General features: G+C 37.1%; 112 protein-coding genes, 2 tRNA genes and 2 other annotated features (2 of these 116 cut by a window edge). Of the genes, 19 read left to right on the top strand and 95 right to left on the bottom strand.

The window, feature by feature from the left end; translation table 11 throughout:
• The 18 genes from IGJ27_RS03740 to map all read right to left on the bottom strand — a co-directional run.
• Window positions 1-494 carry the 5' end (the start) of a glycosyltransferase family 2 protein gene (locus IGJ27_RS03740; RefSeq protein WP_161651853.1) on the bottom strand. The gene continues 547 nt to the left of window position 1, outside the view, so only the first 494 of its 1,041 coding nucleotides appear in the window; it begins with the start codon at window positions 492-494; the stop codon falls past the left edge of the window.
• Window positions 495-511: 17 nt separating this feature from the next.
• The gene (locus IGJ27_RS03735) at window positions 512-1,903 is read right to left on the bottom strand and encodes a sugar transferase (protein WP_010738174.1); all 1,392 of its coding nucleotides are present in this window, start codon (window positions 1,901-1,903) and stop codon (window positions 512-514) included.
• Window positions 1,904-2,109: 206 nt separating this feature from the next.
• Complete coding sequence (locus IGJ27_RS03730; RefSeq protein WP_178306103.1) at window positions 2,110-4,248, bottom strand: glycosyltransferase family 2 protein; 2,139 nt, start codon at window positions 4,246-4,248, stop codon at window positions 2,110-2,112.
• Window positions 4,249-4,285: 37 nt separating this feature from the next.
• Entirely contained in the window at window positions 4,286-5,872 is a 1,587-nt protein-coding gene (locus IGJ27_RS03725; protein ID WP_178306104.1) for a class I SAM-dependent methyltransferase, read from the bottom strand.
• Window positions 5,862-7,082 (bottom strand): ABC transporter ATP-binding protein, encoded by a 1,221-nt coding sequence (locus IGJ27_RS03720; RefSeq protein ID WP_010719738.1) that lies wholly within the window; start codon window positions 7,080-7,082, stop codon window positions 5,862-5,864. Before IGJ27_RS03720 ends, IGJ27_RS03725 begins: the two co-directional genes overlap by 11 nt.
• Before the next feature lie 11 nt (window positions 7,083-7,093).
• On the bottom strand, window positions 7,094-7,900 hold the full coding sequence (locus IGJ27_RS03715) for an ABC transporter permease (protein WP_010719739.1): 807 nt from the start codon (window positions 7,898-7,900) through the stop codon (window positions 7,094-7,096).
• 213 nt (window positions 7,901-8,113) lie between these two features.
• Window positions 8,114-9,367 carry an EpaQ family protein gene (locus tag IGJ27_RS03710; protein WP_088775038.1) on the bottom strand — a complete coding sequence of 418 codons (1,254 nt, stop codon included), beginning with the start codon at window positions 9,365-9,367 and terminating at the stop codon, window positions 8,114-8,116.
• A gap of 222 nt (window positions 9,368-9,589) precedes the next feature.
• Complete coding sequence (locus IGJ27_RS03705) at window positions 9,590-11,641, bottom strand: DUF7657 domain-containing protein (RefSeq protein WP_081115122.1); 2,052 nt, start codon at window positions 11,639-11,641, stop codon at window positions 9,590-9,592.
• Window positions 11,642-11,691: 50 nt separating this feature from the next.
• On the bottom strand, window positions 11,692-12,540 hold the full coding sequence (rfbD, locus tag IGJ27_RS03700) for a dTDP-4-dehydrorhamnose reductase (RefSeq protein ID WP_014834184.1): 849 nt from the start codon (window positions 12,538-12,540) through the stop codon (window positions 11,692-11,694).
• Window positions 12,541-12,721: 181 nt separating this feature from the next.
• Window positions 12,722-13,750, bottom strand: a complete 1,029-nt coding sequence (rfbB, locus tag IGJ27_RS03695) for a dTDP-glucose 4,6-dehydratase (protein WP_010719743.1) — start codon at window positions 13,748-13,750, stop codon at window positions 12,722-12,724.
• Window positions 13,751-13,771: 21 nt separating this feature from the next.
• On the bottom strand, window positions 13,772-14,344 hold the full coding sequence (gene rfbC / locus IGJ27_RS03690) for a dTDP-4-dehydrorhamnose 3,5-epimerase (protein ID WP_010719744.1): 573 nt from the start codon (window positions 14,342-14,344) through the stop codon (window positions 13,772-13,774).
• A 14-nt stretch (window positions 14,345-14,358) separates the two neighbouring features.
• Window positions 14,359-15,225 carry a glucose-1-phosphate thymidylyltransferase RfbA gene (gene rfbA, locus IGJ27_RS03685; RefSeq protein WP_053766099.1) on the bottom strand — a complete coding sequence of 289 codons (867 nt, stop codon included), beginning with the start codon at window positions 15,223-15,225 and terminating at the stop codon, window positions 14,359-14,361.
• A gap of 88 nt (window positions 15,226-15,313) precedes the next feature.
• A complete protein-coding gene (locus IGJ27_RS03680; protein WP_081128594.1) occupies window positions 15,314-16,030 on the bottom strand; it encodes a glycosyltransferase family 2 protein in 717 nt (238 codons plus the stop codon).
• Between the two features lie 13 nt (window positions 16,031-16,043).
• Window positions 16,044-16,868, bottom strand: a complete 825-nt coding sequence (locus IGJ27_RS03675; RefSeq protein WP_178306105.1) for a glycosyltransferase — start codon at window positions 16,866-16,868, stop codon at window positions 16,044-16,046.
• Window positions 16,865-17,665 carry a glycosyltransferase gene (locus IGJ27_RS03670; protein WP_010719748.1) on the bottom strand — a complete coding sequence of 267 codons (801 nt, stop codon included), beginning with the start codon at window positions 17,663-17,665 and terminating at the stop codon, window positions 16,865-16,867. Before IGJ27_RS03670 ends, IGJ27_RS03675 begins: the two co-directional genes overlap by 4 nt.
• The gene (locus tag IGJ27_RS03665; protein WP_010719749.1) at window positions 17,665-18,795 is read right to left on the bottom strand and encodes a glycosyltransferase family 4 protein; all 1,131 of its coding nucleotides are present in this window, start codon (window positions 18,793-18,795) and stop codon (window positions 17,665-17,667) included. The genes IGJ27_RS03670 and IGJ27_RS03665 overlap by 1 nt, the downstream gene beginning before the upstream one ends.
• Window positions 18,796-18,863: 68 nt before the next feature.
• Window positions 18,864-19,787: a YihY/virulence factor BrkB family protein gene (locus IGJ27_RS03660; protein WP_010719750.1), complete on the bottom strand. Its 924-nt coding sequence runs from the start codon at window positions 19,785-19,787 to the stop codon at window positions 18,864-18,866.
• Window positions 19,788-19,813: 26 nt separating this feature from the next.
• Window positions 19,814-20,578, bottom strand: coding sequence for a type I methionyl aminopeptidase (gene map, locus IGJ27_RS03655; RefSeq protein ID WP_010719751.1), 765 nt, complete (start codon window positions 20,576-20,578; stop codon window positions 19,814-19,816).
• A 158-nt stretch (window positions 20,579-20,736) separates the two neighbouring features.
• Between map and IGJ27_RS03650 the strand changes: the two genes are divergently transcribed.
• On the top strand, window positions 20,737-21,177 hold the full coding sequence (locus IGJ27_RS03650; protein ID WP_010719752.1) for a flavodoxin: 441 nt from the start codon (window positions 20,737-20,739) through the stop codon (window positions 21,175-21,177).
• Between the two features lie 189 nt (window positions 21,178-21,366).
• Here the strand turns inward: IGJ27_RS03650 and IGJ27_RS03645 are convergent, their stop codons facing one another.
• A complete protein-coding gene (locus IGJ27_RS03645; RefSeq protein ID WP_010738183.1) occupies window positions 21,367-21,936 on the bottom strand; it encodes a TetR/AcrR family transcriptional regulator in 570 nt (189 codons plus the stop codon).
• A 258-nt stretch (window positions 21,937-22,194) separates the two neighbouring features.
• Between IGJ27_RS03645 and IGJ27_RS03640 the strand changes: the two genes are divergently transcribed.
• Window positions 22,195-23,427 (top strand): aminopeptidase, encoded by a 1,233-nt coding sequence (locus tag IGJ27_RS03640; protein ID WP_081128590.1) that lies wholly within the window; start codon window positions 22,195-22,197, stop codon window positions 23,425-23,427.
• 317 nt (window positions 23,428-23,744) lie between these two features.
• Window positions 23,745-24,140 (top strand): hypothetical protein, encoded by a 396-nt coding sequence (locus IGJ27_RS03635; protein WP_081128588.1) that lies wholly within the window; start codon window positions 23,745-23,747, stop codon window positions 24,138-24,140.
• A gap of 61 nt (window positions 24,141-24,201) precedes the next feature.
• Here the strand turns inward: IGJ27_RS03635 and IGJ27_RS03630 are convergent.
• Window positions 24,202-24,275 (bottom strand) — tRNA-Arg (locus IGJ27_RS03630).
• A 152-nt stretch (window positions 24,276-24,427) separates the two neighbouring features.
• Here IGJ27_RS03630 and IGJ27_RS03625 point away from each other — a divergent pair.
• Entirely contained in the window at window positions 24,428-24,592 is a 165-nt protein-coding gene (locus IGJ27_RS03625; protein WP_010719756.1) for a hypothetical protein, read from the top strand.
• Window positions 24,593-24,750: 158 nt separating this feature from the next.
• Here IGJ27_RS03625 and IGJ27_RS03620 read toward each other — a convergent pair whose 3' ends face one another.
• The 11 genes from IGJ27_RS03620 to sfsA all read right to left on the bottom strand — a co-directional run bounded on the left by IGJ27_RS03620 (window position 24,751) and on the right by sfsA (window position 35,202).
• Window positions 24,751-25,932 (bottom strand): GNAT family N-acetyltransferase, encoded by a 1,182-nt coding sequence (locus IGJ27_RS03620; RefSeq protein ID WP_178306106.1) that lies wholly within the window; start codon window positions 25,930-25,932, stop codon window positions 24,751-24,753.
• A gap of 145 nt (window positions 25,933-26,077) precedes the next feature.
• Window positions 26,078-26,491 carry a DUF3284 domain-containing protein gene (locus IGJ27_RS03615; RefSeq protein WP_010719758.1) on the bottom strand — a complete coding sequence of 138 codons (414 nt, stop codon included), beginning with the start codon at window positions 26,489-26,491 and terminating at the stop codon, window positions 26,078-26,080.
• Window positions 26,491-26,673 carry a DUF3188 domain-containing protein gene (locus IGJ27_RS03610; RefSeq protein WP_010719759.1) on the bottom strand — a complete coding sequence of 61 codons (183 nt, stop codon included), beginning with the start codon at window positions 26,671-26,673 and terminating at the stop codon, window positions 26,491-26,493. The genes IGJ27_RS03615 and IGJ27_RS03610 overlap by 1 nt, the downstream gene beginning before the upstream one ends.
• Window positions 26,674-26,700: 27 nt before the next feature.
• Window positions 26,701-26,922 (bottom strand): hypothetical protein, encoded by a 222-nt coding sequence (locus IGJ27_RS03605; RefSeq protein ID WP_010719760.1) that lies wholly within the window; start codon window positions 26,920-26,922, stop codon window positions 26,701-26,703.
• Between the two features lie 63 nt (window positions 26,923-26,985).
• Window positions 26,986-28,443 (bottom strand): PTS sugar transporter subunit IIC, encoded by a 1,458-nt coding sequence (locus tag IGJ27_RS03600; RefSeq protein ID WP_034698839.1) that lies wholly within the window; start codon window positions 28,441-28,443, stop codon window positions 26,986-26,988.
• A gap of 124 nt (window positions 28,444-28,567) precedes the next feature.
• On the bottom strand, window positions 28,568-28,888 hold the full coding sequence (locus tag IGJ27_RS03595; RefSeq protein WP_010719762.1) for a PTS lactose/cellobiose transporter subunit IIA: 321 nt from the start codon (window positions 28,886-28,888) through the stop codon (window positions 28,568-28,570).
• Window positions 28,889-28,913: 25 nt separating this feature from the next.
• Complete coding sequence (locus IGJ27_RS03590) at window positions 28,914-29,231, bottom strand: PTS sugar transporter subunit IIB (RefSeq protein ID WP_010719763.1); 318 nt, start codon at window positions 29,229-29,231, stop codon at window positions 28,914-28,916.
• Between the two features lie 154 nt (window positions 29,232-29,385).
• A complete protein-coding gene (locus IGJ27_RS03585) occupies window positions 29,386-32,088 on the bottom strand; it encodes a sigma 54-interacting transcriptional regulator (RefSeq protein WP_034867831.1) in 2,703 nt (900 codons plus the stop codon).
• A gap of 64 nt (window positions 32,089-32,152) precedes the next feature.
• Window positions 32,153-33,442 carry a DEAD/DEAH box helicase gene (locus IGJ27_RS03580; RefSeq protein ID WP_010719765.1) on the bottom strand — a complete coding sequence of 430 codons (1,290 nt, stop codon included), beginning with the start codon at window positions 33,440-33,442 and terminating at the stop codon, window positions 32,153-32,155.
• Between the two features lies 1 nt (window position 33,443).
• Window positions 33,444-34,457, bottom strand: coding sequence for a Gfo/Idh/MocA family protein (locus tag IGJ27_RS03575; protein WP_010738192.1), 1,014 nt, complete (start codon window positions 34,455-34,457; stop codon window positions 33,444-33,446).
• A gap of 16 nt (window positions 34,458-34,473) precedes the next feature.
• Window positions 34,474-35,202 (bottom strand): DNA/RNA nuclease SfsA, encoded by a 729-nt coding sequence (sfsA, locus tag IGJ27_RS03570; RefSeq protein WP_178306107.1) that lies wholly within the window; start codon window positions 35,200-35,202, stop codon window positions 34,474-34,476.
• A gap of 161 nt (window positions 35,203-35,363) precedes the next feature.
• Here sfsA and IGJ27_RS03565 point away from each other — a divergent pair, with 161 nt between their 5' ends.
• The 3 genes from IGJ27_RS03565 (at window position 35,364) to zwf (ending at window position 38,195) form a co-directional block, all read left to right on the top strand.
• Window positions 35,364-35,756: a DUF4828 domain-containing protein gene (locus IGJ27_RS03565; RefSeq protein WP_034698816.1), complete on the top strand. Its 393-nt coding sequence runs from the start codon at window positions 35,364-35,366 to the stop codon at window positions 35,754-35,756.
• 247 nt (window positions 35,757-36,003) lie between these two features.
• Window positions 36,004-36,651, top strand: a complete 648-nt coding sequence (locus IGJ27_RS03560; protein WP_010719768.1) for a metal-dependent transcriptional regulator — start codon at window positions 36,004-36,006, stop codon at window positions 36,649-36,651.
• Window positions 36,652-36,665: 14 nt separating this feature from the next.
• A complete protein-coding gene (gene zwf / locus IGJ27_RS03555) occupies window positions 36,666-38,195 on the top strand; it encodes a glucose-6-phosphate dehydrogenase (RefSeq protein WP_010719769.1) in 1,530 nt (509 codons plus the stop codon).
• A gap of 548 nt (window positions 38,196-38,743) precedes the next feature.
• On the opposite strand, the gene IGJ27_RS03550 is transcribed toward zwf, so the two are convergent.
• From IGJ27_RS03550 to IGJ27_RS03460, 19 genes are all read right to left on the bottom strand, one after another.
• The gene (locus IGJ27_RS03550) at window positions 38,744-39,268 is read right to left on the bottom strand and encodes a hypothetical protein (protein ID WP_053766109.1); all 525 of its coding nucleotides are present in this window, start codon (window positions 39,266-39,268) and stop codon (window positions 38,744-38,746) included.
• Window positions 39,269-39,628: 360 nt separating this feature from the next.
• Window positions 39,629-40,024: a hypothetical protein gene (locus tag IGJ27_RS03545; protein ID WP_053766110.1), complete on the bottom strand. Its 396-nt coding sequence runs from the start codon at window positions 40,022-40,024 to the stop codon at window positions 39,629-39,631.
• Between the two features lie 245 nt (window positions 40,025-40,269).
• Window positions 40,270-43,062 carry an isoleucine--tRNA ligase gene (gene ileS, locus IGJ27_RS03540; protein WP_010738196.1) on the bottom strand — a complete coding sequence of 931 codons (2,793 nt, stop codon included), beginning with the start codon at window positions 43,060-43,062 and terminating at the stop codon, window positions 40,270-40,272.
• 57 nt (window positions 43,063-43,119) lie between these two features.
• Window positions 43,120-43,337: a binding site (T-box leader), on the bottom strand.
• Window positions 43,321-44,025, bottom strand: a complete 705-nt coding sequence (locus IGJ27_RS03535) for a DivIVA domain-containing protein (RefSeq protein WP_010719771.1) — start codon at window positions 44,023-44,025, stop codon at window positions 43,321-43,323. Its footprint overlaps the feature before it by 17 nt.
• 20 nt (window positions 44,026-44,045) lie before the next feature.
• On the bottom strand, window positions 44,046-44,828 hold the full coding sequence (locus tag IGJ27_RS03530) for an RNA-binding protein (protein WP_010738197.1): 783 nt from the start codon (window positions 44,826-44,828) through the stop codon (window positions 44,046-44,048).
• A 35-nt stretch (window positions 44,829-44,863) separates the two neighbouring features.
• Window positions 44,864-45,133, bottom strand: coding sequence for a YggT family protein (locus IGJ27_RS03525; protein ID WP_034686156.1), 270 nt, complete (start codon window positions 45,131-45,133; stop codon window positions 44,864-44,866).
• A gap of 29 nt (window positions 45,134-45,162) precedes the next feature.
• Window positions 45,163-45,759, bottom strand: coding sequence for a cell division protein SepF (locus tag IGJ27_RS03520; protein WP_081128580.1), 597 nt, complete (start codon window positions 45,757-45,759; stop codon window positions 45,163-45,165).
• Window positions 45,759-46,445 (bottom strand): YggS family pyridoxal phosphate-dependent enzyme, encoded by a 687-nt coding sequence (locus IGJ27_RS03515; protein ID WP_010719774.1) that lies wholly within the window; start codon window positions 46,443-46,445, stop codon window positions 45,759-45,761. The genes IGJ27_RS03520 and IGJ27_RS03515 overlap by 1 nt, the downstream gene beginning before the upstream one ends.
• 14 nt (window positions 46,446-46,459) lie before the next feature.
• Window positions 46,460-47,704 carry a cell division protein FtsZ gene (ftsZ, locus tag IGJ27_RS03510; RefSeq protein WP_010719775.1) on the bottom strand — a complete coding sequence of 415 codons (1,245 nt, stop codon included), beginning with the start codon at window positions 47,702-47,704 and terminating at the stop codon, window positions 46,460-46,462.
• 22 nt (window positions 47,705-47,726) lie between these two features.
• Window positions 47,727-49,055 (bottom strand): cell division protein FtsA, encoded by a 1,329-nt coding sequence (ftsA, locus tag IGJ27_RS03505; protein ID WP_010719776.1) that lies wholly within the window; start codon window positions 49,053-49,055, stop codon window positions 47,727-47,729.
• Between the two features lie 153 nt (window positions 49,056-49,208).
• On the bottom strand, window positions 49,209-50,456 hold the full coding sequence (locus tag IGJ27_RS03500; protein WP_178306108.1) for a cell division protein FtsQ/DivIB: 1,248 nt from the start codon (window positions 50,454-50,456) through the stop codon (window positions 49,209-49,211).
• Between the two features lie 16 nt (window positions 50,457-50,472).
• On the bottom strand, window positions 50,473-51,555 hold the full coding sequence (murG, locus tag IGJ27_RS03495) for an undecaprenyldiphospho-muramoylpentapeptide beta-N-acetylglucosaminyltransferase (RefSeq protein ID WP_094940966.1): 1,083 nt from the start codon (window positions 51,553-51,555) through the stop codon (window positions 50,473-50,475).
• Window positions 51,556-51,571: 16 nt separating this feature from the next.
• The gene (gene murD / locus IGJ27_RS03490; protein WP_178306109.1) at window positions 51,572-52,942 is read right to left on the bottom strand and encodes a UDP-N-acetylmuramoyl-L-alanine--D-glutamate ligase; all 1,371 of its coding nucleotides are present in this window, start codon (window positions 52,940-52,942) and stop codon (window positions 51,572-51,574) included.
• Between the two features lie 13 nt (window positions 52,943-52,955).
• Window positions 52,956-53,918, bottom strand: a complete 963-nt coding sequence (gene mraY, locus IGJ27_RS03485; protein ID WP_010719780.1) for a phospho-N-acetylmuramoyl-pentapeptide-transferase — start codon at window positions 53,916-53,918, stop codon at window positions 52,956-52,958.
• A gap of 26 nt (window positions 53,919-53,944) precedes the next feature.
• On the bottom strand, window positions 53,945-56,137 hold the full coding sequence (locus IGJ27_RS03480; protein WP_010719781.1) for a penicillin-binding transpeptidase domain-containing protein: 2,193 nt from the start codon (window positions 56,135-56,137) through the stop codon (window positions 53,945-53,947).
• Window positions 56,138-56,533, bottom strand: a complete 396-nt coding sequence (ftsL, locus tag IGJ27_RS03475) for a cell division protein FtsL (RefSeq protein WP_010719782.1) — start codon at window positions 56,531-56,533, stop codon at window positions 56,138-56,140.
• Between the two features lie 4 nt (window positions 56,534-56,537).
• Window positions 56,538-57,497 (bottom strand): 16S rRNA (cytosine(1402)-N(4))-methyltransferase RsmH, encoded by a 960-nt coding sequence (gene rsmH / locus IGJ27_RS03470; protein WP_053766114.1) that lies wholly within the window; start codon window positions 57,495-57,497, stop codon window positions 56,538-56,540.
• A 20-nt stretch (window positions 57,498-57,517) separates the two neighbouring features.
• Window positions 57,518-57,949 carry a division/cell wall cluster transcriptional repressor MraZ gene (gene mraZ / locus IGJ27_RS03465; protein WP_014834189.1) on the bottom strand — a complete coding sequence of 144 codons (432 nt, stop codon included), beginning with the start codon at window positions 57,947-57,949 and terminating at the stop codon, window positions 57,518-57,520.
• A 171-nt stretch (window positions 57,950-58,120) separates the two neighbouring features.
• Window positions 58,121-58,489 carry a DUF3397 domain-containing protein gene (locus tag IGJ27_RS03460; protein ID WP_010719785.1) on the bottom strand — a complete coding sequence of 123 codons (369 nt, stop codon included), beginning with the start codon at window positions 58,487-58,489 and terminating at the stop codon, window positions 58,121-58,123.
• A gap of 255 nt (window positions 58,490-58,744) precedes the next feature.
• Here IGJ27_RS03460 and IGJ27_RS03455 point away from each other — a divergent pair, with 255 nt between their 5' ends.
• Both IGJ27_RS03455 and IGJ27_RS03450 read left to right on the top strand, forming a co-directional pair.
• Window positions 58,745-59,701, top strand: coding sequence for a magnesium transporter CorA family protein (locus tag IGJ27_RS03455; protein WP_010719786.1), 957 nt, complete (start codon window positions 58,745-58,747; stop codon window positions 59,699-59,701).
• 69 nt (window positions 59,702-59,770) lie between these two features.
• The gene (locus IGJ27_RS03450; protein ID WP_010719787.1) at window positions 59,771-59,887 is read left to right on the top strand and encodes a DUF4044 domain-containing protein; all 117 of its coding nucleotides are present in this window, start codon (window positions 59,771-59,773) and stop codon (window positions 59,885-59,887) included.
• A 222-nt stretch (window positions 59,888-60,109) separates the two neighbouring features.
• Here IGJ27_RS03450 and recN read toward each other — a convergent pair whose 3' ends face one another.
• The 21 genes from recN to rplU form a co-directional block, all read right to left on the bottom strand.
• Complete coding sequence (gene recN / locus IGJ27_RS03445) at window positions 60,110-61,789, bottom strand: DNA repair protein RecN (RefSeq protein WP_010719788.1); 1,680 nt, start codon at window positions 61,787-61,789, stop codon at window positions 60,110-60,112.
• 17 nt (window positions 61,790-61,806) lie between these two features.
• The gene (gene argR / locus IGJ27_RS03440) at window positions 61,807-62,256 is read right to left on the bottom strand and encodes an arginine repressor (protein ID WP_010719789.1); all 450 of its coding nucleotides are present in this window, start codon (window positions 62,254-62,256) and stop codon (window positions 61,807-61,809) included.
• Between the two features lie 99 nt (window positions 62,257-62,355).
• Window positions 62,356-63,174, bottom strand: coding sequence for a TlyA family RNA methyltransferase (locus tag IGJ27_RS03435; protein WP_010738204.1), 819 nt, complete (start codon window positions 63,172-63,174; stop codon window positions 62,356-62,358).
• A gap of 14 nt (window positions 63,175-63,188) precedes the next feature.
• Window positions 63,189-64,073: a polyprenyl synthetase family protein gene (locus IGJ27_RS03430; protein WP_010719791.1), complete on the bottom strand. Its 885-nt coding sequence runs from the start codon at window positions 64,071-64,073 to the stop codon at window positions 63,189-63,191.
• Complete coding sequence (locus IGJ27_RS03425) at window positions 64,073-64,297, bottom strand: exodeoxyribonuclease VII small subunit (RefSeq protein WP_010719792.1); 225 nt, start codon at window positions 64,295-64,297, stop codon at window positions 64,073-64,075. The genes IGJ27_RS03430 and IGJ27_RS03425 overlap by 1 nt, the downstream gene beginning before the upstream one ends.
• 5 nt (window positions 64,298-64,302) lie before the next feature.
• Window positions 64,303-65,643, bottom strand: coding sequence for an exodeoxyribonuclease VII large subunit (gene xseA, locus IGJ27_RS03420; protein WP_034698802.1), 1,341 nt, complete (start codon window positions 65,641-65,643; stop codon window positions 64,303-64,305).
• On the bottom strand, window positions 65,644-66,489 hold the full coding sequence (locus tag IGJ27_RS03415) for a bifunctional methylenetetrahydrofolate dehydrogenase/methenyltetrahydrofolate cyclohydrolase (protein WP_094940963.1): 846 nt from the start codon (window positions 66,487-66,489) through the stop codon (window positions 65,644-65,646).
• A 94-nt stretch (window positions 66,490-66,583) separates the two neighbouring features.
• The gene (gene nusB / locus IGJ27_RS03410; protein ID WP_010719795.1) at window positions 66,584-67,033 is read right to left on the bottom strand and encodes a transcription antitermination factor NusB; all 450 of its coding nucleotides are present in this window, start codon (window positions 67,031-67,033) and stop codon (window positions 66,584-66,586) included.
• Window positions 67,026-67,451: an Asp23/Gls24 family envelope stress response protein gene (locus IGJ27_RS03405; RefSeq protein WP_010719796.1), complete on the bottom strand. Its 426-nt coding sequence runs from the start codon at window positions 67,449-67,451 to the stop codon at window positions 67,026-67,028. The genes nusB and IGJ27_RS03405 overlap by 8 nt, the downstream gene beginning before the upstream one ends.
• 235 nt (window positions 67,452-67,686) lie before the next feature.
• Window positions 67,687-68,751 (bottom strand): M24 family metallopeptidase, encoded by a 1,065-nt coding sequence (locus IGJ27_RS03400; protein ID WP_010719797.1) that lies wholly within the window; start codon window positions 68,749-68,751, stop codon window positions 67,687-67,689.
• Between the two features lie 189 nt (window positions 68,752-68,940).
• Window positions 68,941-69,186: a GlsB/YeaQ/YmgE family stress response membrane protein gene (locus IGJ27_RS03395; protein WP_010719798.1), complete on the bottom strand. Its 246-nt coding sequence runs from the start codon at window positions 69,184-69,186 to the stop codon at window positions 68,941-68,943.
• 172 nt (window positions 69,187-69,358) lie between these two features.
• A complete protein-coding gene (locus IGJ27_RS03390; RefSeq protein WP_010719799.1) occupies window positions 69,359-69,733 on the bottom strand; it encodes a DUF956 family protein in 375 nt (124 codons plus the stop codon).
• Window positions 69,734-69,849: 116 nt separating this feature from the next.
• Window positions 69,850-70,764 (bottom strand): PTS system mannose/fructose/sorbose family transporter subunit IID, encoded by a 915-nt coding sequence (locus tag IGJ27_RS03385; RefSeq protein WP_010719800.1) that lies wholly within the window; start codon window positions 70,762-70,764, stop codon window positions 69,850-69,852.
• Window positions 70,765-70,785: 21 nt separating this feature from the next.
• Window positions 70,786-71,589 carry a PTS mannose/fructose/sorbose transporter subunit IIC gene (locus IGJ27_RS03380; RefSeq protein WP_010719801.1) on the bottom strand — a complete coding sequence of 268 codons (804 nt, stop codon included), beginning with the start codon at window positions 71,587-71,589 and terminating at the stop codon, window positions 70,786-70,788.
• 32 nt (window positions 71,590-71,621) lie between these two features.
• A complete protein-coding gene (locus tag IGJ27_RS03375; protein WP_010719802.1) occupies window positions 71,622-72,611 on the bottom strand; it encodes a mannose/fructose/sorbose PTS transporter subunit IIA in 990 nt (329 codons plus the stop codon).
• Window positions 72,612-72,709: 98 nt separating this feature from the next.
• The gene (locus IGJ27_RS03370) at window positions 72,710-73,201 is read right to left on the bottom strand and encodes a mannose/fructose/sorbose PTS transporter subunit IIB (protein ID WP_010719803.1); all 492 of its coding nucleotides are present in this window, start codon (window positions 73,199-73,201) and stop codon (window positions 72,710-72,712) included.
• A gap of 194 nt (window positions 73,202-73,395) precedes the next feature.
• Window positions 73,396-76,221: a sigma 54-interacting transcriptional regulator gene (locus tag IGJ27_RS03365; protein WP_178306111.1), complete on the bottom strand. Its 2,826-nt coding sequence runs from the start codon at window positions 76,219-76,221 to the stop codon at window positions 73,396-73,398.
• A gap of 441 nt (window positions 76,222-76,662) precedes the next feature.
• Entirely contained in the window at window positions 76,663-77,772 is a 1,110-nt protein-coding gene (locus IGJ27_RS03360) for an acyltransferase family protein (RefSeq protein ID WP_063626741.1), read from the bottom strand.
• A gap of 307 nt (window positions 77,773-78,079) precedes the next feature.
• Window positions 78,080-78,373, bottom strand: coding sequence for a 50S ribosomal protein L27 (gene rpmA, locus IGJ27_RS03355; RefSeq protein WP_010719806.1), 294 nt, complete (start codon window positions 78,371-78,373; stop codon window positions 78,080-78,082).
• A 12-nt stretch (window positions 78,374-78,385) separates the two neighbouring features.
• Window positions 78,386-78,730, bottom strand: coding sequence for a ribosomal-processing cysteine protease Prp (locus tag IGJ27_RS03350; protein WP_010719807.1), 345 nt, complete (start codon window positions 78,728-78,730; stop codon window positions 78,386-78,388).
• Window positions 78,731-78,758: 28 nt separating this feature from the next.
• Entirely contained in the window at window positions 78,759-79,067 is a 309-nt protein-coding gene (gene rplU, locus IGJ27_RS03345; RefSeq protein WP_010719808.1) for a 50S ribosomal protein L21, read from the bottom strand.
• Window positions 79,068-79,086: 19 nt separating this feature from the next.
• Window positions 79,087-79,162, bottom strand: a sequence feature (ribosomal protein L21 leader region).
• 141 nt (window positions 79,163-79,303) lie between these two features.
• On the opposite strand from rplU, the gene IGJ27_RS03340 reads away from it, so the two are divergent.
• The gene (locus IGJ27_RS03340; protein WP_010719809.1) at window positions 79,304-79,957 is read left to right on the top strand and encodes a uracil-DNA glycosylase; all 654 of its coding nucleotides are present in this window, start codon (window positions 79,304-79,306) and stop codon (window positions 79,955-79,957) included.
• Window positions 79,958-80,102: 145 nt separating this feature from the next.
• Here IGJ27_RS03340 and IGJ27_RS03335 read toward each other — a convergent pair whose 3' ends face one another.
• The 5 genes from IGJ27_RS03335 to IGJ27_RS03315 all read right to left on the bottom strand — a co-directional run bounded on the left by IGJ27_RS03335 (window position 80,103) and on the right by IGJ27_RS03315 (window position 84,128).
• The gene (locus IGJ27_RS03335; protein ID WP_034698791.1) at window positions 80,103-81,722 is read right to left on the bottom strand and encodes a SulP family inorganic anion transporter; all 1,620 of its coding nucleotides are present in this window, start codon (window positions 81,720-81,722) and stop codon (window positions 80,103-80,105) included.
• Window positions 81,723-81,854: 132 nt separating this feature from the next.
• Window positions 81,855-82,214: a DUF1304 domain-containing protein gene (locus IGJ27_RS03330; RefSeq protein ID WP_178306112.1), complete on the bottom strand. Its 360-nt coding sequence runs from the start codon at window positions 82,212-82,214 to the stop codon at window positions 81,855-81,857.
• A 384-nt stretch (window positions 82,215-82,598) separates the two neighbouring features.
• Window positions 82,599-82,672, bottom strand: a tRNA-Arg gene (locus tag IGJ27_RS03325).
• A gap of 159 nt (window positions 82,673-82,831) precedes the next feature.
• Complete coding sequence (locus IGJ27_RS03320; protein WP_034698785.1) at window positions 82,832-83,518, bottom strand: O-methyltransferase; 687 nt, start codon at window positions 83,516-83,518, stop codon at window positions 82,832-82,834.
• A gap of 70 nt (window positions 83,519-83,588) precedes the next feature.
• On the bottom strand, window positions 83,589-84,128 hold the full coding sequence (locus tag IGJ27_RS03315) for a signal peptidase I (protein ID WP_010719813.1): 540 nt from the start codon (window positions 84,126-84,128) through the stop codon (window positions 83,589-83,591).
• Window positions 84,129-84,345: 217 nt separating this feature from the next.
• Between IGJ27_RS03315 and IGJ27_RS03310 the strand changes: the two genes are divergently transcribed.
• On the top strand, window positions 84,346-86,196 hold the full coding sequence (locus tag IGJ27_RS03310) for a GHKL domain-containing protein (RefSeq protein ID WP_161651886.1): 1,851 nt from the start codon (window positions 84,346-84,348) through the stop codon (window positions 86,194-86,196).
• A gap of 145 nt (window positions 86,197-86,341) precedes the next feature.
• Here the strand turns inward: IGJ27_RS03310 and IGJ27_RS03305 are convergent, their stop codons facing one another.
• The 11 genes from IGJ27_RS03305 to IGJ27_RS03255 form a co-directional block, all read right to left on the bottom strand.
• Entirely contained in the window at window positions 86,342-87,346 is a 1,005-nt protein-coding gene (locus tag IGJ27_RS03305; protein WP_178306113.1) for a lipoate--protein ligase, read from the bottom strand.
• Between the two features lie 10 nt (window positions 87,347-87,356).
• Window positions 87,357-88,097, bottom strand: a complete 741-nt coding sequence (locus IGJ27_RS03300; protein ID WP_010719816.1) for an MBL fold metallo-hydrolase — start codon at window positions 88,095-88,097, stop codon at window positions 87,357-87,359.
• Between the two features lie 65 nt (window positions 88,098-88,162).
• On the bottom strand, window positions 88,163-88,960 hold the full coding sequence (locus IGJ27_RS03295; RefSeq protein ID WP_010719817.1) for a DUF975 family protein: 798 nt from the start codon (window positions 88,958-88,960) through the stop codon (window positions 88,163-88,165).
• Entirely contained in the window at window positions 88,960-90,042 is a 1,083-nt protein-coding gene (locus IGJ27_RS03290; protein WP_010719818.1) for a M42 family metallopeptidase, read from the bottom strand. The genes IGJ27_RS03295 and IGJ27_RS03290 overlap by 1 nt, the downstream gene beginning before the upstream one ends.
• Before the next feature lie 238 nt (window positions 90,043-90,280).
• Window positions 90,281-91,552 carry a D-alanyl-lipoteichoic acid biosynthesis protein DltD gene (dltD, locus tag IGJ27_RS03285; protein ID WP_178306114.1) on the bottom strand — a complete coding sequence of 424 codons (1,272 nt, stop codon included), beginning with the start codon at window positions 91,550-91,552 and terminating at the stop codon, window positions 90,281-90,283.
• A 2-nt stretch (window positions 91,553-91,554) separates the two neighbouring features.
• Complete coding sequence (dltC, locus tag IGJ27_RS03280) at window positions 91,555-91,788, bottom strand: D-alanine--poly(phosphoribitol) ligase subunit DltC (RefSeq protein WP_010719820.1); 234 nt, start codon at window positions 91,786-91,788, stop codon at window positions 91,555-91,557.
• Window positions 91,789-91,857: 69 nt separating this feature from the next.
• Window positions 91,858-93,063 (bottom strand): D-alanyl-lipoteichoic acid biosynthesis protein DltB, encoded by a 1,206-nt coding sequence (gene dltB / locus IGJ27_RS03275; RefSeq protein ID WP_010719821.1) that lies wholly within the window; start codon window positions 93,061-93,063, stop codon window positions 91,858-91,860.
• Window positions 93,060-94,577 (bottom strand): D-alanine--poly(phosphoribitol) ligase subunit DltA, encoded by a 1,518-nt coding sequence (dltA, locus tag IGJ27_RS03270; RefSeq protein ID WP_178306115.1) that lies wholly within the window; start codon window positions 94,575-94,577, stop codon window positions 93,060-93,062. The genes dltB and dltA overlap by 4 nt, the downstream gene beginning before the upstream one ends.
• Window positions 94,578-94,587: 10 nt before the next feature.
• Window positions 94,588-94,737 (bottom strand): teichoic acid D-Ala incorporation-associated protein DltX, encoded by a 150-nt coding sequence (locus IGJ27_RS03265; protein WP_014834217.1) that lies wholly within the window; start codon window positions 94,735-94,737, stop codon window positions 94,588-94,590.
• A gap of 290 nt (window positions 94,738-95,027) precedes the next feature.
• Window positions 95,028-97,091 (bottom strand): ABC transporter permease, encoded by a 2,064-nt coding sequence (locus IGJ27_RS03260; protein ID WP_178306116.1) that lies wholly within the window; start codon window positions 97,089-97,091, stop codon window positions 95,028-95,030.
• Window positions 97,081-97,848 (bottom strand): ABC transporter ATP-binding protein, encoded by a 768-nt coding sequence (locus IGJ27_RS03255; RefSeq protein ID WP_034698771.1) that lies wholly within the window; start codon window positions 97,846-97,848, stop codon window positions 97,081-97,083. The genes IGJ27_RS03260 and IGJ27_RS03255 overlap by 11 nt, the downstream gene beginning before the upstream one ends.
• 371 nt (window positions 97,849-98,219) lie before the next feature.
• On the opposite strand from IGJ27_RS03255, the gene nrdD reads away from it, so the two are divergent.
• Both nrdD and nrdG read left to right on the top strand, forming a co-directional pair.
• Entirely contained in the window at window positions 98,220-100,409 is a 2,190-nt protein-coding gene (gene nrdD / locus IGJ27_RS03250; protein ID WP_010719825.1) for an anaerobic ribonucleoside-triphosphate reductase, read from the top strand.
• Between the two features lie 246 nt (window positions 100,410-100,655).
• The gene (gene nrdG, locus IGJ27_RS03245) at window positions 100,656-101,258 is read left to right on the top strand and encodes an anaerobic ribonucleoside-triphosphate reductase activating protein (RefSeq protein ID WP_010719826.1); all 603 of its coding nucleotides are present in this window, start codon (window positions 100,656-100,658) and stop codon (window positions 101,256-101,258) included.
• 73 nt (window positions 101,259-101,331) lie between these two features.
• On the opposite strand, the gene dinB is transcribed toward nrdG, so the two are convergent.
• Window positions 101,332-102,438 carry a DNA polymerase IV gene (gene dinB / locus IGJ27_RS03240; protein ID WP_010719827.1) on the bottom strand — a complete coding sequence of 369 codons (1,107 nt, stop codon included), beginning with the start codon at window positions 102,436-102,438 and terminating at the stop codon, window positions 101,332-101,334.
• A gap of 195 nt (window positions 102,439-102,633) precedes the next feature.
• The gene (locus IGJ27_RS03235) at window positions 102,634-103,290 is read right to left on the bottom strand and encodes a redox-sensing transcriptional repressor Rex (protein ID WP_010719828.1); all 657 of its coding nucleotides are present in this window, start codon (window positions 103,288-103,290) and stop codon (window positions 102,634-102,636) included.
• Window positions 103,291-103,512: 222 nt separating this feature from the next.
• Here IGJ27_RS03235 and IGJ27_RS03230 point away from each other — a divergent pair, with 222 nt between their 5' ends.
• Window positions 103,513-105,450 carry an ABC-F family ATP-binding cassette domain-containing protein gene (locus tag IGJ27_RS03230; protein ID WP_438791687.1) on the top strand — a complete coding sequence of 646 codons (1,938 nt, stop codon included), beginning with the start codon at window positions 103,513-103,515 and terminating at the stop codon, window positions 105,448-105,450.
• Window positions 105,451-105,568: 118 nt separating this feature from the next.
• On the opposite strand, the gene IGJ27_RS03225 is transcribed toward IGJ27_RS03230, so the two are convergent.
• From IGJ27_RS03225 to IGJ27_RS03215, 3 genes are all read right to left on the bottom strand, one after another.
• On the bottom strand, window positions 105,569-106,276 hold the full coding sequence (locus tag IGJ27_RS03225; protein ID WP_178306118.1) for a hypothetical protein: 708 nt from the start codon (window positions 106,274-106,276) through the stop codon (window positions 105,569-105,571).
• A gap of 189 nt (window positions 106,277-106,465) precedes the next feature.
• Window positions 106,466-107,125 carry an ABC transporter ATP-binding protein gene (locus tag IGJ27_RS03220; RefSeq protein ID WP_126344501.1) on the bottom strand — a complete coding sequence of 220 codons (660 nt, stop codon included), beginning with the start codon at window positions 107,123-107,125 and terminating at the stop codon, window positions 106,466-106,468.
• 18 nt (window positions 107,126-107,143) lie between these two features.
• Complete coding sequence (locus tag IGJ27_RS03215; RefSeq protein ID WP_010738282.1) at window positions 107,144-108,646, bottom strand: ABC transporter permease; 1,503 nt, start codon at window positions 108,644-108,646, stop codon at window positions 107,144-107,146.
• Window positions 108,647-108,787: 141 nt separating this feature from the next.
• Between IGJ27_RS03215 and IGJ27_RS03210 the strand changes: the two genes are divergently transcribed.
• Window positions 108,788-109,462 carry a response regulator transcription factor gene (locus tag IGJ27_RS03210; RefSeq protein ID WP_096709316.1) on the top strand — a complete coding sequence of 225 codons (675 nt, stop codon included), beginning with the start codon at window positions 108,788-108,790 and terminating at the stop codon, window positions 109,460-109,462.
• Window positions 109,463-109,466: 4 nt separating this feature from the next.
• A complete protein-coding gene (locus IGJ27_RS03205) occupies window positions 109,467-110,783 on the top strand; it encodes a sensor histidine kinase (RefSeq protein ID WP_438791686.1) in 1,317 nt (438 codons plus the stop codon).
• Between the two features lie 371 nt (window positions 110,784-111,154).
• Here IGJ27_RS03205 and IGJ27_RS03200 read toward each other — a convergent pair whose 3' ends face one another.
• Complete coding sequence (locus IGJ27_RS03200) at window positions 111,155-112,951, bottom strand: ABC transporter ATP-binding protein (protein WP_178306119.1); 1,797 nt, start codon at window positions 112,949-112,951, stop codon at window positions 111,155-111,157.
• On the bottom strand, window positions 112,951-113,583 hold the full coding sequence (locus IGJ27_RS03195; RefSeq protein WP_178306120.1) for a MarR family winged helix-turn-helix transcriptional regulator: 633 nt from the start codon (window positions 113,581-113,583) through the stop codon (window positions 112,951-112,953). The genes IGJ27_RS03200 and IGJ27_RS03195 overlap by 1 nt, the downstream gene beginning before the upstream one ends.
• A 369-nt stretch (window positions 113,584-113,952) precedes the next feature.
• On the opposite strand from IGJ27_RS03195, the gene IGJ27_RS03190 reads away from it, so the two are divergent.
• The 3 genes from IGJ27_RS03190 to IGJ27_RS03180 all read left to right on the top strand — a co-directional run bounded on the left by IGJ27_RS03190 (window position 113,953) and on the right by IGJ27_RS03180 (window position 115,170).
• Window positions 113,953-114,057, top strand: coding sequence for a putative holin-like toxin (locus IGJ27_RS03190; protein WP_014834224.1), 105 nt, complete (start codon window positions 113,953-113,955; stop codon window positions 114,055-114,057).
• A gap of 307 nt (window positions 114,058-114,364) precedes the next feature.
• Complete coding sequence (locus tag IGJ27_RS03185; protein ID WP_014834224.1) at window positions 114,365-114,469, top strand: putative holin-like toxin; 105 nt, start codon at window positions 114,365-114,367, stop codon at window positions 114,467-114,469.
• A 443-nt stretch (window positions 114,470-114,912) separates the two neighbouring features.
• On the top strand, window positions 114,913-115,170 hold the full coding sequence (locus tag IGJ27_RS03180) for a hypothetical protein (protein ID WP_010738287.1): 258 nt from the start codon (window positions 114,913-114,915) through the stop codon (window positions 115,168-115,170).
• Window positions 115,171-115,248: 78 nt separating this feature from the next.
• Here the strand turns inward: IGJ27_RS03180 and IGJ27_RS03175 are convergent, their stop codons facing one another.
• A protein-coding gene (locus IGJ27_RS03175) for a hypothetical protein (protein WP_053766137.1) crosses the window boundary here: on the bottom strand, window positions 115,249-115,343 show its end. Its footprint extends 181 nt past the window's final position; 95 of the gene's 276 nt are visible here — the last part of the coding sequence; the start codon falls outside the window, past its right edge; the stop codon is at window positions 115,249-115,251.

The following is a 115,343-nucleotide window of genomic DNA, read 5'->3' as shown; positions in this document are numbered from 1 at the left end:
ACATACATCAACTGATCGTTCATTAATCGATACATGTCTTTTATAAAACTATCATGACTTTGATAATGATGCTCCGTCACTAAATTTTCTTTTTCTGAAATAATCTGTTCTCCGTCCATCGTTCGAAAGATAAACGAACTAACGATCAAATCGGTGTCTGGATGTTTAGCTAAAAGCTTGTCATAATCAGATAAAACTTCTTTTTTCGGCGTATCATCCGCATCAAAAAATAAGATGTAAGTTCCTTGGGCTTGCATAATCCCTTCATTTCTAGCTAAACCAGGCCCTTGATTAGCCGTTGTGATCAGTCGAAATTTAGGGTCGTTCTCAATAAGTCTCGTAATGATTGCTTCCGTTTGATCTGTCGAACCATCATTGATTAACAAAACTTCATAATCAGTAAAATCAAATTCTTTTAAAGATGCGATCGTACGAGCAATCGTGCTTTCAGCATTATAAATGGGTATGACGATACTAAATTTTGGGTTACTCATTTTTCACTACCTCTCAACTAGCGAAAGATTTTCTCTTTTGGAAAAGCAATCTCTGCCAATGAATGAACATTCTCATCTTCTTCCAAGCCTTGAGAAGACATCTTATCAAAAAGAATTTTAATGGTTTGTAATAATATTTTTAAATCGAGCAATAAAGAATATTTCTTGATGTAAAGTAAATCAAACCGTAATTTACTGTTGTAATCTGATACGTATTTCCCATAAACTTGCGCATAACCCGTTATCCCAGCACGTACATTGTGTCTCAAATAGTAATAAGGATTTTCCGCATTGAATTGATCAACAAAGAAAGGACGTTCTGGTCGAGGACCAACGATCGACATGTCTCCCTTTAATACATTAAAGATTTGTGGTAATTCATCAAAACGAACTGCTCGGATAAATTTACCCACTGGAGTGACACGAGCATCGTTGCTCTTAGCCAAAACAGGTCCTGATTTGGCTTCTGCAGTCGCAGTCATCGAGCGAAATTTATAGATTGAAAATTCTTTTTGATTTTTAGTGATCCGAATTTGTTTATAAATAACCGGACCCGGTGAAGTAACTTTTACTAAAATAGCAGTTAATAACATGAAAGGTGAGGCTATGATCAGTAAAATCAACGAAACGATAATATCAAACAACCGCTTGAATAATTCATATTCTGGTGGAATTCTGAATCCTGAAGCTTCAATAATACTTTCATCTTCAAAGTTCATGATGTTTGGATTGATCATCGTTAAGTTTTCAAATGTCGTATTGAGAAATAATTTCTTCTCATTTTTTGTCACTAGTTGATAGATTTTTACTTTTTCTGCTTCTTCAATATGTGAAGCCAGATAGACGATATCCATTTGATCAATCATTTTTTTCACATTTTCATAGTAGTGATCGATGACAACCGCTTCTACTTTATGCTTATTATTTTTTTTAGAACTGAAATTTTGTATGGCCGGTGCCACATCTTTTTCTGATCCAACGATCACGACTTTCTTATCACGACTGACTTTCAAGTACAACTTATAAATTAATATTCTGTAAAGACTCAATAAAATGGTCGCTAGCACAAATGACAGTAAAATTACGCCTCGTGGGAAAGCAAACCAGCGTCCAGCAAAGGTGACGACCATGATCCCCAATGTCATTAAGACTTGACCAATAACCGTGACAAACACGATATCGCTGACCGTTCGATTATAAAAAACATATACGCCCAATAAGATATTCAAGGCAATAAATATAACAGAAATAAAGATTGCTGAATGTTGAAAAGTTTCAAAATTCCGCATGGGTATTTCCCCATGAAATTTCAGTAAGAAACTGCTATATATGGCTACATTGTACATCAAAACATCCATTAAAATAATGAATATTCGTCTTGCAGCACTCCATTCCCCATTTTTATTCATATATACACTCCTAATCACAAAATAATGCACCTATTATCTTACCATAGCAGGGTTTAAAAGCCTAGTGAATAAACAAATTGTAACAGAATTACAAAAAACTACTGCTCTACAATTATAACGCTTGCTTTTAATATCTCATTTTACGAAAAAAAAACTACCATGCTTTCTTAACTGATTGCATGATAGTTTCTATTTTCATTTCTTAATTAATCTGGTCTTAATGAAAAATCTCCAATTCCTTCTTTTGTCAGATTATCGTTATAAAAAGGATCATGGTTGATATATCCTGGCCATTTCACTTGCATTTTCTTTATCTCACCTGCAAAACGTTTTTGCTTCTCAGGCGTATCTTCATAGCCTCTTGATTTTGATTCAAAATGATAAAGTTCAACTTGATGGGCATAAACGTTATATCGACCTAGCTCATAAATTTTCAGGCATAAATCCACATCATTGAAAGCGACTGCTAATGTTTCATCAAAGCCATGGACCGCATGAAAATCACTGGCTTTGACCATCATACAGGCAGCTGTTACCGCTAAGTAATTGACATCGATGACTAACCGACCAAAGTAACCACAGTGTGTTTGGTCATAGTTGTTCAACGCATGACCAGCAACGCCACCAATACCAACTAACACACCAGCATGTTGTGTCGTATCATCTGGGTAGTAAAGTTTGGCACCGACACAGCCAATTCGATCAAATTGCGCATAGGCAACCATATTGGTCATCCACTCAGGCTCAATAACTTCCGTATCATTGTTTAAGAACAATAAATATTTGCCACTTGCTTTTTCTGCCGCTAGATTGTTGATCCTAGAATAATTGAAAGGTATATCGATCAATTCCACTATAAAACGTTCATTTAGTCGTTGCTGGTATTCCTTAAATAGTTCCTGCATCTTAGAATCGGTACTACCGTTATCAGCAACAATGATCTCATAGTTGGAATAGGTTGTTTTGTCAATAATTGAGTCGATACATAATTTTAAGTCATCATATCCGTTTTTAGTGGGAATAATGACACTAACTAAGTCTTCTTGCAGCACTTCATAATTGACCTCGTAGAAGCCAGAGATTCGTCCAGGACGAACTTTTCCTTTAATTCCTCTACGATCGAGTGCATCAGTCAATGCCTTGACTCCAGAATCATAAATATAGCTCTTCGCTTCACCATTGCTGGCAGTAGATCCCGGAATCGTGCGCCAGTGATACAGTACTTTATCAATGTGATAAATGTGATCAGCTGGGATCTGCTCAGTTATTCGTAGTACCAAGTCATAATCTTGAGAACCTTCATATCCTTTTCTAAATCCACCGATTCCTTTAACTAAGCTGGTACGATAAACCCCTAAATGTGAAATATAATTATTGCCCATTAAAGTATCTGGTGACCAATCCGCTTTAAAATGAGGATCAAAACGCTGACCTTCTGCATCGATCTTATCTTCATCGCTATAAATGACATCAAGTTCAGGACGCTGATTCAAGACGCTTGCGACTTCAAACAACGCATAAGGCGGTAGTTCATCATCATTATCTAACAACGCTATGAACTCTCCTGTTGCCATTTCCAAAGCAGAGTTGGTCGCTAGACTGATATGCCCATTTTTTTCTCTAAAAACGACTTTGATTCGTTGATCTTTAGCTTGATACTTTTCTAAACATTTTCTGATTTTAGGATCAGTTGATGCATCATCACTGATACATAGTTCCCAGTGATCATACGTTTGTTTTAAAACAGAATCAATACATTTTTCCAGCCATTTGATTTCGACATTGTAGACTGGCATAAGTACTGAGATTAAGGGACGATATTCAAATCCTTTAGCATCTTGACGTTGCTTTTGGAGATCAAACTGTTCATGACGTTTGATCCATTCGGTGTAATCAACAGAAGCGGGTTTCATTTCAAATTTGACACGTCGGATCGCTTTTTTCACTCCGTGTGTCCGTGCATAATTGAATCCTTTTTGAAGCAATCTTTTTTTCTTTTCCCAGTTTGTTTCAAGGCCATCGTCATATGGATAACGACCATTCAATTTCACCGCAATCCCATTTTGATGGGATTTTGTTTGGAAATCTAAAATCGCTTTACCTTTCATTCTTCCAGATAATCGGATGTTGAAACCACTTGGTGTTTTCACATCCAGATTGTATAAATGATTGATATCCAAACGAACAACATTGGTGACTTCGGCAGATACTTTGTCCTTATCGACTTTAATGATCGGAATTTCTTTCGTCACCTCATCGACCGCCCAGCCAACAATCAATAAATCCCCAGTTGCTCTTTCACGAGTAATTCGGTCTATAAATACAGCAATCTCTTTTTTTTGCACGAGCTTTTGTTCTCCTTTATTAAAAATAAGTTCGTTCTTATATCTCGATAAACCAGGATTCGCCATTTTCAGCAACAGCTTCAATTAAAAAAGATTTTTCTCGTTCACATCTTATTTGCAATTCAAAACCAGCTTTTGTTCCCGCTGGCAATTGTTCCGCCTCATTTACTTCTGGCCGTTCAAACTGCAAGGCTTGAAAAAATGGTGCTTGGTTCACAGATAACTTATAGGATAACGGCTGACGTTGTGCGTTAGAAATTCCCCAACCATTGATTGTCAAAATTTTCGTTTCTGGATCCCAATGCTTGCTATCCACGCATAGAGAAATCGCCTTTGCTTGAATTTTCTTTGCTGTTTCTTTCGATCGAAGCTTGCGGTTTCTTGGTTTAATCGCGAATTCTTCCTCAGTTATCAGTTTACAATAACGGTCAGTCGTCATCTGTAATTCGTTATCTAATTTTTCATTTGTCAATCGCACTTGTTCATTTTCTTTTTTCAGCGAAGTGATTTGTGCCATTAGACGTTGCTCGATCTGCGCTAAAGGTTTGACTGCCTCAAGTAGTTCTTTCATGGTTTGTGTCAATTCCCCGATAAACCGATAATGACAATGGATCGTCAATTCTTGACCTGCGACATCAAATAGAGTAAATTGTGGCGTTACTTCACCATCAAATAAATAGCAATCATTTTGTGTTTTGATTACTGCATTAGATTGGATGAAATCAATTTTGTTCCCCGCCAACTCCCCGCTAAATTCGATAAAACTTGGTTGATCAGCAAATTTAAAAATGACCGATTCGACATTCCCGGCAATTGGAAAAGTCAATGTTTGGTTTTCTCCCGTATAATTGTTGAAAGGATATTTTTGGGAGACTTCTTTGTTTGCAGTCTTTTGGATCACTTCCACCATTCGAACATAATTCGAATTTTGTGGTTGTGAGATGTGACTATTCTCAGTGTGTTTTTTCAAAGAAAAGAAGTATTGATAAACTTCTCCGAAAGGTCGCATTTTGAACTCATAGCGAACTGCTTCGGGTAATTCTTCATAAGTTGAATTTAATTCTGTGTCTCCGACAGCTAAGTAAAGGTAATCCTCAATATTAATAGATAAACCAGCTTTTTCAAACACTTTTTTAAAACCTTCGTGTGTGTAAAAAGAATTATGTGTTTCATCTAATAAGCCATAAGAAGCCCATGGTAACTCATTGTTGAATAAATGGATCAGCACAGAATTATGGACTAAATTCGGAAATGTGATTAAAATTTCTCCATCTTCATTGAGAAATTCTCTCACTTTTTTTAATGTTTCAGCTGGGTTCACTAAATGTTCTAAAACATCGGCAAAAAGGATATAATCAAAGGTTTGCCCTGCATAATAGTTTGCCCACTCAAAACTTTCAATATCTCCATAAAAACCATCTTGTGAAAATTCACTGACAAAATCGAATAATTCTTTATCTAATTCGACGATACTTACTTGACAATTTTTGGCTCCGATTAAATGTTTGGTCAATCGGCCGTTTCCCGGTCCAAATTCCAAGACTTTGCTGCCTGGTTTAATTTGGGCAGCAATTTTCCCTACACTACTTTGTTCATCTAAGTCCATTTCAAAATCATACTTCATCGGCTAGATAACCTTCTTCCCATTTATGGTCTAAGACCACGATTCCTTCCCCAATATATGAACCATTAACAAATAAGTTCATATATTTTGTTTTGTAAACTAAAGGTACGGTGGCATTTTCTTCAAAAATTGCCACATCAAAATAATATTCACCAGCTAGCAGGCCTAGTTTTTCATATTCTAAATAGAAAACATTTTTGCCTTTTTTCCAAGGGATTTTGATGCCGTCCAACAGTGTATTTAAACCACAAACGTAAAAATTATCGACGGTCCGTAAGGCAATCCCTAAAACAGGATTCTTGATCGAATCATCTTTTACTTCATAGGTTACTTTGACATACAGTGTTTCGCCTTGATCAAGCACGTCAACAGGATTTTTTTCTTTATCCAATAATTCCGCACTCAGTACATCAACGATGTCAGGCGCTGCAAAACGTTCCATTTGATTTTTATTTCGATCAACTGTTTTGACTGATTTTTTCTTTAAAAAGTTTTCATAGTTTGTTGTGACATCCATGGTATCCCCATATTCAACTACTTCACCATTTTTTAGCCAATAGGATCGATCACAAAAACGGCGGATCGAACTGATGTCATGGGAGACGAATAAGATCGTTTTACCTGAGTTCTTGATTTCAGTAAATTTCTCCATACATTTCAACTGGAACTCAAGGTCCCCTACAGCTAAAGCCTCATCGACAATCAAGATATCTGGATTGACATTAATAGCTACCGCAAAGGCTAAACGAACAAACATCCCACTGGAATATGTTTTTACTGGTTGGTAAATATGTTCGCCGATATCAGCAAATTCAATGATGTCTCCGACCATTCCATCGATTTCTTCACGAGAAAAACCTAACACCATGCCATTCAAATAAATATTGTCATAGCCAGAATATTCGGGGTTGAACCCAGAACCTAGTTCTAATAGTGCAGATATTTTTCCTTCAATCTCCATTGTTCCAGATGTGGGCGTCAAAACGCCAGTAATGATTTTGAGCATGGTAGATTTTCCTGAACCATTTTCTCCGACAAAGCCGATCATTTCCCCTTTTTTAATTTCCACATTGATATTTTTCAACGCATAAAAAACGTCATGGTAAGATTTTTTAAAGGGATTCAATGCTTCACGAAAACGGTCAGATGGTTTTGCGTACATATTATAAGATTTTGTAATGTTTTTTAATTTAATCGCATATTCAGTCATATTCATACTCCTTACAGCACATCTGAAAAATGTGGTTTCAATCTACGGAACACAGCAGATCCAATAACGAAGATAGCTAGCGTAAATACCCAGAAATAGAGAGTATACATTCCGTGTTCCCAGAACCAAGCTTGTCCTAAGAAAGACTCACGATATCCTTGCACGACATAATAAAGTGGGTTTAGTTTTAAGATTTGAACGATCACTGGATTGAACTGACTTGGACTCCAAAGGATTGGCAATGTCCACATAACCAACTGTAGGACAATCGTGATCAATTGCATGATGTCTGGTAGAAATGGTTGAATCGATGCTGTCAACCATGTTAAGCCGGTTAAAAAAGCACACATACAGAATAAATAATAAATCAGTTGGAGCGTCATCCAAGTTGGATAGATTCCATGTCCAATAACCACCACTAAACCAACGAAAATAAAGAAAAGATGTGCATATAGATTCGATAAAATTTTCGTAGTTGGTAAAATGCGGATATTAAATACAACTTTTTTTACTAAATAAGTGTATTCTCTGAAAACTAACGTCGTTGATGTAAACGCGTCAGAAAAAAAGAACCATGGGATCATTCCCGTAATCAAATAAACAATAAAAGGATATTTTCCATCTGTCATCGCTGCCTTTAATCCAAAACCAAAGACCAACCAATAAATCAATACGGTAAAGACAGGATTAATGAATGCCCATAAAATTCCCAAAAAAGAGCCCGCATAGCGAGACTTAAAGTCATTCACTGAAAACTGAAGCAAGAGCTTTCTATTCTGGTAGATATCCTTCATAAATAAAAACAGATCTTTAAACATTTGTGTTCCTCCAAGCAAATTCTGTTAATTACAGTCATGTGCCATTTTACCACACTTTTACTCACGGACTGTGATATTCTTAGTTTCTTAATTTTCTATTAAGCAACTTTACGCTAACATTTTTATTTTACATAAGAAATAATTTAATTGCAATGAAGCAAAAAGCTAGCTGACCCAAGAATAACTTGTTTCAACTAGCTCTTATCTAAATATTTAATGTCGGCGTGCCACTCTTGATAGAGAGCCGTCTGTCGTTTCCCTCGTTTGTTGATTCGCTATTTTCCGCTTGTTTGCAACGTTTTTTAAATCATCATATCGGTGACTTGCCATTCCCAATAACAGATAGATGATAGGTACCCACGGAAAAGAAGTTAAAGTATCTTCCATAAAGGATTGGATCATCACTGCAAAGAATGCCCATAAAAAGGTTACTTGTCCATTCGATAAATCTGCTTTTAAGGTCAATCGACCTACATAGATTAAGACTAGTACTCCTGCGATGATGACACCCAGCAATCCATATAGATTTAAAAATGAATTATAACTATTGTGATTTCCTAAAAATTGATTTCCACGTTGAAAAATGAACGGTTTCATTCCAACCCAGACTTGTTCGCTTTTTTCTGAAATAGTCTCATAGAATTTCAACCAAATTTCTTCACGACCAGTAAAGAGATTTAGATGCTCGGAATGAGCTGCTAAGTAAGAAACTGGCAACGCAAAAATCGTGACAATCATGTAGGCTAAAAATGGCGCTCGTATTATTTTGAACAATTGTTTTGGCCAAATATCCAGTAAAACAAATACGATCATCGCAACTAAAGCACCTTTTGATTGACAGACCCAGATACCAATAATCCCAGCAATCACACTCGGAAATCCAACGAATACCCGAACATACCAGCGCTCAAATGAACTGGCAAACCCACTGATCAGTAAGGAGAGGGTCATTAAAGTACTACCAATCGTATTCGTGTTGATCCAAATATCGGAAACTTTATTATCAGGCAACCAAATACTTTCACCATCAGGAATTTTTATTTCAGTAAAAATGCGGTATAACGTAATGCCAAGAAAGACATAACATACTAAAATAAAAATCGAACGATCTAACTTATCAAACTGAATCCATTTAACCGTCAAACAAAAGACTATGATTAGCGGGATCAAAAGATCTACATTCATAGAACTTGCTCTTACTTCACGGAAATGATCAAACAAAAAATAAATAAGCATTGCCGCTGCTAAAAAAATAAAGTCAGATCTTCGTCCTTTATATACGTTTAAAATAAATAAAATGACAATGCCAAACGTAACAAATTGCGCACTGTTGTCATATAAAAAAAGCGCTTGAGCATTGCCTAGGCCTGCTGTCCATACAAAATAAATAGCAGAAAGAAATAGAATCAGTAATCCAACACTCATTTTATTTATTAATTTTCCAATAACCGTCTGAATAATCTCCATCCTCCTTTCATACTGTTTTATTATACTGTTTTTTAAAAACAAACGGCAATGCTATTTTTAGATTAATTGATAAAAAACTCACTTTTAGTGCTTCATCCAGTCTTTTTAAAAGAAAAAACATGGAACCTAAAAATAGGTACTGAGCAATTTCAGAAGAAGCAGTAAAGAAATTTACTTCCTTACACTCCCATATCAATTACTCAATACCTAATAATTACTTTCTCAACCGCCTGTATACGACCATTCATCTACTTGGTTATCCGTATTATTCACAGCATTATTGGCTGTAGATGGATCGTTTTCAGGATAGGTTACTTCAAAAATCATATAACCATCTTTATCAGGACCGTATAGTTGAGTGAATTGTGCTTGGTACAATTGATTATAATCAGTTAACGGGCGTTTGCTGACCACGTATTTGATTCCAAGCTTTTCAGCATCTTTAAAGTTGAGGGTCACAGAAAACATATCTGGACGATCTAAAACAAATGAAGTTTTTTCTTTAGCAATAAAGGCACGTGTGTGGGCATATCGATTATAATATTTTTCATATTTTTTATCTGGATCAATTTTAGCCCATGCCTTCATGTCTGGATAAAAGCGTACCGAATTAAAAGCTTTTACGCCTAATGTTGGTGTAAAGTTATACAGCTCATCTTCTGTTAACCATACTTGTTGTGGATCTGCCTGATCAATTGCTTTTATCTCTTTTGCCAGAGTCTTTTCAAAGATCGCACCAGTTCCTTCTACAACTGGGTTCACAAAGAAACCTGAAGCTACAATCAAAGCGATAAACGAAAGATAGAACAATCGACAACGTCGAAACAGAATAAATGCCAGGATTAACGTACCAACAATCACGATCATGGTGATCTCAAATTCGGTAAAGTATTTTGTCATTTTGGAATTGACCAAAGCATACGTAAAGATTCCCGCGTTCGCCAACAATAGGAAAAATTTATACCATGTTGGGATCACATCTTCTTGCCAAATATAGGCAATAAACCATATGGTTAAGAGGCAAGCTGCAAAACTAAAGGTTAAGATTGCTCTAAAAGGTGGCACGTAAGATAATAAAGTGAGTTCAGCGAGCCATTTTGGTAATCCTAAAGTAATCCAATAAATTGAAAACAGACAAAAGAGCATTAAAATCCGTCCAAACAGTTTTTGTTCACTATTTTTTTTACCGAATAAAACAAATGGGCTTGCTAAAAAGACGGTCGGGAAGAAATGATAAAACAGAGCAACTTCAGAATTATTAGAAAAATTGATATCTTTAAACGAAATTTTCCAGTTTGTCAGAAAATAAAAGAACTCTCCTAAATGCCATTTTCCTCCTGTACTTACTCGTTTTCCTGGATATAAGGTATTTAAAGAAGCCAGTAACGCATCTTTAGAGGTTAACCAAAAGTGGATCAGTACGCCACCTATAAATAATATTGCCCCAATGATCAGTACTGCATCAAACCAATCCCAAGTGATTCGCTTCCCATAATAGAGCAATAACCCAACAAAATAAAAGACAAGTAAATAAGCAAGCATAACTTGATGGGCTGGATAAATCACCAGGATAAAGCCTAGACCAAATATGACGATCAAACTCATCATCATTGCTCGTACCCATTTTTTTTGATGTTGGTAAAAATAATGATAAAAAGCAACCATTAGTCCTAATGTGAAGAAAATCAAATCTCCCACGTGTTGCATGAACCACCACTGGACTGCTGGTGAGAAAGTTAAGGCAAAGGCGCCTACGAGTGATAAAGCTTTTTTTCTTTTTGTCAAAATCATTAAAACTTCATACCCCAATAAAACCATGACCACTAATTTCATTGCCCAATAAAACGAAAGCCCACGATCTCTTCCCAAGAAAAAGAATCCCCAATTGAATGGTTTACCAATAACTGTGATATCTTTAACAGGAGAATTATAAGCAATGATCATATTTTGTCCATTTAAGGAATAATCGGGATTTACTAAAGGATAGTCATTTTCAGCTTGTGAAAGATAAAAAGGTGTTTGCACGAGCCATTCATCTGAACGAACTTCCCTATTTTGCCCGAAGATGACATCAGTTTTCTTTCCGTCATCTCGTTGCGATACATATTTATCCCATACACCCAATGAACTACCATTCAAATTAAACGTCACAATAACTACAATGACTAGCAATCCGATGAGGTAACGAAGTTTTAGAAAGACATCAAGAACAGAATGATCTGTGCGCTCAGGCTTCACGGCTGTTCGTTGCGCGCGTCTTGTTTGTTTTTCCATGCGATTCTCCAATTTCTAGTTTGTTCTTTTTTTACGGAAAAACAAGTTTGCTATTTCAAACTTTCAGCTGCTTCCAACATTTTTGCTAATGCTTCTTGCCATGTCGGAATGACAAAGCCTAGATCTTCTGCTTTCTTTAGACTCATCACAGAATATTGTGGGCGAACTGCTTTTTGTGGATACTCTGCTGAAGTGACTGGTGCTACTTCGACATCCGTATCTTTTAAGATTTCTTTGGCAAATTCATACCATGAACAGCTATTTTCATTGGATAACTGATATACGCCATAAGGTGCTTGTTTTTCAATCACATATACCATAAATTCAGCAAGTGTTCGAGTCCAAGTTGGGCGACCATATTGATCATTGACAATAGTTAAACGATCATGCGTTTCGGCTAAACGTTGCATTGTAAAGACAAAATTATGTCCATAAACACCAAATACCCATGAAGTACGGATAATATAATAGTCTTCTAAGATTTCTTGAACTGCTTGTTCCCCTAGTAATTTTGTGCGACCATACTCATTCAATGGGTTAGTTGGATCGTCTTCGCGGTATTCTTGGTCTTTCTTTTTGCCATCAAAGACATAATCTGTACTGATATATACTAATTTAGCATTCACTGCTTTTGCAGCCAATGCCACATTTTTAGTTCCATCAACGTTAATCTTCTCATCTAATTCTTTGCCTTCTTCTTCTGCTTTATCAACGGCTGTATACGCTGCACAATGAAAAATAATTTCTGGCTTTAAGTTTGTAATATACTCCATTGTTTTTTCTGCATCAGTAATATCCAGCTCAGCAGCATCAGTTGACACATAAGCCATTCCTTTTTCATCTAATAAATGGCGTAATTCCGTTCCAAGTTGACCATTTCCTCCGGTTAATAAGAACATTCTGATCTCTCCTCTTTTTTGTTTTAAAAAGGGGTCTGCAACATCTGTCACAGCTCCCCTTACAATTGCCAATAAACAATTCCTATTTTTATACTAATTTTTTTCTGCACGTTTTACAACTTCATGCGTGTCTTTTTTACCCGAATTTTTTGAGAGTTCCTTAAATCCGGCTTATCATCATTTATTGACCATTTTTGGCATAGGCTGCTTCCACAGCTTCTTTTTCTTTCTTCCACCAATCTTGGTGTTCTTCATACCATTTGATTGTATCAGCTAAACCATCACGGAAGTTGGTAAATTCAGGTTGCCAACCTAGCTCCTCACGTAACCTTGTCGAATCAATTGCATAACGTAAATCATGTCCTGCACGATCGTTGACATGGTCGTAAGCATCTTTGGGTTGTCCCATAAGTTCCAAAATCAATTCCATGACTGTTTTGTTATCTTCTTCCCCATCGGCACCGATCAAATAAGTTTCACCGATTTTTCCTTTAGTCAAAATCAACCAAACCGCAGATGAATGGTCATTCGTATGGATCCAATCACGAACGTTTTTTCCTTCACCATATAGTTTTGGACGTATACCACTTAAAATATTAGTAACTTGACGAGGAATAAATTTCTCAATATGTTGATACGGTCCATAGTTGTTTGAACAATTTGAGATCGTTGCTTGCAACCCAAATGAACGAACCCAAGCTTTCACTAATAGATCAGAGCCCGCTTTAGTTGAAGAATATGGACTTGATGGATTATAAGGTGTTTCAGCTGTAAATTTTTCCCCTTCGCCTTCTCCATGACCTGGTAAATCTTCACGTAAAGGTAAATCCCCATACACTTCATCGGTGGATACATGATGGTAACGAACATTGTATTTACGACAAGCTTCTAACAGGGTGTACGTACCAATAATATTGGTTTGGACAAAAGGAAATGGATCTTTTAGCGAATTATCGTTATGCGATTCTGCTGCATAGTGGACTACGGCGTCTGCTTCTTTGACTAAACGATCCACTAATTCTGCATCCGCAACATCACCAACGACCAATTCTACACGGTCACTAGGTAGCCCTGCTAAGTTCTCTTTATTCCCAGCATAAGTCAATTTATCTAACACCGTAACATGAACCTCTGGATGATGATTGACCACATAGTGGACGAAATTTGAGCCGATAAATCCGGCACCACCAGTAACAATGATATTTTTCATATAAAAATTCTCCTTGCAATCCTAAATTTCACCATAAACAAATGGATTTTCTGCTTCAAACTCTTTTAAAGTTGGATGATGCTGATCCTTTTCAGACATAATCGCTTTGGAAAGATCGATAGGCCAATCAATCGCTAAGTCTGGATCATCAAAGGCAATCCCACCATCAGCTTGTGCATTGTAGTAATTATCACATTTGTAAAGAAAATTGACATTTGGTGTCAATGTCACAAATCCATGAGCATAACCTTTAGGCACCAAAAGTTGTCGATGGTTGTGTTCAGATAAGATAAAGCCTTCCCATTTACCATAGGTTGGACTTCCTTTACGAATATCGACAATCACATCTAAAACAGCGCCAGAAGTTACCCGAATCAGTTTCGTTTGTGCTGCTTCTCCTTTTTGGAAATGCAGTCCGCGGATAACACCAGCTTCTGCCGATAATGAATGATTATCTTGAACAAAATCAAAATCTAAACCATGTTCAACAAATTTTGCTTTGGAATAACTTTCGGTAAAAAAGCCACGATGATCACCAAAAACATCCATTTCAATGATCTTCACATCTGTTAAATTAGTATCAGTTACTTTCATTACTTCAGACTCCCTTAATTGTTGGCCAACTGTAAGAGATATTGACCATATTGATTTTTTTTCAACGGTTGAGCTAATGCAAGTAATTGCTCTTTAGTGATATATCCCATTCGGTAGGCGATTTCTTCTAAGCAAGCTACCTTGAGATTTTGACGTTTTTCAATCGTTTCAATAAATGTGGATGCCTCTAGAAGAGATTCATGCGTGCCAGTGTCTAACCAAGCAAAACCTCTACCCATCAATTCAACAGATAGTTTTCCTTTTTCTAGATAGACTTTGTTTACATCAGTGATCTCTAATTCACCACGTTCAGAAGGTTTGATGTTTTTCGCAATCGAAATAACATCATTATCATAAAAATATAACCCTGTTACTGCATAATTTGATTTTGGTAGCGCAGGTTTTTCTTCGATTGACAGAGCCCGCATCTTTTCATCAAATTCTACAACACCAAAACGTTCTGGATCATTAACGTGGTAACCAAACACTGTTGCTCCAGTATCTTTAGAAGCAGCGCGTTGAAGCATTTTAGATAAGCCACCACCGTAATAGATGTTATCTCCTAAAACTAAGCACACACTATCATCACCGATAAATTCTTCACCGATAATAAAAGCCTGTGCTAGCCCATCTGGACTTTCTTGCACTGCATACTCAATTTGTAATCCTAACTCTGCCCCATTACCAAACAGTTCTTTAAATCTTGGTGTATCTTGAGGAGTAGAGATAATCAGGATTTCTTTGATACCCGCTAGCATTAGTGTAGACATTGGATAGTAGATCATTGGTTTATCGTAGACTGGCATCAACTGTTTTGAAGTTGCCTTAGTTAGAGGGTATAAGCGTGTACCACTTCCCCCAGCAAGAATGATTCCCTTCATGAGTATAAATTCTCCTTTTCAATTTAAAATTCACCTTGTTATTATCTCATCAAACTTGTTATTTGTCATGGAATTATTAACGATTTAACTATCTTTTATTAATTCCAAACCATTTTCTCTTCACAAGCGCCTTGATCAGATTCAACCGCCAGGTAATTTTTTGGGTTAGTTTAGTGTTTGTTTTGATTTCACTCACATTAAAATCATGTCTACGATAAAGTGTCAATGTTTCTCTAATAAACCCAACACGAGTTCCACCTAACATTCCAATCCACATATCATGCATTGGTACTTCAGAAGGAATCGGTACTATTTTTTTCTTTAATGAAGATCGAAAAGCCATGCCGGCACCGATATAATTACTCCGAATCAAATTATTGAGCCAGCCTGTTCGGGAATGCCGATAGGAAAAATACGACGCGTGTATCTCATTGAGTTGACCATCCACAATCACTAGATCACTCACTACTACTAATTGTTGCGGATTTTCTTCAAAATATGCGGTGATCTTAGCCACCTTATTAGGTAGCCAAACATCATCTTGGTCTGCTAAAAAAATGATGTCACCTTTAGATTGTTGAATGGCATGGTTGAAGTTGGCAATGACACCTTTCCTTGGTCCTTCAACAAATTTGATTCGATTGTCTAGTTGCGTGTATTCCTTTATAATTTGACAAGTTTCATCTGTCGATCCATCATCTGAAATAATCAATTCATCCTCAAGTGTCAGTTGGTTTAAAATACTATCCAATTGTTCTCTTAAATATCTGCCACCATTAAAGGTAGCCATACAAACTGATCGCACAAATTCACACCCTTCAGTTTTCAGTAAATGATTGTAATGTCAAACGCCATATTTTACGATTTCTGACTGTTAAAAATTGTTTTACTGTACGTAACAATAATTGTTTTCGATGACGCGGTAACATTTCTTTATCATAATTTTGATAAAAAGTTTTTTCAGCTTTCAGTATCGACTGATACCTTGTAACAGAAACTTTCTGATAATCAAGAACTGAAAGATCATGTTCCATTTTTTCAGGTAAGATAAAAACCGTCTTTTTGAACTGATAGATCGTCCAAAAAAGCCAATGATCCAAGAAATCAAGGGGAAAATCTAAATTAAAACCGCCAATTTCCTTTAAAAATTTGATAGAAAAAACAGCGCCCGAATTAATCGCCATGATTCGTCTTTGACTGAGCTGTGATCGCTCAACCTTTTCAACTTGACGATTGATATAGCGATCCGCAAAAACAGGCGATATTTGGTTGCTTCCAGCATAAACCAACGGAACTGCTGCAACCAATTCATCTGTCCAATCAATCGTTAATAGCGTATCAAAATACGTTGCAGTCAATTGACTATCATGATCGAGTGTAACGAAATAGCGAATATTCTGCTGTGCATGATTCAACGCATAATTATAAGCCGTAGCCAGACCAGGATTTGATGGATCATGATAGTAGCTTATATCTTCGTTTTGTTCTAATAATGGCTCCAATTGCATAACGGGACTATTATCGTAAACAACCAGTTGAATCTTCTTCTCTTTGACAGCTTTCATGAGCAGATCAAAAGAAGGCGATTGACTAAAACGCTGCTGGTATAATACGATAACGACTACTATTTTGGGTATGGTCAAAAGAAAGTCCACCCCCACTTATTGAAAAATTTCACCATTGACTGTAAAAAGATACGAAAAAGTTTAAAATTGCGATGAGCGCCTTTTCCATATAAATGAACAATCGTATATAACGGCGTATAAAGGAGTTTTTCTCCTGCTTTTTCAAAAGTTAAGCAAAGATCATTATCTTCAAAATACATAAAATAGCGATTATCAAACCCGTTGACTTTTTTAAATTTATTGACATCAACGACCATAAAACTACCAGAGATCATACGCACGTAGCTATTGGTTGTTTCTGACAAATCATGGCATTCGAATTTTGCTAAACGTTGAGCAAACAACTGCTTGACAAAACGAGCCGGAATAAACCGCAATACATAATCGAATACATCTAATTTTTGGCGAATCAAATGTTGTGTCGTACCATCTTCATTCAATATTTTAGGTGCTAACATGGCACATTCTGGATGTTCCTGCAAAAGTTTGACCAAATCAACGACTGTCTGCTGATCCACCAGAATATCTGGGTTAAAGATCACAGCATAAGAAAAGTCACTCGTTAATAAATTATGGTTATGTCCATAACCAAATCCTTTATTTTCCTGATTAAAATAGATTTTGACAAACGGATACTTTAGATATTCTTTCAATCGTTCTTGGTAGTCAATCGACGAAGCATTATCGAAAATCAAGATCTCAACCATGGCTTGGTCATTTATGCTGGCTAGAAGCGTATCTAACGTTTGAAAAATCTTTTGACTATTAGCCGTTACGATGCTAATTAAAATCGGTTGTTTTTGATTTATTTTCATTAGTGTCTAGTCCATTTCCTTTTATATTTCTGTATGACTTGTGTTCGATATTCTTTATTGCCTAAAAAACGTAAAGTTTTAAGAATGTACTGATGCTTCTCGTTGATCAATCCAATCAACTCAAACAATAAAATAGCCGCAAATAGCATCGAAACGATCAAAACAATCGAACCGAGACGCCCAGTATAGTTCATGATCATGGCAGTAAATGAAAACATCAATGCCATAGCATAAATGGTCAAAACTGCTCCTTTATGCGTAAAACCTAGACTCAATAATCGATGATGTAGGTGTTTTTTATCTGCTGTAGAAAAAGAGACACGGTTCGCTTTTCTGCGAATAATCGCAAAAAATGTATCTGTTACTGGAACGCCCATCACAATCAATAATGAGATAGAAGAAACAAATGTTACATTCTTCAGACCTTGTAGAGAAAGAACAGCCATCATAAATCCTAAGAACAATGCCCCAGTGTCTCCTAAGTAAATTTTGGCAGGATAAAAATTATAAGGAAAAAAGCCAATAATGCTTGCCACTAAACAGAATATGACGATTGGTATGTATACTGTAGAAGCATGTAGGAAAAAATATCCGATAATACCTATTGTAATCAACCCGATCAACGAGATTCCGGTTGCCAAGCCGTCTAATCCATCAATCAAATTAATTGCATTAGTGATACCGAAAATCCAAAAAATGGTCACAGGAAAACTCAGCCAACCCAATTCGATATAACCAAAAAAGGGCAATGTTACTGAATCAATGTGAATATCTGCCACAAAATAGACGATCAACGCTGCTAATAAGATCCCGACGGACTTTTGTTTAGGCGTCAACTCGTATTTATCATCCAGTACTCCCGTTAGAATGATCACTAAGGAAGCTAGTAAAATAGGAATGATATAAAATTTGGGAATGATGTCACGAAAAAACAATAAGGTGGATACGACAAATGAAATAAAAATGGGTAGTCCCCCAGCTGAAGGCATAGGTATTTCATTAATACGTCGCGCATTCGGTTTATCCACCATTCCGGTTTGGACAGAAATAATTTTAAATATGGGCGTTAGTACTAAAGATAACAAGATTGTTAAAAAAAATTTGACAACCATACTAAATGAAACAAGCATATTGGCACCTACTTTAATTAAGAGTCTAGAATTATTATAAAACACTCAAGCAATAAAAACTCGCAGTTCTATTTTTTTTTATGAGAAAATTTATTTTTGAAACGAATCCACCATTTATTTGTAGAAACTCGTCTTTTCTTGATTTCGTTACCTGTTATGTATTCTTGCACAACAGCATTGATGATTCCGCCAAATATAATGATTGTAGCAGCAAAATTGAGCCATAGCATCAAGACGATGAAACTCCCGATGATTTGGTATCCACTGACTCTTGTTGCAAAGTATTTTGCGTAGATTCCAAACACCTGAGATAGCAACATCCAGCCGACAGTAGCAAAAATCGTTCCCGGAATCACTGCTTTTAGTTTTAATTGCGCATTCGGTACTATCACATAAATCAAAAACATAATGATAAATAAGACAACTAAGGTAATCGGCCATTTCAAAGTTTGGAACTGGATGATCACATTGCCAGAAAAATTAAAAATCGGTTGGAGCGCTTCAAGTATCATTTGACCCAGTCCTAAAAAAATCGTTACGCCACTAATCGCAATCATGAAAAGCAAAATCACTACTAATGAAAAGAAACGGACGATCAAAAAATTCTTTCTATTTTCTACACCATAAGCCTTATTCATGGCAATTTGTAAAGCGTTGATACTTTGACTGGCAGACCACAAAGCAGCTAAAGCAGATAACGACAACAAGCCACCGGAACTTTGCGTTAACAAATTTCGAATTGCAGGACCGATAAACTGATAGACCGTCTCAGGGATGATTTGCCGCACATAAGTCAATACTGTCTCTTGATCGATCTTTAGAAATGGCAAAATATTACCAAACGCAATAATTAGGGGAAATAAAGACAATAATAAATAATACGCCACAACAACTGACGTGGTACCCATTTCTGAATCAGTGATCCGTTTTTTTGTTGTTGCAATAAAACGCATTAAATTCTCATTTTGCTTTATTTTCCCTAATAATTTCATCAAATTCTCCTTATTGATCTAGCTTCTCAATACGTACCTTCTTCACCTTGAGAAGTTAAGATTCTTGGTCCATCTTTCGTAATTGCCAGTGTATGTTCATATTGGCAAGACAAGCCACCATCTCTTGTATAAGCAGTCCAGCCATTTGGATCCATTTTCATTTTCCAAGTTCCAGTATTAACCATTGGCTCAATGGTAATAACCATCCCTTCTTTTAACCGTAGACCTTTTCCTGCTTCACCATAATGAGGGACAGCAGGTTCTTCATGGATCGTTGGACCCACACCATGACCAATAAAGTCACGGACAACCGCTAAGTTTTCACTTTCAACATAAGTTTGGATAGCATGACCAATGTCGCCAATTCGGTTCCCAACTTGCGCTTGTTCGATTCCCAGATACAAAGCTTTTTTTGTCACTTCCATCAAGCGGTCAATTTCCGGTGTTGACTCTCCCACTACATAAGCCCAACAAGAATCAGATATGCCGCCTTTTAAATCGATACACATATCCACTTTCACTAAATCGCCATTTTTCAGCGGTTTTTTACGTGGAAATCCATGACAAATTTCGTCATTGATGCTAATACAAGTCGCATACTCATAGCCTTCAAATCCAATTTGAGCCGCAATCCCACCATGGCTTTCAATATAGTTACGAACAAAAACTTCAATATCCCAACTCGTCACGCCTGGTTTGATAAAATCTCGCAGATTTTTATGTACATCCGCTAACAACGCGCCAGACTCAGCCATTGTTTCAATTTCTCGTGCTGATTTCAATGTAATCATATTTTCGTCTCCTTTTTACAAATCTTCCTCATTTTACCATAGTGTCCGGTCGTTCGCCAAATCAGATTCTCTTCACATGACTTGTTTTCTTTTAGTAAAGGTTTTGGTATAATCTGTAAATGTTAGAGGATCATATATCAATAAGTAGGAGGCAACCCATGGCTTTAGCAAAAATCGTTTACGCAAGTATGACTGGCAATACAGAAGAAATTGCTGATATCGTAGCAGAAGCTTTTGAAAATTTAGATATTGATGTTGAAATCAATGAATGTACTCAAGTGGATGCAGATGAATTTGAGGATGCAGATATTTGTGTCGTCGCAACTTATACATACGATGATGGTGACTTACCAGATGAGATCGTAGACTTATATGAAGATTTACAAGAACTTGACTTGTCTGGAAAAATCTATGGCGTTTGTGGTTCTGGAGACACTTTTTATGATGAATTTTGTAAGTCCGTAGATGACTTCGATGCTGCCTTTGCGAAAACAGGAGCAGTCAAAGGAACAGAAAATGTTAAAGTTGATTTAAACGCTGAAGAAGAAGACATCGAAAAACTCGAAGCATTTGCTAAGGCGCTTGTTTCAAAATTATAGGCCAAAGCAGTCAGCTCACAGCTGAGAACTTTTGGCAAAACTTCAATTATTTGATAAAAAAAACGTGTGATGCTGGAGAGAGTTAGCGTCACACGTTCTTTTTATCATGTTTTTAGAAGCTTTTTTAATTTCAAAAAATCAATGTGTATGTTTGAGAAAGACTTTCGAGAAATACTTCAAGTAGTTTGTTTAATTCACTTGGATCGTTTCTTTCGTATTTAGCGTCGCATTGATGCTATCTTGGATCATTTTTTCAATTTGTTCCTTGGTCGGATGAATGATACTTGAAGACATCAGTGCCGCTAATCCTGTAGCGATGATCCAAATTGTGTTATGCAAAGACTCAATTTGTTCCGCAGATAGATCAGCATACTCTGGATCTTTCTTGACCGTCTCGACAAAATAATTATAAGAGAAGTTTTGCATCTCCCTTCCCCCACCATATTCTTCTAAGTACAGAGAACTGTATAATTTTTTCTCTCGATTGGCAAAATCAATATAGTTTACAGCTAAATCGATAATGGTATTTCCTGTATGTACAACTGGGAACACTTCATGCTTCAAGTACTCGTAAATCTGAGCAAATAAGGCTTGCTTCAGATCATCCATGTTTTTGAACTCAAGATAAATCGGTTGAGTCGAACAATTCATTTTATTTGCAATATTCCTTGCCGTAAATTTTGAAAATCCTTCTGTGGTAGCCACTTCAAAAGCGGCTGCCAAAATCTGATCTTTTGTGATCGTCTTTTTTCTTGCCATAATTTTTTAATCTCCTTGAAATTATTTATAACGCTTCCACTATTGATTAATTTAATTGTAACATGATTATTTTGTTATGCACAACTTGTTTTTTTATTTTTAAAAAATTACTTTAAAAACAATCAATTTTATAAATTCTAGACATCATTTAGAAGAACATCCATTTTTTTATTTTACGATTCTGGCAGATTGTCTCTAAAAGAATTAAATGTTATCATACAAATAGCTATTGGATGAAACATTAGGAGGAAATGGATTATGTTAGAAAATTTTAATGAGAACCTCGAAAAATATGCACGATTAATTGTTGAAACCGGCGTAAACGTCGAAAAAGACCATACAGTTGTTTTACAAATCAACGTCGATCAAGCCCCATTAGCTCGCTTGATCACCAAAGAAGCCTATCGTTTAGGTGCAGCTGAAGTGATCGTACAATGGACGGACGACGTGATCCAAAAAGAATTTCTTTCTTACGCTGCACAAGACCGCCTTGAAACTGTTCCACAATATAAAATTGATCAGACTGATGATTGGATCGCTAAAGGCGCTAGCCGAATCAGTGTTGTATCTGCCGATCCAGATGCTTTTGGTGGCGTAGATGGAAAACGAATCGCTACGTATCAAACTGCCGCTGGCAAAGCAATGATGAATCTAAGAAAAGCGACCCAAGCAAATAAAGTAAGCTGGACTGTAGTCGCTGCGGCTGGTAAACAATGGGCAGCTAAAGTTTTCCCAGATTTACCAGAAGAAGAACAACTGGATGCGTTATGGGATCAAATTTTTAAAACAACTCGTATTTACGAAGAAGATCCTGTACAGGCTTGGAAAGAACATGATGAAAAATTAGCGAAAAAAGCTGCTGAATTAAATCAAGAACAGTTTACTGCCCTACACTATACTGCCCCTGGCACAGATATCGTCATTGGCCTACCAAAAAATCATCTTTGGGAAGGCGCAGGAAGTTACAACTCCCGTGGAGAAAAATTCATGGCAAATATGCCTACTGAAGAAGTGTTTACTGCACCTGATTACCGACGGATCGATGGTTATATCTCTAGTACAAAACCATTGAGCTATGCAGGTACGATCATCTCAGGGATGAAGTTTACTTTTGAAGCTGGAAAAGTCATTGATTTTTCTGCTGAACAAGGTCAAGAAGTATTGGAAACCTTGCTCAACACTGATGAAGGCGCACGCTCATTAGGAGAAGTAGCGCTCGTTCCCGATCCTTCGCCAATTTCTCAATCGGGTATTATCTTTTACAATACGTTATTTGACGAAAACGCGTCGAATCACTTAGCTCTAGGATCTGCGTATGCCTTTAGTGTCGAAGGTGGTACTGAAATGACCGATGAAGAACTTGTGCAAGCTGGTCTTAACCGTAGTCAAACCCATGTTGATTTTATGGTTGGTTCTGACCAAATGAATATTGACGGTATCCGTGAAGACGGTTCTACTGTTCCAGTATTTAGAAATGGTGACTGGGCTTAATCTGATAAAACGATACAAAAAAAGAGGAGAAATCTTAAACGACCTCCAAAAGTTAGATTTTTGGTCTAACTTTTTGGGGTACTACAGACTTCTTCTCTTTTTTGTGATGATTATTTCTATTACAGACAACACTTTTCCCTGCTGATCACTGAAAGATGGTCGAATAAGCGATTTTTTGATCCTGTTGTTCAAGTTTTTTATAAAAATTATTTATACTATCTATCACGAAATTCTATTAATACATTTTCTGTTTTTTGATAAGATTGACAAAAACAACATTCATTATTAAAAATTAGAAAAAATGATGGAGAGATAGTATGCCTTTTATTGTTTATTTTTTTGTCTTACTATTAACACTTTATATCCCTCTGCCGACTGTATTATTATTTTTTCATCGTTTAGCTAACCAACATGATATGCTCACGACTATTCACAAATTCATTTTACTATTTTTGGTTTGTTTAGATTATCGGTTCAGTTTCTACTGTATTTATCAATGTAAAATAAAGAAACAATACTACTTGTACCTTATCTTGATTAATATTATCGAATTAGGCATCCATTTTTATTTACTGGTCAAATACCAAACAGTTTGCTTAACTATCATCACTTTGAGCCAGTTATTATTGCTTATTTGTATGTTTACTTTTCCTTTATCAAAAAAATTTAGAAAAGCTGTCTTTCATTCACCAGAAAAATCGAATGTAGCGTAGAAAACTATCTTGGTCCCACACAAACAAAAAAACCTGAACCACAACGGTTACAGGTTTTTAACGTTCCTGACTGGAATTGAACCAGCGACCTATCGCTTAGGAGGCGATTGCTCTATCCTACTGAGCTACAGGAACAAGTTCTCAATAATATTATTTTAGCTTGTTTAAGAAGCACATGCAAGCTTCTCTTAGAAAAATCATTTTTCTTCCTAAGCAAAACGTTTCCACTAGCTTTTGACGAGTGATAAAATAGAATTATCCAACAAGTGATGAGGGAGGTTTTATTTATGAAAGACAAACCAAAAGAAGAAGTATATGCTGAACGCTTTGATGCTTCTAAACAAGAACGAGAACAACTATCAAAAGAAGCCATTAAACAGCATGAAGATGAAAAACCTCAGAAAAAAGAAAGTCGCAAATTCAAGTTTACTAAAAAAGAAGATTTGCTGTAGAGAAATGAGATAAATCAGTGGCAAAAAAGCAATCTGATTTTCAGAATGATATCGAAAAAATTTCAAAATAGCTTTTTATACGATAACGCCCTCCAAGAATTCGTCGAAAACCTTGGAGGGCGTTATATGCGTTGAGCAACAAATATTTTACGTTCATTTTAAAAATAATCATTTAGAATAGGTTGCTGGCTTGGAAAGCATGGCGCCATTTCTAATAGAGCTTCAGTTGACAATTGGATGTGATCGTAAAAAACAAGTTCTTCCATCTGACGATACCCCATTAATAATTGAGTCATGCGTTGAATGGTTCCACTGATGGTTGGTAATTTTGTTTCTGTTACTTTTTCAATTTTCACCCCTGCATTTGATACAGTGATCTCAAAGATCCCTTCATTCCACTGTGCGTAAGGATCTTCTGTTACCTCTAAAGCAAAAGTGAGCGCTTGTTTTTTGAAAGGATAGTCTTTCAAAAACAACTCAAGATCAACAATTCTGCCCATCATATATGGCGTGATCGTCATTTGGGCAAACGGGTTTTTAAGCAAATAATTTTGATCACTACCTGAATAACCACAAGCATAGTCAAAAGAAGCAAACGCCCCACTATGGGAACTAACAAACCTCACTAATCCTTGAAAGGCTTCATGACTCAAATAGCCCCATTCCACTACTACAAATGTTGGTGCCGTTAACTTGTAAACCACATATCCCGCTGCTTGACCAGATTCATCGTAATACAGCGCATAATGATTATCTGTCTTTTGCTTAAACTTATAAGTATACCACCAGTCTTCTCTACTTAATCCACCACGTTGATTTGCTGGCATTTGTTTATAAATCATTTCTATGACTTCTCTTGCTTGTTCAAAAGTCACTCGTTTCATTTTGCCAGCCGTCTTTTTCACGTTCGGTACATCTCGACTATCCAATTGATAATTGATTTTATCAAACAATTGCTCATAACCGTAACGACGATAAAATGGGTAAGAAAATGGAGCAAGATAAGAAAGACTTACTTTTCTTTCACGGCAATCTTTTAAGATTTTTTCCATGATTTGATTGATCCCACCTTGTCCCCTAGCTTCAGGATAAGATGCTACATAACCGATTCCTGCCATTAAATACTGTTGCCCATAAAATTCAACAGAAAAAGGCGTCGCCATTACTTGGCTAGTGAGTTGCTCTTCCTCGTCAAAAAAACCATAATTCCATGAATTTTCAACGATCAGTTTGAATCGTTCACGTCTTGCAGGTGTATCCTGCGCATTAAATGCATAGGTTGCTAGTTCAAACATCGCTTCTTGATAAGCAACACCAAGTTCTTTTACTTCATTTGCCATTTTTGTTACCCCTTCCATCAAAAACAATAAAAAATTGTGTCAAGTTCAGTGATCCAACCATAGTCACTTTATCAAAATAAAAATGTTATTTCAATAAATCACTATTTAGCTGAATCAACTGCTTCTTGCCACAATTAGTTTTTTACTAGTAAGTTTCTTCGATCATTACTAACATTTTTTTGAAGCGACGTTTTTTAAAATACATCAACATCGTTCCTAAAATCATATCATTTAATTTTTGTAGCATCCCATATGATTGCATTTGTTCCGTATAACGTACTTCGCAGGTTTTATCATCTAACGCTTTGATTTGATAATGGACGACATAATCATTTTTTGTGGTAGATGTTCGAAATTTATACGACTGATTTTCAATAACTTCCTCGATCTTGATGCGAGCGCGGCTATTTTGTGAGAATTGTTTGACGTATTCAAGGTTTTTAAGTTGTTTACGAGTAACCGATTTTCCAGTCGCTTTACGTACATCAAAAAGGACAGAGTCCATCACTTTATCATAGAAAAAGGATGCTGGAATATTTAAAGTTTTAACGATTTCCATTAGCTATTTTTCCCCTTTGCTTCTTCTCTTTTTTTCCCTTTTAAAAAGAAATGTATACCTAAACCTGCCAGAAATAGTCCTGTAGCCATACTATACAAATCATAGTTTTGCGAACTAGGATTTAAACAATACAATACGATCAGTGAACCAATACTACATAAAAATAAGCCGTTTTTCATCATTTTGAACCCTTCCTATCTTACAACCAGTTAAACTGCTGTTGCTTGAAAATATAAAACAGTGCCCCATGGTTGTGCTTTGATTAATGCTTTTGCTTTTTGTGCTGCTGCTTCTTTATCTTGTGCGCTCGTCTCAAAAAACAATTTGATCCCTTGTTTTTCTTTAAATGTATATGAAAAGCCATCTTCATTGTAACCTTCTAATAACTCTTTGATAGCATCTTGTTGCATGGCACTTGCGATTGAAATCATTTTAGTTCCTCCTAGATTATTGTTTAGAGAGCAGAAGCAAAAAATGCTTCTGCTCATTGATTTTTATTGTTCGCCTGCTGCTGGATCCATCTTATTCGCTGAGATAACGAACGGTGCCCAGATCAAGAAAGTAACGATCATACATACTAATGTCACGATTGGCGCACGCCAGTCTGCTCCGGTAGCTAGGAACGAGAGTAAGAATGGTGGAACAACCCACACGACTGACTGCGATACTGGGGCGACCAAACCAAAGTAAGTTGCTCCCCAACCTATAGCTGTTGCAACAACAGGTGCTAATAAGAATGGGATGAACATGATAGCGTTCAATACAATCGGTAAACCAAACATAACTGGTTCATTGATATTGAAAATACCAGGTCCGATCGACAATTTAGCAACTGTCAAATAATCGGCACGTTTAGAAAGGAGTAAAATAGCAATCAATAGAACGATCGTACCACCAGAACCCCCGAACCAAGCGAAGGCATCAAAGGATCCACGAACCCACATATAAGCCTTACCATCTTCAATTGCATCTAAGACTGCAGGTGTTCCTGTTTTGCCATTGTAACCTTTTTGGAAAATATCGATATTGATCAATTGTGCTTGACCCCAAATTCCTTCTAAAACTGGAGCTAACACGTTTGGTCCATGAATACCAAAGAACCAGAAGATCTGAACAAAGACCGTAACGATCAAAACAGCACCGATTCCTTGAGATAATCCCAAGAAAGGTTCAGCGATATATTTTTGAACTAAATCAATGATCAATTGTCCGTCAGCGATACGGCCAACGATATAATTAATAATAGCAATGACATATAAAGCGATCGTTGCTGGCAGAATTGCGGCAAAAGCCTTCGATACTGCTGGTGGTACAGAATCTGGCATTTTGATCGTAATGTTGGCTAACATTAATTTACAGAAAATAATGACAGAAATAGCACCCATGATCATGACTGTGAAATAAGAGTTTCCATTTAAATGATCAAGTTTTAGCCAACCCCAAAGACCAACAGATAAATTTCCATCCGCGATCGTTGCCCCTAATTCTGTTCCATTGATGGCATCAACGATATTTTGAGGAACATTCACGTTCAAAGCGGCTGACAATGAAGGACCAAAAGAAATTCCTTGGATCAAAGTTGCCAGACCAACGATCCCTCCGGCTAGGTCATTGACCCCATAAGCTCTCGCAAGATTGTATCCCCAAGAAAAGGCAAAAATCAAGCCGGCAATTGCTAAAGTTCCATTCCATACAAATCCATTAATTCCAATAATAACATTTAATACTGCAAAAATTCCTTTGTCCGCTGCTAAACTATCTGCATACGTACTATTAAATTGCTGTGGTAAATCTCGAATAATTGCATTGATCATTACAGCGACTGATCCCGCCATTGTTGCAGGTAAAGTACCGATAAAAGCGTCACGCAAAGCAACTAAATGTTTCTGCGCGCCAATTTTTGCGGCAACCGGAAGGATGTATTTCTCCATCCAACTTGTTAATCCGTTCATTTTTATATCCTCCTATAAGTTGTTTATATAAAGAATTGCTTCCTCATACCAAATTAAAAAAATCCGTTCAAAATTTTTTCTTCTTCCGTTCAAAAAAGAAGGTTCTATTTTCGTTCATCTGTCTTTATTCGACATTGATTCTTCGGTAAAGTTCAATAAGTTCTTCTGCTAAATCAGTAAAAGCAATCGACGTCATTAAATGGTCTTGACTGTGTACGGTCAATAACGTGACCTGAACATGGTTTCCTTGTGCTTCTTGTGTCAACATTTGCGTCTGTGAATGATGGGCTTGGACTAATGATTCCTTTGCATCCATTATTTTTTGATCCGCTAACTCGAAATTACCTTTTTTAGCCGCAGAAATCGCTTCCATTGCATCGCTCTTGGCATTACCACCAAACATGATGAGTCCCATGATGGCTTCGAGATTTTGTTGATCTTCCACATTTTTTCCTCCATTTCCTATAGATTTATTGCATCAAATTTTCGGCTTGTTCTAGTACTTTTGCACCATTCATCATGCCGTAATCTTGCATATTGATTACATCTAGCGGAATCCCTTTCGGTGCTAATTTTTGCTCAAATTGAGCTTTCATAAACCGGACTTGAGGTCCTAAAAGTAAGACATCGACATTTTTTGCTTCAAGATTATTATCAGCATCTGAAGCTGAAACAGCAAAAATATCTGCCTCCATTCCTTTTTCTTCTGCAGCTTTTTGCATTTTCGTAACTAGCAAACTTGTACTCATCCCCGCAGAGCATACTAACATAATCGTTTTTTTCGCCATTTTCTCCACTCCTTTTAATTTGTTTTACACATTTTTATAATGCAAGAAGCATGCCAAACAAAAAAAGAACCAAAATAGCGTTTTCATAGCCTTTGGTCCTTCTTTTCTGTGCGCACACTGGTGATATCTGTGTAAAAAAATAGATTAGTGTGTTTTATTTTTTAATTTTATTTTCAATAAACATTTGCGTTAAGAAGGCAATCTCATTTTCTGGGATATTCACCTGATATTTCCGTTCCAATCCAATAAGATTCGTTCGAACGATGTCCATTTCTAAACGATAAATTTTTGAGAAAGTAGACAGATTCTCAAATTCTCGGGTCTTCTCATGCTTGATCAGTCCATCTAGTAAAAAGGCTAAATGAATCACGATCCCAATATCTACTCCTGGCTCTACTATAATTGAGAGATCCGTTTGGATTTGCTGGATGTTTTTTTGTAAAGAATGGATCAAAAGCTCTACCGAAGAAATCGAATTTAAAGAATCTTTTAATGAATCAACGATTTTGGCAGTTGGAACTTCATCATCAGCGATCCGCTTGAGCATATTCAATTTCTCATCGTTGAAGACATCATACGCTGAGAAAAACGGAATATTTTGGTAATCCACATCTACCGTGCCCGCAATGGCTTTGATCTCATATTCTTCTAATAATGCATCAATGTGTCGCTTAAATGATTCTCGTTCTAAAAACTGCATTTGGATCACTTCGACCTTTTTCTGGTCGATTACAGGAACAATCCGCTGGTATAATTTAGCTGCTACACCTTCCCCAGTAAAACAAGTAACGATCACCGCTTTTTTACGTTCATAGGTCTCAGTTTGTTCTTCTTTGAATTGGTCCTTGACGATCGTTTCAAAGGATATCTGGATACTTTGATAGATATCTTCCAAGCTCCGACCAACATTCGCCATCCGTAATGCCTCAATCACGATCATCGTACTACTCATTGTAATTGCTTTCGTTTTGATTCCAGTCTCTTCAAAAATCAAGTCACCAAAGGTATTTAAAGAACCCATATCCGTCAGTAAGATCAATCCATTCGTCAGACTTGCCTGACGATTTTGAACATAAGCCAGCACTTCTTCATACATCGTTTGGACTTCCATGGCTAACGGCATATTAAATGCTGTACCTAATTTCGTTCCTAATAATTCTTGCGCCATTTCCAACATACTTGAGGCGGTTTGTCTGCCGTGCATCAAAACTAAGACCTCAACTTTATTTTCTTTTACTGGTTCACTTTCGCCAAGATTAATGGAAAGAAACATACTGATAAAACCAATTTCGTCAAACGGAATTTCAATTTGTTGTTCTTCTTCAATGATCGTAGATAAATCAATGGCTACTTGAAATTCCTTTTTAAAATTTTTGCGTACGTTGTTGAGATCAGGATGAACAATCATGTGTCCTTCTTTGACCCGATCCAATGTACTTTGCAAATGAAGGGCAAAGGCAAATCGAGCTTTTTCATTGTAGATTCGATCCAACCTAGCTTCTGCAACATCGTATAACTCGTTGGTTAACCGCCAAATGTCATCTGGCAACAGATCTTTTGGAATCGTACTCTTTGTCAACTCTTTGACATAAGTTTGGAAATAAGCATCCACATCTTTCGAGATCAAAGTTTCTAAATCAATACTTTCGACACCCGTTTCTGATAAAGAAAGCATTTTTTCTTCGATATCATTATAGACCTGCATGTTTCGTTCTGGATCTTGTGACCAAACAACATCAGCAAAACCAGGCTCAAAAGTCAGGTATTGACTCTTACTATCCATAAAGCGATCCAAACGTTCAGGTACTTCTTTGATTTTCAATAACCCTTTTTGTACTTGGAGAGACAGTTCTTCTTTACGAATAATCAGTTTTTCTTCATTATGTGTCCGATAATGTAAAAATGACTTCGCACACACTAATTTCAAATCACGCTTGACTTGTCCGATATTTCCTTCTGCATCATAAAGCATAAATGCCAAAATGGCTTCTTTTTCGATATCAATACGTTGATTCAAACGATTGGCCTCTTGTTTGATAAATAAAGAAATGATTTCATAACGTTCATCTAATGAACGAGAAGCCAGATTTGGTAATGTGATTGCCATAGGAATTCGGCGATTAAAGGTTGTCAAAAAACTTTCGGATGACTCGGTGGTTGCTCCAATGATCTGAACAGATGCTTCATGGACGTGGGCGCTTTCTCCCAACGGACGATAGACCCCTTTATCAATAAAAGTAAACAACATTTCTTGTCCTTCTGGTGGTAAACGATGAATTTCATCAAGAAACAAGATCCCACCATTCGCTTTCGCAATCAACCCTTGACTATCTTGCGATGCCCCAGTATAAGCTCCTTTTTTGATTCCAAAAATATGTCCAAACAGTAACTGTGGATTCTGCGCATAATCCGCACAGTTAAATGAAACAAAAGGTGCATCTTCTGAGAGCATTTCAGAATCAATCGCAAAATGATACATACATTCTGCAAACATCGATTTACCCGTTCCTGTCTCACCAAAAATGATTGTATGCAATCCTCGAGGAGGATATAATATGGCTGCCTTAGCTTGCTGGATGCTTACTTTCAAAGAATCATTTTCACCAACTAGTGTATCAAACGTCACTTGGGTCGATGCATCAACGTGAACTTTGTCAGAGGCTGTTTTTTGCGGAGGCAATGAATAGACGACTGGTCTGCCGGAACTTTTGATAATATAGCGGTCTTTATAGAGATCGCTGAGATATCGACTTGCATTACTTCGATCGATTTTTAGATGTTTTGCCACATCACTTGCCGTCAATCCTTGCTGTTTCTCATGCAATAGATCCAATATTTCTTCTTGTCTTTCGTTCATACAATCCCCCACTATCCTCAAATAACGCTGATTGCGTTTTCAATATAATAACACAAAAAGGCGCTTATTTGCGCCTTGCTCCTTTATTTTTCTGCTTTTTTTGTTTGTTTTTAAGCTTTTTCTTTGGCGTACTATTTTTTTCAACTTGTTCTTTTTTCGAAGGACCAAATGGAGCAGTTTTTTTTGTGTTTTTGTCATTGACTTCTTCTTTTTGTGAGAGTTCTTTTTGTGGCAATTCTTTGACTAATTGTCCACCATGAAGAAAAATCTCTTCCATATCAATCGCCATATGACGTGTTAATTTTTTCAACTCTTTAACTGTATGATCTTGCACGAACGTGATCACGGTTCCGTCTTTCCCCATCCGTCCGGTTCGCCCTGAACGATGCAAGTAAGCTTCTTCCGTTAAGGGAATTTCGGCATTCACAACATAAGGTAATTGTTCGATATCTAATCCTCTGGCTGCTACGTCAGTCGTGAACAACATCGTGATTTTTTTATTCTTGAATTGATCAAGTGCTGCTTTACGTAACAATTTATTTTGATCGGAAGCTAAGCTGCCAACTGAAACACCACGAAATTGTAATTTTTCTTCCATTGTCCCTAATTCATTGAGTTGGTTGAAAAAGACTAGTCCATGAAAATCTGTGACATAAGCAAGCCGTCTCAAATACTCTTCTTTTTTACGAGGTGGTATCCTTAAATAGTAATGTTGCTGACCTTTTCTAGAATCATCGTCTTTTGTGACATCAACAACTGGGATGGAAGCCTTTGTGATTTCTTCAATTTTACTGATTGAGCGATCAGCTGTTGCTGAGAAGAATACTAATTGATAGTCCACAGGGGCTTGTCGCAAAATTTGTTCCACTAATGAACGATTCCCCTCATCAAACAATTGATCTGCTTCATCAAAAACAATCGTTTGCAACTGATGAGCTTTTAATTTTTTGGTCTTCATCAATTCCAGCACCCGTCCAGGAGTCCCTACTAAGACTTCTGGTCGTTTTTTCAAACCTTCGATCTGCCTTTTGACGTTAGCTCCGCCCACAAGTGATTGGACTTTTAATGCCAATCCTTTTGACCACTCACGAGCCACTTCTGCGACTTGAATTGCTAATTCTTGCGAAGAAACAAGGATTAGTAAAGTACTTCCCCCCTCTTTAGGGACATTCAGCAGCAAAGGTAAAAGATAAGCTAATGTTTTGCCTGAGCCGGTTGGTGAAATACCAATAATTGATTCTTTTTCTTTAAGCGGTTGAAAAGCAGCCTGTTGGATCAGAGAGGGTGTTTGAAATCCCTTTTCCTGCCATTTTTCTTGCCAAGCTTGTGGAAAGTTTTTTACAAATTCATTCATTTTAAAAATCGTCCTCATTATCGGCATCAAATTTGATGCCACCATTTATTCTAAGATCGTAAACTACTTGGTTCACATTGCGAGCAAGTTCGATCCATTCTTCATATCGTAATCCCCAAGCTGGATCGTTTGGATGATTGATCACATTGGCAAAATCAGCTGCCTCTTCTGCCATGGGATTTTCAGCTGCGGTAATTGCTAATGCATCAATTTCCTGATGTTCTCGATCATGGAACTCTGCTTTTTCAATCGCATTGACCCCATTCATGACTAATGTTCCTGAATTAAAGTAGATTTCTGAAGGTAAGTAAGAATCCCCGATTTTACCAGGTTGAATCGTGACATCAAAGGTCTCATAACGCAAGATCCCCCAACCTAATCCATCAACACCAGTTGAGATCTTTCGTGGGAAATAGTGAACTTCTGAAGGCATCCCAAACCATCCTATCGTAGCATAAACGAGATAAACGCCCAGATCCATCAGCGCACCACCAGAAAAACGGGTAGAGAAAATATTTGGTACTTCTCCTGCTAGTACTTGATCGTAACGAGAAGAATATTTCATATAACTAAAGTTGGCACCGAGGATCTCATCTTTCAATGGAAGATAGTCAGCAATTTTTTTGAATCCTGCTTCATGGATGTTTCGTGCAGCTTCAAAAAAATAAACATTTTTCTCATTCGCTAGATGAATGATTTCGTCCATTTCTTTAGGCGTACTAAATGCCGGTTTTTCAACAATGACATTTTTCCCTGCTAAAATGCCTTGTTTTGCTTGTTGAAAATGCAGGCTGTTAGGCGAAGCAATGTATACCGTATCAAGATGTTCCAGACCAAAAAAAGTTTCTAAATCTGTCGCATAGGCAATATCTCCCTCATACTTGGCGCCAAATTCTTGTGCTTTTTCTAAATGTCTCGAATAAACTGCTGTTAATTCATATTGTTTCGTGCTTAATGCTGCTTGCACAAATTGATGGGTGATCCAGTTGGTACCAATAATTCCTAAATTGATCATTTCATTTACCTTCTTTCTATTTATTCGGGTCTTCAAACGATGCCTCTACATCAAATGGTATGGCTTGTTTCAAATTGACACAATCCGCTGTTACCTGACAATTATAGGCTAAAACATTCATGCCGTTTAACTGTCCGTAGCGTATGATATTGGCTAACTCCGGTTGCATTGCTTCGTTGATTGTTGCCAGATGAAGGTGTTCAAACTGTGCGATAAACAACACGTAAGTTTCATAGCCTTCCTGTCGCGCTTCCACTAATTCTTTCACATGTTTTAAACCTCGTAACGTTGGCGCATCAGGAAACGCCCCAATTCCTTTATTTTCTAAAGTCATTCCCTTTACTTCGACGAACACTTTTTGTCCTGAATCTGTTTCTAAATAAATATCAAATATGGACTGTCGATAGCGGACTTCACGCTTGAACTTAACGATTTTTCCGATCAACGATGGCAACTGGATTGTTCCAGATAAAATTCCTTCTAATGCCAAACGGTTGGGAAGTTGACTATCGATATTGAACCAGTTATCCCCTTTTTTCACAGCAATTAAATCATAATCTGTTTTCCGTTTTAAACTAGGTGTATATGCAACCGCTACTTTCGCTCCTGGGAGCAGGACTTCTTTACCTCTTCCAGTGTTTTTCACATGGGCTACGATCACTTCTCCTTGTTGGTTCAAGCAATGAGCGATGAAACGATTCGGTCGTTCAATAAAAAAAGCGATTTCTACTTGCTGGTACTTCAAAAACGGTCACCTTTCTTCCTACTATGTATCCTACCATAATTTCACAAAAAACTCTTGAAAAACCAGTCGAAAGTCCTAGAGAAATCTTTATTTTTTTTAGGTACAATGAAACTGACAGAAAATGATCGTTGGAATTAAAAGAGGTTAGGAGTGACAGTCGTATGATACGTAAAAAAACACTTTATGGAATCCTTGCATTTTTTGCTATTTTATTTGGAAAATTCTTTCTGAAAAAGAAACAGCCAACCACCAAAGACTTTGATCCAACGCAATATCATGGAACCTGGACCTTTATAGATAAAAATCAACAAAAACAACAACTACTGGTCACAGAAACGTTTGATTTATCTATCAACGGTCGCTCCTTAGTAACGGAATTGGTCGAACTCACCCCTCAGCAACTCGTCTTGCGAGATCAATATGGTTTTTATTTGATTCTATCATACAGTGATACGACCTTTTATGATGAATCATCCGATACTTCTTATACGTTGACAAAACAAAATAGTTCCTCAAAAGAGGGTGTGACAAGAGCGGCTAACTCTGAGAAATAAGTCGAAGAATTTCCAAAAATCTCCTCCTGTTTTTGGAATTCTTCGGCTTATTTTTGATAGAGCCACTTCTTGAACGACTTTTAGAGCAAGTCCTATATCCCAAACTCTTTTCATTCCCTTCATCATTGATTTACCTTTCTGTATTTCTTCGTTTATTTTACGTTTTTTGTCTAGAAAAATAGTCATTTGATGTTTTTTTTGATAAACTTACTAATGATGGTTTCATACCATGAAAGGATGATTAAACATGACACCAAATCGAGAAGATTACTTGAAAATCATTTTGGAATTAGGCGGAGACACGACAAAAGTAAATAATAAACAAATCGTTTCCAGTCTTGCTGTGTCCCCAGCTTCTGTTAGCGAAATGATTTCCAAACTTGTGAAAGAACAACTCGTTGAGCATTCTCCTTATCAAGGAGTTCAACTTACGGAGACTGGCTTACAAAAGGCAAGTAGTTTGATTCGCAAACATCGTTTATGGGAAGTTTTTTTAGTCGAACATTTAGATTATAGCTGGAACGAAGTCCATGATGATGCTGAGGTGTTGGAACATGTGACTTCAGAACAACTTGCTGACCATTTAGAAGACTATTTGAATCATCCTATGCACTGTCCACATGGTGGAATTATTCCTAAAAAAGAACAAGTGGTTCATGAAGAACGTAGACAAACATTAGAGTCTTATCCAGTTGGTTCTAAAGTTCGCATCGCTCGAGTGTTGGATGAAAAAGAACTATTGGACTATCTTGTGACGATTGACTTAAACATTGATGAAGAATATGAGATTGTAGATGTTGCCGCTTATGAAGGACCGATCACAATCCAAAATCAACAAAAGAAAATCCCTGTCAGCTTTAAAGCAGCCAGTACGATTTTTGTCGACAAATTATAAAGGAGTACACCCATATGGCTAATGAAAAAAATGTCTTATTTACAATCTTTGGTGGTACAGGTGATTTAGCACAACGCAAATTGTATCCTTCCTTGTTCCGCCTTTATAAAAAAGGAAATCTAGGAAAACATTTTGCAGTAATCGGTACTGCTCGTAGACCTTGGAGCGATGAACATTATCGTGAAGTGGTCGCTTCGACGATCCAGTCCTTGAATCCGACTGAAGAAGAAGCAAAAGAATTTGCTAGTCATTTCTACTATCAATCACATGATGTAAATGATTCTACCCACTACAATACTTTAAAAGACCTAGCTGACCGCTTAGATGAAACCTACCAATTAGCTGGCAATCGCATCTATTATTTAGCCATGTCTCCAGAATTTTTCGGTACGATCGTTTCTCATCTTAAATCGCAACATATCGTTACTGAAAATGGTTATAATCGCTTGATCATCGAAAAACCATTTGGTTCAGATTATCAATCTGCATTCGAGCTGAATGAAAAGATCCGTCAAGTCTTCCCTGAACAAGATATTTTTAGGATTGATCATTATTTAGGTAAAGAAATGATCCAAAATATCTCAGCAATTCGTTTTGCTAATAACATTTTTGAATCACAATGGAACAATCGCTATATCGATAATATTCAGATTACATTCGGTGAAGCTTTAGGTGTTGAAGATCGTGGTGGCTACTATGATCACAGTGGTGCTTTAAAAGATATGGTCCAAAACCACATTCTACAAGTACTAGCACTTTTAGCGATGGAACCTCCTGTCGCCTTTTCTGAAAAAGAAATTCGTGCAGAAAAAATCAAGGCACTGAAAGCTGTGCGAATCTATGAAAAATCTGAAGCATTAAAAAACTTTATCCGTGGGCAATATGCACCTGGTGAGTTAGATGGTAATACATTTAAAGGCTATCGTGAAGAAGATAAAGTAGATCCTGAATCTACTACCGAAACTTTTGTAGCTGGGAAGTTTGTCATTGACAATTTCCGCTGGTCAGGTGTTCCCTTTTATGTGCGCACTGGGAAACGTTTGACAGAAAAAGGAACTCGGATCAATATCGTCTTTAAACAAGTCCCAGTCAATGTTTTTAAAACTTCGGTCGAAGATGAACCTTGTGAAGATAGGACATTACCACCAAATGTTTTAACGATTTATATCCAACCAACGGAAGGTTTCTCTTTAACATTAAATGGAAAAGAGGTTGGACAAGGATTTAACACTGAATTTAGAAGATTAGAGTACCGCAATAGCGCTGAAATGGTTGAAAACAGTCCTGAAGCTTATGAGAAGCTGCTTTTAGATGCTTTAAAAGGTGATGGTACAAACTTTTCACATTGGGAAGAAGTTGCTCAATCTTGGCATATCGTCGATGTCATTCGTAAAGCTTGGGATCAAGTGGAACCTGACTTCCCTAATTATAAAGCTGGAACAATGGGACCAGAAGCTGCATTTGAATTGCTGGAAAAAGATGGGTTTGAATGGATCTGGCAACCAGATGGCTGGTACCGTGATCGTGGAAAGCTAGAAGACTAGCTGTGTGTAACGTTTAAAAGTAAAAATTTACTAATATTAGAGGGGGAAATCAATAATCATTGATTTCCCCCTCTTTCCTATATGTATTCGTTTAAATTTTTATTTTTACGTAGGAATAACTTACGGTGCAGCAAACGCTAAACACTTCCGATGTATTTCTTGAAAACTGTTATATCTTTTAAAAGAACGTTTGAACCTGAGCACTTCCAACTTTTTTATAGGAACATTCACAATAAAATTTCAAGGAAGCTCTCTATGTTTGAAACAATTATTACTTATTACCTTGGATTTCGTGCTTTGAATATAGAGTTTGATTAAGTCAAACTATAGCTAATATGAAAAATTAAATAAGGAAAGATTCTGAGTCAAAATAGATTATCTATATTTTAAGGGTAATAAATAAACAATTAATCAGGCGTTTAGAATCGTTTTTTCATTTAAATAGTATGCATTTTTCTAGTCTTCTAGCACATACTTGGGCAATAAAAATTATTAAAAAATTTCGAACAGAACATGTTCCGTTCGAATTATGTATACGGTCAATGAAGTTACTGATTATACCAATATTGATATCGATAATTTTGGTAAACAAACACTCTGCCATGTTTAAAGTTACTATCAGCAGAAATAATAGTGAATAATCCCGATAATAACCAACCTGCTCCTCCAGGTATTATTTTTCCTAATGCACCAATACCAAATGTTTTGATAGCATTTAATGTATTTTTAGTAAGATATACTTTAAAATTTCCTGAACTTATTTTACCTTCTATCTTATTTACGCCATTAGATCTAGGTACTTTCAATACTGGAATAGCTTGAGATTCTTTTACAGAGTTGTAAACATCAGCATCAGTAAATGTAATTGAGAAATCGTCACCAATCACTTCTACATCAACATTAGGATTTTGTTGGGCTTGTTTTAATAGTTCTGCTATTTTGTTTGAGTTTTTTCCATCTTTTATCTCCAATACATTCTCTGAAGCATCTACATTGAGTAGAGTTATAAAACAAGGAATTAATAATACTATCGAACAAAAATATACCCAGATTTTTCTTACTGCCTTTTTCATAAAAATTCCTCCTAAGTTAAATAAAGATAAGTAATGATAATAAACAAAAGCAAAAAGAAAATTACAATAAGTGGTTCCATCCAAACTTTATCTGATTTTATAAATATATTTTTTTTACTTTTCTTTATTCCCCAACCATATTCATTTGGAATAAATAGTTCTAAAGAAAAGCCAATTGCTAATAACACTATTGATAAATAAGTATGATTTTTAATTAATGAGTAAATAAATGTAAAATAAAGTAATAGCTGTATTACCTTAACAACCCTAACAGAATTAATTGTTCTCAACCTCAATATATTGGCACCTTTCTCAAGCTTAATAGCTATATTTATTTAATTATACTTATTTTTGTTGCTACTATGCTCTAAACAATAAACCAGTATATTGATAGTATGCACCAATGTGAGTACCATTTTTATACCGACCTGTCCAGTTTACATATCCTTGATATTTTTTCCCATTTTTGTATTTCACTTGCCAAATCTTTGTCATACTTGGAATCCAGCGACTTGTACCATGTGGCTTATTTTGCATATAGACATAATCGTTAAAATTCATCGTATCAACACCACGTTGTAGACTAATCTCTGTAATATTACTATGTAAATCAGTACTAGAATTATCGAAATAATTATTGCCAGTAAAGTAATTATTGTTTTCACTAGCAAAAATAGTTTCACCTAAAATACCCATTGAACAAGAAGCAAATACTAACAATGACACGAGTAAGTATTTTACTAAATTTTTTGACATAATTTTCACCTCCTTCTATAAATTTGTGAAATAGTCTACTAACCTAGTTTAACATTTAATTTTTTGTTAATTGCTTTTTTTCATAAAATGTTGTTTTGAACTCAAAACTGTTTAAAATTTAATTAGCTCCTTTTTCAATAGAATAAATGTTATTAGAGAATAAAAAAACATCAAAGCTAGTAACTCTTACTAACTTTGATGTTTTTTAGATAACTTTCCTTTAGTCACCAAACATGACCAAATTTTTATTCAAATCCTTCTGCCACTGCTTCTGGATAGTTTTCTTCAACGATGTGCGCACAGCGTCCACATAAGTGTGGTAATTTTTCATCAACGCCTACGTCTTTGCGGATTTGACGACAACGATCGCATGTTTGTCCGTCAGCTTTTTCTACTAAAATGGCTACGTCATCAAATTTCACCGCAGCTTCTGGTACTTCTGCGTTAGCTGACATCACTTCATAGTAATCTGGTGACACGATCAACAATTGTGGAATATCCGCATCCACAGCTGTCAGCAATCCACGAACTTGTTCATTTGGATAGATCGTCAACTTCGCTTCCAAAGATTTACCGATCAATTTATTGTTTCGTGCTTCTTCTAAAGCTTTTAACACTTTATCACGGAAGTCCATAAATGCTGCCCAAGTATCCATCAATTCTTCTTGATTTGGATACTCTTGGTAACCTGGAAGTTCACTTAATTGAACAAACTCTTCTTCTTCTTTTAAGAAAGACCAAATTTCTTCTGCAGTATGTGGAATAATCGGCGTTAATAATTTTGTTAAAGCTACTGCTGTTTGATAAAACACAGTTTGCATGCAACGGCGTTGGTAATCATTTTCTGATTCAATATAAACAACATCTTTAGCAAAATCCAGATAGAACGCAGATAGATCTACTGTTAAAAAGTTCATTACGGTACGATAGATGTGCATGAAGTTATATTTCTCATATCCTTCTTCACGAATTTCTTTAATCACTTCGTTCAATCGGATAGTCATATATTTATCTACAGAACGTAATTCTTCAAATGAAATCGTATCTTTTTGTGGATCGAAGTCTTCAGTATTTGCAATCAAGAAGCGCATCGTATTTCTGATTTTGCGGTAAACTTCTGCTACTTGGCTTAAAATGTCCATGGATACACGTACATCTGCTTCATAATCCACACTAGCTACCCACAAACGTAAGATATCCGCACCAAATTGTTTGATCACTTTATCTGGCAAGATCGTGTTACCTAACGACTTACTCATCTTACGCCCTTCGCCATCCAGAGTGAACCCTTGAGAAAGGACAGATTTATACGGTGCAACCCCATTGATTGCCACACTTGTAGTAATACTTGAATTGAACCAGCCACGGTATTGATCAGAACCTTCTAGATACATATCAGCTGGGAATGATAGTTCTGGACGTTGACGCAAGACTGCTTCGTGAGAAGAACCTGAATCAAACCAAACATCCATGATATCTGTTTCTTTCGTAAACTGTCCATTCGGTGATCCTGGATGCGTAAAGCCTTCTGGAAGAAGATCTTTCGCTTCTTTCTCAAACCAAATGATTGAACCATGTTCAGCAAACAATTGCGCTACGTGTTCAATCGTTTCCGGCGTAATGATTGCTTCCCCATTTTCAGCGTAAAAGATTGGCAATGGCACACCCCATGCACGTTGACGTGAAATAACCCAGTCGCCACGATCACGGATCATATTATAAAGACGTGTTTTTCCCCAAGGAATGATCCAATCTACTTTCTCTACTTCCTCTAAAATATTTTGTCGGAAATCGTCGATTGATGCAAACCATTGTGGTGTAGCACGATAAATCACAGGTTTTTTTGTACGCCAGTCATGAGGATAACTATGCGTAAAGAAGTCAAGTTTTAATAAAGCACCTTTTTCTTGTAACAAATCAGTAATCATTGGATTCGCTTTGTCGTAAAAGACCCCTTCAAATCCTGGTGCTTCTTCTGTATAAACCCCTTTTGAATCCACTGGAGAAACTACTGGCAATTTATATCTGTTTCCTGCAATATAGTCATCTTCCCCGTGACCTGGTGCTGTATGGACTAATCCAGTACCAGCGTCTAAAGTTACATGGTCACCTAAGATGACTAATGATTCCCGCTCATAAAACGGATGCCAAGCAGTCATGTATTCCATTTCCTGACCAGCAATCTCTTTCAACACCTGAACATCAGACCAACCGATTTCAGTTTGAACTTTTTCTAATAAATCTTTTGCAACGACAAATTTACGTCCATCTGCTTCGATTAAAACGTACGTATAAGTTGGATTTACTGCAATCCCTTGGTTCGCTGGTAATGTCCATGGCGTAGTTGTCCAAATAACGAAAGCTGTATCTTCATCTAACAACCCTTTGCCATCTTTCACATTGAAAGCCACAAAGATAGAAGGAGACTTCACATCTTTATATTCGATTTCTGCTTCAGCAAGTGAAGATTCACTTGACGGAGACCAATAGATTGGTTTCAATCCTTTATAGATATAGCCTTTTTCAGCCATTTTACCGAAAACACGGATTTGTGCCGCTTCGTAAGAAGGATCCAACGTGACGTATGGATGCTCCCAATCGCCTGCCACTCCTAGTCGTTTGAAATCTTCTCGTTGTTTGTCGACTTGTGAAAGGGCATATTCACGACATTTTTCTAAGTACTCTGACATTGTCATTTCTTTTCGTTTGATCCCTTTATTGGCTAATACTTGTTCAATTGGTAAACCGTGAGTATCCCAACCTGGAACATAAGGTGCACGAAATCCTGACATTGATTTTGAACGGATAATGATATCTTTACTGATTTTATTTAATGAATGTCCTAAATGGATATTTCCATTTGCATAAGGAGGTCCATCATGTAAGATGAAACTTGGCTTTCCTTCATTTAATTCTTGTCTTTTTTGATAAATTTTATTTTCTTCCCATTCTTTTTGCCAATCCGCTTCACGATTAGGCAAATTACCACGCATTGGGAATTTTGTTTTACCTAGTTGTAAGGTTTCTTTCATTTTCATAAACCAGTTACGCTCCTTCTTTCATCATTTTAAAGAACACAAAAAAGCATGTTCATCCAAAGGGACGAACATGCCGTGGTACCACCCAAATTCAGTTACATGATCATGTAACTCTTAAAAACCAATAACGAGGTCAACCGTTGTTTCTTACTCCTATTTCAGAAACAATTTTCGTAGAGGATCTTTCACTTTGCAGGGTCTTGCCGAACTTCCACTATCATCGGCTCGCTGAAAAGAATGACAAAATGCTTTTCTGTTCTACTCTTCGTCATCACCAGGAATGATCGAAATATCGATCGCCTGTGTATCAAATGCAGTCATTGGTGCTTCCATGATGCCTGTGTCTGAGTTTACATCAGTTTGATTTTCATTGTCAAGTTGTTTTGCTAAAACTTCTTTGATCACTTCATGACTATCTGACACATAGCTTGAGAAAGGTTGTAAAATTTCATCCCATTCTGGACTTTTTACTTGTTCTAATTGAGATTCTAACATCAAGCTGATTCGTTGGTGGAAAACTCGTGTTTTTTTCTTTAAGTCTTCTGTTTCGACTGCTAGCTGTTTTGCTTTTTCAGTTGCATCTGTTAGGATTTGTCTTGCTTTTTCTTCCGCATCTGTCGTTAATTGGTGCGCACGTTTTTCAGCCGTAGCCACTAATTCATCCGCTTTGTTTTGAGCAGATGTCACGATTACTTCGGACTCTTTACTTGCACTTGTTTTAACTTTATCCGCTGTGTCTTGTGCCACGATGATTGACTGATTCAATGCATCTTTTAGTTCATTGAAATATTCTAATTTTTCTTCTGAATGTTTCACTGCTTTTTCAAGTTCACGGTTTCGTTGCGTGATTTCTTCATAGTCACGAACAACTAAATCTAAGAAATCATCTACTTCGTCTTGATTGTATCCCCGCATTTTTGTGGGGAATGTTTTGTTTTGGATATCTAATGGAGTTAAAGCCATGTGTAAACCACCTTTTTGTTTTATTTACGTAATACACCAAATAATACCCTGTATTTTTCTTTTTTGGTTTTTCCTTCAAGTTCTTGAATTTGGATTCGACCAAATCCTCTGATCGAAACGATATCTAATAACTCAAGTAAAAAATCAGGGCGTGTATTTTCTGTCCAATTTACTTTTACTTTTCCAGACTCAATCAGCTGCTTCGAACGCTGTCTGGAAATATTATAAATCTCCGAGATCACGCTGTCTAGTCTCAATGAAGTCACTGTACCTCTTTCTTGTGTCCAACCATCTTTTGGCACAAGTAATTCCGTATACTTGATTGGCTCCATCCGAACAGAGACTTTGCCGATTTTTGTTACTTGCGTTGCTACAAACTGTTCAACTTCTCTTGCAATGAACACTTGCCAGCGATCACCATCAGAAATGATATCACCAAAGTAAGCTCGTTTGATACCTGTACCAACCAATGTACCTAATACTTTTCCATGAGTCAAACTAGCAAACTTACTCGGATAATGGATTTCATAAAGTGACACCTCAAAATCTTCGTCAGTAGGCTCATAATAGTCAGGAAAAATCAAACATCGCTTCCGTTCTGCTTGCTCATAACCGCCATAAAATGAAAAGTGTAATTCACTATCTTGACGGATCAGCGTCTCTAGTATATAGGATTGTCTTGGATCAAGAAAGTCAGTAAGATAAGGTGCATATTGCCCTTGTACCTGTTCGATCCAATCACCTACTGAATCGATGAAAGAACGTTCATCTGCACGGAAATGCTGATAAACATTAGCATCCATATTTTCCCCTCCTATCAGCTACTCCTTTGATCGTTTTAATAAATTGCCATGACTATCCATAAAACGATATGTTGAAGACCTTGTACTGCTAAGTTTAAAATCAAGATCGCAGCTAGAATCGTAAAATCAATTCCACCAAATCGAAGTGGAAGCCGATCAAATAACTGGATATACGGTTCACAGATTTTTGCTAAAAAGCGACCAATCCCTGATTGATATCCTCCTGGAAACCAGGATAAAAGTGCATAAACCATTAACAAAAGACTGTAAAAGTAGGCTGCTCGTCCCAGCAGATTAAGTAATATAAAAATAATATAAATTGTCGTTCCTCCTCTTATAGGTCAAATAGGTTCACGTCTGCAAAAGATTGTGCTGTTGAACTATCGATTTCCATTCCAGTTGGCGTGCATAGAAAAATCTCGTCACCTACTCGCTTAATGTCACCATCTAATGCATAGACAGTGCCAGTTAAAAAATCAACGATTCTTCTCGCTTGTTTTTCTTCTACTAAATGGAAATTTACTAATGTTGCTTCACCAGCAATGATTCGTTTAGCAATAGCCATTGCTTCAGAATAAGCTCGTGGTTCCATGACCGTAATTTTTCCAGCTAAATTTGTTTTAGGTGCAAAAGAAGTTTTTGCTGTTTCTTCTTTACGTGTTTTTTTAGCTGGTGTTTGATGTAATTCAATCACTTTTTTTGTTTCATTTGCCGCTACACTTTCACGAGCAACAGGACGTGTTGTTTGTTGCGAACGTGGCTTTGAGACAGCTCTTGGCTGGCTCATTTGAGATTGTGTTGGCTGTATTGGTTTCTTTTTTGTTGTAGGCTGTGCTACAGCCGGCTTAGATGTTTCAGGATACTCCTCGTACTCTTCCTCATCAGCTAATCCGAAAAAATTAGCAATCGCACCTCTATTTAAAAGTGGCATTATTGTTCCTCCTCGTCTTTGAATAGCGCTGTTCCTACACGGATGAATGTGGCACCTTCTTCGATTGCCAGTTGAAAGTCCTGACTCATTCCCATGCTTAATTCCGTACATGGTGCATGCGAAAAACCTTTCGAATGAACAAGATCACGCAATTCTTTCAGCGTTCCAAATACTTTGCGAATTTGTTTAGCAGAAGCCTCTTTAGGTGCCATCGTCATTAAACCAACAACCTTTATTTTAGACAAAGCAACTAAAGATTCGATAAAAGGAACCAGCTCTTCTGGCGAAAAACCATGTTTGGATGCTTCACCAGATACATTCACTTCCACAAAACAATCGAGGGGTTTTGTTGCCCTTTTTTGTATTTCTTCTGCTAATTTCAAACTGTCTAATGCGTGAAAGCAATCAATTTCATTTATAATCAATTTTACCTTTCTACGCTGCAAATTACCAATTAAATGCCACTTTACATCAGGATAATTAACTAAATCTTGTTTTTTTTGTAACAATTTATCTACGCGGTTTTCTGCGCAGTTTTTTACACCCTGTTCAATCAATTTTTCTGCCGTAGCAGAATCCACTGATTTGGTGACAGCGACTAGTGTGACTTCTTTCGGATCACGATGAACAAGAGCACACGAGTCCTGAATCTCTTGCTCGATTTTTAGCAAGTTGTCAGCAATCATGTGCTCTTCCTCCTTTATTTTTTACGACGGAAAAATGGTGGTGTACTTAATTCATCGTCACCTTTTGCTTTTGTTTCTTCACGATTGAATGTATCAAATTCTTTTTTTTCGATAGGTTCAAAATTCGTTTCTTCAACTCTAGGACGGACATTTTGTTCACGTCTGATGTCCCAGTCACCAAAACTGCTATTTTCTTCTTCAGCAGAGATTGGTTTTGCTTGATCCATATCTAAAACTGTTTTTTGAGTAGATGATTGCATTTGTGTTTGTCTAGCCGGACGACTAGACTTGCGTTCCTTTTTTGATTCGTCGATACCCGTTGCAATAACCGTTACACGGATTTCATCGCCCATTTCTTCATTGATTGATGTACCTAGAATGATGTTAACATCGCCTGTAGCAGCATTTGCTACGATATCTGAAGCATCTTGAGCTTCAAATAAAGTCATGTCTAATCCACCAGTGATGTTAAGCAAGACTTGCTCAGCTCCATCGATTGATGTTTCAAGAAGTGGAGAAGAAATAGCTTTCTTCGTTGCTTCGATCACACGTTCTTCACCGCTTGCTACACCGATACCCATTAACGCTGTTCCTTGGTTTTCCATAACAGTTTTCACATCAGCAAAGTCAAGGTTAACGTAACCTGGGGCTGTAATCAAATCTGAGATCCCTTGAACCCCTTGACGTAATACATTATCAGCTTCACGGAAAGCTTCTAACATTGGTGTTTTCTTGTCAACTACTTCAAGAAGACGGTTGTTTGAGATAATCAATAATGTATCGACGTTTTCTTTCAAACGTGCGATACCTTCAGCAGCAAATCTGCCACGTTTTGGTCCTTCAAAAGTGAATGGTCGAGTTACGACACCGACAGTTAAAGCACCAAGTTCTTTAGCAATTCCTGCTACGATTGGAGCAGCACCTGTACCAGTTCCGCCTCCCATACCTGCAGTAATGAAAATCATGTCAGCGCCATCTAAGGCTTCGCGTAAAGCTTGTTCACTTTCTTCGGCAGCTTTTTGACCAACTTCTGGTTGAGAGCCTGCACCTAGTCCGCGTGTATATTTAGGTCCTAATTGGATAACTGTTTCAGCTTTTGAATTTTTCAATGCTTGGACATCTGTGTTGGCAGTGATGAACTCAACACCTTTTACATTTTCTTCAATCATACGGTTAACAGCATTTCCACCGCCGCCACCGACACCGATGACTTTGATTACTGCGCCGTCATTGATATTATTATCAATTGAGAATTCCATATTTTATTCCTCCCAGGATGAATTAATCAAAAATTTTTGAAAAGAAACCTTTAATTTTAGTTGTTACATCTTCGTCTGATTTCTTTTGTTCAGGTTCGTCGTAGACCGTTTCTTCTGGAACATCATAGCTATCATTATCATATGATGTCACTTCTTGTTCTACAGTTGTGTGATGCGCGACCACTGTTTCACCTGTCACAGCAATTTTAGCCAATTGATAGACTTCACTCAAGTTAGCTGAGTAATCCACGATGCTGATCACATTAGTAAAGACTGGATTACGAAGTCCCATTTGGTTAGGTACATATAGCTTAACATTCACACCAAAAATCTCTTGTGCCAGATCAACAACACCTGGAAGGCTTGCAGCACCACCAGTTAGTACGATACCACCAGGTAACTCTAGTGCTTCGATTTGGTCTAACGCTTCTTTGGCTTTATTGAAAATCTGTTCCATACGGGCTGAAATCACTTCTGATAAATAGCGTTCATCCACTTTGACAGGTTCAGATTGACCGATCACATCTACTGGAAACTCTTCATTTGCAGAAGTACGTTCTGGATAAGCATCCCCATAATTGATTTTTAACGCTTCAGCATTATTGAATGACGTATTCAACACAATCGAGATATCTTTTGTGACGAACTCGCCACCTTCTTGATCTAGACTAGTGAACTTCAATTGTTTGTCATGCATAACAGCTGTTGTCGTTTGTCCACCGCCCATATCAATCACGATCGTTCCAAAATCTTTTTCTCCATCTGAAAGGATTGTTTCTGTTAAAGCTAATGGTGTAATGACTAATTCATTGACAACCAATCCTGCATTTTCTACACATTTACGGATATTATGAACAATCGTCTTTGGCCCAGTAAATAACAAGCCATACATTTCTAATCTGACACCGATCATTCCACGAGGATCTTTGATTCCTTCGAATCCATCAACGGTAAAGTCTTGTGGCAAAATTGATACGATTTGACGTTCAGGAGGAATTGAACGAACAAGGGCAGCTGAAGCCACGTTTCTGACATCTTCATCGGTGATTTCTTTCGAATCCCCGTTTACTGCAATCATTCCTTGGCAATTTTCCACTTCAAGCAAGTTTGCTGGTAGACCAACACTAACCCCTTTGATCTGTATTCCTGCTTTTTCTTCTGCTTGTCTTACTGCTCGTTGTATCGCTTGGACCGTTTTATCGATATCAACGATAATGCCGCGGTTAATCCCTTCTGATTTTGCGTTTCCTACTCCAATAATATTCATTTGGCTGTCGATATATTCAGCCACGACAACTTTGACAGATGTCGTTCCAATATCAAGGCCTACATACATTCCTGTTTTTGCCATGAACGGGATTCCCTCCTACTTACTATTCCATATACAAGCGAACAACTAACGTCCGTTTTTAAATATACTTTAATAGATATATTCACTGCCTTCAATTCTACCATAAATTACCGGTTTTTAGAAAGTAGATTATCACTTTTTAAAGCTGTTTTATTAATTTTCGGTTAAATCTGGAGACGATGAACTTGAATTGTCATCGATTTGGCTAGATTCACTTGTATTCTCTGACTGACCTGCTTGATTTGACTCAACTGATTCCGAAGATTGGTCTGACTGATCACTTGATGCTCCCGATTGTCCTGTGAGATTTTCGGTAGAACTTGTCTGCACAGATGGATCTGTTGCTTCGCCATTCTCCTTCTTGCTTTCACTGTAAGGATAAGAGAAAATCCCTACCTCCATATCAATGACGCCCTTTTCCTTCATCTCTTTAGCGACTTGTGGATAATATTTCATTTGACTGGCTAGATTTTGAATATTGACGATCACTTGGTTCCCATCATTCATATTTAGTTGGATCAAATTTTTATTGCTCTCTTTTGGTGTATATTTGATTTCTGAAATTGCTTTTTGTAATTCTGAAGTTAATTGATTATATTCTTTAACCAATTGACTAATTTTGGCGTTATCTGTGAAATTCTCTAGAATTGGTAAATTCTTAGTCGGATTTGCTACTTTTCCCTTTAAGACTTTTCCATTTTCGATTACAGGAAAATATTCGCCGTCCTTCATCACTAAAGCAATCTCTTTGTATTCTTTGATAGCCAACTCAAAAGTATTGATTGACTTAAAATGCAATTGTGCGCTCTCTACTCTTGGTTGTTCTTTTTTCAATGTATCAAGATATTGGTTTTTATGGAAATACTGACTCCAAACATTTCCATCAATTGCCAAATGAGAGTCGGCAATGGCTGTTTGACTCGTAATCATTTGGTTCCCTGAAACTGTTATCCCTTGCAGTCGACTATAAGGGGAAACATAATAAATCAAAAAAATCAGTGGGATCGTTAGGATTGAAATAATAAAAGTCAGTCTTCGATAAAGAACTTTATTTCGTTGATTTTTCAGATTCGGTAGCCGATTTAAAAAAGAGCCATTATAAGGACTACCAATTTTTGGCTGTTCAATTTTTTCAAATGGCTCAGAGTCTCCTTTTTTCATTGGATCAGAAGTGGTTGCTTCTTGCTTCTCACCTTCCGCTGAGTCTGCTTCTTTAGTAGCGGAAGTGGATGCTGCCGGCTCATTTGTATTTTCATTTTTTTCTTCTTTTTGCTCTTCTTTTTGTTCTTCCTTTTTTTCGTGTTCTGCCAAATATTTCCGGTTGGCCTTTTGCCAAGGAGTTAGATTTTGTTCACCCTCAGATTCATTTGGCAGCTTGTCTGGCTTTTTTTTCTTACTCACTAAGACCACACCACCTTTATTTTTGAATTAATGATTTTACTAGCTCGTACATTCTTTCTGATGCGTCTGGGATTCCTTGCTGTTTAGAAGCTAAAGACATTTGTTTCTGTAATTGATCATTAGTCATGATCTCTTCAATCGCTTGTTTTAGGGAACGTCCATCTAATTCGTCATCTTTGATCATCTTCGCTGCATTGTTTTTGACTAAGCTCATTGCATTTTTTGTCTGATGGTCATTCGTCACATAAGGACTTGGAATTAGAATAGCTGGCAAACCTAAAGCTGTTAATTCAGCAATCGAAGTCGCACCTGCTCTACCAACCAATAGATCGCTTGATGCCATTACTTCTGCCATTTTATTGATATAAGGCTGTATGCTGACATTGGCACAAGCAGGAACTTTCGTTTGGATATCTTTATAATAGCGTTCGCCTGAGGCATACAGAACCTGGTATTCCTGATCGAACGACATTAAAAATTCTGTCACTGCCTGATTGATTTTTAAAGCCCCTTGACTACCACCAAAAATCAAGACTGTTTTTTTCTCTGGATCAAGTCCATAAGTGGCTAGAATTTTCGATTTATCCATATCCGCAACTTCTTGCGCCCGAGGATTACCGATCAAAGACGATTTTTCTGCAGGAAAAAATGGAGCAGCATCTTCAAAAGAAAGTGCGATTCGATCCACATAGCGACTTAAAAATTTATTGGTGATGCCAGGCACACTATTTTGTTCATGGATGATCGTAGGAATCGCTAACTTAGATGCCGCATAGACTACTGCACCCGACACGTAGCCCCCAGTCCCAATCACCACATCTGGTTTAAATTCTTTTAAAATTTTTTTTGCTTCTCGAATACTTTTTAAAAAAAGTTGGATAGTCTTCAGATTATCTAGCGAAAGCTTCCGCTGAAATCCTTGTATTTCTAGCGTACGAAAAGGCATCCCGGTCTCAGGAACAATCTTATTTTCTAAGCCTCTTTGCGCTCCAACGTACATAAACTCAGTATTCGGCTCTTTTGTTTTTACATAATTGACGAAGGCTAGTGCTGGATAAATATGCCCGCCAGTTCCGCCACCAGTAACCAAAATTTTCATTCATTCTCGCTCGTTTCTACTTTTGTATAGTTAGTTTATTGACAGCTTCCATAAACCGTTCGCCTCTAATTTCAAAATTAGGGTATTGATCCCAACTTGCATTTGCTGGGGACAATAAGATCGAATCATCCTCTTCACTCAATTCAAGGGCGATCGGTACAGCGTCTTCTGCGTTTTCAGCTGCCTTGATCACAGGGATACCTGCTTTCTTGCCGGCATCCGCTAATCTATTTTGAGTTTCCCCAAAAGTGATCAACGCTTTGATGCCTTTTAAAGCTGGTATCAACTCATCAAATGAATTTCCCCGATCCAGACCTCCAGCGATTAATACTAATTGATCTAACTGAAAACCACTTAATGCCATTTTAGTAGCTAAAATATTAGTTGCTTTTGAATCGTTATAAAACTTCCTTCCTTGAAATTCCCCCACATACTGTGTACGATGCGGTACTCCATGGAAATGGTGTAAAGCATTTTTGATCGCTTCATTTGAGATACCATATAATTTAGCAACTGAGATGGCAGCTAGTGCGTTCTCAACATTGTGTGAACCAGGAACACCCAATTCTGTAATATCCATGATTTTTTCTTGGTTATAGTAGATACTACCATCTAAAGAATAGGCACCTTTAGGGAGTTTTTGTTCTGTCGCAAAAGGTAACACCGTTGCTTTAGTCTTTTTGCTGAGTCCTCTTAGCTCTTCTTGATTCCAATTCAAAATCAAATAATCTTTCTCTGTCATATTCTGTTGTAAATGCCATTTTGCTTTTACATATTCTTTTCTCGTTTTGTGGTAATCGATATGAGCCTCATAAATATTGGTTACTACTGCTACATGGGGACGAAAATCAGTGATTCCCATCAATTGGAAACTAGATAGTTCCATAACGATTTTATCGTCAGCTGTTGCTTCTTGCGCCACACTACTAGCTGGATAACCGATATTCCCGGCTAGGCGAGCTGTTCCTGGCAAATCACCAGCGTTCAATAACAAGCCTGTCATAGTTGTTGTTGTTGTTTTACCATTTGTTCCTGTAATCCCAATAATCGGACATTCCGCTACCTCGTAAGCTAATTCCACTTCCGTAATTACCGGAATACCCAGTTCTTGTGCTTTTTGAACAAATGGATGACTATACGGAATCCCCGGATTTTTCACCATCAAAGAAAATTCTTCATCCAATAATTCAATCGGATGGCTTCCAGCAATCACTTTGACTCCCAGTGATAGCAACTCTTGTGCTTCTGGATTTTCATCAAACGGCTTTCCGTCATTAACAGTGACAAGTGCGCCCAACTCATGTAACAGTTTGGCCGCACTAAATCCACTTTTCGCTAATCCAAGAACAAGGACTTTTTTGTTTTCATATGTTGAAATTTTTTTCATTTCCTGTCATCTCCTACCAAATGAACCATAGTGTTATTAAAGAAGTTACAATACTTACTAACCAAAAAATGATGTCGATCTTCCATTCCGACCAACCACACATTTCAAAATGATGATGGATAGGAGACATTTTGAAGATACGTTTTCCTGTTAATTTGAAAGAAGTAACTTGAAGCATCACACTTGCTGTCTCCATAACATAAATCAAACCAACTAATAACAATGTCCACTCTTGGTTTAGCATAATAGAAATTGCTGCCAATAATCCACCTAATGCCAGAGAACCAACATCGCCCATGAATATTTTGGCTGGTTTACGATTATAAGCAAAAAAGCCAAGTAACCCACCAAGCACACTTAAACAAATAACTAAGACATCATATTGTTGCTGATGCCAAGCAATGATCCCGTACGTTGCAAAAGAGATCGTTCCTAGTCCAGCAACTAATCCGTCAATCCCATCTGTCAGATTAACCGCGTTTGAAAAACCAACAAGCCAGAAAATAGCAAATACCCCATAGAATAGTCCAAGTGGCAACTCTATGCCAAAGAAATTTAACGTACCAGGATAGCCTTCTGAACGATAGACAAGATAAAAAATGATCCCGCCAATGATCTGCCCTAGCAGTTTTTGTTTAGAGTTTAGCCCCATGTTTCGTTTTTTAAAGATTTTAATGAAATCATCTAAAAATCCGATCACACCATATAAAGCTAAAACAAATAGTAGGATGAAAAGAGTAGGCGTCAACTGATTTTGCCAAGCGCCAACCCAAATTCCGGTTAATATTGCTGCAACTAAAAACACCAATCCACCCATCGTTGGAGTTCCGGCTTTTACATTATGCCATTTTGGTCCTTCTTCACGAATCGCCTGCCCTTGTTTTTTCATTTGAAAATACCCAATAAATAGTGGCATTGCTGCAATAGTCATTGCACAACTACTAACGATAGGAATCAATGCTTGTGTCCACTCCATACTCTTTTTCTCTCCCAATTCTATTCTTATTCTTCTAATGTAAAACTTAATTTTTTATCAGTGATTTTTTCATAGGGTGCTAAACTTTGCTCCTTACAGTAACCATCGCCATGGAAGGTGACTTCAACCCCTAAGATTTTCCCTAACTTCATAATATCTGCTTTGGACCAATCGGTGACATCAGGCATTAGCTTTTCTCCGCCTGTATACAAGATCAGTTTTTCGCCAGAAATCAATTGATCACCATTTGCAGTAGATTGTTTCTTCACTTTTTTCCCATCACCTACAACGATAGGTTGCAATCCACTTTTCTGTGCATCTGCTGCGGCAACGTCAGCACTTAGATTACGGTAATCTGCTACAGTGATTTTTTCTGTTTTTGCTTCTGGTGAATTTTCTTCTTCACTTTCTTGGAAGTCCATCGCACGTTTCATCAATGGATTAGCGATTTTAGCTAAAGCCATTCGATCGTAAGTCTTAGGATGTTTCATCGTAATGTATAAAACATACTCTGGATCTTCAGATGGAACCATTTCGACGATGGAATATAAGTATGCTGTATCGCCAGTTTGGTACCCACCTTTATCAGAAGCAATCTGTGCCGTACCAGTTTTAGCTGAAACATTATAACCCGGCACACTATATACCCCATATGCACTACCATAATTTTCGCTTTCAACTACGTCACGCATATATTCTCGTACTTTTTCGGTCGTTTCTTTTGAAAATGGTTGCCCCAATACTTCCGTTTGCGTTGTACGCTCTTCATTCGTTGCAGGATCTACAACTTTACTGATGTAGCGTGGTTGGATCATCGTTCCATTATTTGCGACGGAAGTGAAAGCTTTCATCATTTGGAAATTTGTAACACCAATCGCTTGCCCATAAGAACTCATTGCGCGGTCAACGATATTTTCTGTTGGCAAAGCACCATTTACTTCATCATCTAGACCTGAATGAGTACTTTGACCAAAGCCTAATTTTTGTAGGTAGTTGTACCAAGTACCGCCCATTCGTTGCTCTAGCATTACCATCCCAACATTACTTGACCAAGATAACGCTTGTCGCATCGTAAGAACTCCTTTTGCTCCAAAATCGTGGTCGTTGATCGTCGCATCAGCAACTTTTATTTTCCCAGATTGGTACGTTTCATTCTCATTGAATTTTCCTTCTTGGATCGCTGCTGCAGTCGTGAAGACTTTCATAGTTGAACCAGGCTCATAGCTATCTTGCACTAAGAAATTACGCCAAACAGCATCCTTGCCGGTTAAGCCTTCCATCGTTTCAGGATTAAAAGTAGGTCGTTGACCCATTGCTAGAATTTCTCCAGTTTTCGCTTTCATCAACATGGCTGTTAATTCTTCTGGTTGGTATTCTTCATTCACTTGATCCATAAGCGTTTCAAGGTAACTTTGTAAACGACTATCCAACGTCGTATAGATATCTTGTCCGTCAACTGCTTTCACTTCTTCTGCCACTGTTCCTGGTAGAGGATTTTGGTAGTTGTCTTTTTGGTAAACGATCTTCCCATTTTTACCACTTAAAATATCATTATAAGCAGCTTCTAGTCCGAGCTTTCCAACTAAGCCATTTTCATTTTTATCTGGAACAGCATAGCCGATAAAGTGGGAAGCAAATTCGCCGTTAGGATACATCCGTGCGGGATGATCTTCAAAATACAGACCGACTACTCCTGCTTTCTTCATATCGTCTTCTATATTCTGTTTGGTCTCTTGACTGATATTTTTTCCATAAGAACCAAATTCAACTTGATATAGATTATTTTTGGCGCCATCTTTTAAGATTTGTAAGGCATCGTTCTTTTCTATAGAGAGATTTTTATTTAGTATCTCGGCGATTTTGTCAAAGTTCTTTTCTTCGGCATACAATTTTTTGTCACCAGAAGTATAAGTTTTTGAAAGGATTGCTTTGATTGAGTAAGAAGTGGCATCTTCTGCCAAAGCGACCCCATTCCGATCATAGATCGTTCCACGTTTTGCTTTTACGACCTCGCTCCCTTTGTAAAGTTGTTCGGTCTTTTCTGCCAAAGAGGTTCCTGCCACGTGACCACCGATCACGATATAAGAAAAACGAACGGCAAATAAAAAGAACAATCCAATACTCGTAGCAAATAAAATGATACCTACTTTTTTGCGATTGTTCGTCGGATTTAGATTTTTCTTTTCCATAAACCGCCGGAATTTATTTTTAAGACTCATTTACTTCACTTTCCTTAAATTGTCGTCATTGATTGACAACCCTTTTTCTTCTGCGATTTTTTTGATTCGTTCAGTACGTGATAATTCATTTTTTTCCTGTACTAAACTAGTTTTTTCTTGGTTTTTTTGAGTGATCTCTGTTTGAATCGTTGTGATTGCTTTTTCGACACCACTAATATTTGTTCGTAACATGACTGTTAAGACACATAGTGCGATCACTGAAAAAATAATACTTACTACTGCTAATTTTTCTAAAACAGAAATATGTTTTAGGCGTTTAGCCGGTGATTGAGGGCGTACGATTTCTTGATTTGAATCTGGCAATTGTTGTTCTGGTTGATCAACCACTTCTGGTAAATCATATGGATATTCTTGGACTTTTTTTAATTCTGCCATTACGCTACTCCTCTTTCACTCGTATTTTTTCAGCAATCCGTAATTTTGCACTACGTGATCGATTATTTTCACTTAGTTCTTCTTCTGATGGAAGAATCGGTTTTCGATTAATCAACTTCAGCTCTGGCTGAAATTCTTCAGGAACAACCGGTAATCCGGGTGGTAAATCTTGAACGGTACTGTATTCTTTGAACATACTTTTGACAATTCGATCTTCTAATGAATGGAAGGTGATCACACTGATTCTTCCATTGATTTTTAATAGCCGAATCGCCTGTTCTAATGAAGCTTCTTCTGCACCTAATTCATCATTTACTGCAATTCTTATTGCTTGGAAAATTCGTTTAGCTGGGTGTCCACCTTTTCTTCTTGCTGGTGCAGGAATCACATCTTTAATGATTTCTACTAATTCACCAGTTGTTTGGATCGGATGGATTTTTCTTACTCGTTCAATTTCTCGAGCAATTTGTTTAGAAAATTTTTCTTCGCCATAACGAAAGAAGATTTTTACTAATTCATTATAGGAATACTCATTAACAACGTCATACGCTGACAGAGGTGCTGATTGATCCATACGCATATCCAAAGGAGCATCCTGATGATAACTAAAACCTCGTTCAGCTTCATCTAATTGTGGAGAAGATACGCCTAAATCATACAAAATACCATCGACTTGAGGAACATGCTCTTTTATTTTTGCTTCTAATTCACGAAAATTCGCTTTGATAAAAGTAACCATACCTTTTTCAATGTATGGGGCTAACCGTACTTTTGCATGATCAATGGCTTTTTGATCCTGATCGAATGCATAAAGGTGCCCGTTTGTATTTAATTGGCTCAAAAGATATTCACTATGTCCGGCACCGCCTAGTGTACAGTCTACATAAATGCCATCTGGTTTGATGTTCAAGCCATCTACCGTTTCTTTCAACATGACTGTATAGTGTTGAAATGTCTCAGTCATTAGTCAGCCTCTTCCTATTCTTATAGTCCAAAATCAATCATATTTTCAGCAATTTCATCAAAGTTTTCTGCTGCCACTTCAGAAAATTCTTGCCATCGTGCCTCATCCCAAATCTCGATTCGATTGGATACACCAATGACAACACATTCTTTCGTTAAAGCAGCGTAGTTTCTTAATGTACTGGGAATGTTGATCCGTCCTTGTTTATCTAATTCACATTCAGTGGCCGCCGAGTAAAAAAAACGCACAAAAGTTCGAGCATCTTTTTTCGCTAAAGGCATGTCGTTCAGTTTTGTTTCTAAATTCGCCCACTCTTTCATTGGATAGCCAAAAAGACAGCCATCTAATCCACGCGTGAGAACGAATTGTTCACCTAACTCTTCACGAAGTTTTGAAGGTACGATCATACGACCTTTTGTATCAATATTATGCCGAAATTCGCCCATGAACATTGAAACTACCCCCATCTCTCCACTAACTAAAATTAGTCTACCACAATCCCCCACTTTCTACCACCTTTTATGGGAAATCAGAGAATAACTTTTTTATTAGTAAAAAAAATTTTAAGAATCAAGCTGTAAAAAGTCTTTAAAAAGTCTTTTTACAGCTTGATTGGCTTTTTATCAAAGATACGAGAGAAGATTTAAGACGATTAAAACGACATAAAAACCACTTGTTAACAAGAAAGCTAAACGCCAAGTCATTTTAAGATAACGTGAATAGATAATTTCATCATAGTAATACGCCTGGAATACAGCGATACAAATCGCCATCAACAAAAGTGAAATCATAAAGAAAGGCAGGAAGGAAACTGTCGCAGAATTGCGTGACAATGCATGCATCCCTCCCCATAAAAAAGGAACGGCAAGATCAGGCGCTTTGATTTTAAAACGACGATCTAATGAAAAAATTTTCACTAAAAAATTACAGCCAAACAACACGATGGCTGGAAAGATATACCAAAATAAAACAAGTGGCGTAAAAGTGCCCATCTAACAAAACTCCCTTTCATAGTTGGTTCAAGTATACCTGATGTATTTTACACAACTATTTCATTTATTTTAAATTTATAAAGTTTTCTACTATTTTTACTTCTTAGATAAAAATCTAATCCAAATTGTATGAGTCCACTCCTTTAATACTACCTTTTTCCTGTTCCTAGCCAATCCCATTTTCCAAGCTCTTTCACTGTGTTCTATTCTGATATTCGTTATAATAGATGAAAGAGCGTATTAGGAGGTTCAAAAATGATCAAGTATTTTTCTATCGAGGATCGACAATTGGTCAATACTCAAAAAGAAACAGCAGATACGATTTGGTATTGCGTCGAACGTCCAAGTGAAGATGAAATCCAACAAATCACACACCAATTTCAAATTCCGTCTGATTACATTACTTCTATTTTAGACGATGCTGAAAATTCACGAGAAGAAGAATTTAATCAGACTAAATTAACAAAACCAGCGTTATTATTATTGCAATACCCGTTTCCAAAAACAAGCCCAAGCGGCTATTTTCAAGTAGATACTTACCCTTTTTCTATTATTGTGACACCTAAAAAAAAGCTTATCACAATTACGAATCATGAACCACTCTTTTTGAAAAAAGTATTTAGTCAAGCTTTTACTGAAAATGATTTACCAGCCAACTTAAATATCTTCATGCAATTATTGTGGCAAATTACTTTTTCCTACAATACTTATCTCAGCACCTTACAATCACAATGCGATGTCTTGGAAAAACAATTGCGTGTCTCAACAGAAAATAGTCAACTGTATCAAATCATGGATATCCAAAAAAGCTTGGTTTATTTCAAAGAAGCAACAACGGCTAACTTGACCACTTTAAAAACCTTAGTAAAAAACAAAACGATTCAAGAAAACCACGCTTTAAAAAATCATCTCCATGATGTGATTATTGAAACCGAACAATCACGCACTACCGCTCGAATTCAATTAAAACTAGTTGAACAAATGAATCAAACCTTTTCAGCGATTGTTTCTAATAATCTAAACAATATTATGAAAATTTTAACTTCTCTAACGATCATCTTAACGATCCCGACCATCATTGGTAGTCTATATGGAATGAATATCAAGCTTCCTATTGCAGGAAGGGACGATGCGTTTTTATGGATTATTCTACTGATGATTTTTATCAGTATCGCTACTGCTTATTATTTAAAAAAGGGAAAGTTTTTGTAACCGTCCCCTTGTGAAGAAAAGTAAAAGGAGTTAAACTAAAGACAACTAAAAAATTTCGAGGTAAAAATTATGCGCGAGAATAAACAAACAAGTACTTTTTCAAAAATCACTAAATTCGTTGTTTGGACCATGTTGATCTTAACGATTGGTTCAGTTGTCTTGACTGCAGTTATGAGTGTCATGTAAGAATGGCTTAAAAACCAATAAGTCCCGCACTTCCTAAAAAGAAGTGCGGGACTTGTTTTTTACCCTGCTAGGAAAGAATGTTCGCTTGCTAATGGTTCGTTTTTTATAAGAAAGCCAAGTGTCGTTTTAGTTGCTGCCATACAAGTAGCATCTCTGAGTCAAATAACTGTTCATTCTAAGATATCCTCTTCTCTTAGACTGCTCAGGCTTCTACCTATTTTTCTATTTACTTGCTAAGCGTAATAATTCTTTGGCATGCTCGACTGTTAGTGGGGTAATTTCACTTCCAGCTAACATTCGGGCAATTTCGGTCTCTCGTTGTGTGGGTTGTAGTTCGGTAACCGATGTTTGGGTACGCCCATCAATGACTTCTTTTTGAATATAGTATTGAAAATCGGCAACTGCAGCGACTTGCGGTAGATGGGTAATACACAAAACTTGTGAGTGACATGAGATCTGTGAGATCTTATCTGCAATCGCTTGGGCAACTCGACCGCTTACTCCTGTATCCACTTCATCAAAAATGATACTAGTCACACCTTGTTCTGAAGAAAAAATAGTTTTTAACGCCAACAACATACGTGATAGTTCCCCGCCTGAGGCAACTTTTACTAATGGCTTCAATGGTTCTCCAGGATTTGTGGTTATGTAAAATTCCACTTGGTCCAATCCATTAGCATCTAATTGTCCATTTTTTTCAGATGAAAAACGGACTTCAAACTCCGTGTTTTCCATATACAGACTTTTTAATTCCGTTAAGATTGATTTTTCTAGTTCTTTAGCGATTTTTTTTCTTGTTTTATGCAGTGCTAATGCTTGTTCTTGCAAGAACGTTTCTTTTTTAGTTAATTCCAGTTGCATTTTTTCTAGTTGACCTTCTGAGAAATCAGAAGAATCCAGTTCTTTAGTGATTTCTTCGTAATAATCAAGGATTGCTTCCACTGACTCCCCATATTTGCGTTTCAACTGACGAATCAATTCAAGCCGTTGATTGACTTCTTCTAATCGGTTTTCATCCAATTCCAGCAGATCGATTTGGCGACTCATGTCACCAATGGCATCTTGAAGTAAATAATAAGCACTTTGAACATTCTCAACGATTGCTTCATATTCATTATCTAGATGAGCAATGCTTTGTAGTTCAGAAACAGCTAAACCAACGTTATCCACACTACTGGGTTCTCCCGCACTCAATGCACTATAACCACTAGCAAAACTATCCACGATCTTTTGATAATTGCTTAATTTTTCTCTTTCCTCGCTTAACTGTTCCTCTTCGCCAACTTGTAAATCAGCTGCTGCGATTTCTTCTTGTTGAAAATGAAGCATGTCGATCCGTTGAACAAATGATTTTTCATTTTGTTGGACTTTCCGCATTTTTCGTTCGAGCTCACGATAGATAGCATACTCTTTTTGATATTTTTTCTTTTGTTGTTGAAAAGTACGATCACCAAAACGATCCAATAAATTTAAATGGGCTTCTGGTTGTAATAGCTCCTGGTGTTCATTTTGTCCTTGAATATCAACTAGATAACTTCCGATCCTTCTAAGGTTTGCCAGCGTAACAATATGTCCATTGACTCGGCAGACATTTTTACCCGTTAATGCCATATCACGACGAACAATCAAGTTATCACCATCTGATTCGATGCCAAGTTCTTCCATCAATTCAGTAAATCCTTCTTGACTTGGCCATTCAAACAACCCTTCTAAGATACACTTATCGGCTCCTTGGCGAATATAATCACTGGAGCCTCTACCACCAGCCAGTAATCCAAGGGCATCAATGATAATCGATTTACCTGCCCCGGTCTCGCCAGTTAGAGCTGTCATTCCTTTATGGAAAGACAAATGCAATTCCGGAATAATCGCAAAATTAGTAATACTGATCTCTTGTAACAAGGCAACCACTCCTCAACTCAAAGGTAATGTAAAAAATCCATTTTCAATGCAACTGCATCTTCTTCTGTTCGTGTGATCATCAACACATTATCGTCATCATTAATGATGGAAAACAATTCTTTTTTATATCGTTTATCAATTAAATTAGCCGCAGCAGAAGCGTTGCCTGGTAAAGTTTTTAAAATGACGAATTTTTCCATTTGATCAACAGCCACAAATGCATCTTTCAATAACTTTTCTAATTTCGTACTAACGTCTTCAGTAGTTTCTGCAGGAAGACTATAGCGATAACCTCCATCAGCTGCAGGAACTTTGATGAGTTTGAGTTCTTTGATATCTCTGGAAATCGTTGCCTGCGTCACTGAAATCCCTTTGTTTTTCAGGATCTCCACAAATTCTTCTTGTTTTCTGATATCATTTTCATTTAGTAGCCGGGTAATCAAACGATGCCGATCTTTTTTTCGCATACGTTCTTCGCTCCTTTACGTATTCTTCCTTACTATGATAGCTTATTTCAAACGCTTAATAAAGAAGAATCCGCTGTCTTCTTTATTGCTTGCCCGTCATTATTTGTGGTTAAACTGGTTGTGGGCTTCTTGGACGATTTTTTCGGGCGCCACATCTGGAGATAACGTTCCTTGATCAGAAACTTTTTTCAAATGGGCTAAAAATTCAATGTTCCCTTCTCCACCGGTTATTGGCGAATAACTTAAATCTAATACATCATACCCATGCATCGCAGCAAAGTGTAAAATATCCTCAATCACTTGTACATGTGTCTGAGGGTCACGAACGATCCCATTCTTGCCAACTGCTTCTTTCCCCGCTTCAAATTGTGGTTTGATCAAAGCAATCACTTCGCCACCGTCAACTAAAATTTCGTGTAATGGCACTAACATCAAACGTAAAGAAATGAATGATACATCGATGACGGCAATCTCTGGGGTTCCTTCTTGAAAATCTTCTGGTTTGGCATAACGAAAATTCGCTCTTTCCATTACTACAACTCGTTCATCTTGTCTGATTTTCCAAGCTAATTGATTATACCCAACATCCAGAGCATAACTCATTTTTGCACCATTTTGTAAAGCCGCATCGGTAAAACCACCCGTTGATGCTCCAATATCCAATAATATTTTACCTTCTACAGATAAATCAAAGACCTTTAGTGCCTTTTCTAATTTCAATCCTCCACGAGAAACATAAGGTAATTTTTTGCCTTTGATCTGTAATTCACTACTTACAGGGATTTTTTCCCCTGGCTTATCGAAACGTTCATTTTTTTCGTTATAGATCAAACCAGCCATAACTGAACGTTTGGCTTGCTCTCTCGTTTCAAACAAGCCTTGTTTGACTGCTAAAACGTCTACGCGTTCTTTTTCCATTTTTTTCTCCATTTCTATACACTGAATTGCTGAACTAATTGACGTAAAAGTTGCCCATCAAATGAACACACCGTTTGTTCTAACTGATCAATCATTCGATTCGCCGCATCAATCTCATTTTCAAGTGCGCTTTTTGTTTCTTCGATACCTAATAAACCTGGATAGGTCGTTTTTTCCATTTTAGCATCTTTACCAGCTGTTTTACCTAATACTTCAGTCGTGCTAACCACATCGAGCAGATCATCACGGATTTGAAAAGCAAGTCCTAGATGACTGGCTAATTTTTGTAGGCTAGCTAAAACTTCCTCCGGTTGGTTTGCTAATACTCCTCCCGCTAATAAAGCGTAGTGCATCAAGCGACCAGTTTTTCTTTCGTGGATAAACATTAATTCCTCTAATGTTAATTGTTTTGTTTCTCCCTCGATATCCGCTGCTTGACCAGCAACCATCCCTTGGGTACCAGCATTGATTGCTAATTGTTGCAGCAGTAAAAGTTTTGGTGAGTTCGCTAAATGAGCCATACTGATGAGTTGAAAGGCACCTGTCAATAACCCATCTCCTGCTAAAATAGCCAGTGCTTCCCCGTAGACTTTATGGTTTGTTGGTTTTCCGCGGCGTAGATCATCATTGTCCATTGCCGGAAGATCATCGTGAATCAACGAATACGTGTGGATCATTTCCAAAGCAGCTGCTACTTGATAAGTTGTTGTATTGATCGATTCGCCAAACGCAGCTACTGTACTCAGTAAAAGCAAAGGACGAATCCGTTTGCCTCCAGCGCGAACGGAATAAAGCATACTTTCTTTCAACTGTTCATCAGAAGTGTAGTCATTTAGAAAAGAAACAATTTCTTCTTCTACAGAAGATAGATGGATCGTTGAAAAATCAGCCAACTTCATTATGCTTCCTCATTTCCTTCAAAAGTAACTTCTTCATTTGCCTCTGACATCATTTTCGTCAAGGTTTTTTCAGCTTTAGTTAAAGTATCTTGGCAATGCTTACTTAATTCCATTCCTCGTTTAAAAGCATCTAAAGCAGATTCTAAAGGTACATCACCTTGTTCTAATTCCATGACAATTTTTTCTAATTCTTGTAATGATTCCTCAAATGTCGGATTTTCCATATTGATCATTCTCCTTCTTCTACTTCTTGTACCGTAGCATTCACTTGTCCGTCTTGGTAATGGATCGTGATCGTATCCTCAGGCTTCATCTCTGTCACACTTTTCACGACACGCCCTTCGATTGTTGTGTAATTGTATCCTCGCCCCATGATTTTCAACGGACTAAGCAAATCTAATGATTGAATCGCTTGTTGGAAACGTTGCTGCTGGCTCTGCATATATTGTTCCATTTTTTCAGCTAACCGCTTCTCTAAGTAGTCTGTTTCTTGCTTGGCAGATTTCACTCGATAAGTCGGTGCAACTTGTGCCAACTGATGGTTCAAGCGAACCGTTTGTTTTTCTTTCAAATGATAAATTTGTTGTGTCGCTTGGAACAAGCGCTGTTTGAACTGATCAAGCTTAATTGTTTGTCCTTCATACAGACGTTCCGGTTGACGGAAAACATATGATTGTTTTGCTCGTTCAAAACGTTCTTGTTTGCGTTGAATTTGACGCAAAAAGGCCTGTTCAAGCCTTGCTTGCCGTTCTTTCAGCTTCAACAATACTTCAGATAAAACAGGAACAGCTAATTCAGCTGCCGCCGTCGGTGTGGCTGCTCGTACATCTGCTGCTAAATCAGCAATAGTAGTATCCGTCTCATGCCCAACTGAAGAAATCACAGGTGTTCGTGCCTCAAAAATGGCACGTGCTACTCTTTCTTCATTAAATGGCCACAAGTCTTCAATCGATCCGCCGCCACGCCCAATGATCATCGTGTCGAAATCTCCCAGTTCTTCAACACGACGGATATTTTCAACGATATTGTCAGCTGCTTGATTTCCTTGCACCACCGTGGGGAATAGGACGAGTTGGGCGATGGGGTAACGTCTTTTGACAGTTGTGATGATATCTCGGATAACTGCACCGCTTGGACTGGTCAAAACTGCAATTCTTTTTGGAAAACGTGGAAGAGCTTGCTTATGTTCCGGCTTAAAAAGACCTTCTTTTCGCAATTTTTCTTTTCGTTCTTCTAATTCTTGATATAGCGCTCCTACACCATCAGGTTCCATGTGTTCAACGTAAATCTGATAAGAACCAGAAGCTTCATAAAGAGAGATCCGTCCGACAACTAATACTTTCATCCCTTCTTTGGGCTGGAACCGCAATTTTTGAAATGCACCTTTAAACATGATTGCTGAGATTTTTGCATGGTCATCTTTTAAACTAAAATATTGATGTGCATTTGCTCTCAAACGAAAATTCGAGATTTCACCTGTTAAATAGACCCTTTCAAGATAAGGGTCTACATCAAATTTCCTTTTTAAATACTTGGTTAATGTGGTTACTGTTAAATATTCTTGTGTCATCTACTCACCTGCTTCAGCAGCCAGCACGGTTTGATACATCAGCATCGTAATCGTCATAGGTCCTACTCCTTTAGGGACTGGAGTGATATAGCTTGCTAAAGGTTCTACTTCATCAAATTTTACATCACCGATCAATTTCCCATGCTCATCACGATTCATACCAACATCGATCACCACTGCGCCTGGTTTGATAAATTCCTTAGTAACAAAATGGCCTCGCCCAATCGCTACAACTAAAATATCAGCTTCTTTTGCAAGTTCAGCAAGGTTAGCCGTTTTTGAATGAGCAATCGTTACTGTAGCATCTGCCATCAATAATAATTGTGCCATTGGTTTCCCTACAATATTGCTACGTCCGATCACCAGCGCCCGCTTCCCTGTCAAATCGATATCATAAGCTGCGAACATTTTCATGATGCCATATGGCGTACAAGGAATCTTATCCGGGTTACCAGCTAATAATCGTCCTAAATTCATTGGATGAAAACCATCTACATCTTTTTTAGGATCAATTGCTAATAAGACTTTTTCTTCATCAATGTGTTTTGGCAATGGCAACTGAACAAGAATCCCGTGAAAATTTGGGTCTTGATTATATTTTTCGATTTCAGCTAACAACGTTTCTTCAGAGATCGTGCTTGGGTAACGTTCAACTTTTGAATGGATCCCGATTGATTTTGCGGAACGTTCTTTATTACGTACATAAACCTGACTGGCTGGATTTTCTCCTACTAATAAAACGACCAATCCGGGGGAGATCGATTTTGTTTTTAATTCGCTCACTTTTATCGCAATCTCTGCTTGCATTTTTTCAGCTAGTTCTTTTCCATTAATCAATTCTGCCATACGATCACTCCCAGATTTTTTTGTGCTTTCATTCTACCATAGATAAACAAGCTTTTAGAACCCGTTTCCTTGTTTTCATAGAAAAAAGCTGGGACTATGCCCCAGCTTCAATCTCTTTTAAAACATTAGATAATACACCGTTGACAAACTTACGTGATTGATCATCACTAAAAGTTTTGGCTAATTCAATGGCTTCATTCAATGCGACTGCGGATGGTACATCTTCAATGTACTTCATTTCAAAGATGGCGATACGCAAGATGATCAAATCCATCTTAGAGATACGATTGATGCGCCAGTTTCCTTTGAGGTGCTTCTCAATGGTTTGGTCTAATTCGCCTTTTTTCGCACACACACCGCCAACCAATGTATCTAAATAAACAGGAACAAACTCTGACTCCTCTTCATTGATCATTTCTTTGTGATCCAACTCAATTGCATGGAAAATTGCGTCTTCTTTGGTCAAATCAGCATTAAAATCTAATGGAAATAATGCTTGTAAAGCCATTTCACGAATTTCGTGTCTTGATAATTCTTTATTCATTTTCTTCCTCTTCGTCTTCAAAAAGTTCTTCAATTGCTGGTTGTTCTAGTTTTTCCGGTACGACTGCTACCACATGAACATTGACTTCTGCTAAAGCAATGTCTGTCATGAAAAGAACTTGCTGATTCACGCGTTCTTGCATTTCCATCGCTACTCTGGGAACAGAAACCCCATATTCTAAATAGCAATAAAGATCTACTTTTAACCCATCTTCATCATTTACTAAATAGACACCTTTACCATGCGCTGCACGCCCTAATAATTCCGTTACGTTGCTGGCAAATGTTCCACGCATCCCATAAACGCCTTCTACTTTTGAAGCAGCGATACCAATAATCACTTCAATGACTTCTGGCGCAATGACAATTTCACCAAGCTCTTGAGTCGCATTCAAAACTAAATTTTTGTCCTCTGCCATTTTATCTATTCCTCCTTTTGCCTCTACACAGATTGTTGCCTACGAATGAACCGTTCTTTCACTTATTCTTCATTCGAAACGTATAAAGGTAAACTGTTCACTTGCCTATTTGAGAGTCTTTTTCTCAAACAAATTACGCTTTGTTTTCAAAGCTTGCTGTCTTCTATAGTGTATCATTAAATCAAGTGATTTTCTATAACAAAGTCTGAGTGAATGATGCTTTAGGCTACGCTCATCATAAAATAATCAACTCTTTTGGTGAATGCGTCAACACGCGATTTCCATCAGAAGTAATCAATAAATCATCTTCGATTCTAACGCCACCGATACCTGGTAAGTAAATGCCTGGTTCGTCGGTAATAATATTTCCTGGAACAAATTGTTTCTCAGCTCGAACTGAAACATTGGGTCCTTCATGGATCTCTAAGCCAATTCCATGTCCTGTTGAGTGTCCAAAAGCTTCGCCATAACCATGTTTCGTAATGTAATCTCTAGCTACAGCATCTAGTTGCTTACCGGTAACTCCTGGTTTAGCTACTTCCAGAACTGCTAGTTGGGCTTCAAGAACGATTTGATAAATTTCTTTTAATTGTTCTCCTGGGTCACCAATCGCAAATGTTCGTGTCATATCAGAAACATAACCTTCATAGTAGCATCCAAAATCTATTGTGATCAAATCGCCTTGTTCAATGATTTTTTTGCTAGCAACTCCATGCGGCATAGCTGAGCGTAAACCACTAGCAACGATTGTTTCAAAAGAAACACCTGACGCTCCAAGTGAACGCATATAAAAATCTAATTGGTTGGCAACTTCGATCTCTGTCATTCCCGGTTGAATCATCTTGAGAATATGGTCATATGCCAAATCTGCAATACTACAAGCTTTTTCAATAATCGCAATTTCTTCTTCGTCTTTGATTTCTCGAAGTTCTTCAATCATGCCCGAAATAGGAATCAGTTGCGCATCAATGATCTCTTCTAATACCGAATATTCTAAGAAGGAAACAGTTGTTTCTTCAAAACCAAGTTCACGTAGTCCTTCTTTTTGAACTAAGTCAGCTACTTCTTCAAAAATCGGTCCTACATTTTTGATGATCTCAAATCCTTGAGCTTGAGCTGCTGCTTGCTCGGTATAACGAAAGTCAGTAATAAAAAAGGCTTTTTCCAATGTGATGACCGCTAAGCCTGTCGTACCAGTAAAATTAGTCAAATAACGAAGATTATAAGGACTAGTGATCAAAAATGAATCTAAATTTTCTTCTTGCATCTTTTTACGCAATTTTTCTACTCGTAGCATCATAAATGAAATTCCTTCTTTCTTTGCTCTCTTTTTTCTATTATAGCAAATTTTCTTTCTGACACAGCAGATAAAACAAATTTTCTTAATAAACTTAGTAAAACAAAAATAGTTAAGACAAATCAGTTTCAGATTTGCCTTAACTATTTACTTCTATCTGCAAAACTATTGGCTAAGCGTTAATCTATTTGATTATGATCGTTTCCCAAAAAAGAATGAAACAACTGCCACTAAAATAACTGCGCCTAAAATTGATGGAATAAGTGCCATACCAGCTGCATGTGGTCCCCAGTTACCAAAAATTGCTTGACCGATACTTGAACCAATCAATCCAGCAATGATATTTGTGATACAACCCATAGAATTTCCTTTACTGGTAATTGCTCCAGCAATGGCTCCGATGACTGCACCAACGATTAAAGTCCATATCCAACCCATACTAATAACCTCCTTCTTTACAGTTTCATTCTAGCATAGGAAAATTATTAGGAGCAAATGATTGAACCAGCGTTGAAGCTGACCTAGATAATGACACCGCACACAAAAGAAAAAGCGAAACACAAAACAAAACACGAATGACATGCTGCGAAGAGCATCCATTCGTGTTTTTCTACTTGCGTTTGAAGATACTTTTGACACCACGTTTCACTACATCAAAAAAGCTCAAGGATTGAACCATACGACTAGGATCTACGTATTTTCTGATAGCGCGAAGTACTTTTTTGGGTTCTTTAGAAGAAAATGTATATGTACCATTTTTCTTTGTTTGAATGGCATAGCGCGGAATCCATTTTCCTTTGAACATAACGGATGCGATGACGTAATCAATCTCTTCCCAAGGGATTTGAACAAATTTCCGAGTGTCTCTTGCATGATAAAATTCGAATCCTCGGTCTCCAATCATGATTTTCCCATAATCAGTCAAACCAGTAAACGCAGTGGCATCAATTACCAAATCAACTTTTGTATTGATTGATTGAACCATTTAATCACTCCTATTATTTTATCTATCTAGTATACTATCGTTTCAATGTTGAAATCTCAAGCAGCATCCACTTTTTGATAAAAAAAGCTCGGGGCTACGCCCGAGCTAGATTCTTATTATAAAAGACCAACAACATGGCCAACTACACCGACAACGAATAGACCTAAGATAATGACAATTGGAGAAACTTTTTTCTTCAATAACCACATGCATAGTAATGTCAATGCTAAAGCAGCTAACCCTGGGATCAATTGATCTAAGTTATCTTGTAAAGTTGTTACTTTTTCAGGACTAAGTGCTAGACCACTGTTTACTTGTTCAAAAGCACTCTTGATTCCTTCGCCACCAGCAGGTAATTTATCCCACTCAACGTAAGCACCTTTATCTAACTTAACAGTTGATACAACTGGCAAGAATTTAATCGATACCCACCGCTGTACTAAGGCGGCTAATACGAACATCCCTAAGATAGATGCACCTTTTGTTACGTCTTGCAATAATCCACCAGATAAATCATCTGTGATTTTAGAACCAGCTTTGTAACCAAATTCTTGTGTATACCACATGAATGACCAACGAATAATGTTCCAACCTAAGAAGAAGATGATTGGTCCAAGAATATTACCACCCATTGCTAGAGAAGCACCAAGAGCTCCTAACATCGGACGAACAGTAAACCAGAATACTGGGTCACCAACACCAGCAAGAGGTCCCATCATACCAACTTTAACCCCTTGGATCGCTACATCGTCAACAGGAGCGCCATTTGCGCGTTCTTCTTCTAATGCTAGCGTAACACCCAAGATAGGTGAAGCAATATATGGATGTGTGTTGAAAAATTCTAAGTGACGTTTAAGAGCTGCTGTGCGCTCTTCTTTCGTTTTGTATAATTTTTTGATTGCTGGGATCATTGAGAAAGCCCAACCACCATTTTGCATACGTTCATAGTTCCATGAACCTTGAATGAAGGTAGAACGCCATGCAACAGCTAAACGGTCTCTTTTAGATAAAGTAATTTTTTCTTCTGCCATTTTTATTTTCCTCCTTCAAGATTAATAGTCATTCAAAATGTCGCCTAGAGGGTCACCTGAGTTGCTTCCTCCGCCACCATTTGAAGAGCCTCCCATTTTAGAAAGGTTCAAGTAGATAAGAGCTAAAGCAACACCTAAAGCACCTAGGGCAATCAATGTTAATTGAGTAATTGCAGCTACAACAAAACCGATAACGAAGAATGGCCATACTTCTTTAGTTGCCATCATGTTGATTACTAATGCGTAACCTACAGCAACAACCATTCCCCCACCAATAGCCATACCGTCTGTTAACCATGCAGGCATTGATTCTAAGAAAGATTGAACAGTTTGAGCTGGGATGAATAATAATGCTCCAGCAGGAATTGCAATACGGATACCTTGTAAACATACTGCAATGATGTGCCACATTTCAACTTTGCGGATGTTACCTTCTTCAGCAGCAGCATCCATCAAGTGAACGATAGGAACAGCGATTGTACGTACGATCATTGTTAAGAACAAACCAGCAACAGCAAGTGGTACTGCGATAGCAATAGCTGATGGAACGCCTCGAACACCTTGACCACCTAATACTAAAATAATTGCAGATGCAACTGATGCCAATGCAGCATCTGGTGCTACAGCAGCTCCGATATTTGCCCAGCCAAGAGCGATCATTTGAAGAGTACCACCTAATACGATACCTGCTTCAAGGTTACCTGTTACTAAACCTATTAATGTACATGCCACTAGAGGTTGATGAAATTGGAATTCATCCAGAATCCCTTCCATCCCTGCTAGAAAGGCAACGAATACGACTAAAATCATTGAAATAATAGACATGATAAGCCTCCTATAAATATTAGTTTTTTGAATTATGCTTTAGATAATTCAGACTTAGCTTTTTTAAGAATTTCGTCCATATTGTCGCGAGAGTCATTTGGTACTTTACGTACATCAAATTTAACTCCTTTGCTTTCTAGTTTTTCAAATGCCTCTACGTCTTCAGGGCCCATTGATAAAACTTTACTTACGACAACTTTCCCAACTGAGTGGGCCATTGAACCTACGTTTAATTCTTGGATGTCAACGCCGCCTTCAACAGCTGTCAACACGTCTTCAGGATTTTCAAACAATAGCAAAGCTTTTGTATTCCCAAATCTTGGATCCTTAGCAACTTCGATCATTTTAGAAATTGGGATAACGTTTGCTTTAACCCCTGGAGGAGCAGCTTGTTCGATCAATTTCTTACGTAAATCATCTTTTGATACAGCATCTGAAACAACGATGATCCGATTTGGTTGAACAGCTTTTGTCCATGCAGTAGCAACTTGACCATGTAATAAACGTGAGTCAACACGTGCTAAAACATATTTAATCTTACCGTCGCCAACTACTGTTCCTTCAGGTAATGCACCTTTAGGTTGTCCATCAGAAACTTCTGCTTTTGGTGCTTCTTGTGGTTCAAGCTCTTCTGGCTTCACTTTCACACCATCTTTTGCTGTTTCAATGATATGTGCTGCAATTTCTTGAGCAGATTCCATTGAAAAACGTGACGCATAAGCTTCGATCAACATAGGCAAGTTCAAACCACTAACAATTGCCCATTTGTCTTTGTGTTCTTCAAACAATGTGTTTGATTGATTGAACGGTGTTCCGCCCCATAAATCAACTAAGAACAATACTTCGTCTTGATTATCAAAAGAAGCAACAGCCTCTTCTAATTTGGCTCTCAAGTCATCTGGACCTTCGCTTGGTTTTAAAATGACTGCTTTGACGTTTTCTTGTTCGCCAAAAATCATTGAACCTGATTGCAAGATACCTTCAGCAAATTGTCCATGACTTGCAAGGATAATCCCTACCATATTTATACCTCCTACTTCTTTTTGTTGTAACAAATCAAATATTAAAATAATTGCTAACCATTACAACAGATGAATTTGACCATTTTCCAACAACAATATTATGCCTTTTTGGCTTTTGCTAGTAATTCCATCAAAAGGATCTTTCTATCTGCGGGTACTTTGCGAATTTCTAATTCTACACCTTGCTGATTCAAGAATTGGAACGATGCAATATCTTTATGGTCGACTGACACAAAATTTGTAATCATCGTCTTCCCCTCAGAAAAACTCATCCCACCGATATTCAATGAATCCAGCTGTACACCACTTAAGACAATTTTCTCAACGTCTTGAGGATTAGTGAATAAAAGCATCACTTTCGTCGTTGCTAGTAAACCGCTTTGATAAACTTGAATCATTTTTTTCACCGTGATCACATTTGCGATGATCCCTGGTGGAGCAGCTTCTTTTAAAAGAAACTTTCTCAATTTATCTTGGGCTACTAAATCACTAATAACAATGATGCGTTCCACGCCGGTCAATTTTGACCAGACCGTTGCAACTTGTCCATGGATCAAACGATCATCTATACGCGCTAACCGAATATCCATCAGCAAATCTCCTTTTGTTAAACTACTTCACAGAAACCCCTCTCATTTTCTGTGTGTATAACCATCTATTGGCACATTTATATAAAAGCAAGAACCGTGCCAACTTTTTATCAATACACTAAAGGGTTTTAAGGCGTTTCGAAGCAATACACAAAAAGATACACTAATAACAGTGTATCTTTTTTGTGTATTTTTCATTTAGTGTATTCATTTTTTGCCAATTCATTACGAATCAGCTTTAATGAATAATAAACTTCAGATGAAGGTGTTTCAAATCTGATGGTCTTTTCCAACGGGGATAACAATTGTTGGATAGACGAAAACAATGGATCTTCCATCGCTTTTTCCAGTTCGTCTGATTCAACATTCAATGGCTCGTTTAATAAAATCCGTTCAATCATCCCCACTGTGTGTAAAACTAAATTGATTTTAAAACTATATCCATGATTCTCAATCGATAGCTTCTCAGACACTTGATCACTAAAATTCCATAAAGGATCAATCAATTTGGTTCCATTGATAAATGTAAAATTTTGTTCAATAAATTTCACACAAGTCTGTTTTGCAGTTTCTTCACTCAATGGCACTTCTTCTGTTTCATCTAATTCTGCCTCAAGTAATAATTGATCTAAAATCAACTCGATATTTTGATCGATAAACCGCTCCAATGGAATAAATGGCGCAGCAATCTGCGGATCTGTAATTCCAGTAGTCGCAATGACTTGGTAATTTTCGATTAATTTAGGCAATTCTTTTTCCAATTCTAAAACAGAGAGTGCCAAAACAGTCAACTCGACATCTTGCCGTTTACTTACAGAACGTTCGATCAATTCTTTGATTCGTTGTGCGGTTCCTTCACCAGATGCACAAATAGCTAAGATGGCTTTTTTTCTGAGTGCGGTCGGTTCAGGTGTTTTTTCCATCGAAATTTCTGCATAACCACGGAAATTTTTCAAGGAATCGTATAACATATCTAAATCCGTACCTAACACAGAAACTTTGCGAACCGTCTCTAATACCAAAGAGGTCGTCACCATGTCAACTGTCCGCACAGGAATTCCTGTATCTCGCTGAATCTGAGAATTAAATGAAGCAAGCGAACCCATATCCACTAATAAGATCGTTCCACTGCCTTCATCCACCTCTTGCACCATTCGTTCGATCCGACTAAGCGCCGTTTTAGGATCCATATCCAATGGCATATCGACCGATCGTACATTGTCTGCATCTAATAATTGTTGGACCACTTGAACCATGCTGCTTGCTGTACTATTACCATGTGCTGCCACGACTACCCCAATACGACCGCTTGCTTGATTTGCTCTTAGCGACACAAGCAAGACAGTGAGATAGTAATCTTCGCTATCTGGAATCGTTACTTGGAAATACTCCTCAATATACTTTCTAACTTCTTTCGCTACTTCATATTCCACTGGAAAATCAATTGCCATTTCACGTATATTATCATTCGTATGGCGCTCTTCACCGATATTGATTCTTTTTAAAAAAGAACTGATATGCAGACTCATTGCGTAGATAAAATTTTGCTGAAACTCATATGGCAAGGCATTTTTTACCATTATATATATTTGATTGGTGACTTCGATGATTTTAGGATCAACAAACTCAGCTAGTTTGTTATCGGCATTGAACGAGAATCCATGATCCTTGTAAAAAGATTTCAAATGGATGTTGATATCCGTTGAAATAAAATGATTGATGGCTTCTTGATCTAATCCGTCAGACTTTAATAGTGCTGCTTTGTCCCCAATAATGTCATAAAGGTTATAGGGTAGTTCATAAGAATCAGATTGAATCTTCATGATTGTGTCGTTAGGATACACCGTAATTTTGGGCTCCAATAGCTTCGATAGTTCGGACATCGCTACTCGATTACTTGCTAATTGGATCAATCCACTTCTAATCCCTTCCGTCAAATCATCGATCGTAATCGAGATTTCAGGAGAATTGATATGATTTAAAAAACCACGAGCGCAAATCAATTGGATATTCGATTTTAACTGACCGATGTTCCCATAGGTTACACTACCGATCAACGCTTTAACAACATCTTCAGTTAGCGAAATTTGCCGCTGGATACGGTTGGCTTCATGGGCGATCATAATTTTAACCAGGTCGATTTTTTCATTTGCAGGGCGTTTTTCAAAAGATGGCAACTTGATATTGATCGGTATTCTTCGAACAAAGGTCTCTAATAGAGAAGAACCAGGATCCTCAGTTGTTGCACCCACGATCCGAACATTTGCTTCATGAGATTTTGTTGTTTCTCCTAATCGACTATAGGTACCATGATCCATGAAGTAAAAGATCATTTCTTGCCCTTCAGGTGGTAACCGGTGAATTTCATCTAGGAACAACATTCCTCCATCTGCTTGGTCAATGATTCCGGTTTTTTCCTCTTCTGCTCCAGTAAAAGCACCTTTGACATATCCAAACAAGTGACTCATCAATAATTCCGGGTTATTAGCGTAGTCGGCACAGTTAAAGACGATCAACTCGTTGTCTTCACTAATGACGTGATTGGCTTTGGCAAAATGAAACATCGCATGTGCAAAGTAGGTTTTCCCCGATCCAGTTGGTCCAGTGATCAAACAATTCAGACCTCTCGGCGGATATAAAATGGCGGCTTTCGCTTGCTCAACCGAGTTTTTCATACTCCCATTTGCGCCAATGATCTTAGCAAAAATATCTTTCGTATCAATCTGAATCCTTGCTTTTTCTACTGGTACTCTTTCTTCTTTATAGCTTATGACATGTTTGGCGGTCGGTTGTTCATAGGCAACATTTTTTTGATATATGTAACGTACAGGTCGTCCATCGGTTTTCAACAATTTTCCTTCACGTACCAACTGATTCAAATCTTTACTACTATTGGTCCGTTGGATTCCTAAAACCTCAGCTATCTCTTTCGTTGTGACCCCCTGATCATATTCAATCGGTTTTAGATGAGCCGTTTTTTCTTTGACATACGTATAAATTCGATCAATGCGCTTCGCCATTTGGTTTCGCCCCTTTTTCATTAACTGGCTTCAAAACATAATACTATAAATTTAATTCCATTTCGTCAACTATTTACAGTAAATATCTCTTATTAAAAGAAGTATTGACTGGATCAGCTACTCTTTGCCTCATTAGAATTATCCAAAAACGTCCCCTTCAACTTAAAGCTTTTCTTTAAAATGATCGGATCGAAGTGCTTGCGCCGATAAACCATTTTATCTATTGTAATGAAACACAGACAAAAAAGCTCTCCTCTTAATCAACAAGAGAGAACTTTTTTCATTGAGTTTAGTTCATTGTTTATTCAATTTATTCTGTTTATTGAGTGCTCGGATAAACAATCACTTCCAATTCAATATTTTCTAGTGAACTTTTATTAACTCCGATCGTATAACCTAAACACTTGTCTTCTATAATAATACGCTCATCATACCATCTAATTATTCTTCATTTTTACTATCAAGTATGGTCAAAGTACGGTCATAAAAAAAGCTTTTAAAATACCCATTTCCTTTTACCAAATTATCTGTTTTTTCAGGAACATTAAAATAGAGAATTTTGTTTAACGGTTTATGAACCCACTCCATTCTGCACAAAAAGAAAATACATATAGTTACTATTAGAATCGTAATACTCTGCGGTACACCAAAACTTTTAATAAACAAATCCAAATGAAGTTTATCATTCACTATTCTGACGATAGGTATATGCAACATATATATGATCAAGGATAATTCTCCAAAACTCGTAATAAACAGTCGTTTATTACTTATCAAAGCAACCAAACTACTGATTATAAGGAAGACTGCAATATAGTAAATAAATCGGAAAAAACCACCATAAAGACCTACTAATTCGCTTACATTCGCATAAGCATTTCTACCGGTCAAAAATCCCATCGTCAGCGAGGTGCCATATAACTTAAAATAAACGACAAAAAAACTTCCTGACAAAAGGAACAACGCGCACAACTTGATCTTAAAATTGTTTAGATAATTTGACATTTTTTGATAATCAATTAAGTATCCAGCATAAAAAAATGGAAAGAAAGTTAAGATTCTTGAAGAACATAGAAAATCTCCCAAATTTGCATCATATCCTGCCAAACAACCAATTACAACAGCTATGCCTAGCACCCAGTATTTGTCATATCCATCAATAACCATGCTGATTAATTGAAAAGCAAAAATAGCAAAACAATACCACGGCAGTCCGCTTTCTGTTAAAAAGGAAAAGCTTAAAGAACCTGAAGAGAGAAAAGTGCTAATCAAAAATATAATTTTTAAAATGAAAAACCATTTGAGATATCTAAAACTTTTACGGAAATCCTTGTTACGAATTGTATTCTTGCTGAATAGACCAGAAACAAAGATGAATGCTGGCATATGAAACATATATATCCAATAGTTAATTTTCATTAACAAGTCGCTCTTTTGATTCGCCCGATCAATTAAATGACCTACTACAACCAGGAAAATTAATAAAGCCTTTAAATTGTCCCATTTATACAAACGCTTTGAAACGTTATTTAAATTCATTTTTTCATTCATCACTCCTTTTTAAATCCCAGTATACAATACAACATTCACAAATAGTAGTGATTTTTTCCACTCATATATTGTTATACTTCAAACGAGAAACGTTTTTTATTTTTTTCAAACCGATCATTTAGAATGACGTTTGTTTTTTTAATATGTAATTTCCATTTTAACTAATGATAAGCACAGGATTTTGAATAAAAAAGTAAAGAATGGTATTGATTTTTATGTTTAAGCACCTTTTTTGTCAACCGTTTTCATTAAAAGTCATAAAAAAAGCTCTATCCTTTACGTAATAAGGGATAGAGCAAACTGTTCATTAAGCTTCTTGAGCTACTGGATAAACAGACACTTGTTTTTTGTCGCGGCCTTTACGTTCGAAACGTACTACTCCGTCAACTTTAGCAAATAAAGTGTCGTCTCCACCAATACCCACGTTCACACCTGGATAAATTTTTGTACCGCGTTGACGGTAAAGAATTGATCCACCTGTAACTGTTTGTCCGTCAGCGCGTTTAGCACCTAGACGTTTTGATTCTGAGTCGCGTCCGTTAGATGTAGAACCGCCACCTTTTTTGTGGGCAAAGAATTGTAGATTCATTGATAACAACATGGTCTGCACCTCCTATTTATCATTAATTGTTTTAATTTGGATATATTCTGAATTTTCAGCTTCTATCGATTGTAATCCCAACAAGAGATTTTCTAATAGAATCTCGGCAATATTGTTTTGCTCTTGTGTCAATCCTGAAGTGACTTCGGTATATAAATAACCGCCCTCTTCTTCATTCATTTCGACAATCGGTTCAAAACCAGCTAATGAGGCAATCCCATTGACAGTACTGATCGCTAATGCAGAAACTCCTGCACAGACGATATCACTCCCATAAGGACCAGCATCAGCATGCCCTGTCAAAGTAAATGAAACGATTTGACCAGCGTCATTACGTTTAAATGTTCCTTTGATCATTATTCAGGCCTTCTTTCTCAAGCGCTAATTAAGCGTTGATCGCGTCGATAACCACTTTTGTGTATGGTTGACGGTGACCTTGTTTACGGTGTGAATGTTTTTTAGGTTTGTATTTGAAAGTAACGACTTTCTTTTGTTTGCCGTGTTTTTCAACAGTACCTTCAACAGTTGCACCAGAAATAATTGGAGCGCCTACTTTTGTAGTTTCGCCACCTACTAAGATAACTTCGTCAAAAACAACTTTTTCACCTGCTTCAACGTCAAGTTTTTCAACGTAGATTGCTTGTCCAACTTCAACTTTTACTTGTTTACCACCAGTTTTAATAATTGCGTACATGCTATAAAGCACCTCCTTATAATAGACTTAGACTCGCCATCCAGAGTGACAGTTACCTGTACTTACAAACTCGTTCTGTGCGGTTGTAGCTGTGGAGTCCACAATTACAACAGTACTAGATTACCAGAAACTAGCGCATTCGTCAACTCTAGATTCTAGAACTTTTCTTAAGTCAATCAATCGCAATTTTCACTTTTGCTCATTATAATGTTAGTGAAGACGAAGGAGGTAAACGAATGATCTATCCTGATGAATTGGTTCAAGAAGCAACGATTCGTATGCAAGGTCGTGCGGTAGAAGGTTTCGTTGCTGGTCAAGGCCCACTCCACCCAAAACTCATGCTGGTAGGTGAAGCTCCTGGCAAAACAGAAATCGATAATCATATTCCTTTTAGCGGACAAGCAGGCAAAGAACTAATGCAAACTCTTGCTCTAGCTGGTTTGACAAGAGAAGATGTTTATATTACTAGTGCAGTCAGAAGTCGACCTTATCGGACAGTCCAACGACTCAATAAACGAACTCAGCAAGCAGAAACTGTTTATCCGAATCGGACACCAACGAAAGCGGAAGTATTCGCTCATGCGCCGATCCTAGATTATGAAATCGAACATGTCGAGCCCCATTTGATTGCTACATTAGGCAATATCGGTTTGCAACGGTTATTAGGTTCTGCTTATACGATTTCTAAAAATCATGGTCAGCTTTATACTGGGCCTATTTTAAAACTGAATCAACAAAAAGATGCTTACGAGTGGAGTGATAAAAGCTACCAGATCCTCCCGCTTTTCCATCCTGCAGCTATTTTTTACAATCGAACATTGGCTGACGTGATCCGCAAAGACTGGCTTACCTTAGCAAACTATCTCGAGAAAGATCCTAGCAATCAATAGCCACAGCTTCCATAGGTAAAAAATCCCGAAACAGAAAAAAGCTGTTTCGGGATTTTTGAATTTTTATAGCTTATTTTAATTTAACACTGCAAAAAACACTTTGTTTGCCCTGCTTCTCAAAAACATTTCTCCTGTTCATGACTGATTACGTATATTGTTCATGCAGCGCTGAGAGTGCGTGCGCTACTGTTTGGTGTTGCTCAAAGCCAGCTTTTTGCCATAAATGCTGTAGTTGTTTTTCTACTTCTGGTTGTAGCGAGGTGTAAATAATCGTTTGTTCTCGCATTTCAGCTTTTTCTTGAAACTCATCAAAAACAGCCCGGGCAGTTAAATCAATACTTGGAACACCACGCATAGAAAAAATGATCCCCTCTTTTTGATTTAAATCAGCTAATGTATTTTTTAATTTTTCAGCAGACATAAAAAAGAGTGGTCCGCTAATATAGACAACTGTCCAATTATCTAATTTTTTCGTTTCTGGCAAATCCATTCGTTCCCAATCGATTGTTTCAACCGAAATCGTGATTGCCGCACTTTTGATCACAAAGAAAATACAGCCACCGATAATGCCGATGACGATCGCAATACTTAAGTCAAAAATCACGGTACATCCCATAGTAATCAAAAATAATAAGATGCCAGACCAATATCTCTTAGTGAACAAGACGTTGATCGTTTCCCATTCATTCATGCGCCAAGCAGTAACAATCAACACTCCAGCCAAAGCTGGCATAGGAATGTTTGACATAATTGGTGCAAAAATAATCATAGATAAAAACAAAACCAAAGCATGAATGATACCAGCTAAACGAGTCTGTGCCCCTGATTTAATTGCCACACTTGTTCGGGCAATCGCAGCTGTCGCTGGAATGCCTCCAAAAAATGGTAAAACTAGATTTCCGATTCCTTGCGCAACAAGTTCTTGGTTGCTGTCCAATGGTTTGTTTGCCATTCGTCCCGCAGAAGCACCACAGAGCAAACTTTCCACCATGCCAAGCAAGGCAATGCTAATCGCTGGCACCATCACTTCTTTTAAAGAATCAAGATGAAAGGCTGCAAACGTTAAGCGATCGCTACTGATCAACGTCTGTGGAATTTTTCCCACGGTTGCTATCGGCAAGTGAAACAAGAACATCGCAACCGTTGCAAGAATAATTGCCATCAAAGAACTTGGTATAGTTTGAGCCCATTTTTTGGGGTAGATAATCATTCCGATGATCACTAATAATCCCATAATAAAGGAGGAAAAATTTATCGAAAAGCCAAAGGTCTGATAGCTGAGAAACTTCTCAATCACATTTGCACCTTCTGAATGGACACCAAACAAGTTATCCACTTGACCCAAGGCAATGATAATAGCAATTCCCGAAGTAAATCCAGTAATCACTGGAGCTGGAATAAAAGAGGTCAATGTTCCTAATCTAAAAATGCCTGCCACTAGCAATAATAGTCCTGCTAAAAATGTCGCCAGTAACACCCCAGACATCCCTTGAGTAGCTGCAATCGACATCAAGATCGCAGCCATTGCGCCTGTTGGTCCTGAAATTTGATAAAAACCACCTGACAAGCCACCAATAATAAGTCCTGCAATAACCGCTGTAATTAATCCTGCCGCAGCATTTGCACCACTGGACACGCCAAACGCCAACGCTAAAGGTAAAGCTACTGCAGCTACAGTAATACCAGCTAATAAATCTTTTTGGAATTTTTGACGATCATATCCGTCAAATTCTTCATTTAGTAAAAAAATATACTTTTTGAACAACCTAGAGACTCCTTTTTTATAAAAATTTTATGAAACACGCAACTACTAGAATAGCATATTTTTCTAACTCATGTCAGCTTTTTCACAAAGTTATAGGCGTTTTCATGAAAATTTTTATAAAATAAGATTAACTCAAATCAAAAGAGTCAGTAATCCAATGATTGCCAGACCACCTTGTTTCAAAATAATTAGTTTGTCACTAGTGATACTACCGTAAGCTGCGACCAATACAATATAAATCAATAACAAACTTGCCATTTCTTTTGGTGCAGACGAAATATAAGCGGCATACAATAAACCAATACCTAACAATCCATTATAAACACCTTGATTTTTAAATAACGTTTGTACCGACGAATTACTTAATTCTTTTTGACTCATTTTAAATACTCTGCCAGTTGCTTTAGAAGTTGTAGCAAAGGTTTCTAAATACATGATATAAAAAAATTCAATTGCAACTAATGTAATGATAATTTGTGAAATAATCGACATATTTTCTCCCCCTATTCATTTCTGCTTATCGGCTTAGAATAAGTATAGCCGAACCGTTCAAAAATAAAAAAACAAACACACTTGTAGCGATTAAAAAAGCCTTGGATCCCCTGATATCAAACATCATCCACCTATAGAGGATGGACTGATTTCTGCTTAAACGAAGTTAAAATACACGAATGTATGAATTTGTAGAGTAAAAATTTTACCTACTCCTTTTACTTAGAAAAACATCCAATATATTCTTTTTTAACACATACCTAGGTCCTACCTGATTAGACTGCGTATCATAAGAATACTTGCTACGTACCCATTTGGTCCAACTACCAGAACAAAGAAAAACCGGTAGAAACTTTCATTTCTACCGGTTTTGGTTTTTTTTTACGTCACAGGAGGGATTCGAACCCCCGACCGTCCGCTTAGAAGGCGGATGCTCTATCCAGCTGAGCTACTATGACAGCTTTTTCGGAACAAAAATAATTATATAGAATCATTTTGGTTCTGTCAATATGAAATAGTTATTTTATCAATAAAAAAGATTGCTCAATAGAAAGCGTTCCTCTTTTACCTAGTGTCCGACAAAAAGCAAGCTTTTTGTCGTAACAAGGTAAATACTCTTAAGGTAGATGAATTTGCTCTTTTTCTTTAGTTATCAAGATCACACCATCACCTAGCGGCACTAATGTGGAAGTCAAGTCTGGATGGGTCATGACGACCTGTAAAAATTCATTTAATTTACGATGAATGGCACGTTTGCCTCTAGGAATCTCTTCATCAGGCAATAAAATCGTTCCGCCTTGAAAAATATCATCAACCATCAATACGCCACCTTTTTTTAGCAGACGTAAACATTCTGGTAAAAACTCAATATATTTCGATTTGGCACTGTCCATAAAAATAAAATCATAAGGCCCAGTTAGTTCTGGTAAAATATCAGCCGCTTGTCCTTCTAGTAAAGTAACTTTTTCGGTTAAGCCAAGTCTTTCATAAGTTGCCTTGGCCTTTTTGATCATAACATCAAAACGATCGATCGTCGTGACGTGACCTTTTTCACTGATTAATTGAGCCATCAAACTAGAAGAAAAACCAATAGCTGCACCAATTTCTAAAACATTCTTTGGTTTTAATTGCCCTAATAAAAACTGCATGAATACGACTGTTTCATGGGGAATGATCGGTACTTCCGCTAAATGGGCTTCTTCTTCAATCAAACCAAGCTCTCCAGACAGTTTTTTCTGTTTTGTCCGCATAAAATCAACTAACTCTTCTTTTACTACCGGACGATGCATCATTTCATTACGCATAATCTGCCTCCTCTTCCAAATTATTATACGAAGAACCTGACAAATCCACAAGTTGCAAACAAGTTTACACTCACTTTCCTTTTCGTTGGCTATGAGTAAAAAACCGATTGAAACTTTTCTTTTTTTCAAATTCATCTAGCATATTCCAAGCTGTAATACCTGTCAAACAAAAGGCGATAGTAAAAAATAGCCAGCGCATCCAAGTAAATGCTGATTTTGATAAAAGAATGCCAATATAGGGAATCTGAAAAATGGGCGTTCCAATGATGTATCTTCTCCCCACTACACCAGATTCGGTCTGCGTGGAACTATCTGCTTTAGTATAAAAGTCTTGATGGTCTTTTTCCACTGCGATCACTCGTCGGGTGGTTATTTGCTCTCCTGAGTTTTCATAGTACGTAATCACGTCACCAACCAACAATTCTTCTGGTTTCTTCGGACGTACATAGATCAAACTTCCTTGGCTATAGTAAGGACTCATACCACGATCTTCAATAATATGGGTTGATAGACCAGCTATTTTAGGAAGTAAAATAATGCTCAAAATGATCGCTAAAATAACAATCAGTGTAATTGAACTAATATAGGTTATTTTTTTATAAAATGGCACTAGTTTCCACTCCCTTTACTCATTTCTTATTTCCCATCATATAATAACGATTTAATTTTATCAATTTTAACTCTATTTCTTCTACAACGAATTGAAAGAATTTTAAAAAAAATCTAAAAAATAACTCTGGTTATCTAACTTTATGCAGGTTTATGATTGACTAGAAAACAAAAAACGTTTACCCTAAAAAAAATGTTACTTTTAGAAAGGACACATTATGAACTTTTTTAATAACATTGAATATTTTAAAAAAGCGAACTCATTAAAGATAAAATGGTTTTTCACTATTCTATTATCAACGTTATTTTTAATGATAACAGTATATTTCTTTTATTATATTTTTACTCCTTCTGATAGTGGAAAGGTCAAAGAAATAAAAAATTCATGGGAATTTTACTTAAAAAATGAACCTGATTTTCGTTTTGATAGTCATTATATTAGTTACCTTCCAACAGTTGAAAGAAATGAAACTTTTGTGATGGAAACTATATTAAAAGAAGAGATGGATGATTCGAACTTAGTGATTCGGGGAAACAACCAATGGATAAAAGTTTATTTAAATGATCAACTTTTATATGATCGAACAAATGAACAAGACCAACTTCATCCTGGTTTATCTTTGGCAGTTATTGATCTGCCTACACACTATGCTGGTGAACACTTAAAAATCGAAGTTACTTCACCATATGAAAACTATTCGGGTATTCCACCAAAAGTTTATGTTGGAAATACGGGACCAATCATCAGCTTTATTTTTTCCCAATCTGTTCCCCAAGTAGTTACCATGATCATTGCCATCTTTTTAGGAATTGGGATATTGGTGTACGCCATTTTTAAGCTTTACAAAAAGAAGATACTAGATATTTCACTGATCATTCTCAGTTGTTTTGCGTTAGTCTTAGGGTTTGAATCAATCTCTGAAGATATATTAAGCGGCATCCTTTTTGAACCAATCGTCCATTCGATTTTATCTGATACATTTACTATTTTAACTTCAGTATTTCTGGTATTGTATTATTTATCCCGAATGAAACATTATCAAAAAATATATGGTCTCTTTTGTTTTCTACAAGTCTCCATCCAAATAGGTGTCCTTATTTATTCATTGATGACAGTAGGAGAATTAACTGAACTAATGCCCATTGTTAATGCGGTTAGTGTAATCAGTACATTAGTTACTTCGCTTGTCTGTGTTGGGGAAGCCTATCGGAATAATCGTTTTTTCATTGCTTGTACACCGTGGATTGTGCTGATTGCCATTTTCCATTGTATGCTTTATATCCAACCATCATTAGGTATTTATAATGCAAATATTAATTGGTCTACTATTCTATTTATGATTATTCTGATTATTATCATTTGTTATAATATTATCGAGTACATCATCAGCTTTGATAAGCATCAGCGAACTGTTAATTTCTTGAAAACAAAATCGGATTTACTTGAACAGCATTATGATCAGCTACGTGATCACATTCAAGAAATCAGTACATTAAGAACTGAGTTTATCCAAACTATGGAAAACTTAGAACACTTGGTCAAGGAAGAAGAAACCGATGAAGTACAAAATTATGTGCAAACTATCTTAACTAATGCTCGAAATTTTGAATTTATTTTCTCTTACTCCTCTCACCAACTCACTAATCTTATTTTAGCTCGTTATCAAGAAATTGCATCAAAGCGAAATATCAAAGTGAAGTTTCAAGCCGAACTACCAGAAGTATTGACCGTCAATGATGATGACTTGACCCAAATACTGATTCATGTCTTAGAACATTCTTTTAGAGAAACACATGCCATTGAAGATCCAATGCATCGAAAAATTTATTTATCGATGCAGGAAAAAGAAAATCAACTATTGATTCGTTGTGAACATAGCGCAAACTATGAAACAAATCTCTTTTCACAAGGAATTACAGAAAACTTTGCTGAACAAGAACAGTTTGATTTAAAAATAATCCAAGATGTGGCGGAACGTTATGCAGGAACGTTGACTCAGGAAAAAGATAGTCAGGTAGATCGTTTAATCATCCAATTGACTAAAACAAATCCCAAGAAAAGCATATAATGTCTTTGGCAGATTGGAAAATTGATTTATTGAATGAAGGTTTGAGCGGACAAAATACTATTCGTTCTCTTTCTCAAAAAAAGATAAAAAACAGGGAACACCAATCATTGGTGTTCCCTGTTTTTGACTAATGACTAACATTCGATCAATATAAAAGAGCAAGAAAATCTTCAGCTTCGATTGCACCAAAATACTTTTTGATATCAATCGTTTTTACTACATCACTTAAAACTGATTTATCATATCTTTGTCCAATCAGTTTTTCTTCGACGTCCTTTATCTCTCCTAACCCAAAGAAGTCACCAAATATTTTCACATCATCAATCAAACCATGTGACACATTCAGATGGACTTCGATCGAACCAATCGGATACCGCTTTTGTCTCGAAAAGTTAAAATCAGGTGATTTCCCATAATTCCAATCCCAATTACGATAATAGCGATCAGAGATTTCGTTGATTTTGATCCAGTCTTTGCCTGTTAGCTGATACGTATTAACCTCTGCCAGCGTTGCTACTCCGAATATTTTTAATAGAATTTCATCACGAAATTCTTCTGTCAACATCTCTTGTTTTTCTTTAGGTAAAAATGGTTTGATATTGGTCACACGAGAACGAATCGATTTGATCCCTTTGGACTCGATTTTATCTTTTTTTACTTTTAACGCATTGACCACTTCATTGATGTCAGAATCAAACATGATAGTTCCATGGGCAAACATTCGACCATTCGTTGCATACATTGCATTACCAGAGAATTTCATACCATCAATCACTAAATCATTTCGGCCTTTTAACTCTGCTCCAGATACCCCTAATTCGTGAAGAGCTTGAATAATTGGCTTAGTAACTTTAGCAAAATCACGGAAAGAATCGCCATCATCAGGCATGATAAAACTAAAGTTTAAATTTCCAAAGTCGTGATAGACGGCTCCACCGCCACTTAAACGACGAACGACATGGATGCCCTGTTGTTCAACGTAATCTCGATTGATTTCTTCGATCGTGTTTTGATTACGCCCAATAATGATAGATGGTTCATTGATATAAAACAATAAAATCGGTTCATCAACAGGCATTTCTTGGAGTAAAAATTGTTCAATTGCTAGATTGATACGTGGATCATGCTTGTCATTCGGTACAAAAATCATTGTCTTCCTCCTAGATATCAAATACTTTATCGACTTTTGCTAGTGCTACTTCTACTGTATCACCCGCAGCTTGTTGCGCTTCGTTCTGTAATTGTGTAAGATCCCCAAATTGAGGTAAATGGGTCAATACTAGCTTTTTGACTTTTGCTGCTTTCGCAAGTTCCCCCGCTTCTTTTGACGTAAAGTGCGCTTTGTGTCGTTCATTACCAGCAAACAGATAAGTATCTGCTAGAAATAAGTCTGCATTTTCAGCAAATTCTACAAAACTTTCCAAATAGCCGGAATCACCTGTAAAAACAAAGACTTTGCCAGTCGCTTCTTCGACGATTCGCATGGCATAGCACACCACTGGATGGATGGTTTCCATAAACGTGATTAAAAAAGGACCTACTTTCAATTCTTCTGCCTCAAAATAGCCACGTCCTTCTGACACGTTCGGCATTGTTAACTCATCAAAATGAAAAGTATCTTTAGTATGACCATAGATTGGCAAGATAGCTCCTGGTTCTTTTTCAGGATGTAGTTGCCAATAATATTGCAATACACCTAGATCAGCGATGTGATCATGATGGTAATGGCTCAAGATAACCGCATCAAGTTCTAACGGTTCAAGATGCTCTTGTAATTTTATCAAGGTGGCGCTACCAGCATCGATCAGTAGATTAAAGCCAGCTGACTGCAATAAATAGCTAGTCGTTCCTTGATTTTTATATGGATAGGCGCCTAAGCAACCTAATACAGTTAATTTCATGATCGTTCTCCTTTCAGAATCAATGTAATAGAATCCTTTTTTTTCTGTGAAACCTCTCTCATGTTTTATGAAAAATAAGTAGCTGGGGGTTCTTTTTCAAGTCTTGCTTGCTCGTAAAAACCTGCAATAGTCACATTGACATAGGCGATAACCCACAATAAACCAAAGAACAAGGCTAGGGCTCCAACAAGGTACCACCCGATAAATGAAAGTTGTAATAGGATATAAGTACCTAAACGATCTTTTAATAAATACCACGCGTATTGCAAACACTGGATGATTGAAAGTTCTGGGTAATCAAATTTAGTCCAAGCCGCAAATTGAAACAATCCGCCCACAATACTCATCAACAAAAGAGAAACAAAGGTCATGAGCAAGGTGGTCAAAACGTAACTAATGTCCAAAGCATTCCCTGATAACACATCTGTTGAAATTGTGTTTGAATTAAATAGTAATTGTGTATAAGTATTGACACCACCAATCAAAAAACCTGGTAATAAAACAAGGGCATTAATGATCCAATTGATCACAACATTGATCAAATTAATCACTAAAATAGGTCCAAAATATTTTTTTTGAAAGACGGCAAACAATAAATTACTTTTTGCTCTGCCGCCGCGAACGACTACCAGCGCAATGTAATATAAGGCATATGAAAAAGCAAATAGAAGGAAATTCTCTAGTAAAAAGCTAACTATTTGTTGTTGCGTGCTATCTACGAAAAAAAATCCCTCAAAAAACATTTGGATCAAACCCGCAACAAACATCGAAAGAAAGACTAGCCAAGCATTGATTCCCCATTGTTGCGCAAGGCTAGCTCGAGCTTTTTTGCGATAATCTGAAAGTGATAACTTTGTTTCCATTAATCATAACTCCTAATCTTTTCAACTGTTTTGTGGTCTAATCGCTTCACTAATTCCGTCACTAATTTCACAGTATTCAAATAATCATCTTCATGGATCACTGAAGTATGTGAATGCAAATACCGCACCGGAACAGTAATCGCCACAGACGGTACCCCATCTCTTGTCAAATGCATCTGTCCTGCGTCTGTCCCACCACCAGTAATGACGGTGTATTGGAATGGTATATCCATTTCTTCCGCCACATCAATCACAAAATTCAACAGTTTTTTATGTGGAATCATTGAAGCATCAAAAATCAAGATTTGTGGACCTTTACCCAAAATCGAATCCGCTTCTTTTGGCGTCATCCCCGGTGTATCTCCAGCTGTTCCTGTATCTAAAGCAAAGGCGATATCTGGATTCACTAAGTGTGTACTTGTGCGTGCCCCTCTAAGGCCAACTTCTTCTTGCACATCGCTCCCTGCGAATAAAACATTGGGATGTCCTTCTTTTGCTAAATTCTCAAGAACTCGTAATGAAACAGCTGTACCGATGCGATTGTCCCATGCCTTAGCTAGTAAAAATTTACCGCCATTCAACCGTTTATACTCAATATATGGGGTTACCATATCGCCAGGGCGAATACCCCATTCTTTTGCTTCTTTATCGCTTGTCGCTCCAATATCAATAAACATATCCTTGATATCATACGGTTTATTTCTTACTTGTGGGGTTAAAACATGTGGCGGTTTCGAACCAATCACGCCATGGATCACTTTCCCAGCTTGTGTTTTGATTTCCACTTGTTGGGCTAACATCACTTGTCCCCACCAACCACCTAATGTTTGAAATTCCAAAAAACCTTTATCAGTGATCTTAGTCACCATAAATCCCACTTCATCCATATGACCGGAAATAAAAATCTTAGGTCCACCACCAGAACCATGTTTGGCGATAATACTACCTAAACCATCATAAAAAATATCTTCCGCAAAGTCTTTTGCATACTTTTTATAGACTTGTCTCACTTCTTCTTCATTGCCTGGTACTCCTTTGGCTGAAGTCAGATCAATCAATAACTGTTCTTCTTTTTTATCCAAAACGTCTCCCTCATTTCTCGTATTGATAGCTAGATTATACCATTTATTAGGTGTGCTTTTCAGCAGAACGATTTTTTCAGTTAGAAAAAAGCCAGGATTCCTCGAAAGTTTACCGAATAACTTTCAATAATCCTGGCTTTTTTGCATAATGCATACGATAGCAATCGCTATTTTCTCTTAAATGGACTGACAGCAGTAAACGAGCGTTTCTTTTATGCACTTCGTGTTCGAAACTCCATTACTGTTGGTTTTCTTTTAAATCATTTGGTGAATGTTTTTGCCAGTCTTTACTATAAAATGATGGATCCAATTGATAGTGACTTGGTTGTTGTTGGTTTTCTAAAAACGGTCTAATCCGTTGATCTGCTGCTAGCCACCCTTTCCAACCTAAATGAATGGTGTCTTCCATAAAATAAGGTTGATCAGCCATTTTTGTAAAATCTGCGATCCGATCAAAGCCTTGACTCTGCAATTGAAATTTGATTTTCTTTGCAAATCCTTGAAGCATTTCTTGAGATAACCCAGTATAATCACTCCATTTTTGATTCACAGGTGGAATGATGAATAATGCTTCTGCCTGTTCCTGGGCTAATTGCTGTAGGACTAATTGAAAATCTGAAAATTCAGGTGAAAAACGATAATCCCAATTTTTTTGAGAATTTTTCAGCTCTTTTAAGTGGTGACGAATGCGCTCTTTATAAAAATCATTTTTTAACTCAAAAGAATTGTCACTTGTACTTTTTCTCCCAATATTTTCCGCTAGGTTTGCCAGAACTTTTTCTTGATAATTAGCAGGCAACGGCTTCATTGCCTGATCAATTTTGTCTTGTTTACTTTTCAGACCAATATTGCTGAACATTTCATCTTCTCTTTTTAAAATATTCCAGTTCAAGCGCAATTGATTTCGTTTTTCGACAGAAGGAAGTTGACCTTTTTTGATCATTTGTAACATTTCCGTCAATTTTTCATCTTTTTTAACGATAGAAAAATGTAAAAGTCTTCTAGCTAAATAACGGTCAGCAGGAGTGATTTTTTTCAATGAGAACAGCCAGTCAAGGGTTTGTAACTGTGAATAATACGTATCAAAATAATCTTTTTTTACGCCATCTTTGACAAACCATTGTGGAGAAATGATAAAAACGATTTTCTTATTTTTCAAATCATCTCCTGCAGAGCGCATCATCATATACTGACTTAATGATTGTGTCCCAGGTGCCCCTAATAAGAAGGGACGATAATCACGATGGTATTTCTCCGCCAAGACGGATGGGTGAAACGGACTGATCCGACTGAGTTCACTTGAACCAAAAAAAGGAACATATTTTTTTTCAGCTAAGGCTTCGTTTTTGATGATATCTCCTTTTAACACATTTTCGGACATGGATGTAGAAGCTTTTTTTATGATTGTTGGGTCGGTTAGATCCACACGATACGAAGAAGTGAAAAAAACTGCTATCAATCCAAAGGCTAAAAGGATTGGACCGAAAATAGCAAATAATTTCTTTTTCATTCTCATCCCTTCAATTCTTGTACTTGTGCAATGATTTTATTCGGTGTGCCCCACTGTTCACGATCAAATTCAGAAACAGGGACTTGAACATCTAATTGTCCATCTAATTCGACTAATAATTGAACAGAAGCAAGTGAATCTAGCAATCCTTCACCAAACAAATCAAGCTCTCGATTTTCTCTTATTTCATCTGTTCCTGTAATGTCTTCTAAAATAGTTAAAATTTGTTCTTCCATAATATAATCTCTCCTTAAATAATCATAATGTAAAATAAATCATTTTTAAGTCTTAGATAATCATCTGCTTTACTTAAACAAAAGTTGGTCTAAAAAGCCCGAAAATATCAATAAACTAAAACAAACTGCTTGGAAAGTCATAAAGACAGCAAAAGCGTGAGTAAACCAATTGGATGGTAGTTGTTTTTTATGTTTTTTCTTGAATCGTAGCCAAACGTCGGTTAAGCAAATCAAAGTAGCATGATACAACCCATACACGATGTAATACCAAGTTAGACCATGCCAGATTCCCATCAATAGGAATAATGCATAATAACCAATATTCGAGGTTACAATTTTACTTTTGAACCATTTTTTCTTCATCAAGAAAAACATCAAGCGCATATAAACATAATCTCGAAACCAAAATGATAACGTCATGTGCCAACGATTCCAAAATTCTTTGATATTCCAAGACAAGAATGGTTTGTTAAAGTTGATTGGTGTTTGGTACCCCATCAAGTAACTCGTTCCCACCGCAAACAAACTATAGCCTGCAAAGTCAAAAAACAGATATAAACTATACACATAGGTATATCCTACTAATGACCAAGAAAAACCACCATGTTGCAAGGCAGCTTTGGAAACGATTGGTAACAACACTTGACCCAAATAATAGCCAATAATAAATTTGTATAAAAAACCTAGAAAAATATTTTGGATACCTTTTTCTAATAATGTCAGATATTTCTCAGTTGCAGGTGGCTGACATTGATCCTTTTCAAATCTTCTATAGCGATCGATTGGTCCAGATGAGATCGTTGGAAAAAAGAGTAAAAATTGAATATAACGAAAAGGCTGATAGTTCTTGATCAATCCATCCCTAATTTCCATGATCATCTGAACAGATTTAAAGGTTAGATAGGAGATCCCTAGAAAAGCTAGAAAAGATTCTTTCCCATGGGCAAAAAACGGTGTGACTTTTGTTAAAAATAATGGGAAAATCGCTAGGATCACCGCTAAGTAAAACCAAATACCTTGATTTTTCTTTTGACGGTAAACGAAGTAAGCCCAAACTAATAATGTCTGCCAAACAACATATGCAATCAAGGCTACACCTTGTTGCCAATAGACACCACCAAAACTGATGAATAAGAAAAGCAAGGTGATGAGTGTTTGATAAATTGGCAATCTTTTCCCTCGAATCAACAATGATAGCACGATCGGTACTAAACCGATGATTAACAGCAGAAAATAATAAGGTTCTGCGTACGGGATCATATGTGGAAAGGTCATTGAGGATTCACCTCAGCTATTAATTTTTTCCGATCGATTTTCCCGTTCACCGTTTGTGGTAAAAGATCAATGTAATTGATTTTTTGAGGGATCATGTAATCCATGACCGAATGTGCCAATTTTTCCTTAATTGATTTAGAGAGTTTAAAACTTGGTTCTGGCGAATTTTTTTCTAATACAATAAAAGCAACTAGTTGTTGAACTTTGGTTCCTTGGTATTTTGGAACAACTATCGCTTGTTTAATCCGTTCATCTAACAAAAGCCCGTGTTCGATATCTCCTAATTCGATTCGATACCCATGAAGTTTTATCTGTTGATCCATTCGTCCCTCATAGAACAAAAGACCTTCCTCATTAAGAAACCCAGCATCGCCAGTATGATAACTTTGTTGATCCTGTTTCTTGAAAAAAGCAGCTTTGGTTTTTTCTGGATTATTCAGATACCCCTTGGAGACACTAGGACCCAAGATAATAATTTCACCTGTTTGATTGACCGGTTGCACTTTTTGATCATTCATAATCTGAACCTCGGTATCTTCTTTGATATAACCAATCGGTAAACGTTCATAGCGATCTAAAATACCTTGAGTGATTTGGATACTTGAAATAGCAACCGTGGCTTCCGTTGGTCCATACGTATTATAAATACGGGCTTCAGGAAATCGTTTCAATAATTCTTGCGCTGTTTTTTTGGTTAATTCTTCCCCACAGAACAAGAAAGTGGCTAGATCTGGTACATGTTCCGCATCAAAAGTGGGTTCCATCAAACAGATATCGATAAATGAAGGAGTTGATACCCAGACATCTAATTTCAACTTTGCTAAAGTAGAAAATAATTGTCTAAAGTCTTGAATAACCGCTTTTTCTAAGGGTTTTAACATTCCTCCTGTCACAAGTGCTGGATAAATCGAAAAAACAGATAAGTCAAACGAAAATGGTGCTTGTGCTAAGAAACGTAGACCCTGTTCAAGATGAAATTCCTGGATCGTCCAACGAACAAAGCTCAATAAGTTATCATGACTGATTTGCACACCCTTGGGCTCACCTGTAGTACCAGAGGTAAAAATAATGTAATAATTTTCGTCACCTTTAACTGGATGTGTTGTTTCGTATTGACTCTCTTTTTTCGTGATCGTTGCTAATTCTTCCCGAGAAATCACTGGGATACCATCTGTTTCCATCTGCCAGTCACCGACACTAATGATCAAAGCTGGTTTTGCTACTCGAAGAATTGATTCAATTCGCTCATTCGGCGTATGTTCTTCAATCGGAAGATAGGCATGGCCAGCTTTGGTGACACCAAGAAAAGAAACGATCATTTCAAACTCTAGATTTCCAAAAACCACGATTGGTCCCTGTTTCTGTAGATTTCTGTCTAAATAAGCTGCTAAAGCATCGGACTTTCTTTTTAGCTCACCATAGGTATGCTCTGTGATTTCTGTCTGATAAACGACCCGATCTGGTTCCGTTTGACCAAAAAAATCAATTGATTCAACGATTGTTTGAATATCCATCGTCTTCCTCCTAAAATTCATTATAGATAAAAGATCCGCCTTGGACATTTTTATAATGGTACAAATAAATCAACATAAAAATAATTGCACTATACAATAATGTTCGTACCACAAACGTGCCCCAGTACCTAAATTGAGGATTATTCCACCAATTTTTCAATTTATATTTCCCTCCTAATCGAATCTCAAAACAATTTTACCCATTCTTTTTAAAAAACAACATTTGTTTTCCTAACAGTAATCGCTTTTCTGCTAACAATTTTGTCACAATTTAGATTAACTACAAAAAGACGGTTATTATAATATAAGCATCACCTCAAATAAATAAAGATTTTTTTTAAAAAAGCTAAAAAGACTTAAACGATCTATCTAACAAATCGTTTAAGCCTTTCTTCATTCAAATTAAAAAAACAGAGTACTCACCTTTTGATCATTTAAATATAGCTTGATTTATTCCTCAATAATCCTGCAATATAAGACACTTGTGATGTAATAAAACAAGATATAGATCAAGACAAGTGAGCCACAAATCAGATATGCTAACCCATAATTTGCTGTATCGACATATTGAGTAAATACTTCAATGGCAAAAAAGGTATGCATACTCCCCAAAATAATTGGTGGGAAAAACATGATCGCATTTTGCCCAAAGATGACTCGCTTCACTTTTTTTCGAGAAATCCCTAATTTCGTTAATAATTGATAATTCTCTCGTTCTTCTTCTGCTTCTGCTAATTGACGAACCATCAGCATGCTTCCAGTCGTGACAATAACAATTATTCCAATAAAGATCGAAACATACGCCATTAAACCAATTCCTTGTTCAACTGTCCGTTTAAATGGTAAACGTGCAGAAAAGTTAAGACGTGAATCTTCATTATTGTATTCATCAGAAGATTGATCTGAAGCTGCTTTTTCTTGGTGCGATTCATTTTTATGAATCGTTCCAGTTATAGACTCTCCTTTGATCTCATAATCATAATAAATGATGTTCTCATAACTTGTAGGAATCTCTTTAGAAATACGTTCAATGATTTTTTCCTGATCTCCCCCTTGCACATTCCAATTGACCACTTGATAGTTTAGTCCAGATGCTTTAGCAAAATAATCATCACTGACAACGAGTGTCGGACCGAAATACCTCAACGAACCATCTCCTAAAAAATTAGGTAAGGTTGCTTGAATATCTAAAGTTTGATCGGGCAAGTAGAATGTTGAATCATACATTGAAAAATTTCTAAAGATGTTTTTCATACTATCTAATACCACAGTGCTGTTATCCGATGTTAAATCAATTTTAGGCATTTTAGGATTGAATTGTCGAAAGGCATGATATTCTTTTTCTGGAATCAAATTTACCAATTGAAATACTTTTTCCTCAGAAATCCCGTCTAACTTATCATTATAGTAACTTCCAATTACTTTGTAATTGATCGTCATTTCTTTTGTGATCGTTTGCCCTTCACTTGCAAGAAGCGGTCGCAGCTTATCGGCTGTTGCCTTATCCATTTGATAAGATACCGGTGAGACCATCTCCACATTTCGAGACATGATGACAGTCGCACTCATCATTGCGCCAATCATCGTTAAAGCTAGAGCCATGATCAGTGTGATCAACGAATTGATCCGCCAGCTTTTCAGCAGATGGATCTGCGTATTGCCGATCAGCAAGAAGTTGATCCCTCGATACTTAATTCGAGAACGACTCACCAAATCGATTAACACACGTAGGGAAAAACAAAAGAACAGATATGTCCCGATCACACAAAACAGCAGGATCAGAACAAATAATAAGAAAGGAAAGCGAAGATCTTGCGTAAAAATAAAAAGTTTAGCAGCAAATTCCCGATAGTGGACCGCAAAGAAATAACCACTAGAGATCAGCAATAAACCCAGTGTTCCTAAAAAACGATGGCGTGTCCGAACTCTTAACTTGCTACTTTCCAAATGATCGTATTCGCCAAAATTTCGAATCGTCGGATAGCGCCAGATTTTCCATAATGAATACAAAGAAACAACAGATAAAATCAAAAAAAACAACAGAAAGGTTTCAAAAATCGATGGCACGGAAATGAAGAAAAGACTCGTGATTTGCAAGTTCATCATGCGAATCAAGATCATAGAAAATAATTTTGAGAAAATGATTCCTAAAATAATCCCTGCTGTACAGGCGAATAATCCAATAGCCATTGTTTCCAATACATAGATCAGTGAGATTTGGGTTTTCTTCACACCAAACAACTGATAGATCCCAATCTCTCTTTGTCTGCGGTTAAAGAAAAAACGATTTGCACTAATAACAAAAAAAAGTAATACGATTAAGATAATCCAACTACCCATACCAAAAAAAACATTGAATAAAGAATCTTGCTGTGTCCTTCGGTTCAATAATTGATCATAAGAAATCGTACTAAAAGAATAGTAGATCATCGTTGATAACGTTAGACTAAAAAAGTAAACGAGATACCCTCTTGACTGTCGCAGAAAACTTTTCGCAGCCAACTTATAAAGCATTGAGTTTTCCACCTCCCCCAATGGTCGCCTGCATATCAATCACCCGTTCAAAAAATTCGTTTCTTGAACCTCTGCGAACTACTTCAGAGAAAATCACCCCATCTTTGATAAATAAAATCCGATCACAATAACTGGCTGTATACGGATCATGTGTTACTAATAAGATAGTTGATTTTTCTACTCGGTTCATCGTTGTTAAATAATTTAGTAACTCGGTGGCTGATTTCGAGTCCAGAGACCCGGTTGGCTCATCAGCAAAAATGACTTGTGGTTGAATAACTAATGCTCTAGCAGCCGCAATCCGTTGTCTCTGACCAACTGATAATTCATCTGGATAACGTTTTAAGATTTCTTCGATCCCTAATAATTGAGCAACATGCAACACACTTTTTTCCATCTCTTCTTTCGAGATTCGTTCCACCGCTAATGGTAGTAAGATATTGTCCTTCGCATTCAATGTATCGATCAAATTAAATTCTTGAAAAATAAATCCTAATTTTTTGCGACGGAAGTCACTCAATTCATTATTTTTCATTTTAGTGATCTCATTTCCTTGGATCAACACACTTCCCATCGTTGGTAGATTGATCGTCGAAAGAATATTCATCAAAGTCGTCTTTCCAGCACCACTCGGTCCCATGATGCCAACAAATTCTCCTTTTTCTACTGTAAAAGAGATATTATCAAGTACTTTTACCGGCGAAAGCTTATTTCCATAGCTTTTACTTACATGTTTTACCTCGATCATTTTATCCATGGCTTTCCTCCTTGGGTTTTGCTTACTCGCCACACTGACACACTTACCAGCATATTAGCATATTCTTTGGTTTTTTTCTCTGATCTTTACAGCATTTGAGCATTTCTTTTTAGATTTTTATCATTTCACAGACATAACCTTTTTTTAAAAAAATTTTTATTCATCTATTTTATTCACGAAAGCGGTATATTCAAAATAAAAATCCTATAAACTTACGTTTTCACTTTTTTTCACAAAGAAATATATACAACATATAGTATAGTTGTTCGTTTATACACCTGTTTGCATACTATATATAGCTAGTATTTAGTTGCTCCTTCGTGGATTTTGTTTTATGATAGACAAGAAGAATTTAGCAGGAGTTGAATAAAATGAGTGTACAAATTGAAGAAAAAGTAACAGATCCCCTTCATTCAGAAGTATCAAACATAACAATCATTAAACGAGATGGTCGACGTGTCGAATTTGATGAAACAAAAATCAATGAGGCTTTAGTCAAAGCTGAAAAGAAAATTCATGGCTCATTGTCTCCACTTACTTATGAAAAAATTCAAACGATCGTGGATTTAGTCGTTCAAGAAATCAAACGACGCTTTACCGACAACGTTAAAATATATGAGATCCAAAATATCGTTGAACACATTCTTTTAGAAAAAAACGAATATGAATTAGCAGAAGAATATATCAATTACCGCACAAAACGTGATTTTGCCAGAAGCAAAGCGACAGATATCAATTTTTCGATCAAAAAATTGATCAATAAAGACCAAACAGTTGTCAATGAGAATGCGAATAAAGATAGTAATGTCTTCAATACTCAAAGAGATTTAACCGCTGGTATCGTTGGAAAATCCATCGGTTTGAAAATGTTGCCCCCACATATCGCAAATGCGCATCAAAAAGGCGACATCCATTACCATGATTTAGATTATCATCCATACACACCAATGACAAACTGTTGTTTGATCGATTTCAAAGGAATGTTGAACAACGGATTCAAAATTGGAAATGCTGAAGTGGAATCACCAAAATCAATTCAAACTGCTACTGCTCAAATTTCACAGATTATTGCAAATGTAGCTTCCAGTCAATATGGTGGTTGTTCTGCTGACCGAACAGATGAATTACTTGCTCCTTTCGCTGAACTGAATTATCAAAAACATTTAGCGGATGCAGAAGAATGGATCGAAACACCTGAACGTCGAGTAGAGTATGCGAAATCAAAAACCAAAAAAGATATTTTTGATGCGATGCAAAGTCTAGAATATGAAATCAATACTCTTTTTACTTCAAATGGTCAAACACCATTTACTTCTCTTGGCTTTGGTTTAGGAAAAAACTGGTTTGAGCGAGAAATTCAAAAAGCAATCTTACAAAATCGGATCAATGGCTTAGGTAGCGAAAAGCGGACAGCTATCTTCCCTAAATTGATTTTCACATTAAAAGATGGCATAAACTTGAACCCAACTGATCCTAATTATGACATTAAACAATTAGCTTTGGAATGTGCAACTAAGCGGATGTATCCTGATATTTTAAACTACGACAAAATCGTTGAATTAACCGGTAGTTTCAAAGTACCTATGGGTTGTCGTTCATTTTTACAAGGTTGGAAAGATGAAAATGGCCAAGAAGTGAACGTTGGTCGAATGAATCTTGGTGTGGTCACACTAAACTTACCTCGTATTGCCATCGAAGCGAAAGGCGATCAGGAAAAATTCTGGCAAATCCTCTCTGAGCGCTTAGCCATCATGAAAGATGCTTTAGTTTATCGTGTCGATCGTTGTAAAGAAGCGATCCCTGCTAACGCACCAATCTTATATATGTATGGTGCATTCGGCAAACGTCTCTCAAAAACAGATGCTGTCGATGAATTATTCAAAAATCGTCGTGCAACGGTTTCTTTAGGTTATATCGGTCTTTACGAAGTGGCTTCTGCTTTTTATGGTGGGGAATGGGAAAACAATCCCGAAGCAAAAGATTTTACCCTTGATATCGTGAAAGAATTAAAAGCCAAAGCAGATGCTTGGGGTGACGAATATGGATATCATTTCAGCGTTTACTCTACACCTAGTGAGAGCTTAACTGATCGTTTTTGCCGTTTAGATACAGAAAAATTTGGCGAAGTCGAAAACATCACTGATAAAGAATATTACACGAATAGTTTCCATTATGACGTTCGTAAAAACCCAACTCCGTTTGAAAAACTAGATTTTGAAAAAGATTATCCGAAGTATTGTTCTGGTGGTTTTATCCATTACTGTGAGTACCCAATGCTTCAACAAAACCCGAAAGCATTAGAAGCCGTTTGGGATTATGCTTACGATAAAGTTGGCTATTTAGGAACGAATACACCAATTGATCATTGCTACAAATGTGGCTTTGAAGGTGACTTCAAACCAACCGAACGTGGCTTTGAATGTCCCGAATGCGGCAATCATGATCCAAAAACTTGTGACGTCGTTAAAAGAACCTGTGGCTATTTAGGTAACCCACAAGCACGTCCAATGGTTCACGGTCGTCACAAGGAGATCTCTTCACGTGTCAAACATATGAAGTAATCTTTCTCTACTATTTCGTTCTAATTTACTCTAAGAAAAAAGATAGAGCGATCAGTTATTCCTTAGAAAACAATCCCCTTTCACAGCGTGACTACGATAAATCGAACGGTGCGTGAACCGTGACCGTTCGATTTATTTGCATTTTTTTGAGGCTAGTCCATTATCTTTTCTGAGACTGCTTGCTGTGAAACTGGTTTGAGTTTTAAGTAAATTTTTCATACTTTGATGTTAGAAAGAAGTTTTTTTATGCGAAATCCTAAACCTAAAGAATGGCTGGCACAAGATTACAGCCAAAATTACATTGCTGATTACAAACCATTTAACTTTGTGGATGGCGAAGGCGTAAGAAATAGTCTTTATGTGAGTGGCTGCTTATTTGCTTGTGAAGGATGTTTCAATAAAGCAGCGCAAAACTTCCGCTATGGTAAACCTTTCACACCAGAGCTGGAAGAACAAATCATTACCGATCTCCGCCATGATTACGTTCAAGGACTGACCCTTTTAGGCGGGGAACCTTTTCTAAACACGGACGTCTGTCTCCAAGTCGTTGAGCGTATCCGACAAGAATTTGGTCAGACCAAAGATATCTGGTCGTGGACCGGTTATACTTTTGACGAACTACTTCAAGACTCCGAAGACAAGTTAGCTCTTTTAGCAAAAATCGATATCTTAGTTGATGGACGTTTTGAACTAAGTAAAAAGGATTTAAAACTACAGTTTCGCGGTAGTAGTAATCAACGCATCATCGATGTCAAAAAATCGCTAGCCGAAAATAGAGTAGTGATTTGGGAAAAATGCAGCGATGCTACAGAATCGTATGAACAAATCAAAAAACAGGAGTTCATTTAGGTCCTCCCACTCCTTATTGAATAAAAAACAGTAGAAACGTATGTTGATTTCCAACACGTTTTCTACTGTTTTTTCATTCCCACAAAGGTAACACAATATTCTCATAAGTCATGGGATCTAAATTCGTTAACGTGATCCCCAAGAGACGTATGCCTTGTTCAATCCCTAAAATTTCTTCCCAAATCAAACTTGCTTGATAAAAGAGCGCTTCTTTCTTATAGATATACTCAGGTAAAGTGACTCTTTTCGTGACTGTCGTATAATCCGTATATCTCACTTTTAACACTACGGTTTTTCCATGTTTTTGGACTCTTTTCAACGACTCTTCTACTTTCTCAGCTAATTGTCGTAATTGTGCTAATACCGCTTCTTCCGTTTGTAGTGGCTGACCATAAGTATGCTCTTTTCCTACAGATTTTCTTTCCCTTGTCACATTGACTGGTGCATCATGGACACCTCTTACTTTTCGATAAAGCGAATAGCCCATCTTGCCAAATTGTTGGATCAACATCATCTCTGTACAATTATAAAGATCTTCTCCAGTGAAAATACCAAGTTCATGCATCTTAGGGACGGTTTTTTTTCCTACCCCATGAAATTTATCAATAGGTAGTGCCTTTAGGAACGTCAATGCGTCTTGAGGTGCAACGATAGTAATGCCTTTAGGTTTTTGAAAATCTGAGGCTAATTTCGCTAAAAACTTATTATAGCTCACACCTGCCGAGCAGGTCAGTTTTACCTCTTCCCAAATGTCTCTTTGGATCAAACGAGCAATTTTGATTGCTGATTTACAATTGCGTTTATTGTTCGTCACATCAAGATAGGCTTCATCAATACTGACAGGCTCAACGATATCCGTATATCGGTAAAAAATCTCACGAACAATTTGTGAGATCTCACTGTATTTTTGATGATCGCCTGGTTTAAAAATAGCTTGTGGACATAATTCATATGCTTTTTGCGCACTCATCGCTGAATGGATGCCATACTTTCTTGCTTCATAATTCGCTGTAGTAACCACTCCTCGACCACCAGTGTCACTCGGATGTCTGGCAATAACTAAGGGTTTCCCTCTAAATTCTGGATGATCCCGTTCTTCGACAGAGGCAAAAAAAGCATCCATATCGATATGAATGATTTTTCTAGATGTATCATTATGTAAAGGAAACTGTAATTCCATCTCACTCACCCCTATCATGATTATATAGGAACTTTTGTTCGGTGACAAGAAGATGGTTACCCACCGAACGGACCACAAAAAAGAGCCGAAATTTCACAAAAACTGAGACATCAATTTCGGAAATCACGACTTCTAAAATGATCATTCATCACTTGAGACTGTTTAGTAAACCAACCAGGTCATCTGAATCATTCGTTACTCAGTTTCTTCAGTCGCTTGCAAGGATGCATCAGAATGAAGAAAATAAATCAACGTTTGTAATTCATTCGTTAAGTCAACATTTTGAATCAACACGTCTGCTGGCGCATTTAATCGAGCAGAAGTAAAATTCAAGATACCTTTAATGCCCGCTTCAGTCAACCGATTAACTACTTCTTGTGCTCGCTCAGCTGGTATCGTCAATATTGCTACTTCGATTTGTTGGATCTTGATTTGCTCAAACATATCTTCCATAGGGTAAACGGGAATCCCATCCACGATCCGTCCAACGATTGCTTCGTTGACATCAAATGCACAACTTACACGGATACTGTTACTTTGATGGAATTTATATTTTAAAAGGGCACTTCCCAAATTACCGACACCGATCAACGCCACATTAGTCAATTGATCATCATTCAATGTTTTTGCGAAAAAATGCATGAGGTCTTCAACATCGTAGCCATAGCCTCGTTTTCCTAATTCTCCAAAATATGAAAAATCACGGCGAATCGTTGCACTGTCAACTTGAACAGCCTCACTTAATTCAGTTGATGATACTTTTTTCTTACCAGCATTATTTAAGATTCGTAAATAACGGTAATACAAAGGTAGCCGTTTGGCTGTTGCCTTTGGAATAACATGATCTTTCACTTAATTACCTCCACTTTTACTTTAAGTTTACTTTGATTTATCCATCATATCAGTATATATAGGAAAAAATCAATTTGATTGCTTGGATATTGTGAAATTTTATTCTTTATTCATTTTTTTATCATTTCTTTGAACCTCGCAGTATCAAGGAATTTATGGTAGACTACTAGTTGAAAAAGAGATTTATTCTTAGAGAATTCACAAAGTAGAAAAGAGGATTCCATGATATTATTACAAGCCAATCAAATTGCTCGTCACTTCGGTGCAGAGATCTTATTTGAGAATATCCATTTAGAAATCAGCACAGGGGCTCGGATCGCATTAGTCGGCCGTAACGGAGCAGGAAAATCAACACTTTTGAAGATCCTTGCTGGAATCGAACGCCCCGATGAAGGAACAATTGCTAAAAATAAAGCTGCTACTTTAGGCTATCTGGCACAAGATACTGGGTTAGATTCAGCAGAAACAGTCTGGAATGAAATGCTTAAATCATTCGAAACAATCCGTCAAATGGAAAATCGAATGCGCGAACTTGAAATCTTGATTAGTGAAGGAACACCTGATACACCTTCCTATGAGTCACTTTTGAAAGAATACGATAAATTACAACACGATTTTTCAGATAGAAACGGTTATGGCTACGAAAATGAAATACGCTCTGTTTTGCATGGCTTTAAATTTGATCCGTCTTTTTATGATCAAAAAATCAATGAATTGTCTGGCGGACAACGCACTCGCTTAGCGTTAGCAAGAATGTTGCTCCAACATCCAGATATACTGATTTTAGACGAACCAACCAACCATTTAGATATTGAGACTCTCTCTTGGTTAGAAGGCTACCTGCAAAGTTATACTGGTGCCTTACTGATCGTCTCCCATGACCGATATTTCTTAGATAAAGTCGCAACAGAAGTTTACGAATTAAGTCGAAAAAAAATGCGCCACTATAAAGGGAATTATTCGAAGTATCTTGATATGAAAGCTGAACAATTAGCAACTGAATGGAAAGCTTATGAAAAACAACAAACTGAGATCCATAAATTGGAAGATTTTGTCGCACGCAACTTGGTACGCGCTTCTACGACGAAAAGAGCCCAAAGTCGCAGAAAAGTCCTTGAGAAAATGGATCGGATTGACCGTCCTCAAGGAGACGAAAAACAAGCTCACTTTCTTTTCAATGTAGCAAAGCCATCAGGAAATGTTGTATTACAAATCGAAGATGCTGCGATTGGTTATCATAATGATGTTTTGTCTGAACCGATCAATCTTGATATTCGGCGTCAAGAAGCCATTGCACTGGTCGGCCCCAATGGTATTGGTAAATCCACGCTTTTAAAATCGATCATCCATCAGTTGCCGTTTATCCGTGGAAAAGAACATTTAGGAACCAATGTGACGATCGGCTACTACGATCAAGGTCAAGCAGACTTACACACCAACAAAACAATTTTAGCTGAATTATGGGATGAACATCCAACGACTCCCGAAAAAGAAATTCGTAGCGTTTTGGGTGCCTTTCTATTTTCTGGTGAAGATGTAGAAAAGACCATCCCCTTGCTAAGCGGTGGTGAAAAAGCCCGAGTCGCCCTTGCAAAACTCGCAATGAATCAAGAAAACTTTTTGATTTTAGACGAACCAACCAACCACCTGGACATTGATAATAAAGAAGTATTAGAAAATGCCTTGATTGATTATGATGGTACTTTGTTGTTTGTCTCTCATGACCGTTATTTCATCAATCGGATTGCCACAAAAGTCATCGAATTATCGGAAAACGGTAGTAAAGTTTATTTAGGTGACTATGATTATTATTTGGAAAAGAAACAAGAAGAAGCGGAGATAGCAGAGCTGTTAGCTGAAAAAACACCAGAAGAAGAGCATATTTCTACGAACAAGAAAACCTATTTCCAAAGTAAAGAGCAACAAAAGCTGATACGTAGTTTACAACGTAAAATCACTCAAATTGAAGAAGAATTAGCTATTTTAGATGAACAGATCGAGGCACTAGAACAGCAAATGGTGTCCCCAGAGAATTTGGATAACCATCTCAAATTAAATGAATTGAATCAAACACTCGAAGCAACTCGCCAATCTCAAGAAACAAAACTTTCTGAATGGGAAGATTTGAGTATTGAGCTTGAAGAATATGAAAATGAATAAAAACAGATAAATGAATATTCATTTCTGCACTAGAAACGCTCTCAAAACAGTACCCGCTGTTTCGAGGGCGTTTCACTTATCACAACGCACACTATCAAAGCAATCTCAAAGTGCTTGTTTATTCTCTACCTAAATTTTCTTGAACTTTTGTCTCACTAGATTGTGCCTTTGTTTCGATTAAACTGGGTTCCTTTATTTTATCAGTTATACTTTCCATCGTTTGGCATCCATTCGTTTGAGTTTTTTGTTTTGTCTGACTCTCCATCTGATCCCTCCCCTTATTCAATGAGAAATCATTGATCTTCTTTGTTACTTGAAAATCAATTACCACTTTGTTTCTTTGACAGCCTTTAGGATTTATTCGCCCAAACATTTCTTGATAAGCTTGTTGATTAAGCCGATAATTAGTAATTTCCCCTCCCAAACACCGCGATAAAATTTCACTTTTTATCTTTATATTCTTCGCTAGTTCTACTTTGATTTCCTTTAAATTTCCTTTCTCGAACATTGTATCCAACTTATATTCCTGTAATTTTGCTTCATTTATTTGTAGCCAGATATTTAAATAATCTGTTAGATAAATCTTTTCTTGACTATGGACTTGTATTTCTTTATGAAAGGCTTCAGTATGAGATTCATAACTGGTTTCACCTTTATTTATTTCTTTTGCATTTTTTTCTCGGTCATACAAGCGGATTAATGCTGTAGTCGCCGGACAAAAGTCTTTCGGTTCATGAATTTTTTTATTTAGCTTAAGTAGCATTTCATTGACTTCTTTATCTTGATTATTTGAAAAATTTTTTCTAAGCCATTGAAACAATCCCATTCTAAACACTCCTATCTATCGCTCTTTTACAAGAATTATATCTGTTATTCTTTTTATTAATAGGTCACTTTATTCCTTTCAACCTAAAAAAAACGACTATTACTAAAAGAGAGACTGAGCAAAAATTTTCTCAGTCTCCTCTATTCATTTCCTACTCATTCATACTAGCTGAACCGAAATTCTGTTTGTTTAAGATACTTGATTGAATTCTTGATTTTTCAGTTCATACACCACATCGCAGCCTTTAGCGACATCCTGTTCGTGGGTGACTAAAATAATACATTTCTTTTGCTCATGTGCAATCTCTTGGAAAAGTTTAACGATCTCGCTGGAAGTTGTTTCATCCAAGTTTCCAGTCGGTTCATCCGCAACGATTAGATCGTGTTCACAGCATAGGGCTCTAGTGATTGCTACTCGTTGTTGCTGACCACCAGATAGCATCGTAACTTTTTTATCTGCTAAATCCTTAGTGATTCCGACTTTTTCCAAGTTCGCTAAGGCGTAGGCTTTTTTATCTGTCTGTTGGCTTTGAGCAATCTCCATCGCTGTTACCACATTGTCTACTGCCGATAAATACGGCAGTAGATTATAGGCTTGGAATACAATTGATACATCTTTACGACGATATTCCCGCAATCCAATTTTTTTCAACGATTTGTCATCATAGAGAATTTCTCCGTTTTTTGGTGTATCTAGTCCTGCGATCAGGGATAAAAAAGTCGTTTTCCCTGAACCGCTCGTACCTAAAATTGCATACATTTTGCCTTTTTCAAAAGTTAAATTAACGTTTTCGAATAATCGTCGGTTGTCTTCATACCAGTAGCCTAAATCTTTTGTTGATAGTGTCATTAAAAATTCCTCCTTTAATTAGGAAATCAATATTTTCTTCGGATTCAGTCGTAGAATTCCTGCTGATGAAAGGACAATTGAGAATAAACTAATCCCCAGCCCAATTCCTGCAAGACTTAATATCTCGGTTGGCTGCATTGAAATATTTAGTTCTTGAATTTCTTTTGATTGTGTAAATGGATTGCTTCCCATTTGACCACCACTAGGACCACCGTTTCCGCCACCAGGTGCTTGTCCTTGGTTACCTTGATTTGGACCGCCGTTTCCTGCCGTATTCGCTTCTTGTCCATCTGCATTTTGCGAAGTTGTTTGCTGACTCAACAACTGGTTGCCGACTGCATTGCCAACAACATTTCCGCTAGCTGCAGCGATCCCTAAAGCGAAGATCATGCAGACAAAAATCTCAACGAAAAATTGTGAAATAACTTTGACCCGTGATTCACCTAATGAAAGTAATACACCGATCTCATATTTACGTTCACGAATCGACAGCATAATAATCAATGTCAAAATAATGACTCCGGCTACGGCTACTAAAATCACGATATTCTTCGCAAAGCTTGATACATTATTCAACGGCTGAAGCATTTGCTGATACATTTGATCATTGGTTTCTAAGCTGAATGTATCCGTATCGATCAATTTATTCGCTGCTTCTACAAAGCTGTCCATGTCTTTGGGATCATCTAAGTTATAAACTGCCGAATCGATCGTTTTTCCTTCCGATCCAGTTAAGGTGTTAACCAGTGTATAAGAAGAAAAAATCGTGTTCGCTGGATTCATAAAGTTGAAGCGAGCACTCATACTGTTGCCAGAATCACTTGTTTTGTAAATACCTTTAATAGTAACTTCAACATCTTTATCATCGGTATCTTTAATCTTAAATTTGTCCCCGACACTTAGATCGTTTGCTTCCGCTAAACTTTGCTCGATCAGTACATTATTCGTCCCTTCATCATCCGAAGTGATTGCCTTGCCTTCAACTAGGCTAGCTGTTCCTGATGAAAAATCACTGTAAGAATTACTTTCGGAAACACCTTTAATTTGGAAATCCCCTTGACTCATCCCACCAGGTGCTTTCTGTCCACCAAATCCAACAGCTTGTTCATCCGAAGATTCCTCTTCACTGTCACTATCACTCGAGATCGGTGTAATCCCTGTGCCTTTATCCGCTGAAGTACTTGCTTCAAATGAATACGATTTAACATTCGCTAATTCTGCGATTTTTTTTGCATCACTCAAGTTGACGGGTGTCTGTTCAAAGCTACCTGGATCTGGACGACTGCTTTCATCATCTGAATCTGAATTTGATTGCTGTTTGAACATTGCCTCTCGGTTCGTTGATAAGGTGACGGTTGCCCCGACACTTTTTTTCGCATTCGTGGTCGCCAGTTCAGCGCCGCTGCGGATCGTTAACCCCGCTAATACAAAAATTAATATGGCAGAAAAGACGGTGATCATAATGATGCTGCGTCCTTTTTTGGCCCAAAGGCTTTGAATCGCCCGTTTGATATAATTCATTTTGGTTCCTCCTTCATTTGTCTGTTTATAGAATAGGCAAATTGGCTTAACCGAAGCTTAAACGAGATAAAAAAGTTTTTAAGGTTGTTTTAGGAAAGCGTGGTAAACTGAGTAAGTAATAGATGAAAAAGGAGAAAATCAATGATAAACCTTTTAATAGTAGAAGATGAAGCGACACTTTCAGATAATATAAAAGAAATCTTGTCGGATTTAGGTGAGATCACACAGATCTATGATGGGGAAGAAGGCTTATTTGAAGCAGAAACTGGTGTTTATGATCTAATATTGCTAGACCTGATGCTGCCAGGGAAAAACGGCTACGAAATCTTAGCAGAATTACGAAAAAAAAATATCCAAACCCCTGTGCTGATTCTAACTGCCAAAGATGGCCTAGAAGACAAAATCAATGGATTTCAAAAAGGTGCAGACGATTATTTGACGAAACCTTTTTATCGCGAAGAACTGATTATGCGGGTCAAAGCGTTATTGAAGCGTTCGTTAGGATTGTTTTCTGAGAATCAAATCGTCTATAAAAATATTACCTGCAACCTTGCGACGAAAGAAGTAACCATCGACGATGAGATCCTATCAATTCAAGGAAAAGAATTTGATCTCTTGGTTTATTTCATCCAAAATAAGGGCGTGATTTTAACAAAGGAGCAAATCTTCGATCGGATTTGGGGATTTGATTCCGATACGACCATTACAGTTGTAGAAGTATATATGAGTCACTTAAGAAAACATTTGAAGCCGTCAGGTGCAGATCAGCTCTTTAAAACACTGAGAAATGTCGGCTACATCTTACAAAAGGATTAATGCTATGAATACCGAAATATCAAGAAAACAACGATTAAAATTTTTCTTCTTAAATGTAGCCGCTTTTGCAAGTATCTTCCTATCATTAGGATTTATAACTCTACAACTGCTGCAAAGCTCGGCCTACCGCCAAACAGACCTGTCACTAACTCAAATGGCGGAAAATGAACATCTTATTCAGATGGAAATCAACCGGTACCAACAAAGCAATCCCTTTCTGGCACAAATGCCGGGCGAGCAGCTGAGAGAGAATAGACCAGAAGGCAATAATCAGTTCAATACTCAGATCATTTTATGGTCAAAAGAAGGAACGATTCTCAACAAAGACACGATTGGTGGACGGTTCACTGAACTGGAAAATTTAACCTTAGATAAGAAAAATCTCGATTCTGTTCAAGCATTAAGTTTAAAAAATGCAGGCTATTCTAGCCAAAAACTTTCCTTTCATTCGTATACAATCAAAGCAGATAAAGGAGGAGACATCGCCTATATTCAATTTTTAGCCAATACCAATCAAATCGCAGACTCCATGAAAACCTTCAAGACAACACTGATTATCTGTATGGTCGTTTTTTGGCTGATTTCGATTGGAATAAGCTTTTACATTTCAAAAATGAATATGCAACCCATCATGCTCTCATGGCGCAAACAACAGGAATTTGTTGAAAATGCCTCTCACGAATTACGCACGCCACTAGCAATCATTCAAAACAGCCTGCAGCAATTGTTCACCCGTCCCAATCACACCATCTTGGAAGAGTCTGAACCAATTGCCCAAGCCCTGAATGAAACACGGCGAATGAAAAGCTTGACTGAAGACCTGCTAACCTTGGCACGCAGTGATTCCAATCAGTTGCTTCTGCAGAAAGAATCAGTTAATCCCAAAGAATTTATTCGTCAATTAGCCCAGCCCTTCCAGGAAATCGCAGAAATAAACGATCAATATTTTGTCTTGGAAAACTTTGCCGATCAACCAGTGATAGTCGACGAAAAACGTATCCACCAAGTTCTAGTTATTCTGCTGGACAATGCGCTAAAATACACAGAAGCTAAAGAAAAAATTGTCCTGCAATCTGAAATCTCCAACGATAATTGGCTGATTGAAGTCAAAAACAACGGGCCATCTATTAGCGATGAAGACAAAAGACGAATTTTTGAACGCTTCTACCGCGAAGACCGCTCTCGTTCTAAAGAAACTGGTGGCTATGGTCTTGGTCTCGCAATTGCCAAACAGATCATCACTCAGCATAAAGGCAAACTGTCCGTAAGAGACTGGGAACCTAGAGGAGTCGTTTTTCAAATACAATTGCCAATGAAATAGATGACAAAACGAATAAATTGTGATTAGATGATAGATTTTTATACCTGTATATAATTCCTTCTCTTTTGTTTCTATACTTTGTGTGACTGAGCCAAAACTTGTCTCAGTCTCTCCTAGTATCTCTAAAAACGAATAAACGGTGAAAAAAGACACCTTGAAATCCTTTAGAATTAGTTTAACGGACCAATTCATAGGAGGATTCAAGATGTCTGATACTCAGTTTACCAAACATATCCTAAACATTCTAAACCTGATTATCTATTTCGCGGAAAATTGTTTAACCAAATAAAAAGAACAGAAAAAAGTATTTCTTCTTTCTCTTAGATTCTTCGCATTCTTTCAGTAAGATAAAAGGATTCAGCTTTTAACACTTAGGCAATTTGCAATGTATCAACTTTAAATTGTTCGTCTACGTATTTGGCATAGGTTTTGTGTTTTTGAACAAGCTCAGCGTGTTTTCCTGAACCGGTTACTTTTCCTTTTTCGATAAAGTAGATTTTATCAGCATCCACGATCGTTGATAGACGATGTGCGATCACTAATGTTGTCCGACCTTTCATCAGATTTGCCAAGGCTTGTTGGACTTTTGCTTCTGATTCAGAATCAAGACTTGCTGTTGCTTCATCCAACATCAAGACCTTTGGATCTCTTAAGAACGCTCGAGCGATTGCCAGTCGTTGCCGTTGGCCTCCAGAAATTTTCGTACCACGCTCGCCCACTTCCGTATCTAAACCATTGGGCATCTCTTCCACAAATTGACGTGCATAGGCTAATTCTAACACTTCCCAAAGCTGCTCATCTGTGTAAGTATCCGCTAATCCATAAGTTAAATTATAACGGATCGTTCCTGCCATAATAGCAGAATCTTGGGAAACATAGCCAATTTGACTACGATAATTGGACAACTTGATCTTTTGGATCTCCGTTGTGCCAAATTTGATCGTTCCTGCTGTTGGCTCATAAAAACGTTCTAATAAACTGAATGTAGTCGATTTCCCTCCACCAGAAGGCCCCGCAAAAGCAATGATTTCGTTAGGTTTAGCTTCAAAAGACACATTCGTTAAAATCGGTTCCTCAGGAGCATCACTATAAACAAAGTCCACGTTAGAAACACACAATGTTTTGTTCGATAAATCCACTTCTTCACCAGATTCAAAGTCTTCAGGTACTTCATTCAATAATTCTTGTACACGGCGTGTCGAACCAGCAGCTTTTGCCATTTCAGAAAACAATGTGGCAATCGTTGGCATCGCGCCGATCAGATTGAAGAGATACATGAGAAAACTCATCAATACCCCGATCGTCATCGCTCCAATCGCAATACGATGCATTCCATAAGCTAACAAACCAAAGACCATGCTCATAAAAACCATCATCATGATCGGTTGCATTGCAGCATCAAAGACTGCTTCTTTTTTACCAACGCGAAACAAACGATCGACTTCATTTGCTGCCCGCTCTTGTGCTTGTTGTTCGGCATTCGACGTTTTTACTAAACGAATTTCTGACAACGTTTCTGTTGCGATTCCATTGAAATGACTCATAGCATCTTGACGGATATGACTGATCTTTGAACCAAAGGTCATCACAGGAATCATCAATAGGATAACGACGGGAACAGCAATAACCATGGCTAGCGACATATGCCAATCCATTCTGATCATCATATAAACCGTTCCGATCACGGTAATGATGCTCGCAATCGTTTGTGGAAATGTCACAGCCAACAGCTGTTTTACCTGGGACGTATCATTCGTTACTCGGCTGGACATCTCACCCGCCTTCACCGAATCAAAATAGGTGACTTTCAGTATCGTTAATTTATTCCATAAACGTTTTCGCATATTTTGAATGACGTTTTCGCCAAAAATTCCTAAAACCGTCCCGCCAATCGCTGAAATTACAGCTGAAAAAACGAACATCCCCACGACTCTTCCTAATAAAGCATAATCGATCCCCTCTTGAAAATGATTAACTAAATTAGCCGCCAATTTAGGAACATAAACTTGTACAGCTGATGAACCTGCTAATAGAATCATGCCGATCGCCAGTAAAGGATAGCGCGGTTTTGTTTGTTTGATTAAACCAAGAAATTCTTTCAAAGAAAATCTTGTGTTCGTTTGTTTCATCGAGATACTAACGGGTCTTCCGCCTCCACCTTGTGCCATTATTTTCTACGTCCTTTCTTCCATCCTTCAAAGCCACCGTAATGTCTATCAAATCGTCCATCGAAGGCATCTCGATCAAAGTCACCTCGACCAAAACCACCGAACCCACTACGATCCATCATCTGTTCACGTGCTCTGCCAAAATGCGCACTCATCTTATTGAATCGTTCCCAACGTTGATCATCGCCGAAAACTTCAGCTAATTTTTCTTGAAATTCAGGACGATTGATATTTTCATTCATTCGTTCAAGGTAGGTATTCAATTGTGCTAACTCTTCTTCTGCAAAACCTTTAAATAAGACATCTTTTAATGTTGTACTGATTGAACCACGCTCTTGCAGACTTTCTCGACCTTTATCAGTAATCTTGACCAAAGTCACTCGGGAATCCGTTGCTGATTTTTCCCGCATGACCGTCCCAGCCTCTTCTAATTTTTTGATGATTTGTGTCACACTAGACGGTTTAATATCTAGCACTTCAGCTAATCGTCCTGCCGTCACATCGTCCTCAGCCACTAAAATTTTTAATGTTTCAAAAGCATTGTCTGTCTTTTCTTCCACTTGATAAGCAAAAATCAAAAACGGTTGATGCGCAATCTCTAACAGATTTTCTAAAATTTCATGATTATTCATAAGATGACCTCCAAAATATTTACTTAGTTTATATCGATATCAACAAAATAAATGATAAACTATTTATTTTGTTTGTCAACAAATAAACTAATTAAATAGTTAAAAAAATAGTTAGCCAAAAAAATCTAAAATTGACTAACCCTTGATAAGTGAGTTGGTTTGTTTTTTTCAATACGCATTATCCCTTCTATTTTTTTATTTTCAAACAAAAAAATAGACTCAGTTCTACTTGAATTTTCAAGAAAATAACTAAGTCTATATGCTATAATCATTTGTGACAGTAAAGTTTAATGACGGTGGCTTTCCATTCTGAAAGCGAGGTGGTGCTTATGCACATAATCTCACACTTTAGAGAAAGGAGATGCCTTTTTGTCCGCATACGAGACAATTCAAACCATTCTTGGGTTTGGTATGTTTACCATTTCTTTGATTGGCTTGGTTGTATCTATGCTTAAACATGACAAAAAGAAATAGCCGTCACTTTAGCGAGCAGACTGGCTATTTCTTTTTGAAATATTTAGTTTAATTGCCACCGTCTTTAGCGGTGCTGTCAAAAGGGAACTGTTGACGCAGTTCCTTTTTTCATGTTTATTATAGCATACCTCTATTCTTCTATTCAATAAAAAACAAAAGAACGGTTATTTTTTTAAAGCAATGATCACTAAGTCTATAGGCTTCGATCCTTTGTGACAATATAGTTTAACAACGGTGGCTTTCCATTCTGAAAGCGAGGTGGTGCTTATGCACATAATCTCACACTTTAGAGAAAGGAGATGCCTTTTTGTCCGCATACGAGACAATTCAAACCATTCTTGGGTTTGGTATGTTTACCATTTCTTTGATTGGCTTGGTTGTATCTATGCTTAAACATGACAAAAAGAAATAGCCGTCACTTTAGCGAGACGACTGGCTATTTCTTTTTGAAATACCATTGAATTCGCCACCGTCTTTAGCGGTGCTGTCAAAAGGGAACTGTTGACGCAGTTCCTTTTTGCACGATTATTATAGCATGACTCTATTCTTCTGTTCAATGTTAATTTCTAGCATCTTGATTAAAGATTAAAATTGACTTCTATCAATTCAAATAAACACCAAAAATTCTGATATCAAGGCATTTTTGAGTAAATAGCTTACTAGCAAACCCTAACTGATCACAGTAGTACGATAGTCAAAGAGGATATTTTTAACTAAATTGATTTATCGTATAGTGTGATAGAGGGAACTAGTTCTACTTACTTATGCAATAAAACATATCTAAAGAGTTTTATTTGAAAAAAATATATTGACATTTTATACTTGAATTATCAAATAAAAAGGACGTGAAGATAAATGTCAAATTTAGAACATAAAGAAGAAAAAACTTTAGACAAAATTATTGCTACGGTTAATAAACTGGATAAAGAATTAGACGAACTTGATACGTTATCTGAAAATCCAGAAAAAAAACATAACCTAAAAAAATGGTTAGTTGAACGAAAAGCGATTCATGAAATTAAAAAAATCCTTCATGAAGCTGGTAAATATGAGAAATATGATGAAAAAGAACTTGATAAAGAATTTAAAGAAATTAATGATTTATTACAATAATTGATTTATACGACTCATTTTGAGTCGTTTTTTATTTATAATAAAGCATTCCTTTCAAGAAGATAAAACAAATGAGAGTCATTGTTTAAGTTTAGTTTGTATATAAAGTCTATAGCTATTTTTAAATTCAATATCTGCTATTTTCATTACTTTTTTCATTGCTTCATCTGAAG

It is taken from the genome of Enterococcus sp. DIV1726a (genome assembly GCF_051710985.1).
In the GTDB taxonomy this organism is placed as follows: Bacteria; Bacillota; Bacilli; order Lactobacillales; family Enterococcaceae; genus Enterococcus_B; species Enterococcus_B hirae.
The sequence above is the reverse complement of the archived record's forward strand: the minus strand, read 5'-3'. Positions and strand labels throughout refer to the sequence as shown.

Coding starts and splice junctions, on each gene's coding strand:
- IGJ27_RS03735 (WP_010738174.1), bottom strand. CDS start 1,903: ATGAATAAAAATGGGGAATGGAGTGCTGCAAGACGAATATTCATTATT.
- IGJ27_RS03725 (WP_178306104.1), bottom strand. CDS start 5,872: ATGAAGTATGATTTTGAAATGGACTTAGATGAACAAAGTAGTGTAGGG.
- IGJ27_RS03720 (WP_010719738.1), bottom strand. CDS start 7,082: ATGACTGAATATGCGATTAAATTAAAAAACATTACAAAATCTTATAAT.
- IGJ27_RS03715 (WP_010719739.1), bottom strand. CDS start 7,900: ATGTTTAAAGATCTGTTTTTATTTATGAAGGATATCTACCAGAATAGA.
- IGJ27_RS03710 (WP_088775038.1), bottom strand. CDS start 9,367: ATGGAGATTATTCAGACGGTTATTGGAAAATTAATAAATAAAATGAGT.
- IGJ27_RS03705 (WP_081115122.1), bottom strand. CDS start 11,641: ATGGAAAAACAAACAAGACGCGCGCAACGAACAGCCGTGAAGCCTGAG.
- rfbD (WP_014834184.1), bottom strand. CDS start 12,540: ATGTTCTTATTAACCGGAGGAAATGGTCAACTTGGAACGGAATTACGC.
- rfbB (WP_010719743.1), bottom strand. CDS start 13,750: ATGAAAAATATCATTGTTACTGGTGGTGCCGGATTTATCGGCTCAAAT.
- rfbC (WP_010719744.1), bottom strand. CDS start 14,344: ATGAAAGTAACTGATACTAATTTAACAGATGTGAAGATCATTGAAATG.
- rfbA (WP_053766099.1), bottom strand. CDS start 15,225: ATGAAGGGAATCATTCTTGCTGGGGGAAGTGGTACACGCTTATACCCT.
- IGJ27_RS03670 (WP_010719748.1), bottom strand. CDS start 17,665: ATGAAAATAAATCAAAAACAACCGATTTTAATTAGCATCGTAACGGCT.
- IGJ27_RS03665 (WP_010719749.1), bottom strand. CDS start 18,795: ATGCTTGTTTCATTTAGTATGGTTGTCAAATTTTTTTTAACAATCTTG.
- IGJ27_RS03660 (WP_010719750.1), bottom strand. CDS start 19,787: ATGAAATTATTAGGGAAAATAAAGCAAAATGAGAATTTAATGCGTTTT.
- map (WP_010719751.1), bottom strand. CDS start 20,578: ATGATTACATTGAAATCAGCACGAGAAATTGAAACAATGGCTGAGTCT.
- IGJ27_RS03650 (WP_010719752.1), top strand. CDS start 20,737: ATGGCTTTAGCAAAAATCGTTTACGCAAGTATGACTGGCAATACAGAA.
- IGJ27_RS03645 (WP_010738183.1), bottom strand. CDS start 21,936: ATGGCAAGAAAAAAGACGATCACAAAAGATCAGATTTTGGCAGCCGCT.
- IGJ27_RS03640 (WP_081128590.1), top strand. CDS start 22,195: ATGTTAGAAAATTTTAATGAGAACCTCGAAAAATATGCACGATTAATT.
- IGJ27_RS03635 (WP_081128588.1), top strand. CDS start 23,745: ATGCCTTTTATTGTTTATTTTTTTGTCTTACTATTAACACTTTATATC.
- IGJ27_RS03625 (WP_010719756.1), top strand. CDS start 24,428: ATGAAAGACAAACCAAAAGAAGAAGTATATGCTGAACGCTTTGATGCT.
- IGJ27_RS03620 (WP_178306106.1), bottom strand. CDS start 25,932: ATGGCAAATGAAGTAAAAGAACTTGGTGTTGCTTATCAAGAAGCGATG.
- IGJ27_RS03615 (WP_010719758.1), bottom strand. CDS start 26,491: ATGGAAATCGTTAAAACTTTAAATATTCCAGCATCCTTTTTCTATGAT.
- IGJ27_RS03610 (WP_010719759.1), bottom strand. CDS start 26,673: ATGATGAAAAACGGCTTATTTTTATGTAGTATTGGTTCACTGATCGTA.
- IGJ27_RS03605 (WP_010719760.1), bottom strand. CDS start 26,922: ATGATTTCAATCGCAAGTGCCATGCAACAAGATGCTATCAAAGAGTTA.
- IGJ27_RS03600 (WP_034698839.1), bottom strand. CDS start 28,443: ATGAACGGATTAACAAGTTGGATGGAGAAATACATCCTTCCGGTTGCC.
- IGJ27_RS03590 (WP_010719763.1), bottom strand. CDS start 29,231: ATGGCGAAAAAAACGATTATGTTAGTATGCTCTGCGGGGATGAGTACA.
- IGJ27_RS03585 (WP_034867831.1), bottom strand. CDS start 32,088: ATGAACGAAAGACAAGAAGAAATATTGGATCTATTGCATGAGAAACAG.
- IGJ27_RS03580 (WP_010719765.1), bottom strand. CDS start 33,442: ATGAATGAATTTGTAAAAAACTTTCCACAAGCTTGGCAAGAAAAATGG.
- IGJ27_RS03575 (WP_010738192.1), bottom strand. CDS start 34,457: ATGATCAATTTAGGAATTATTGGTACCAACTGGATCACCCATCAATTT.
- IGJ27_RS03565 (WP_034698816.1), top strand. CDS start 35,364: ATGATACGTAAAAAAACACTTTATGGAATCCTTGCATTTTTTGCTATT.
- IGJ27_RS03560 (WP_010719768.1), top strand. CDS start 36,004: ATGACACCAAATCGAGAAGATTACTTGAAAATCATTTTGGAATTAGGC.
- zwf (WP_010719769.1), top strand. CDS start 36,666: ATGGCTAATGAAAAAAATGTCTTATTTACAATCTTTGGTGGTACAGGT.
- IGJ27_RS03550 (WP_053766109.1), bottom strand. CDS start 39,268: ATGAAAAAGGCAGTAAGAAAAATCTGGGTATATTTTTGTTCGATAGTA.
- IGJ27_RS03545 (WP_053766110.1), bottom strand. CDS start 40,024: ATGTCAAAAAATTTAGTAAAATACTTACTCGTGTCATTGTTAGTATTT.
- ileS (WP_010738196.1), bottom strand. CDS start 43,062: ATGAAAATGAAAGAAACCTTACAACTAGGTAAAACAAAATTCCCAATG.
- IGJ27_RS03535 (WP_010719771.1), bottom strand. CDS start 44,025: ATGGCTTTAACTCCATTAGATATCCAAAACAAAACATTCCCCACAAAA.
- IGJ27_RS03530 (WP_010738197.1), bottom strand. CDS start 44,828: ATGGATGCTAATGTTTATCAGCATTTCCGTGCAGATGAACGTTCTTTC.
- IGJ27_RS03520 (WP_081128580.1), bottom strand. CDS start 45,759: ATGCCACTTTTAAATAGAGGTGCGATTGCTAATTTTTTCGGATTAGCT.
- IGJ27_RS03515 (WP_010719774.1), bottom strand. CDS start 46,445: ATGATTGCTGACAACTTGCTAAAAATCGAGCAAGAGATTCAGGACTCG.
- ftsZ (WP_010719775.1), bottom strand. CDS start 47,704: ATGGAATTCTCAATTGATAATAATATCAATGACGGCGCAGTAATCAAA.
- ftsA (WP_010719776.1), bottom strand. CDS start 49,055: ATGGCAAAAACAGGAATGTATGTAGGCCTTGATATTGGAACGACATCT.
- murG (WP_094940966.1), bottom strand. CDS start 51,555: ATGAAAATTTTGGTTACTGGTGGCGGAACTGGCGGGCATATTTATCCA.
- murD (WP_178306109.1), bottom strand. CDS start 52,942: ATGAAAAAAATTTCAACATATGAAAACAAAAAAGTCCTTGTTCTTGGA.
- mraY (WP_010719780.1), bottom strand. CDS start 53,918: ATGGAGTGGACACAAGCATTGATTCCTATCGTTAGTAGTTGTGCAATG.
- IGJ27_RS03480 (WP_010719781.1), bottom strand. CDS start 56,137: ATGAGTCTTAAAAATAAATTCCGGCGGTTTATGGAAAAGAAAAATCTA.
- ftsL (WP_010719782.1), bottom strand. CDS start 56,533: ATGGCAGAATTAAAAAAAGTCCAAGAATATCCATATGATTTACCAGAA.
- rsmH (WP_053766114.1), bottom strand. CDS start 57,497: ATGACTGAGACATTTCAACACTATACAGTCATGTTGAAAGAAACGGTA.
- mraZ (WP_014834189.1), bottom strand. CDS start 57,949: ATGTTCATGGGCGAATTTCGGCATAATATTGATACAAAAGGTCGTATG.
- IGJ27_RS03460 (WP_010719785.1), bottom strand. CDS start 58,489: ATGGGCACTTTTACGCCACTTGTTTTATTTTGGTATATCTTTCCAGCC.
- IGJ27_RS03455 (WP_010719786.1), top strand. CDS start 58,745: ATGATCAAGTATTTTTCTATCGAGGATCGACAATTGGTCAATACTCAA.
- IGJ27_RS03450 (WP_010719787.1), top strand. CDS start 59,771: ATGCGCGAGAATAAACAAACAAGTACTTTTTCAAAAATCACTAAATTC.
- argR (WP_010719789.1), bottom strand. CDS start 62,256: ATGCGAAAAAAAGATCGGCATCGTTTGATTACCCGGCTACTAAATGAA.
- IGJ27_RS03435 (WP_010738204.1), bottom strand. CDS start 63,174: ATGGAAAAAGAACGCGTAGACGTTTTAGCAGTCAAACAAGGCTTGTTT.
- IGJ27_RS03430 (WP_010719791.1), bottom strand. CDS start 64,073: ATGAAGTTGGCTGATTTTTCAACGATCCATCTATCTTCTGTAGAAGAA.
- IGJ27_RS03425 (WP_010719792.1), bottom strand. CDS start 64,297: ATGGAAAATCCGACATTTGAGGAATCATTACAAGAATTAGAAAAAATT.
- xseA (WP_034698802.1), bottom strand. CDS start 65,643: ATGACACAAGAATATTTAACAGTAACCACATTAACCAAGTATTTAAAA.
- IGJ27_RS03415 (WP_094940963.1), bottom strand. CDS start 66,489: ATGGCAGAATTGATTAATGGAAAAGAACTAGCTGAAAAAATGCAAGCA.
- nusB (WP_010719795.1), bottom strand. CDS start 67,033: ATGAATAAAGAATTATCAAGACACGAAATTCGTGAAATGGCTTTACAA.
- IGJ27_RS03405 (WP_010719796.1), bottom strand. CDS start 67,451: ATGGCAGAGGACAAAAATTTAGTTTTGAATGCGACTCAAGAGCTTGGT.
- IGJ27_RS03400 (WP_010719797.1), bottom strand. CDS start 68,751: ATGATGCTACGAGTAGAAAAATTGCGTAAAAAGATGCAAGAAGAAAAT.
- IGJ27_RS03395 (WP_010719798.1), bottom strand. CDS start 69,186: ATGGGTTGGATATGGACTTTAATCGTTGGTGCAGTCATCGGAGCCATT.
- IGJ27_RS03390 (WP_010719799.1), bottom strand. CDS start 69,733: ATGGTTCAATCAATCAATACAAAAGTTGATTTGGTAATTGATGCCACT.
- IGJ27_RS03385 (WP_010719800.1), bottom strand. CDS start 70,764: ATGGCAGAAGAAAAAATTACTTTATCTAAAAGAGACCGTTTAGCTGTT.
- IGJ27_RS03380 (WP_010719801.1), bottom strand. CDS start 71,589: ATGTCTATTATTTCAATGATTTTAGTCGTATTCGTTGCCTTTCTAGCA.
- IGJ27_RS03375 (WP_010719802.1), bottom strand. CDS start 72,611: ATGGTAGGGATTATCCTTGCAAGTCATGGACAATTTGCTGAAGGTATC.
- IGJ27_RS03370 (WP_010719803.1), bottom strand. CDS start 73,201: ATGGATATTCGGTTAGCGCGTATAGATGATCGTTTGATCCATGGACAA.
- IGJ27_RS03365 (WP_178306111.1), bottom strand. CDS start 76,221: ATGGCGAAGCGCATTGATCGAATTTATACGTATGTCAAAGAAAAAACG.
- IGJ27_RS03360 (WP_063626741.1), bottom strand. CDS start 77,772: ATGAATGAAAAAATGAATTTAAATAACGTTTCAAAGCGTTTGTATAAA.
- rpmA (WP_010719806.1), bottom strand. CDS start 78,373: ATGTTGTTATCAATGAATCTACAATTCTTTGCCCACAAAAAAGGTGGC.
- IGJ27_RS03350 (WP_010719807.1), bottom strand. CDS start 78,730: ATGATCAAAGGAACATTTAAACGTAATGACGCTGGTCAAATCGTTTCA.
- rplU (WP_010719808.1), bottom strand. CDS start 79,067: ATGTACGCAATTATTAAAACTGGTGGTAAACAAGTAAAAGTTGAAGTT.
- IGJ27_RS03340 (WP_010719809.1), top strand. CDS start 79,304: ATGATCTATCCTGATGAATTGGTTCAAGAAGCAACGATTCGTATGCAA.
- IGJ27_RS03330 (WP_178306112.1), bottom strand. CDS start 82,214: ATGTCGATTATTTCACAAATTATCATTACATTAGTTGCAATTGAATTT.
- IGJ27_RS03320 (WP_034698785.1), bottom strand. CDS start 83,518: ATGCGTAATGAAATGATGCATCGTCCGGTAGTAAAAGAAGAGTTAGTT.
- IGJ27_RS03310 (WP_161651886.1), top strand. CDS start 84,346: ATGAACTTTTTTAATAACATTGAATATTTTAAAAAAGCGAACTCATTA.
- IGJ27_RS03305 (WP_178306113.1), bottom strand. CDS start 87,346: ATGATTTTTGTACCGAATGACAAGCATGATCCACGTATCAATCTAGCA.
- IGJ27_RS03300 (WP_010719816.1), bottom strand. CDS start 88,097: ATGAAATTAACTGTATTAGGTTGCTTAGGCGCCTATCCATATAAAAAT.
- IGJ27_RS03295 (WP_010719817.1), bottom strand. CDS start 88,960: ATGGAAACAAAGTTATCACTTTCAGATTATCGCAAAAAAGCTCGAGCT.
- dltD (WP_178306114.1), bottom strand. CDS start 91,552: ATGAAAAAGAAATTATTTGCTATTTTCGGTCCAATCCTTTTAGCCTTT.
- dltC (WP_010719820.1), bottom strand. CDS start 91,788: ATGGAAGAACAAATTTTAACTATTTTAGAAGACATTACAGGAACAGAT.
- dltB (WP_010719821.1), bottom strand. CDS start 93,063: ATGACCTTTCCACATATGATCCCGTACGCAGAACCTTATTATTTTCTG.
- dltA (WP_178306115.1), bottom strand. CDS start 94,577: ATGGATATTCAAACAATCGTTGAATCAATTGATTTTTTTGGTCAAACG.
- IGJ27_RS03260 (WP_178306116.1), bottom strand. CDS start 97,091: ATGCTTTATAAGTTGGCTGCGAAAAGTTTTCTGCGACAGTCAAGAGGG.
- IGJ27_RS03255 (WP_034698771.1), bottom strand. CDS start 97,848: ATGGATAAAATGATCGAGGTAAAACATGTAAGTAAAAGCTATGGAAAT.
- nrdD (WP_010719825.1), top strand. CDS start 98,220: ATGAGTGTACAAATTGAAGAAAAAGTAACAGATCCCCTTCATTCAGAA.
- nrdG (WP_010719826.1), top strand. CDS start 100,656: ATGCGAAATCCTAAACCTAAAGAATGGCTGGCACAAGATTACAGCCAA.
- dinB (WP_010719827.1), bottom strand. CDS start 102,438: ATGGAATTACAGTTTCCTTTACATAATGATACATCTAGAAAAATCATT.
- IGJ27_RS03230 (WP_438791687.1), top strand. CDS start 103,513: ATGATATTATTACAAGCCAATCAAATTGCTCGTCACTTCGGTGCAGAG.
- IGJ27_RS03225 (WP_178306118.1), bottom strand. CDS start 106,276: ATGGGATTGTTTCAATGGCTTAGAAAAAATTTTTCAAATAATCAAGAT.
- IGJ27_RS03220 (WP_126344501.1), bottom strand. CDS start 107,125: ATGACACTATCAACAAAAGATTTAGGCTACTGGTATGAAGACAACCGA.
- IGJ27_RS03215 (WP_010738282.1), bottom strand. CDS start 108,646: ATGAATTATATCAAACGGGCGATTCAAAGCCTTTGGGCCAAAAAAGGA.
- IGJ27_RS03210 (WP_096709316.1), top strand. CDS start 108,788: ATGATAAACCTTTTAATAGTAGAAGATGAAGCGACACTTTCAGATAAT.
- IGJ27_RS03205 (WP_438791686.1), top strand. CDS start 109,467: ATGAATACCGAAATATCAAGAAAACAACGATTAAAATTTTTCTTCTTA.
- IGJ27_RS03200 (WP_178306119.1), bottom strand. CDS start 112,951: ATGGCACAAGGTGGAGGCGGAAGACCCGTTAGTATCTCGATGAAACAA.
- IGJ27_RS03195 (WP_178306120.1), bottom strand. CDS start 113,583: ATGAATAATCATGAAATTTTAGAAAATCTGTTAGAGATTGCGCATCAA.
- IGJ27_RS03180 (WP_010738287.1), top strand. CDS start 114,913: ATGTCAAATTTAGAACATAAAGAAGAAAAAACTTTAGACAAAATTATT.